This is a genomic window from Bacillus cereus group sp. MYBK108-1 (assembly GCF_051917185.1).
In the GTDB taxonomy this organism is placed as follows: Bacteria; Bacillota; Bacilli; order Bacillales; family Bacillaceae_G; genus Bacillus_A; species Bacillus_A cereus.
On record NZ_JBQAHZ010000013.1, the window covers coordinates 1 to 115,343 of the forward strand.

Genomic DNA, 115,343 nt, shown 5'->3' on the forward strand with positions numbered 1-115,343 from the left:
GAGGAATATTAGCAGGTCCTCCTGTATTAGGTATCTTGAGCTCTTTTCCAACTGGAAGATTCTTTTCGTCAATACCTGGATTTACTTTTTTAATATCATCTACACTTACATTAAATCTTTGGTGTAGTTTATAGAGGGTGTCATCTTTTTTAACCTCATACGTTTGCATTTGAGGAGGAATATTAGCAGGTCCTCCTGTATTAGGTATCTTGAGCTCTTTTCCAACTGGAAGATTCTTTTCGTCAATACCTGGATTTACTTTTTTAATATCATCTACACTTACATGATATTTTTGTGATATATCCCAGAGGCTGTCACCTTGTTTAACCTTATACTCTTGAACGTGATGAGTGGTGTTAACAGGTTCTCCCGCACTAACCTCATCTAAATATACAGGACGTCCAAAGCCAATAATCTTCCACTTTGGTGTTCCGCTAATGGAACGCTTGCGACGTTGTACTTGTCCACCATCAGCGTTCGAACCACTCCCTGTGTTCCCCTCGATAGTTTGCACAGTGTTACTATCAATAACTTTCTCTACCCATCCGATATGGCAAATGCGCTTGCCGTTATGGAAGAATGCATAATCACCTTTTTTCGGGGTTGTGTACCACGCGCCTTTGTTCTTAAAAAAACTAGCATGATACGGAGTGTAAGCAAACTTACCGCATATATCCGTAGCCCCTACTTGATTTGCACACCATGCTTGAAACATATCACACCACGGTTGACCGTCTTGCCCGTACCACTTTCCGTATTTTGTTTTATTTGAATCAGCTGGCGTTTCGGTACTGCCAATTTCTGCTGCTATAACAGCGCCGAGCTCTGAAATTTTACATGCCATTAGTGATCGCCTCCTAGATATTTCGGGGTTTGTTCAGGTTGATTTTCTGGGTCTGCCTCAGATAGTCTATTACCAGTATCTTCTAGCAAACCTTGCTTGATAAGATCCTCATCACTCATTATTTTATTTGTAGTATCTGTCATTACGTCTGAAAGAACTGGCGTCAGTTCTTCTGAATAGTCATCGTCTCCTAGATATTTCGGAGTTTGTTCAGGTTGATTTTCTGGGTCTGCCTCAGATAGTCTATTACCAGTATCTTCTAGCAAACCTTGCTTGATAAGGTCCTCATCACTCATTATTTCGTTTGTAGTATCTGTCATTACATCTGAAAGGACCGGCGTCAGTTCTTTTGAAGCTTCTGTTTGGTATTGTAGTGTGTTTGCTGGTCGTTGTCTTGTTAATCTGTCAGACAGAATACTTTTGGACAAGTAACGATGGAACATGTATTCAAATAATGCAACACCAATAGCAGCGATGAGCGACATAATCAACTCATCATCCCCGTATGTTAGGTTCTCACTCATTAGCCAGATGACTACAAATGCCAAACCAAAATCAATAATTGTTGCCACTGTATTATTTGTTCTAGGTAATATCAGTAAATCACCAATTAAATACGCTGCAGCACATAAAACAAGAGTTATTAAAAAGATGTTTCTAAATTGCATGTTAAAAAAGAAACCGAGAATGACGGACAAAAGGATAAGATTTGATACAAATTTTACTGCAAAAGCCTTAACATGTTTCATGTAAAGAACTCCTCCTTTTTTCGTAGTGTGCTAAAACTTTTAAAATTTTTTCAAGCTTCGAGTTCATATTTTAAATATTCACTCTTCTGTTTTCATCCTCACTTTTTCATTTATAAGAGATTTTAGAAAACACAACTTTATTAAGGGGAGTGAAATCTAACCATACCTATCATTTGTTATACAACAAGGTAATATAAGTGCTAGTTCTTACCAGAATGATTAAAGATAAAAAATACAGGTAACAAAGAAAAAAAGCCCTATTGTGAGGATTTTTCTTTGTTATAAATTAATAAGTTACGCAATTTTGACCAAAAAGTAGTATATAAAAATGTCTCAAACCGAAATCATTGATATAAAAGGTAGAGCCTGCCTAAATTGACAAAAAATTTGTGGTTCTGAGCAAAAACAATTGCAAAAAGCCGGAGATTTTGCCGGCGTAGAATCCATCGGTATCCACACCATGCACAAAACCTTCGGCTATTGGTTCTATAAACAAACAAAAGATGTAGCTATGTTACAAGAGATACTTAATTATAGTACACCAAAAATTAAATTGAGATATATTGGAATTAGCGAAAAAAGGATAATACATTGGATACATTTCATATTTAAAACATTATAAAATAGTCAAAATAATTACTACTTTATTTCTTTATAAAATTCAATATACAATCAGAATAACACTACCAATTCTCAACCATATTTTGACCTTGTTTAAAAGAAAAAGATTTACTATTTACAAATTTCAAAGAATTGTTTTTTAAATCTAAAACATAAGTACTTAAGACCCAAGGGAAATTTTCAGTATTATTATAATTCATTGTTTCTATCTGATTCTTTTGATTAAATCTTGGTGGAAAAACATAATTTAAAGAGCTATTTAATGGTACCAATTTTCCTTTACTTACATAATATAAGTATCCAACTTTTGTATTGCAATCAATTTCAAGTGAAACCGTAATTAAATCAGGATATGATTTAGATTTTATAGAAAAAACCGATTTTTGAGTTTCATTGTAAGGAAACCCTTTTAATATAATAGGTGTCATATTAATTTTTTTCTCACCTTGTTTCTGAATCGCAAAAGTGTAATCACCAACATATACTTTATCATCACCTCCACCACAAAAATAATAATCACTCTTAATTTCTTCAGGAGCAAAAAAATAAACATTATAATTAAAACCAGAAATATCTTTAAGATTCAAAACAGCTCTACTTATTTTCGAAACATTAATATTTGCATAAGAATAGCTTTCAAAATGAAAATAACTGAATATAAATACTAACAAACATAATAGTGCTTTCTTTTTATTCATTATTTATTTCACCCCTTTTAATTACTAAATATAATGTTTCACAAATTTATTATAACTATACAAAAAAAGAGCCTATAAATAAGGCTCTTAAAATAATCTATAAACTTTAACAAATAAACCCCATAAACTCCTTTGATTTAAAAACCGTCTTGCTCAAGCTGACACCAAGTTTTTGGACCAACAATTCCATCTGCTAAAAGACCACGATCACTCTGATAATTTTTTACTGCTCCATCAGTTACAGGACCAAATTGGCCATCAATTCTTCCTGAATAATATCCATTCGCTTGGAGAAACTTTTGAAGTTCTACAACCCAATGTCCATTGCTTCCTCTACGAAGTGTTGGGCGATTTTCACTAGGGCAAGGATAATTTTTAGGGAAACCATCTTGCTCAAGCTGACACCAAGTTTTTGGACCAACAATTCCATTTGCTAGAAGACCACGATCACTTTGATAATTTTTTACTGCTCCGTCAGTTACAGGACCAAATTGACCATCAATTCTTCCTGAATAATATCCATTCGCTTGGAGAAACTCTTGAAGTTCTACAACCCAATGTCCAGTGCTTCCTCTACGAAGTGTTGGACGATTTTCACTAGGGCAAAATTCTTCTCTTTGAATCATAAAACCGTCTTGCTCAAGCTGACACCAAGTTTTCGGACCAACAATTCCATCTGCTAGAAGTCCACGATTACTTTGATAATTTCTTACTGCTCCATCAGTTACAGGGCCAAATTGACCATCAATTCTTCCTGGATAATATCCAATATTCTGAAGAAACTCTTGAAGTTTTATAACCCAATATCCAGTGCTTCCTCTACGAAGTACTGGACGATTTTGGCTAGGGCAAGGAACTATTGGACCGGAACCTTCAGAAAAACCGTCTCTCTCAAGTTGACACCAAGTTTTCGGACCAACAATTCCATCTGGAAGAAGTCTACGATTAGTTTGATAATTTCTTACTGCTCCATCAGTTATAGGGCCAAATTGACCATCAATTCTTCCTGAATAATATCCAAACTTCTGAAGAAATTCTTGAAGTTTTACAACCCAATATCCAGTGCTTCCTCTGCGAAGTGTTGGACGATTTTGGCTAGGGCAAGGAACTATTGGACCATCAAGCTCTATTGCAGAAATAATCACAGTTCTTAAGCCAAAGGGACTTTGAAATATTACCTCTACCTGTTGATTTTGACCATGACCAAAAGTCCTTCTAATAAATATAGGAGTTCCTATAGAAAAATAACTTGTATTTGCTGGAGCTGCAATTGTTTGCCCAACATAAAAACTATAATCTGTTGCACGATATTCATTATCCAAAGATTTATTTTCTGAGGAATCATCATATCCATAATTATCCTCTCTATACAGAGGTAAATATGGATTAAAATCTTCGTACATATTTTAAACCTTCTTTCTAATAAAATTTATGTTGTATAAAACAAAACATAAAATATAGGTATGTAATTGGGCATATGTATGTATCCGCTAATCCCCATCTTATATAAGCCCATATTTAAAATAATTAAATTTTATTTTAAATATGGGCTTATATTTTTATTCATATATATTAAAAGTCATACGTTGTAAATAAAAAGAAATTGACTTTTTAACAAAAGAATAATTTCCTTAAATGATATAGAAAAAGCACTGCTGAAATCTTCAGCAATGCTTTCCCATTAAACGTGCTATGATAATGAAAGTCTATTTTTTCTACTCATGAGTTCTGTATACTCATATACATTTATTTTAGCTTTAAGATACGTTCTATTTCTTCCACACTCAACTTACTTGCTTTTGCAATAGTTTCAAGTGGTACACCAATTTCATGCATTCCTCGAATCATCTGCATCTTACCTTGCTCAATGCCTTTTTCCATGCCCTCTTGTTCTGCATGAGCTAACTTAGCTTGTTCATCTAGAAGTAATTTCTCTCGAGCTTCATATGCTGTTCGGAAAGAAGAATCATGGCTCATATTTTCCCATTTATTTATTGCCTTTTGTAAAATTGGATCTTGATTCATCGCAATCTCCTCCAATGTTTGAGTTAAATGTTCATCTTCATGTGCTGGTAATAATAACATCCAACGAACAAATGTATTTTCCCATGGGTTTACTTTTTCTTCACGCCATTGTTTTACTAATTTCGGTATCTCTACAAAATGGATTTCAATGTCGTCACTTAAGAGTTGCTGTAATTTTGTATTCCATAATTGTCCGATGGTATGAAATTCATCATCCTGAGAAAATAAAATAAAGTCTAGTAAGTTAATGGTAATTGTTTTCCGAAGTGAACGATATGGCATTCCTTCTTGCATTTGGGAAGTATAAAGTTTACTCCAGTAATATAAGGAGCGCTTCACCATATCATGTGTATTTCGAAGCTGGATTTCGATATTTACTTGCGTCCCATTATCCAGTGTTGCTAATAGGTCTAAAATCGATAACTTATCATCTTCATAAGATTTATGGAGATGTGGATCATCTAATTGTAGCGAAGTAATAGGTGCATCTAAAGATTCTTCTAAAATTGCATTTAGGAAACCCGTTAAAATTTCCTCATTTCCTTTTGTTCCAAATAACTGTTTAAAAGCAAAATCAATGCGTAAATTTACTAATTTAGTGGACATGGATTTCCTCTCCCTGTCTATATCATCTCTTATTACTATTGTACATAAAAAAAGGTAGAACATGCAAACAGGCTCTTACGTTACCTCACATAAGAGCCTGCCTACATTTACAAAAAATTAGTGGTTCTTAGCAAAAACAATTGCAAGTAACATCGTTTTTGCCCAGAACCTTTATTTTCATTTATTCTTTTTCCGGCCAAATTTTCGCATTAGGTTCTAATAACCACTTATGTTCTTCCTCCATGATACGATCATCCCATGGGTTATTCTCAAGGTGTCTAATCATCCAGCAAAAATACATTGCATATCCAGGCGCCGTTGCTTGTGGATGGTCTAACTCACCAGGAATTGTAATAAAGCTATTATGTACAACGCGATAAGCATCCTCACCAACCATTGCACATCCAAATCCCTGGGGTTTGTTAAAGCGATAATAATATACCTCTGGCTGATCATGGTGGTGTGGTGGATAACTGGACCATCGCCCTGGGTAGGAAATAACCTCTCCTACTACCATATTAGAATACGCTGCATTGTTATAGTCAAAAATTGTACGAATAACACGCTGCGCTGTTCCCTCCCATACTCCATCTCCGGCTACAACACTTTGACACTCATTTGGAGTATATAACTTGGACGCAAATTCTTGATTATTATCGGTTTTTTGAACGAGCACTTCACTATCTAAAAGAGCAGTAATTGTGACCTTCACATTTTTAGCCACATGTAAGCACCAAGGGTTTTCTTCAAATACAGATTGTCTTTGAAGAACTTGTTCCATTCCTTCCCATTCTAAACGTATTGCCCCTTCTAGTAAAAGAACTGCCGTTTCATTCTTATTATCAAATAGCAACTCTTCTTTTCCATTAGACATCTTATATATGCCTATATCCATTAACATATCACTGCATTGACCGTTCATTTCTATTAATACATTATAGCCTTCATTTAATTCACCTAATTTTCCTAACATGATGTTCTCCCCCTTTTTTTAATGGCTACTTTATTATTCTCTACCTTTGTCAGCTAACTAAATTATGAGTTCCTTCTATTATTTAATGAAGAAAGCTTTTCTGGTTATGCTTTGTTTTCACTTCCGAATATGAGCATATGGTTTTTAACGTTTTCGTATACGGCCTCAATTACATCTTGATGATACGTAAAGTAATCTGAATAAGGAGTATTTAGGGCAACAGTGTTAACCGCAGCAATTACATTCTGAAACGTTGCCGTTGCTACATTAATTTTTCGAACACCATGTTGAATACATTGCTTGAAATCCTCTGGACTAATGCCAGAGCCACCATGTAAAACGAGTGGGATATGAACTACCTCATTAATTTCCTGCAAGCGGTCTAATCGTAAAGCAGGATCTCCATTGTACATACCATGCGCATTTCCAATTGCAACAGCTAACGCATCTACGTCCGTTTCTTCTGCAAATCGTTTTGCTTCTGTAGTGCTTGTCAGCAACATCTCAATATCTTCTGATCCGTCCTCACTACCACCAACTCTGCCAATCTCAGCCTCTACCGTCGCACCGTACTGTTTCGCAAGTTCTACAATTTCTTTTGTCTTTTGTATATTTTCCTCTAACGGATAGTGAGAGCCATCAAACATAACCGAACTAAAACCAATTTCTAATGTCTCTTTAATTGTTTCAAAAGTCATACCGTGATCAAAGTGAACTGCTACTGGAACAGTTACTTTTTTCGCTGCAGCTACCATCAAAGGACCAATCATATGAATTGGCGAATGATTCAAACGAACTTCCGCAATTTGTAGAATAAGCGGCGAATGTAACTCTTCAGCTGCTTTGATAGCTCCCATGACCGTTTCCATATTAGCGACACTAAAAGCTCCGACCCCATAATTCTCTTGATTTGCCTTTATTAAAATATCTTTCATTTGAACTAATGGCATTACATATTCACCTATTTCAATATTATTTATTAAATAGAAAACAAACGTCTCGTCTTTTTACTCCTTATGTAATCTCACAAGGCAGAAATTAAAGACCTGCTTTTTCATGTATAAATTTTCGGGCTTTTAATGCGTATTCAAAAGGATTCGCTAAAGCCGGGTCTTGCTCTGCTTCTACCACAAACCAGCCCTTATATTCAGAGTTTGCAAGAATAGTAAACACTTCATCAAATACAATTACGCCATCTCCTGGAACTGTAAACGCACCATTCTTTACTGCCTGTAAGAAGCTTAAATTGTTATCCTTTACAGTATCTACTACTTCTTGACGAATATCTTTTAAATGTACGTGTTTAATCCGAGGTAAATATTTCTTCAAAATATAAAGAGGCTCTTCTCCTGAAAAAACAAGATGACCTGTATCAAAAAGCAGAGATACAAGCGCTGGATCAGTCATGTCCATTAACTTTTCAATTTCTGCCGTTGTTTGAACACCCGTACCCATATGATGATGGTATACAATATGGAGTCCCTTTTCCTGAGCTAATTTACCGAGGTGATGTAATCCATCCGCAAGCTTATCCCACTCTTCTTCTGTAAAAACAGGCTTATTTTTAAATAGTGGTACATCCATTAAACCTTGAATACTATGCCCTTGCTCTGAAACAACGATGACTTTTGCCCCCATGTCATGCAAGAAATCCCTATGCTTAATAAATTCTTCTACCGTCTCTTCAAGCGGCTTCGTTGTTAAAAACGTACTAAACCATGCACTAGCAATCTCCAAGTTTCGTAATTCCAAAGATTTTTTTAATACAACTGTATTTCTCGGATATTTATTCCCTACTTCACTTCCATTAAATCCAGCTAGTGCCATCTCACTAATACATTGTTCAAACGTATTTTCTGCCCCTAGCTCCGGCATATCATCATTTGTCCAAGCAATTGGTGCAATTCCAAGCTTAATTGTATTCTCTTTAAACATCCCCTTGTCTCTCCTCTTTACAAAATGTGACAGAATTTCGTCAAATTCTCTTATCTGTTCATTAAAAAGAGAGCTTCTTAAACAATATGCATATAGATAAAAAGCTCTCTTTGTGCCCTAATCTAATAAGATCTTGCCTGTTGCAAGTTACTTACTTTACTCTCGTACGCAGCTTGTACACTTTGACTTTTAGATACTTCTGCAACACCCACATGCCACCATGACTCGTATCCATTTGTCATTGTTTTTGGTAATACTTTAATATCAAGTAATGTAGAAACTGTTTGTTTTTTCGCATCTATAAGCGCTTCTTGTAATTGTTCTAGTGATGTAACATGATATGTTTTCACACCATATCCAGCTGCGCTAGCTGCAAAATCAATTTTCATAATTGCCCCGTCTAATTTACGAGTTTCCTGGTTTCGGTAGCGAAACTCTGTTCCAAAGCTCCCCATTCCATTGCCCATTTGTAAGTTATTAATGCAACCAAATCCGGAGTTATCAAACAATAAGACGTTAATTTTTTTGTTTTCTTGAAGACTTGTGACAAGCTCAGAATGAAGCATCTGGTAACTACCATCCCCTACCATTGCATATACTTCCTTCGATGGTTCAGCTAGCTTTACACCAAGTGCGCCAGCAATCTCATAGCCCATGCAAGAGTATCCATACTCCATGTGATATGTATTTGGTTTTCTTGATGCCCACATTCTTTGTAAATCACCTGGAAGACTTCCTGCCGCTCCAACGATAATTGCATCTTCATCAAGTAATGTATTGATTTGTCCAATGACTGCGGTCTGTGTTAAATGTGTACCAAGTGTGTCTACATACTCATTTAAATTCCCATCGAAATGGCCTTCGACTTCTGGTGTGAAATCTTGACCTGTAAAGCGAATATTATGTAGACGTGATAATTCTGTTTCCCAAGCATCTTTTGCATCAGCAATTTCTACTGTATAACTAGATTGATAATCAATTTCTTGCAGTTCATCTATTAGAGCAAGAAGTGCTTCTTTCGCGTCCGCTATAACCTTTAATGCATCCAGCTTATTCGCATGGAATTCTGAAATGTTGATGTTTAAAAACTCAACTTCTTCATTTTGAAATAATTGTTTCGATGCCGTTGTAAAATCAGTAAATCTCGTCCCGATGCCAATAACAAGATCCGCTTCCTTTGCAATTGTATTAGCTGCTACATTTCCCGTTACCCCAATGCCGCCTAGATTATATCGATGACTACTTTCAATCGCACTTTTTCCAGCTTGTGTTTCTCCAAATGGAATGTGGAATGTTTCAGCAAACTGTTTTAACTCTTCTGCCGCTTCTGCGTATCTTACACCACCACCACAAATCATAACTGGCTTTTTCTTTCTCTTAATCATTTCCACTGCATCCGCTAAGCTGGCTTTTGTAGGTAGACGGCGTTCAATACGGTGAACACGCTTTTGGAAGAAGTAACTTGGAAAATCCCATGCTTCTCCTTGGACATCTTGTGGTAAACAAATTGTTACAGCTCCTGTATCTGCCGGGTTCGTTAAAACACGCATCGCTTGAATCATAGCGGTCATCAATTGTTCAGGACGATTTATCCGGTCCCAGTACTTACTTACTGCACGAAAAGCATCATTTGTAGAAATAGATAAGTCATGTGTTTGTTCAATTTGTTGAAGAACAGGATCAGGTTGTCTCGTTGCAAATACATCTCCTGGAAGTAATAAAACAGGAATATTATTTGCAGAGGCTGTTGCTGCAGAGGTAATCATATTTGCTGATCCAGGACCAACTGAAGAAGTACATGCCATAATTTGTTTTCTATGTTTTTGTTTTGCAAAAGCCATCGCAGCATTTGCCATTCCTTGTTCATTTCTCCCTTGGTATACCTCTAATTCCCCTGCGTCTTCTTCTAAAGATTGACCTAGGCCTACTACATTTCCATGACCAAAAATCGTAAAGATTCCCTTAATAAACTTTTGTTGAGTTCCATCAAACTCTACGTATTGCTGATTCAAAAATTTCACCAATGCTTGCGCCGTCGTCATTCTAACAGTTTGCATGTGATTTGCTCCTTTCTATCTCTAACAGTCATTCTGTATATGAAAAAGGAGTATTAGGAATTTGATAGACTCCTAATACTTCCTTCTTATGTTTTACCACTTGCGTTACTTTCGCTTACAAACAACTAGAAAGAGTCTACCTCTCTCTTAATGATTACTTTTCCCAACGAGATGTAAGCATTTTCTTTCTTGTATAAAACTCAACGCCGTCAGTACCATTCGCATGAAGATCACCATAGAAAGAGTCTTTCCAGCCAGAGAACGGGAAGAATGCCATTGGCGCCGGAACCCCAACATTCACACCTAACATACCTGATTCAATTGTTTCACGGAATTGACGTACACTTGCCCCACTATCTGTATAAATGCAAGCTCCATTTGCAAAACGAGACTCATTGGCAATTTCAATCGCTTCATCCAATGATTTCACACGAACAATAGATAAAACAGGAGCAAAAATCTCATCTTGCCAGATTTTCATTTCTTTTGTAACATGGTCAAAAATTGTTGGCCCAACGAAGTAACCAGCTCCTTTTACAGCTGTATCTTCGCGTCCATCACGAACTAATGTAGCGCCCTGTTCTACACCTGAATCGATGTAACCAATTGTGCGCTCTTTATGATTTTCACGAATAACTGGCCCTAAAAATACATCTTCATCAAGTCCATTGCCGATTACAATTTTATTTGCTTCTTCTACTAGTCTTCCAACTAATTGATCTGCAATATCTTCTTCTACTGTTACTACAGAAGCAGCCATACAACGCTCACCAGCTGAACCGAATGCAGCACTAATAATTTGCTTTGTTGCTAGTTCAAGATTTGCATCATTTAATACAATGGAATGGTTTTTCGCACCTGCTAATGCTTGCACGCGTTTTAAGTTTTCTGTTCCTTTTTTGTATACATATTCTGCGACAGGCTGAGAACCTACAAATGAAATTGCCTTCACTAATTTATGTTCCAGAAGACCGTTTACTACATCGTGAGCGCCATTTACGATATTTAATACACCTTTTGGCAAGCCTGCTTCTTCAGCTAATTCTGCTAATCTTGCTGCTAGAAGTGGTGTACGCTCTGAAGGTTTTAATACAAATGTATTACCACAAGCAATTGCAAGTGGGAACATCCAGCATGGAACCATCATTGGGAAGTTGAAAGGTGTAATGCCGCCTATAACACCAATTGGGTAACGATACATGCCAGACTCAATACCTGTCGCAATATCAGGAAGCTGTTTTCCCATCATTAATGTAGGAGCACCCGCTGCAAATTCCACACACTCAATACCACGAAGAACTTCACCGTAAGCCTCGTTATAGCTTTTTCCGTTTTCAATCGTAATCAGTTTCGCTAACTCTTCCCAGTTATCTACTAGTAGTTGTTGATATTTAAATAGAATACGAGCGCGTTTTGGTACAGCCGTTTTAGACCAAGATTTGAACGCTTCATTTGCTGCTAATACAGCTTGTTCAACATCTACTTTTGTTGAAAGTGGTACCTGGGCGATTACTTCCCCTGTTGCTGGATTGTATACAGCTTCCATCTTAGTAGAAATAGATTCTACCCATTCGCCACCAATGTAGTTTTTTACAATTTGTGCTGTTTGTACTGTCATATTCATTCTCTCCCTTTTATGTAATGTAGAAGCGTCCAATAGGATACGCCCTTACTTGATTATTGATTTATAAAGTTTCTATACCAATTCCTCAGCCGTTTCCATGAATGCAGAAATCTCTGCCCTTGTTGGCATTGCATCAGAACAGCTATGTTTAGAAATAACGATTGAAGCAGAAGCGCTACCTAATCGCATCGCTTGAGGAATCTCAAGCCCTTGCATTAAGCCATAAATAAACGCAGATGCATACGAGTCGCCAGCACCAAATGTCTTTAACACCTTTGTTTTAAAGATACCGCCTCGGTGTGATTGACCGTCTCTCGTATAAGCGATTGACCCATCCCCGCCATGTTTAATCACAACGATTTTCGCATGATGAGAAAACCATCTTTCAGCTGTAACTTGGTCATTAGACTGTTCATAGTTTAATAGTTTTTCCATCATATCGTATTCTTCACGCGTTCCAATAATGACATCAGATTTTTCAGCTGCTAGATTGTAATACACAGCCGTTTCAGCTTCTGACTGCCATGTATAAGGGCGGTAATCCACATCAAAAAATACAACTACATCATGCTTACGCGCATATTCTAGTGCTAAAAATACCGCCTCGCGAGAAGGACTTTTCGCTAAAGCTGTTCCTGAAATTAAGATTGCTTTTGATTGTTTAATATAGTCCTCAGATACCTCTGTTGGATCAAGGTTTAAATCTGCGACATTGTCGCGGTACATTAAAATACTGCAATCCTCAGGGCTTTTAATTTCTGTAAATGCTAGACCTGTCACTGCACCTGTACGGTCGATACATATCTGATCTGTATTAATCTTATTGTCCTGTAGATACCCTGTAATAAAGCGGCCCATTTGATCGTCGGACACTTTACCGATAAATCCTGTCTGTAAGCCAAGACGTGCCGCACCAATCGCAATATTTGCAGGAGATCCTCCCACATATTTAGTAAACGTTCTTGTTTCTTCCATAGGACGTTGTGTTTCATTGGCATTTAAATCTACGCATAAACGTCCAACTGCAATTAGGTCTAATGGACAATCTTCTTTAAAAATAAGTGGATTCATTATTACTACCTCCCATACTTTATGAATGAATGATAAGGTTCATATTTTTTAAACCTACTATTCATTACTCTTTATATATCTAGAAGTAAGCGCTCTCTTTATTGATTTAATGCAGGCTGTTTATGTTCAATTTGTACAGGTTTTCCTGTTAGTAAGGATTCCTTCGCAGCCTTCGCAATTCGCTCTGCTTGTAATCCATCATTACCACTGCAAATAACAGCCTGTCCTTCTATAATTGACTTTGTAAATTGTGTTACTTCCTCAATGTAAGCTTGCGTGTAGCGCTCTAAGAAGAAATACAGCGGCTTATCTTTTACAACACCTTCTGTTTTTGACACTTGAACTGTAGTCGGGCAGCAATTATCCGCAGCAACCGCGCCTTTTTCACCAAACACTTCCACACGCTGGTCATATCCATAAACAGCTTGGCGGCTATTATCAATTACCCCTAAAGCTCCATTCGCAAATTTTAATGTGACAATTGCAGTATCAACATCATTTACTTCCTGAATGGATGGATCAATTAATGTTGTTCCATATGCAAATACTTCAACTACTTCACTATTCATCACATAACGAGCCATATCAAAATCATGAATCATCATATCCATAAACAATCCGCCTGAAGAGCGAACATATTCTATACTTGGCGGTTGTGGATCGCGTGACGTAATTTTTAAAATATGTGGTTGTCCCACTTCGCCTTGTTGAATAAGGTCATAAACTTTCCTGAAGTTAGGATCAAAACGACGATTAAAACCTACTTGAAGAGATACTCCCTGTTCTTTCACCACTTCTAATGCTTCTAATGTTTCTTCTACTGAGAAACTAACAGGCTTTTCGCAGAAAATATGTTTTTTCGCAAGTGCTGCTTCTTTAATAATTTGCGCATGTGTATTTGTTGGTGAACAAATAAAGACAGCATCAATTTCTGAATCTGCTAATAAATCCTGATAGTTTGTAGTCAGAGTGGAAATCCCTTTATCTTGAGCCCACTTTTCTAGATGACTAATTACTACATCTGAAACCGCTTTAATTTTTACTTGTGGCATAAGCTGCAAATTATCAACATGTAATTTCCCAATTCGTCCAGCACCAATAATACCAATCTTTAAAACGTTCATATGATTTCTCCCTCTATATTAAAATTTAAGAAACGAAATGAAAGTCTATAGGGTTTAGCGTATCAAATAAGTTAAGCGCTTTCCCTATTTTTCTTCATTATACACACTTGTTTCTAAATTGAAAACATTTTTATTTTTTTGAATACTTACCTTATCATCCGAATTTTAAATTCCCTCCATATACGTATTACATAAAAAGAAAAATTAATAACTAGAAATATATACTCTAAAAAGCTACAAATATATTCTTTTAAAATACTGATATAACAATGAAAACCAAGCCTTTGAAATAGTACTCCCCCGTCTATAAGGCCTTTCTTTCTTTTCATACTCGCCATTATTTTATTCTCCAATATGTAAATAGAATGTTTCTATGAAAGAAAGTTGTAAATTGTCAAAAAATTTAATTGACGCTCTCATAATGTAAGCGTATACTTTTTTTATCAAAAAGAATTAAGCGCTTAACCAAAAAATAACTTATCGGTGGTGGGAGAATGAACGCTATTAGTTCAAACAAAACATTTATGGACAAGATTGGGATCCCTTCTAATTTAACTTGGGGATACATAGGGATTATTGTTTTTATGATTGGGGACGGGTTAGAACAGGGATGGTTATCCCCTTATCTCGTTGAAAAAGGACTAACGCTAGAACACGCTGCTTTCCTGTTTACTATTTACGGAATTACTGTATCTGCTTCTTCTTGGTTTTCTGGGGTATTTGTACAAATGTGGGGACCAAGAAAAGTCATGACGTTTGGTTTAGTATCATTCATTTTAGGTTCAATCGGATTCATAGGTATAGGAATTCAACATATGAATTATCCCGTAATATTAATTTGCTATGCCCTACGCGGGTTTGGTTATCCCTTATTTGCTTATTCTTTCCTAGTTTGGGTATCTTACAGTACACCTCAACAAATGCTTTCAAGAGCAGTTGGCTGGTTCTGGTTCGTATTCCAGCTAGGGCTTAGTGTTATAGGAGCATTTTATTCTAGCTATATGGTTCCTAAAATTGGAGAAATCGCTACTTTATGGAGCGCTTTAATTTTTGTTGTCGTAGGGGGATTATTCTCAATCGTTGTAAACAAAGACAAATTTAAAGCACAAACCGTAAGCGCTAACAAATCCAGTGAATTATTAAAAGGCATTACTATCGCATTTGAAAATCCTAAAGTTGGTATAGGCGGTATTGTAAAAATTATAAACTCGGCCGCTCAGTTTGGATTTGTTGTTTTCCTACCTACCTATATGATGAAATATAATTTTACGATGACTGAATGGCTTCAAATTTGGGGTACTCTATTCTTTGTAAATATGGTGTTTAATATTATTTTTGGTATTGTTGGAGACAAGTTTGGTTGGGTAAATACAATTAAATGGTTCGGAGGAGTTGGTTGCGGTATTGTAACTCTTGCACTCTATTATGTACCACAAATGGTAGGACATAATTATTGGGCAATATTATTTGTTGCCTGTTGCTATGGAGCAACACTTGCTGGTTATGTACCTCTTACAGCATTAGTCCCATCTTTATCTCCTGAAAATAAAGGAGCTGCAATGTCTGTCTTAAATTTAGGTTCAGGATTATCAGCATTCGTTGGACCATTAGTGGTAACTGCCTTCATCGGTCCTTTAGGTGTTGGCGGCGTGATGTGGATCTTTGCTGGTTTGTACTTCTTTGGTGCATTTTTAACTCATTTCCTTACTATTCCAAAGGAAAATGAGATGGAGCAGGATTTAAATACGAAAAGCGGTGAACAATTCTCTGTATAACTCCTAAATATAAAAGAAGGTCATCATAGCTGTATATGGTTATGATGACCTTCTTTTTATTATATTCAAGTAGGATATCGAAAATGCTAACATGTAATATCCTTTACTGATGATCGCTCTACTAATTGAGGAATAATAGTAATTTTTTGCTTAGCATGTTCCTTCATTTCCATCGTTTTTAAGAGTTGTTCAAATGTACAAGCTGCCATTTGTGTAATTGGCTGTTCAATCGTCGTTAACCCAGGATCTGCAATCTCAGCATAGATTGTATTATCAAATCCGATAATTGATAAATCTTCTGGAATCGAAAGCCCTTGTTTTCTTGCTTCATTCAATAGGCATATAGCAATCAAATCTGTACAAGCAAAAACCGCTGTAGGTCTGTTAGGTAAATTAAGTAACTCTTTACTTGCACGTTTGCTATCTTCCACTGTCGAATAGCAACTAATGATAGCATCATCATCTAACAAAATCCCTGCATCCGTAAGAGCTTGTTTGAAACCATTCAGTCTTCCTAAGCTACTTTTTCGATCCTTCTCCATCATAATCGTTAAAGATGCATGGCCTTTCTGCGTCAGATAATTCCCAGCTAGATAGCCTCCCCTCATATCATCAGTTGTCACCACGTGAGTCGTGATAGAAGGATGATCTACAGTGAATAGTACAAGTGGCAAATCTCGATTTACGATTTTTTTTACAAGTTTATAATCATTTAGCTCCGTCGCAATAATAATGCCATCTACTTGCTTTTTAAATAATAAATCAATGTATTCATGCTCACGTTTTGTTTGATGGTCTGTACTACATAAAATGAGTGTATACCCTGATTCTCGTGCACTATTTTCAAAAGCTCTTGCTACTTCAGCAAAAAAAGGATTTGAGATATCTGGGACAAGTACCCCAATTGTATATGTTTTTTTACCTGTTAACGCTGCTGCTACACTACTTGGCTGGTAATCTAATTCATCCATTACCTGATTTACTTTGTTTATTGTTTTTTCACTAATACGCCCAGTTTGATTAATTACCTTAGATACAGTCGCTATTGATACACCTGCTTTTTCCGCAACATCATAAATTGTTGGTTTCACTTTAATTGTCCCTTCTTAATCATCTTTTTCTATATTTTATCATAAATATATTTTGCTTCTTGGTACACGAAAGGAATTCTTTTAAAATTTGTAAGTATTTCTATCTTTTAGTGTAGTGCTTCATATTTACGAGCTAATCAATCTTGATGATACACCGGTAGAAATATTTCACCGATTTGTTTATTAGACATCTGATGTCCATATGCAAGGCTCATTATAATCAGAAAATGCAGGAACGTTCATGGTTCTTTCTACCATTTACACCAACTCACAATAATTTCTAATCAATTATTGTAATTCCTAATATTAAGATGTAAAATAACATTATCTTATATGCGCTTAAGATAGATCGGAATAAGAAAAGGAACCCTTCTGGGTTCCTTTTTCTATGAAAAAATAAAAAAGTATCCTATTTAGATGCTCTGAACACCTAGTTTTTCTATATAACACTAATTCCTATCGCTATAAGGATACCACCCTACTAATATTGATAACTCTGGTAACCCAAATTAACCCACTATATCTATTTTCGTATTATACACCGTAAGTTTGTTAATATTAGAAAAAACAAGTCTCCAATTCCCCTGGAGCTGAGCAGTTAGTTCATTCTAACTGCTCTTTTTATTTTTTATCGTCACCCTTCCATAGTATCCCCATATGTTGTATAGAGATATCTCCTTCTAAATTTCACTGATGCCTCTTTCAAGTCCTAATACACATCGTAAAAAGAGCACTTTTAAAAAGCCCTCTTTTTACTTTGCATGTCACTCCCCTTACGATGAAGTAAGATCTTAACTTATGAATAATTTATTGAACCCCTGCTAATAATATAAATAAATTGGTAACAGCCAATCTGTATCCATAATGAATCTCTAATTTTCTTGAATTCTCCCTGAGGCAAGGCGGCTATTTTTTATAGCTGCCTTTCTTGTATAAATTATAAATATATGCACATACTATTAACGGAAGGCTTGAATCATTGTCATTGAAAATGTTCAGCACTTCCGCTCCTTAAGAGAACAGTCTACGCAACTGTTCTCTTTCCTATTTCCTTTTTTCACACATATAATATGACAAGCATTATTAACTCCGTTACAATCAATAGCATTTCAACATTCTCAACGTTTCCTCAACAATTTCTCAATATTTTTCATGGACAACAGCACACTTCCTCAACAGTTTTAATATCTTAATATTAGATACTCAAAGGAGGTGTTGAAAAATGACTTGGTTCATTATTTTAGGATTTATGCTTATTTTAATAATAAGCGGTTTTCATGCACATAGTATTCATATCGTTTTCAAAATAGGTTCAGATACAAAAGCTGTGCCAAGTTGGTCTTTCGTTAATAAAATAAACTTCCAAACATTAAAAGAATTAATAAAAGGACTAAATAAGGATAAACTTAAAATCCTTACAATAGGAGAACTTGTTATTCCTTTAAGTTTCTTTAATAGATTATTTAGCAAAACATTAATTTTTCTATTCCTATTCTTTTACTCTCAATACTTAAACTAACGTAATTTAAGATCAGTTAAAGAATAACAATCACTAAGCTTAGCAAGCCAACATTATTCAATCACCTATGATGAACTGGCCCCAAAGAGTTAAACAAAAATTAAGCGACCATCTGAATGTGAGTCCGGTATTGTACTGGACTCATTCCTTTTAACTGTACTTTGATTCTTTTGCGATTGTAATGACTTAGATAATTATCTAATACTATCTTAATATGTTCCATACTTTCAAATTTCATAAGATAAATTACTTTTGCTTTGTCTTGTTCTGGAATTCCTTCTCTTTTTCAACTAAAACCTTTAACTTTTTTAAATAATCTATTTCCATACGTAAACATTCATTTTCACCTTTTAATGCCTCTATAGCCCCTTCAATAGCTGCATTATCTAACTTTGATTTTGTATTTGTAATTCCCATAGCTGGATCCCCTTTCTTCTTTTATATAGGAAATCCATGTCTTATAAATCATATATTCCCCTTCATCTACGGACTATTTCAATGAATTCCTTATAAAAAACTATTCATTTATTTTCTTTGTTTTTAATCTATTTCTAAATATTTCAGATATACTCTTTGAAAAATCCCACTATATTCATTCCATATTTTTTTCTCCTAAATGAACCGTAATACATATTATCCACAACATATTTATAGGTTTTAATAGTATTTTTAACAAAATCTGCTTACATTTAAATAGACATACCACTTTAATCTGTCAACTCCACCTATATTGATAAATATGAAAAATCAAATTCATTTGACATTTCGATGACTTATAACAGGAAAATATATACATTAAATGAAACCTGATATATCTTTAGTTTGTAAGTTGTAGTTAGTTGGCCAACTTTCCCTACAATTTAATAATTTAAAATATGGGGGGATCTAAAATGAATCAAGTATTAAGAAAAAGTAAGAAAAAAATGATGTATCTAGTTGGTTCACTTCTAATTTCTCTATCAATGTTTTCAACTACTAGTTTTGCAGCTACAGAAGGTGCTGTAAAAAGTGTTACAAATAGTACCTATACTGGGATTGCAGCGGATATAAATCTACCAAAATCAGTTGTTGTTAAAGATGGGTATGTGAATTGGTATTTAGGTATTGGAGCATCTAAAGTTGAAGGTGGTATTTCTAAAACACCAAGTGGATATAAAGTATTTCTAAATTCAGGATATAATGAATCTGGTCAAAACAGTAAGTATTGGAACACACAGTATGATGCGTCAATTAAAGATGGTGATCGAGTAAACCTGAAAATAGTTAATAACGGAAATGGTACGGTTACTATGTATGTAAATGGAAACCCTAGATATGCAAATCAGCCTGTATATGGCTCATTTTCTCAATATGAACCAGTAAAAATGGTTCAGGGGGTTGAAGATACTGGACGTAACTCCTTTAGCCAAGCTAGCTTTTCAAATGTACTTCTAAGAACAGATATATCTGGGGCTACCTACAAAAGCTGGAACGGTTCAATTTCTTCCTCATTTTCAAGACACGGTACTTATGGTAACAATTTCACAGTTTATTCTCAAATACCATTAAGCGCAAGTTTACGTTAAGAATGTTTTTGAAATAATAATGCTTTGTGAAAAAAGTAGTTGCACTTGCAGCTACTTTTTTTATATAAATTACATTGTAATAGCTATTCGCACCAACATAAATAACATCTTTTAACTTTTTCAAAAAAAGCTATTTATTTAAATGTTATGTACAAAAAAGCGTAGAAATATTTAATTTCTACGCTTTTTATAAGTTAATCAATTCATTCATTTACTATTACAATTCTTCAAATTCATCAATTTCAGCTTTACGCTTTAAAAATAGTTCCATATCTTTATTCTCTCTTTCTATTAAACCAAGAGCATGTGTATCATCCAAGGCTAACTCTTTATATCCCCATATATAATCTATAGTTGTACCTTTGACATGTCTGTGTTCTGCACAATACCATTCTATAGGTTGTAACGCATCGGATATTTTAAATAATTCTGCTGGATACCATGATGGCATATTTTCACGTTCTCCTAAGATTAAATATGTTAATTCACCACTTTGTAATTTGCATATACCATAAACAATATACTCTTTTTCAATGGTTAAATTAAATGTTTCCTCTGTAATCTTAGATAGGTCATTACCGGTATTATATAAACAAGTTACTTTCATAACATATTCTCCTTATTTATTTTTATCTTTAAACTTAAAATTCAACAATTTCACCTGTCCTTCCTACATCAACTGCTTGATAATAACAAGCATAGATAGCTATTAAAAAGAGATTCATAATATTGCAGAGGGACAGAAATGGATTGAAGTAGAAAGAAACAATATGAAAGAAAATCAAATTGAGATAATATAAACCGTAAAAATTAAATATTTCCACGGTTTTATGTTTAACTAAGTTCCATTTAATTATTTTACAACAATATAGAATTTACCCGGCTTTTTTTCTCGTGCAAATACTTATCTTTCAATTTGTATTTCCTTACACCATATTTCTAATTTCATAGGAGGCATAATTATATTACAGGTATATAATTTTAAGCCCTCTTTTTCTACTTCACCAATTTCAATATCATGAAGAAAATACGGTAACTGTTCATATGTAAATGTTTTTATTGGTTTTTCTTTTACATATCCCATACTGTGTTTGAAATTTATTCTATAGCAACTGCTAAATCGAAAATCTACTTCGTCATTTTCAACCTTATAAGTTAGGTGTACCTCATCACCAAAATAGTCACATACTAATTTAGTAACCCATGCATCACAATAGTGTAACTTTTCAAATTCTGCTTGTTTTCTCTGTACGTTCATTTTCGACCTCAATTCTTACTTTTTATATGGAATATGAGCATCTGAACTTTTAGCATCCACATTACTCCTATTTACATCTAATGGATTTTTGTTTCATCTTATAAATGTACATGATTATATTTTGTTACTTTATCTGGTGAATCTATTCTTATTGTATCATTACCATCTTGAACGTGAACAAACCCATTATTCTTCCATAAAAATTATGCTGATTTAACTAACAAATCCATACTACTTTTTCTTCACTAGAACATCTTTTTAGCAATTTCACCTTAATTTTTTTATGTTTCCCCCAACAATATCTACAGTTTATGTTGGTCTTAATCCCTTGTATTCAATTACCTTATAATACGTTCTACATTAGATTAAAATATCTACTACACTAGTTGAATACATACTAGGGCAACATGCAAATCAAATAAACAATTAATTCAGAAATATTTTTAGAAACTTCATTATCCCAAAATTATTTTTTTTAAAATAAATCAAAAAATTTTCTTTACTTTAAATTCCATAGTTAATATAATCTTCTATGGAATTACATTTTTTTCTAAATAGCTCCTCATTTCTAAATATCCGAAAGGATAATTACAAAATTATTATACTCTTTTGTTTAACTAAGTAAAATAAAAATCCAGATTTTCACAAGGAGAAGTGACTGCATGCAAGATATTTTAAAACTATTTCCGAGCGTTGATGGAAATGAAGAAAAACAACACCTTTTATTAGAATCTATGCAGAAAATAATTAAAAATCTTGACCGATTAAAAAATGAAGAGCGAGCTACTTTAGGTAAATGTGAGGAAAAATCAGAAGGATACTACAATAGCTTAATTCAACAAAGTCATATACCACTAGATGGAATCACTATGTCTGAGGTTATAGAAGAGCTAAACCAATTTATGAATGGTCATCCTTATCCAAATAAGTATTACTTGTCTAACGCGGTACCACTACCAAGTATACCTTCAATATTAGGTCTAATGACCATGGCCCTTCTAAATGGTAATGGTGTTTGGGATGTATATGGTCCGGGAGCAGCTGAAGCAGAAGTAAAAGTTGTATCTATGCTTTCAAAACTGATTGGTTATAATCCGCATAATAGCGGTGGCTATACAACATGGGGTGGACAAGGATGCGTGTTTTCGAGCTTACGCTTAGCAATTTCTAAACAATTCCCATCAGCAAAAGAATATGGTGCTCCACAAAATGTATATTGCTTTGCTTCTGAAAATGCACACTATAGTTTATTAAAATCAGCTGAAGCAACTGGCATTGGATCAAATCACCTAATTAAAGTGAAAACTGATCCTTATTCAAATTCTATGGATATAGATGATTTAGAGGCCAAAATGATACAAGTTATTAATAATGGCGGTATCCCCCTTTATATTCTAGCTACTATGGGGTCAACAGATACTTTTACCATTGATGATATAAAAAAAATTAAAGAGAGCGCTGAAGCAATACAAAAAAAATATAAATTAAAACCTATTTATATCCATGCGGATTCTGCAATGGGTGGATTCTATAGTTTCTTTAATAATTATAATTTCGAAGAAAATCCACTTTCATTTGAACCGAACTTAAAAAATGCTTTACTATACGTACAAGATAAAATGCAATACATGGCACTTGCTGATAGTGTATGTTTTGATTTTCATAAATTAGGACAAACACCTTATGCTTCAAGTATTTTAATCGTAAAAAATCATACTGATTTACAACTGATGGACATTGAACAAGATGATACACCTTATCTTGGTAATAGATCATATGGGAGTTATCATACAGGTTATACATTAGAATGTTCACGAGCTGGTAGTGCTATTCCAATGTATATCAATCTATTAGCCTTTGGAATTGAAGGATACCAAAAATTATTAGCAAATTATATTCGTGTAAATCTATTATTTAGAGAGAAGTTACGCAAGGCCCTACCTCAAGTCGCAATCACAAATGATTTTACATATGGACCAATTACAACTTTTCGTTTCTATATGAATGGAGATGGCCACGAAAATTGGGAAAAAGAAAGAATAGGTCTTGCAACAAAAGAAGAGATTGAGGATACAAATCGATTAAATATAGAACTATTTAATTACCTAGGAAAAAATCGTGATCAAGTATTTTTTGGCGATACAACTCGTTCTTGTGAAGTAGATGTAATAAATAGATGTGATAGAAATCCGATTTCTACATTAAAATTCTTTTCTATCTCTCCATATACAACTATTGAATGTATAGATGAAATCGTAGCATTTCTTTATGAACATATTTCGATTGCTACTAAACAGATTCATTCATATGTTTCATAACCATATTTGTTAGCGCTTTAATAGTTAAACTTAACTAAATGAAATAAAATTTTTAATCCTTTTAATTACTATTCACTATATCAGGAAAGAGGAAAAACATATGAATATAGAGCTACTTGATACACACCACGTGAAAGATGCAGCACATTTACTTGCACATTCTTTTGTGAATAATGAACCTCTTGTAAGCAGTTTACAAATTCCTTTTGCTCCTTTTCACAAAATGTGCGAAGAAATGATGAAACAAGCTGTATCTCAAGCTATGTCATTTGTAGCAATAGAAAACTTTCAAATTGTTGGGGTTCTTTTAACAAAAAAAGTAACCCAGCCACTAATAGATGCAGATAAAGCGAATGAACTATGCCCACAAATGGAACCTATTTTTCAACTTTTAGATACATTAGAGACAGAATCTATTGAGTTTTCTCATTTAGATAAAGAAAAATTGGTCTATCTAGATATGGGCGCTTGTCATCCCGATTGGATGGGAAGTGGTATAGTCACTACCCTGCTTTCACATGCCATTCAAGAAATAAGTAAAAGAGATTTTGATTTTATTGCTGCTTGTACAAATAAAATTTCTCAAAAAATCCTAAAAAAACTGTGTACGACCTATGAAATGAATGAAATAGTGTATAGTAATTTTCTTTATAAGGGAGCATACCCATTTGCTAATACAACAACTTCCTTAACAGCTCAATTATTATATATACCTCAATCTCAATTTGTCATTGAAGCTATATAAATTTGTGAAGAAAACTAGCTGTACTTTTGTGCAGCTAGTTTTTTATACAGAATAAGTTAGTGATAGACATCTAAGTTAACATAAGTGTGACCTTTCACAATTTAACTTCCTCAAATTTACTAGCTACTTTCTCAGCATGCCATATTTCTCTGCTTAGCCTATCTAAAGATCGCCCTTATATTTCATAATGTTTTAATTTCATACGCTCAATTATTTCATCTATACAAGTAACTTAGACACCTCTCTCTATTTTAATGTCTAATCTTTTACTTTTTAAGTAACGAGTGATACATAGTCTCTCACTCTTAAACATTTTAAAACACATTACTTCATCCCCCTTAATATTCCCTATAATTCTGACGGTTACACTTCCCTTCCGCTTCGTTTATCTATTCATATTCCATACCATATATTTACCTAATCTTCCTCAAAGAATCCAATGTAAAATTCTTGATAAAAGGAAACAAACGTTTCATATGTAGGGCATTTAAGAAAAAGAGTGAGAATTAATGGATTTCCCTTTCTCCTCATCTTTTTTAGAAGTTCTTTTAGATCTAATTCTATTGCATCCCTGCTACATAACATTCCACTAATCAACATCATATTATATAGATTCTTAAAAATTATACCAAATCATTAAAGGAATCTCCTTTCCCCTATCGAATTATTGTAGAGGAAAGGAGAGGAATACATGGAAATTCTAGGATTAGATCCTCGCGCATTAGCGACTTTAGGTGCACTTGAATACACCAATCGACGCAATAAATTAATTGAAGACTCAGAGAATAACATATACGAGTGTAAAGAAATAAAAGAAATAAAAGAAATAAAAGAAATACTTCAATCACTTCCTAAAGAGAAGTAGATTGAGGTTCTTGAGAATCAAGCTCACTTTGAAGCTGTGGCAAAGATGATTGAACAAAACAATTTAATTCTTTTAGAACAGCTGAAAGCTCTACAGCTAATTCAGAAATAATAAAATTATGAATGATTAATTCTACATATGCTTCCATAAATAATGTATCTTTATTTATAACAAAAGCCTCTGCTTTTACAGGGGCTTTTGTTATGCGTTGATTCATAATTTGAATTTGAATAGTTTCTTTCACATGAATGAATAGATTTTCTAATAAACCTGGTGTGAACTCTAGTTCTTGTTTTTCAATCTCCTCTGTAACAGCACTTATAGATTCCCATAGTACCTTTGCACCTAATAGTTCTGCTAATCGTTTTTCACGCATTTCAAATATTTTTATATCCATATATAGTACTATTAACCAACCTCTCCCGACTTATTTATTCTACAAAAACCATAATTATCCTCTTATATAAATAACACAAAAGCCATCACCGAAGTGCAGCTTTAAAATAAATTTTTTGTTTAGCTATCTTTCATTTCCGAATAATATTTTTAACCCTGTTGATACTATTTCTGTAACTTAAAGTTACAAATTATTTCTGTAAGCGTAGCGTTTCTTTTGTACAACGAGCAGTTAGTTTTATTAACTAGCTGCTTTGTTGTGCAAAATGAAGTTTTTGTCCAAGTTTTTCACCATTCGATAAAATAAACATAATAATAGTTAATGAACAGACATTTATAATCAATCTCCTAAGGAGCACTTTAATTAGGTGCTCCTTTCTACATATACAATTTAGATATCGTTGCGATATATAACTTTGAAGTTATCTCCATCTTTTCCCCGGCTTAACACTGTACGTGCGACTTTCATTGCATACAGCGTCCCATCTTATCCTTTTATACTAAAGCAACTAGATTACAAACAATGTTGTACTCACCGATGTATTCATTCCCTTTTCTTTCGAAAAGTCCCATCATCTTACTCGATCCTGTGAGTTACATATAGTTGATTTAGTTTTCAACGAATAAGACTAGGGACTATCCCTCCACATTTGTTACATGCTTCGTTGATACTGTGTCCCCACCTTCACAAGAACAAATCAATTTCGGTTCGTTAGAACCGTATATGCACCTGTCTGCTAGTAGGCTTTGGTGACATTTTCTTGCTTACCACGTTCCGATTGACTTAGCTATACATATATCCTTAGGTGCTTGCTGTAAGCCTGTTATCTTTACATCCTCATCGTTAGATGTTCCGAATTTCATATCATTTACTCTTACTTTTCGGTAGATAACATCGTCATCAACGACATACACATTTCTAATGTATTAATCCTTTAGAGCCGTACATTCTCACCATAGATATTTTGTAGCATCCCGACCTATCCATTACCATATGATTTCTCACTTAGGTTTTGTTCAGCTAACTTCACCTAGCTTCATACAATTTGTGACTATTATCATGCCTTGCATGTAGGAGTACTAGATAAGTAGTTTAAGCTCAACCTGGCGTTTTCCATTCCTACCTTCAGTCAAACAGTTGTTGTCATCAAATTAATAACCCTCCTATTTCGTGTTTGCACACTTATAAGGAAACGTGTCGTGCAAATAAGAATTTTATTTAGTTTTCTAGTTACTCTGGATTCCCATAAATGCTACCGAAAACTTAAGCCTTCTATCTCATCCTAATCAAATACCATATAGCATAGCTCGATATACTCGTTATCTCCCACCCCATAATTCCGATCCATATCATTTGGAACTTTGAATAACTGATTACTAAATCATACAATATCTCCTTCATAAACCTCCTTACCATTTTTATCTTTTAAAAGTGTATATAGTAGTATTTCACAGTAATCCTGTTGATCATGAACGAATATCCAAGCACTTTATACTGCTACCACATACACTATAGGATGTTTGGAATTTACTACATTATTTGAAATTAGAGTTAGGAGGATTTAATATGGCAAATTGTAAAGGTTTAGCTTGTTTTTTATTCTCTTCATGGCCAACAGGTACAGTTGTTACAGTTACTACTAGATCAGGTCAAATTATTGGACCTGCTACTTTTTCACTGTTCTTTCCAAATCTTTGTGCGGTGGTATTGGTAGAAGAAGATGTGCTGACCCCCTCTTCAACCAATACTATATTCATAAGTTGTGAAGATATAGAAAGCGTTACTTTAACCACACCTTAAGATGATTTAAATGGTTCTAGTTCAATCTATAAAAAAGACATTCTAATGAATGTCTTTTTTATGAAAAAATCTAATCAGAATAATCACAAATGTATTATTCTATTCTATTTTATCTATCACTTCAATAATTTTCTTTAATTTAATTTTTTCCCCTTCTAAGGGTTACTTGTCTACACATCCTTCTACATACTTTCATATGATACAGTATATTGTTTAAAGGAGGGACAAATTTGTTCTTATGTAATTTATTTCGTTGTTCAGGTGGAGTATGTAGTATTTTTAAAAATTTACAACCAGGCGAAGTCGTTACTGTGACTGGTAAATCTGGAAATATTATTGGACCTGCTATTTTTACAAATTTTAACCCTAATACTTGTATCGTCACATTAGAAGAGGAAAATTCACTTACTCCTCCTACTATAAGTATTACTAAGATCAGTTGTAAAGAAATAGAAAGTGTTACGTTTAGCTCATAATATATTTTATACCTAAAGCAGGGATTGAAATATGAAACTCTTATACATTACTTCTGGTTACTCAAAAATCTATCAATATCTAGATCAAAGCATACAGAGAACACTTATCAATCAAAATTTCGAATGGTTAGCAGTACAGCCGAGTGAATTAATAGAGCAATTAGATTTCATTACAACAACGTTTCATCCTGATATTGTTTTCACCTTATTAGGTAATCATCTACCACAAATAGCCATTCAATATTTTAAAAAAAGGAACATTAAATTAGCTGTCTGGTTAACTGAGGACCCATTTTATATAGACACTTCTCTTCTTCTATTAAATAACTTTGATTTTATATTTACTATCGATAGTGAAGCACTTAAATATTACACAAGTTTAGGATATACCAATGTATATCACTTACCATTAGCAACTAATATAGATGTATTTAAACCTGGTCTAAAAAATTCAAAATATAAAAGTGAAGTATTGTTCATTGGATACCCTTATCCAACCCGAGTAAAATTAATACAGTTTCTTTTGGAAAAAACTCCTTATCACTATACTGTTATTGGTCAACATTGGAGAAATAAGTTAATTAAAAAATGGAAAAATCACCGAAGAATTAAGATTATAGAAGAATGGATTCCACCTCAAGAAGTTGCGTTCTATTATAATAACGCTAGTCTCATATTAAATCCTCATCGTAGTTATATGTTTCCACAGAATAAAAATAAAAATAGAGTAAAAAGTAATACCATTAATAATCGTACATTTGATATCGCCGCTTGCCAAGGCTTTCAAATTATAGAAGAAAAATCTGATCTTTCATCTTTCTTCAATAAAGATGAAATTATATCCTATAACAGCTTTAATGATTGTTTAAATAAGATATCTCTTCATTTGAATGATACGATTTCAAAAGGATTAATGATCGAAAAAATTCACACAAAAGTTATTACACAACATACTTTTCATGAGAGAATCAATTTTATAACGACTATATTACGATCACAACTTAATTGATTTATTAAATTAAAAATTTCTTTTCTTTTATAATCATTCTGAATAAATTAAAATGCCTTTTCAATTTTATGAAAAGGCATTTTAATTTATCTTTTCCCGTCAGAAGACTCCCTCCTTACTTTTCCTGAAGGTGTGCTAGCACTAACAAATAGGTAGGAGGTGCATGTCGGTTAGCGTAAGCTAACTTGTTTGCTACTATATACTTGAAATGAATTTTTATTAGTATTTCAGTATACTCTATCAAATTAAATCCCATGAAATAGGTGTTCCTTTTTTGATATCCTTACTCGCTTTCTTTCCGAGAATTTTGGATAAGTGTTTTGGCAATAAACCATTACCTGGTCTGATAGCTTTAATATTTTCATTCGTGAATACTTCTCCCACTTTTATGTCTTCTACAACATATAATGACCTTCTAAACTTTAAAGAGTCTTTTTCTAAATTAGTTGGTCCATAATATACATTACCTAAAGATTCCCATGCTTTTTCAGTTTCACTTACTAATAATTTAAATTCAGCAGGTTCCATTGAAAATTCAGCGTCTACACCTCCGTCAGACCTCGAGAGTGTTAAATGTTTCTCAATTACTGTGGCCCCCAAAGCAACACTTGCTACAGATACCCCTACTCCAAGTGTATGATCAGATAAACCTATTTCACATTTAAATAACTCCTTCATATGAGGTATGGTAGTTATGTTTGTAGATTTTGGTGATGCAGGATACGTACTTGTACATTTTAATAGAATTAATTCTTTACATCCCTCTTCTCTTGCAGCCCTTACTGTTTCATCTAATTCAGCAACTGAAGCCATACCTGTCGAAATAATTATTGGTTTTCCTGTTGCGGCTACTTTACGTATGAGGGGAATATCAGTATTTTCAAAAGATGCGATTTTATAACAAGAAACATTTAATGACTCTAGAAAATCTACAGCAGTTTCATCAAATGGCGTACTAAATGGTATCATTCCTAATTCTGTACAGCGATCAAAAATTGGTTTATGCCACTCCCATGGTGTATATGCTTCTTTATATAAATGATAAAGTGATTTACCTTTCCATAAGCTGTTCGTATCCTGAATTAAAAAATCACCATTTTCTATATTTAAAGTCATTGTATCAGGTGTATATGTTTGAATTTTAAATCCCTGTGCTCCAGCCTCTGCAGCTGCTTCTACAATTTGCAATGCTCTACCTAATGATTGATTATGATTCCCTGACATTTCTGCAATAATAAATGGTGGCGAGTTATTGCCAATCTCTCTACCGCCGATATATACATTACTCATGTTTTTCACCTTCAAGTTCTTTTTTTATAGCTTTTTTCCTTTCCATCCATTGCTCATAAAACAGTGTCATTTTAATGACATCGATATATTCATTACCCTTGCAAATATGGTTCACATATCTTCCATTTTCTACGAACCCAAGTTTCTGATGAAAGTTTAAACTAATACGATTTAATTCTAATATTTCTGCACACACTTTTTGTATGCCTTTTGTTTCAAAAATAAAATCTAATGCTAATAAACCTAATACAGTTCCAGCACGCCTTACGCTTTGTTTGTCACCTATATAAAATCCCCAATAACAAGTCCGATTCATTTTGTCTATTTTTGTAAAATTAACAAATCCAATTGGTTTTTCTTTATATATTAATAATCTTGCAATCTTTGTATCATCCATTTCTAGTTTTTTATACCATTTTAAATGTTCGTCTATTGTAATTTCATGATTTTCATACATAACCGTACGTATTTCTTTTGTATTCCTCCACTTTAAAATAAGTTCTAAATCTTTCTTTTCTAAACTTTTCAATTGAAAATCCCCTATATCTAACATGCTATCCTCCTAAAATAATTTTTGCTATTTCATCTGAATTACTGGCACACTGTATAGAAAGAGCCTTATTAGACATTTCTTTCACTATTTTAGAATTTGATAAAAGCTTCCTTAGACATTTCGTAATCGTTTCATCCGAAACACTTTCAGCTGTACCAATATTCCATGTAGCTCCAGCTTTCGACACAGCCTGGGTTACTTCAATTTGATTTGGAGCAGTTGTAATTGTTATAGAAGGTAATCCAAGAAAGCAGCGTTCCCATGTGGTTGTGCCACCAGCTCCTATCCCTAAATCCGCTCGTACGATAAACTCTTCCATATTCTCTATTTGACAATAGAACGAGGCATTAGAAATACTCCTGCAATAAGATTCAACCTCTTCTTTATGGGGATTTTGACTTCCTACTACTACATCTACTTTTAAAGTATCGCTACTTATATTTTGTATAGCTCTTAATGTTTTTAATGTTTCATTCGTTGCATCATGCCCCCCAAAAAATATAAAGATGCGTTCAATCTCACCTGTTCTTTTTCTTGAAAATTTTTTAGCAGCATGAAACTCTGGTCGTAATATGGCATATTTAGGTCCTAATTTCACTAATGATTGCTCTGGTAATAAATCTTTATAGCGACCATTAAGGTTATCATATAAATTTTGGTCTAGTAATAAATCACAGTCATGCATTCGATTTGCAAGATCATCAATTACCATAATCTTTCTTACAGTTTTTCTTAAAGCAGTCTCCCACTTATTATCTAATCCATAATGATCAACAATTAACCAATCAAACTTGGGAAGTTGCGACAAAATATCATTGGTCTGTTGTACATCAACAAACCAATGATATTTTAGCCAATTCAAATAACTCCCGTGTACTGTACTTGAGAAATTCGTATTTTCACCATCTGCATCTAATAAAAACACATGAAATCCCTTATTTAAAATATATTGCTGCAGATCACCTTGCAGCTTACGGCAAATGAAATAAATCTGAGCACCTTTATTCCGTAACTCATGGGCAAGTGTTAAACAACGCATAATATGGCCGGTCCCTATTTCAATAGATGCGTCGGCGCGAAAGACAATTTTTTTCTCAAGCAAGTTACTCCCTCCTCACTAAAAGCGCTACAATTTATTAATTTATAATTTTGTTTCTCTATTTAACTCATCTACTAACGATTTTTGATTTATATATTTCAGTTCCACATGACTATTGATTTGAACAAGTTCAGGATTTCCTAGGATGTAATCTTTTATTTGATGAAAAAATAAAGGTTTAGATTTTACATTCAGACTTTTATAAAGTTCATTGAACATATCTAAATCTGGTTGTTCATCTAATGTTAGCCTCCAAGTAGGGTAACGAAATGGAGGAGGGAGTTTTACTATATTGACTTGGAATAAATGGGGATTATTCACAAAATACAACGGAAGGTATTCTGCATAGGTTAAAGTTTTTTGGGTTTGTAGCAATCGTTCGATTGCCTCTAATGTAAAAATATCACCTGCTGTTCCAACAGGTAACGTACTTAACTCTGCCTGTGTATAATCTGCACCGCTTTTCAAATGTTCATCTAGTAAAAAAGTATTGATTTCTGGTGACACAACTGGGCAATCTCCTGTAATCCGCATTACAATATTTGCATTTTCTTGTTTGGCAGCTTGGAATATGCGATCAGCAGTATTTTCTGGATCACCTCTGAAAATTTTAACCTTCCCGTCTAAATCAAATTTTCCCAAAGGATCATCTTGTGCTATATCTGAAGTAGCAAGTATGACCTGATGTTTTCCTGGAATAGCTAATGTATTTATAAGACATCTTTCAATGGAAGGAATTCCGTGTATTGGTAATAATGCCTTTAAAGGTAACCTAGTAGATTTTAACCGGCAAAGTACAATTATTACTACTTTTGGAGGTTCAATAACCTCTTTTGATAATGGGGTACCTGCAGACAAATTATATAAAGCTATCTGAGGTAATAATTCCTCTGCTTCAAGCTGGTTCAGTGCATTTTCAACAACATCTAGTTCCATAGCTATTTTATTAGCTGTAATAATCTCTCCTTTTTTAATATCAATTTTTGTAACAGCTCTTAATAATTTTTGATTTTGCAATCTTAATAACACCCCTTTCATTTAATGTTTAGCAACTCTATAAAACGAAAGAACTTTTCTCACCGCTTTTATTACATCCCATACATCAGCTTCTGTCATTTTCGGAAATAGAGGCAGTGTAATAATTTCCTCATATACATTTTCTGCTTGTGGACAAATACCTTTTTCATAACCTAATTTTTGATAAAACGGTTGTAAATGTACGGGTATATAGTGCACATTCACACCGATATTTTCTCTTTGTAATGCCTCGTAAATTTCTTTTCGATTGCCCTTTAATAATTTAGTATTTAAACGAATAATATAAAGGTGCCAACTTGATTCGGTCTGAGGCGATTGCTTTGGTATGATGATTTCAGATAGACAACTAAATTCTTTATTATAGATGTCTACATATTTCTTTCTAATCTTAATAAAAGAGTCTAATTTATTTAACTGTGATAAGCCAAGAGCAGCTTGTATATCCGTTAATCTGTAGTTGTAACCTAAGAATTGCATTTCATAATACCAAGGCCCATGATTTTCAAGAAGTTTTTGAGAATTCCTTTCAATTCCATGCGTACGGAATTGAACAAGTTTTTCATAAAACAGTGGATTATTTGTAGTAATTACTCCGCCCTCTCCGGTAGTAATATGTTTCACCGGATGGAAACTAAACATTGTCATATCACCAATAGAACCAATCTTTTTATTTTTATATGTGGCTCCTAATGCGTGGGCTGCATCTTCAATGATAATCAAATTATTTTCTTTTGCGATTTTCTTTATTGCCTCTAACTCTACAGGCTGCCCAGTAAAATGTACGGGAATGATAGCTTTTGTTTTGTTTGTAATCTTTTCCTCTATAGATTTAGGACTAATGTTATATGTTTCATTGTCAATATCTGCGAATACTGGCTTTCCACCCTGGTATAAAATACAATTTGCACTTGCTACAAATGTCATTGGAGTTGTAATTACCTCATCTCCCTCAGTTATGCCAGCTGCATAGCAAGCAGCATGCAGAGCAGCTGTACCATTTGAAAAAGAAACAGCGTATTTTGCTCCCACATATTTCGCTATAGCCTCCTCAAACTGTTGAATCGTTGGCCCTGTCGTTAAAAAATCCCCTTTTAATACATCTACAACCGCCTGAATGTCATGTTCATCAATTTGTTGTTGACCATATGGCAAATTTGTTTCTCTAACAGGCTTTCCTCCATGTATACCGAGAATTTCCCTTACCATTATTCTTTCTCCTTAGGGTTACTTTTTAAAGATTTAATCCACTCTTCTGTTTTAATAACTCCATCTTCTAAAGAAACTTTTGGTTTCCAACTCAATAATGTTTTTGCTTTTTCATAGTTACATAATAATTTTTGAATTTCACTTTGTGGATGGATATGAGTTACATGTTGAATACTTACTTTATTTCCTGAAATCAATTCTGCTAATTTATTAATGGATATATCTTGTCCTGTTCCTGCGTTAATAATATGACCATTTGCTTTTGAAGAGTATCCTGCCGCCACCACAAAATCCGCACAATCTTCAACATATAAAAGATCTCTCGTTTGTTTTCCATCTCCATAAATATTTAGTGGTACATTATCTAATTTATTATTTATAAAAATAGCAACAACCCCACCTTCACCACCAGTTTTCTGGAATGGGCCATACGTATTAAATGGACGAATAACCACAACTGGCAGCTTGTAAGCATAATAGTAAGATAAAACCATGTTTTCAGCAGCAATTTTTGATCCAGCATATGGAGAAGCTGGTTTAATCGGGTCTAATTCTGATATTCCTTGTATATTAGTAGCTTTATCGTATACCATACACGTACTCATAAAGACCATTTTGACATTATGCTTATGACATTGTTCTAACAAATTAAAAGTACCTACTGTATCATTTTCAAAAGTTGTTCTAGCATCGTCTATACTATCTTGAACATTAATACTCGCTGCTAAATGATAACAAAGGTCAAATGAATTATTTTCAAATAATTGAGCAACTAATTTTTTATCTTTAATATCTCCTTGAATGCATTGTTTTAAATTTAGATCGTGTGCAAACTCGGTAATATTTGCAGTAGTTGAATTTGCTAAGTTGTCTAATATCCATACTTCATGCTTATCCTGCAATAATCTCTTTACAACCCACCTACCAATAAAACCTGCACCACCAGTTACTAATATTTTCATAGTTTCTCCCCTCCTGTTAATAGTTTCTGGTTTAATATTAAATTTCTAAGCTCTTCTTTTGAAATCGCATTTTGATTATCAGAACGGTAAAACCCTGCCTTCGCCCTTTTTGCATTTTCATATTGAGCACCCTTTTTTAATGGGCTAGGAATAATAAACATATCTGGTAATTCAAAAGCCTGTAAAGATTCATCATGTGTCATAAGTTCTTCATACATTTTTTCACCAGGTTTTAACCCAATTTCTTCAATTTTAATATTCTCCTTGGGCAATCCATATAACTTTGTAACTTCTTCTATCATCACTTCACTTAAATCGTTTAATGAAATAACTGGCATTTTTAATATAAAAGTTTCACCACCCTTTGCTATTTTCATTGCTTCAATTGTTAACATAGTTGCTTGGGGCAGTGTCATCATAAATCTACTCATACTAAGATCCGTTACAGTTATTTTTTGGTTTTCTTTAATTTGTTTTTCAAATAAGGGAATAACAGAACCTCTTGACCCCATAACATTTCCAAAACGAACACTTGCGAATATCGTTTCACTTGAACCTTTTGAATATTCCGCTGACGTAATCAATCTTTCAGCAGTCAATTTTGTTGCACCGTAATTATTTGTTGGTGAAATCGCTTTATCAGAACTTGTAAAAACTACCTTTTTTACTTTCTGAGCAATTGCCGCTTTTATTACATTTTGTGTTCCAAAAATATTGGTCAAAACAGCTTCAAACGGATTATATTCACAAAAAGAAACATGCTTCATCGCTGCCACATGGAACACATAATCAATATTTTCCATCGCACTAAATAATCGATCATAATTGCGAATATCCCCGATTAAATAGCGAATATTTCGATTTTTTCCCCTGAATTCTTCTTGTAATAAAAATTGATTATATTCACTTCTACTAAAAACCCTTACAACTTTTGGCTTTTCTTCTAGAATATTAGAAAGAATGCTCTTTCCAATTGTTCCTGTTCCACCAATAATTAAAATGTTTTTATCTTTAAAAAACATATAAATGCATACCTCCTCTGATTGAAATAATTTTTAGTCAAGAAAACTCCCTTCTCAATTTGTATGTAGTGCTATTGCACCAACAAATAGGTGGGAGAAAAATTAGCTTTTTGAATAGCAAAACATACGATGCTGTTTTAAATTTTTGGTACAGGTTGCTCATTGAAAACGAAAATATAAGGTTGTTTAAGGAGTTATCTTTGGTTGAAATAAAGATATTTTTTCAAACTCTAACTACAACTGCGTTTCTTCTATTAGCTCAATGGACAGTTGTTTATAAAAATTATTTACTTTCATATTATTTTTTACATCATCGTCTAAATATTGATAAAAATTACTCAGTAATGGCAAACGGATATTATAATGGTTTAGCTCAGAAAAAACATTTATATATTCCGGATTTATCGCCTAGTAATTTCCAAATAGATACCACTCAACATTTCATCCTCTTTTTCTTCTTAAGTCTTCTCTTAATTCTTTACATGTTCTTTGTAGTGGTAATAATTGTACAAATTCATTTTTTTCTTCTGCAAATAACTGCGCATGTATTGAATGTGAAGTAATATAATTGATATCTAAAATTTCATCTAAAGGATGAAAATCCCAATAATGATTTAATCTCCAAAAAAAGCGTGCATCTCCTATACGATAAAATTGAGGATCTTCATCCCAGTAAGAATTCCACCTTTTTTCAAGAATCGGTAAAACAGAGGCTCTATGCATAATAGAACAATGATCAATTGTACATGGAGCATTATTAGTAATTTTTTTGGCAGCTCTTTCAACAGTTTTAATAGGCAAATCTGATTCATCTAGATGAATCGTTTTTGATGCAGAATAAATAATTTGAACATCTTTATTCTCATCAAGATAACTAGACATCTTTTTGAGTCGTTCTTTTTCATATTGATTATCATCAGTAATATAAGTAATATACTCCCCCTTCGCATGCTTAAGAGCCTCATTAATTAGAGCGGCATATCTGACTTTTTTTGTCCGTTCAGAAATATGGGCCACATTACTTTTATAAAAATGTATATTTTCCTTATTTATAAATGGTTGAATTACCTTCTGGGTCATTTCATTAGAATTATCATCCATGATAAAAAGCTCAAAATCTTGAAAAGTTTGGTTTAATACACTTAATATCGATTTTTCAACAAACGTAGGCTTATTGTAACTTGTCATTATAACTGAAATTTTAGGCAAATATTCCTCTCCTCCTTATAACCAAATACAAAAACAGTTACGTTATTATATAAACAGAAAGGACAATCCGTTCCGATAATTTTTAAAAAAATTTATATATATATTAAAGTCTATAGCAGCGTTTATATTTATCTATATATCTCTTTTTACTCCACTATAGTCCATACCATATCTATGAAAAGGTAATAAACTATCCATGTACAAAAAAGAATGTATCAATAAAGGTTTATTATTATCTATTAGACTTCGCTAGAAAAAACATTCAATATTCTCAGAAGAGGTGACGATTTTGCAACCCCTAATTTCAATTATCCTTACTAGCTATAATAAGCCATCATTAATTAATCAAGTTATTGAAAGTGTCCTAATGCAAACTTATAAAGAATGGGAACTTTTTATTATGGATGATAACTCTTGTCCAGAAACTATAAATATTATAAAAAATTATTTAGATGACCCTCGAATTTATTATGAAAATAGTTTTATACAAGATAATGAGAGATATAAAACCACAAGATATGCAACTCTCATCAATAAGGCACTTCCATTAACACGTGGGGAGTATATTTGCTATTTAACGGACGATACTATGTACGTTCCAAACAGATTAGCTGAAATGATATCTTTCTTAGAAAAACAACCTGAAATAGATATAGTGTACTCTTCTCAATACGTAAAATATGTTGATTATAATCTACAAGCTATTCATGAATATGTAAGAGAAGCTTCAAAAATTTTATATACAGCTGCAAATGTTGTGGATCACTGTTCAGTTATGCATACTAGAAGAATATTATTAAAGGTTTATGAAAAATACTGTGAATATTGGGATACAAATCCTTTATATTGGTTTGTTGGAGATGCGATGTTTTGGAAACGCCTAAATACATTCCAGCCTTTTTATCCCATTAACAAAGTGCTCGATATTACTTTTAAAACACCATTTTCCTTCCAAAATTTATATGCTAACCTCCCTTCCAAAGATTTAAATGGTATTTTGTTTAGCAATTCACAAGGTGAAGTATTTTTAATTGATAACTATAAACGTAGGCTTATATCGAAAGAAATGCTTTCCTACTTCAAATATAATCAAAATGAAATTGTCTCAATCCCTGATCCCTTTATCTACAAATATACTGAAGGTCCTCCCATAACCCTTACTGAATCAATCCCAAATCTACGGGTTGTGCAAAACGAAAAAGAAGAATTATTTTATATAGAAAATAATCAAAAACGTCCATTCATTAACACCATAGCATTTCGGAAATTAAAATTTTCAAATCAAGAAATTATTAAAGTTTCACAAAGTAGTTTAGATAAATTTTCAGATGGACCACCTATTTATCCGAATTTATCTCATTACACGATTCTACCCGAAGGAAAAGTATTTATCTATCATCACAATTATTTCATAATGACAAATTACATGCTTCATCCAATAGATAAAGACATATTGCAAAAACTATATTTATTAAAGAACTGTATACCGATTTCAAAAACTAGTTTATCCTTCTTTAAGATTGGTCCTCCTATTTCATCATACCCCTCTCACTTAGCTAAAGAATACCAAGAAGAATGATATAAGAGGATAGTACCAATAAGAGATATTGCTTCAAAAAATAAACATGATACAAATTGTATTTTTTCATTTTCCATTAAAATTTTGGTACTATTTTGGAAATAACCTTCTTAAAATACCTAAATCATATTAAAAAAGGTTTTCAATGAGTTGCACTAACTCAAAAATAAAAGTCAGTCTCAATAAAGAGAAATGACTTCTATCTATATCAAATACTTCCTTAAAATTAGGGGATTTTAAGGAAGTATTTGTAACGATAAATTTATCAATATAATATAACATTATTAACGAAGGCTCTTTTCACTTCTAGATTGTCAAATTCTCACTATAACTAAAAAATCTTCTCATCTTATATAAAATGAGAAGATTTTTTCAGTGGAAAGGTTTCTTGTTACATCCTTGACTTTCTAGCGATGTTTTACCACGATGTCCAGCCACCATCAATGCAAATATTTTGCCCCGTTACATAGCTTGAAGCATTAGATGCAAGAAAAACAATCAACCCTTGTAATTCCTGGGGATTTCCAATACGACCTAGCGCTGTTTTTTTCTTTAAATTTCGAATAAATTCTTTATTTTTCTGAACTTCTGTATTAGGAAATGGACCTGGAGAGATAGAATTAGCTCTAATTCCTTTTAAACCATAGTGACACGCAAGATACCGAGTAAACTGTATGATAGCAGCTTTTCCTGCTCCATAATTCGGAGGATTATTAAAGCCTGAATCGCCATAAATAGAAGGGTCTGGGGAAACAACACCATACATTGAAGAGATATTAATAATATTTCCTTTATTCTTCGGTAGCATATATTGTAATGCCTTTTTAGTAACCCGAAACACATTATTTATAGAACCATCAATTCCTGTTTCCCACTCCGATTCTGTCATTTCTTCAATAGTCTTTCCTGCTCCAAAGTAAGCATTATTAATAAGAATGTCTATCTTATTATCTGAATTATAAATCTCCTCAAATGTATGGTTTATTGATTTACTATCTGAAACATCTAGAGCATATCCCTGACATTTCACATTATATTTTTGATTTAACTGATCAGCTAAATTCATACATTTTTCTTTGCTTCTACTAACTATCATAACGTTTGCACCATACTTAGCCAGCCCTTCAGAAATTGCAGAACCAAGATAACCAGATCCACCAGTAACAATTGCATTCTGGCCTTTTAAACTAAATAATTCATGTTGATTCATTATTCACCCTCCATAAGTTCGGATTAATAATTATCTCAGGTATATCCTTAAATAATTTCTTTGCAGTATTAAGAACTTTCTCTTCTAATAAAGGTGAATTACAGATTTGAATATTTTCTTTTAATTGTTCTACTGTTTCACATCCAATAATAATCTTATCAACTTCTTTCAATTCTCGAACAAATAATAAAGCCAATTGCGCTCTACTTAAATTGAATTCCCGAGCTAAAAACTCAAATTCTTTTATTGGTTTTTTAGCGATTTGTAAATAATCGGGAATTTTTTCCGTATCCATTAATAGCAACCCTTGAAGATATGGGCTTCTAGCATGTATTTCTATTCCTTTTGTTTTCAGCTTTTGTAGTAGGCCTGAACAAATTAGACGTTGATCAAATATATTTAAAGGAACTTGAATCATATCAAAACAATCAAATTCCAAAAACCGCTTAACTTCATCAGGTGTATAAACGGATACACCAATCTTTTTGATTACTCCCCCTAATTTCAATGTATTTAATTTTTGAATGATATATCCATTATGTGAAACCATATTTTTAGAATCATGTAACAGGCAACAGTCTATAATATTTGTTTTCAAATTCATCATAGATTGTTTAATATATTTATCAATTAAGCTATCTAAATGCTCAATACCAATATTTTCAGAATCAATCATAGGTATTTTAGTTACAACCTGAAAATTTTTTTCTGTTGTTTTGCTTGAGACATATTCACCTATAATAACTTCACTATTTCCATAAGAAGACGCTGTATCTAACACATCTATACCATTATTTATAGCATATTTGATGATATTTAAGGCCTCTTCCCTATCAGGTTTACCCATTATATTTCCTATTCCATAATGAAGACCCAGCTGAACAGTACCTAATGCTAATTTCATAGAGCACCTCCATAATAACCACTTAGGCTAGTTAGATATTTTAAACAGAATGACAATATATATTTACATTGAACTGCCCCTACCTTCACTCCATTTAAAGGAGGAGCTCTTCTCCTTCACATGATAAAGATTTCTTATTTATTTTTAGTTATCAAGATTGCGTATAAAAATGTTGATGTAAAGAGAATAAAGCCTGAAATTTTTGGGCCGAATGTATATAGAATCTGTGGCATTTTCTATACGTACGATACGACAAAGAAAAAATGGATTTATCTTTTATATCCTTATGAAATCGAAAATCAAATTCGTTCCTATAGGCTCCTTCGTACAACACGGCAGACCTTACTGACCGCAAATAGCGGGATAAAGCAGGTAAATAGTATCCTGCCCAGTATATGAAAGTGACTGCTATTTGGTACAAATGATTTTGGATCTCGAATAATTAAAAGCTCACTTAAAGAATGCTACTGTGATGCGATTGCACACTCTAATACATTAATGGAAAACTACTACTTGATATTTCTCTGATGGAAATCAAAACAAATATTTCCCATTTTCCCAATAATAATTTTAAAAAATAATTATTTCACGTTCTAAATTCGTTTCTTGGTTCATACGTTATTAAAGTTGTTGAAAAATAAAAAAGCGAAAGATTTAAAATATGATCCAAATGGTCCAGATGTTGTTTAAGAGAGGTAGGTATATCTTCTCCTAAATAAAAAATCTTGCTAACAATTCCTTACAAATACACTTAAGAAATTACATTCTATACAACTGCTGCAATTTTGTAGTTACCTTGAGAAAGGACAGATTGCTGATGCAGAAATTTAATATTAATAGGAAGCTAATTGGTGATGATTCATCAGTTTTTGTAATTGCCGAGGCCGGAATTAATCATGCAGGTTCATTTATTGAGGCGAAAAAAATGGTCGATGTTGCCAACTCAAGTATGGCTGATGCAGTTACTTTTCAGCATATATCCTATAATGACATTGATTGTAGAAAATCTTCTAAGACCAAATTAGATTGGGATAAATGGAGATTATCAGACGAACAGATTATCGAATTGTTTGATACTGCACATAGATTGGGATTATCTACGACGGCTTGTGTAGTAGATTTTAAGTCTCTTGAGTTTATTGTCAAGTCAGGTGCTGACTTTCTTAAAATAGTTAGCGGGGATATTACATGCCATCCCTTTTTGGCTGAATGTGCAAAAACTGGTTTACCTATATTTCTTTCTACTGGAAGTGCATTGTTATCTGAAATAGAAGCTGCTTTAGAAGTGATTGAAAAATCAGGTGGAAAAAATGTCGTTGTATATCAAACTAATACTAAATATCCGACTCCACCTAATGAAGTTGATCTTAGAGTAATGGAGACACTAAAAAAATTTAATTATCCAGTAGGCTTCTGTGATCACACTGCAGGAACAGCTATCTCCTTAGCAGCAGTGACGTTAGGTGCTCACGTTATAGAAAAGCACTTCAGTTTAGACGCTACAATAAAAAGACCTGACTATGAAGTTTCTATTAATCCTCATGAACTAAATCAATTTGTAACTGATATACGTAATATTAAAAAAGCAATGGGTGTGCCGATAAAGCGCCGGCATACGGATGATGCAAATTTTATATTAACTCGTAGGTCCTTGGTAGCTTGTAGTGATATGACTAAAGGTACAAAAATCCAATGGAGTGATTTAACATATAAGCGCCCTGGAACAGGTACCCAACCTTCAGAAGCTAAGAATTTTATAGGTAGAACTTTAAAATATGATGTAAGTAAAGATGATCAATTATATGAAGATATGTTGGAGGAGATTTAATGAATAAAATTGAAAGACGTACCGCATTAGTGTTAGCTAGTTCTGATGGACTTGGCTTAGCAGTTGCTAAAAGATTATACTTTGATGGACATAATGTAATTATTACAAGTAGAAGTGAAAAATTAGAAAAAGCTAAAAAAGAAATTTGTGATATTGGTAGTAAAGGAGAAGTTCTAGCAATCCCATCCGACGTAACTAGCATCGAGGATTTAAATAAACTTATTATACAAGGAAAAAAGCAACTGGGGAATATTGATATTTTATTTACAAATGTGGCTGGTCCTAAAGCTGGAACGATAGAGGATTTAACTATTGAAGATTTCTGTAAAGCACACAATGATCTGTTATTGCCCGTCATTTATTTAACTAAACAATTAATTCCTGATATGTCCTCTCGTAAATGGGGAAGAATTATTATAAATTCTTCCCTTACTGCAAAAGAGCCTTCAAAAATGCTTACCTTATCAAATATATATAGGGCTGGACTAGCTTCTCTTTCGAAAACTCTTTCTCATCAATACGCTAGTTATGGAGTTACAGTTAATACCGTTGGACCTGGTTCTTTTAAAACTGCTCGCGCATTAGAATTATTAAATGAAATGTCTAAAACACAAAAACGTAATGTTGCAGATATCGAATTAGAAATCACGCAAAATTTACCGATGAAGAGATATAATGAACCAATAGAATTTGGTAATGTTGTAGCTTTTTTAGCTAGTGATGCTGCAAGTGCTATTACAGGTACTTTTATTCCAATTGATGGTGGAATTTCTCATGGGATATTCTAAATAAATAGATATTTTACTATTATCTCAAAGTATTAAATGCTCAAATTGAGGGTTTTCTATATTGTGATCCCTTCTATAAACAGTCCGTTAGAACGTTAAGTGGCAGGTGGTTCACCACATATTAATACACTTTCAACTCCAAAACTAAAAGAAGAATGAACTGTATTGCCATTCTTATCAGAAAAAAATTAGGAAATACACTGATTTCATAATACCAAACTTCTCCCACACATCTTGGCTCATAAGAAATTTCATATTGTAGTGAAAATTCTATCCAGACGAAGCTCTAGAATGGAATATTGATTCTGTTGCAAAATTAGCTAAAATATAAAAAACTGTGGTTTAAAAAACAAATTTTATATAGATAGCAATAATTTCTATAATTCATTGTACATCGAAAAAACGGAGTTTGGTTGATGACTCCGTTTTTTATATAGGGCATGAAGAGTTTCAATTCCTTTTATTATGATTGAGGCTTGAAGAGAATTTTGAAATCTTGAGGATCTAGCAAAACGACGTTTTACGTGTCTATGATCTTATTCCATACGATTATTTAGATGTTTAGCTGTAGAATTCATTGCATTTTATAAAGTTTTTTTACTTTTACATACCTCGAGATAAATCTTGTAATTTTTGAGTAACTGTAGTTTGAGGGTAATTTTTCTGTATGAAATAATCTCTTAATTGTTTAGCAGTTACAGAATATGAAGAATCATATAAAACTTTTTCGATTGTCTGTATCATGTTTTCAATAGAATGAGTCACAAGCCAGCTTAATTCATCGTAATATTTATAATCTCTCTCCTCTGACTTAGATTTATAAACAACTACCGGTGTATCCAATAACATAGCCTCTAATCCTACTGTTGAATTAGAAATAACTACAAGATCTGAATTAGAAATGACATCATAAATACTTACTTCAGTTGTAATATACTTGACATTAGGGTATACCTTACTTAAATGAATATATTCGCTCACTAAATTACGACCTTTTTCCCAAGGGTGAGGCTTTATAATAACTGTAATATTTTTGTCTTTCATCAATTGTTTTGTTAGTTCAACATAAACTTGGGTTTTAAATGGTTGCGTTGCTATAAAGATTATTTTCTTAGAGGTATCTATATTTAGTTTCTTACAAAGTACTTTTTTTTCTAAATGCTTCTTTTCAAAGATATCATCATATCTTGGGTGTCCCAATATCTCGATTTGAGAATCCGCTCCACCTCTTCGAAAATACCACTCTCGTTCATACTCTCCATATACAATCTGTTTCGTAGCGAAAATTGGAAAAAACGCTTCTTCTCCCATTATGGCCCCATGCTGAAGACAATAACTTGGAATCCCCTTACTTTTAGAGATAAGAGTAAGTACTCGGTTCGTTATATCTTCTGTTGTACCAACAATCACACTCGAGATATCATGTTCTTCGAAAATAAAATATACCATATTAATTTTTTCAATCATAATAGGAAGATCATTGAGTAGTTTTGTTTGAAAAAATTTATTAGAAAATAACGGATGTTCTTTACATGTTGAAAAAATTTTTTGAGCTTTTTCAATGAAAATATGAGAACTATCAGGAACTTTATTTGTATAATCCAATGTGCAAATCGTAGGGAGACCATAAAGCTCGCTTTTTTTCGCTCTTGTTAATATTTTTGTATACTTAGGGTTAAAATGCGAAAAATTACCTGCTGAAAAACGAAGATAATCAGTATTAAGCAATACGACTCCATCTGGTCCTCTTTTCTTTGTCGTTTGCTCAAGCAGAGGCAACCATTTTTCAAATTCTGAATGCAATTGTTTTTCTTCTATTGGTGCAACAGACAAATATTTATAAAAATCCTTACTTTTCATCTTGCTTTTAACATCTTCTTCTAAATATTGATAAAAATTACTTAATAAAGGTAAAGAAATGTTATGATGTACTAATTCAGAAAACACCTTTATATACTCTAAATTTAATAACCAATAATTTTTCAAATAGACTTCACTCAAGGTCTCACCCTCTTTTTCTTCTTAAGTCTTCTCTTAATTCCTTACATGTTCTTTATGGTTTAATAATTGTATAAATTCATTTTTTTCTTCCGCGAATAACTAAAAATATATTGAATTTAAATTAATATATTTTTTATCTAAAATCTTATCTATCGGATAAAAACCTAAAAAATGATTCAATCTCAAAAAAATAGCATACCTCATGCAATAAAGTTCGGTTTCTTATCCGAGTAAGAACCCTATTTTTTGAACGATTGGCAAAATAGAAGCCCAATACATGTCGAACAATGATCCATTATATATGGATCATTGTTTGTAATCTTTTGTGCAGGTCTTTTTACAGCTTTAATTGGCTGAGATGCTTCGTTAATTAAAACTGCGAAACATTGACAATTCTAATTTAATACGCTCCGTATCGATTTCTCTACAAACAATGGCTTGTAATAACTAGTCATAATAACTATAATTTTAGGCAGCTATTATCCCACTCCTTATCAATAAATAAAGTTCAGTTATATTATTATATAAACAAAAAGAACGAACTGTTCCGGTAATTATGATTTTCTTTTTGTATACACTAAAAGATAAAGGCGATATCTTGTTGGTCCATGAATTTTTATTATTTTCCGTAAAAATCTATTCCATAAGTAACTTCAATCACAATATCACTTGCTAACTAGAAAATCTTCTGATGTGAAAAGTAAACCCGGAACATCTAATCACTTTCTAGACTTACTCCCCCTCACTCCTAAGCGATCACACCCCTCATTAGTGACACATATGCAATTTCCGTTTCTGCCATAGCGCTGTGTCAACTTTCATGCTTTGACTTCTTCGAATTCAATAACGCTATATCAGCATTAACCTATCGAGATTAATTTTATATTTACCTCAACGTGTTTTACTATTATTGGATCAAATATTATCCCGATTAAAATAACCACGATATGTACAAGCATTAGGAAATAGGAAGCATAATATAGAGCATTGCCACCTATTGGTCTGTCATATCAACAAGTAAACGCCTTTTAAACATAATTATTTCATAAAAAGGCATAAGTTCTGTAATTATTTTTCTTAATACGGTATGTAATCAACTTTATATACCACATGAAATAACACATAATTTTTGATAAAGGAAGTGAAGTACATGTTACCTTGCCAAGGTACGTGCAATCAATATGTAGATTTTGAGGTTTTAATTACAGCTCCTGAAGGATATATAATTAATGATACGAATTATACCGGTGCTGTCACATGGAATACAAACCGATTAAAATGTGCATTTGAACCATGTACGCTGCAAGCACCGAACCCTTGCCTTCTTCAAACTGATTTACCAGATGGTTCCTATCCAGTACACAGTGTTCGCATATATGGAGTACTTACAATGCTTGTTAGTATTTCCCCTGTTCAAAATCAATATGGACAAGGAGATGCAGCTTTTTCTAAATGGCATAAATTCTCTATCAATCAGATTGTTTATTATACAATTGATTCGAATTGCTGCTTTGATTTTAGTAGCTTTAAACTTAAGAGTTTAACAGTTACGCCACAAGATAAAAATACATTTATCTTAAATGGCACCCTCTCTGTTTTACCAGTGCCACCAAATCCTCCTATTTATGCTTTTACAGCAAATAGAGATGATAATACTCTTTCAGTAATTAATACAGCAACAAAGACTGTCCAGCATGTAATCAATCTTCCATATCAGCCAATTAAAGTTGCTGTTAGTCCAAACAAAACATACACTTTAGTTTTGCACTCAAATGATAATAGTGTTTCTACAATTAATAATGAAACACTTACCATTATCTCTACTTTCTCGATAAACGACCCAATTGATATTGGATTTTCTCCGGATAACCAGTTTGCGTATATACTAAATTTTTTAACTGGTTCAATGGGCATTACTGTTATTAACCTCTTAACTCAAACCATCTCTAATACTATCTCGCTTGGAGGATATGGATTTTCAAGTATAGCAATTGATCCGAATGGACAATACGCCTACATCGTAAATTATACGACTTGGAGTATTGTAAAGGTTGATCTAAACACAGGAGAAATTGTAGCAGAACGTCCTACTTCAAACGATTATCCAAATCTCATAGAAATCAGCTTGCTTGACGGATTCGCTTATGTTACAGAAGAGTTGGTGGCGTCTGGGACTACCCTTACAGTTATTGACTTGTCCACTTTCCAAGAGATTGGGGATATTCTTACTGGAGCATATTACTACTCGTTCCTTGCTCTTTCACCTAATCAACCTGTAGCATTGCTAGGAGAAGAAACTACAGATGAAATCAATATTATTGATACAGCACAACATCAATCCACAGGCACTATTTCCATAAATGGCCCAAAAAGCGCTGCGTTTACCCCTGATGGAAAATTCATCTATATTGCACAGCCAGAACAAAACACAGTTACTATTCTTAACTCCGTTGACTATACCGTAAATACAATAGTAACAGTTGGAGCATCACCTGTAAGTGTTGCAATATAAAGTTTAATCCTTATTAACATTCAAGAAATACTGAGGATTGCCCCCTCTACTTATATTAATTTCCTACTCTCCGATATTCCATTTATACAAATAACTAGTATCGTTCTCTCTATTTAATGACTAATCGTTTATTTTGATATGTAATAATTTATACACGGGCCCTTCTTAAATACTAAAAAACATATTATTTAATAACTCCTTAATATTTCCTATAGTTCTTTCCATTACAATTCTCTGTAATTTTATTTATCTATCCATTCCCTCCGTCGATCAAATCTCCCTCAAGGAATCCAATTTAAAATTCATTTTACAAGTAAACACCCGTTCCATAAGTAGATTATTTAAGGGAAAGGAGTCAGACTTACTGGATTCCCTTTTCTTCTCATCCTTTTTTGAAGCTCTTTTAAGTCTAATTCTATTGTATTCCAGCTAAATAACATTCCCACAAACAAATAACATGTTATATAACTATATAAAAACTCTAGCAAATCATTAAAGGAATCTCCTTTCCCCTATCGAATTATTGTAGAGGAAAGGAGAGGAATACATGGAAATTCTAGGATTAGATCCTCGCGCATTAGCGACTTTAGGCGCACTTGAATACACCAATCGTCGCAATAAATTAATCGAAGACTCGGAGAATAACATATACGAGTGTAAAGAAATAAAAAAAATACTTCAATCACTCCCTAAAGAGAAGCAGATTGAGGTTCTGGAGAATCAAGCTCATTTTGAAGCTGTGGCAAAGATGATTGAACAAAACAATTTAATTCTTTTAGAACAGATGAAAGCTCTACAGCTAATTCAGAAATAACAAACTTATGATTAATTAATTCTACATACGCTTCCATAAATAATGTATCTTTATTTATACCATCAGCCTCTGTTTTTACAGGGGCTTTTATTATACGTTGATTCATATGCTGGATTTGAATAGTTTCTTTTACATGTATGAATAGATCTTCTAATAAACCTGGTGTCGATTCTAATTCCTGCTTTTCAATTTCCTCTGTGACAGCACTTATAAATTCCCATAGTACCTTTGCACCTAGTAGTTCTGCTAAGCGCTTTTCACGCATTTCAAATGTTTTCATGTTCATGCAAACACACTCCTATAATTTATATATAATGATAAAAACATTATTTTTATGTAAAATTGCCTAAAACACTTTCTAAACTTACATTTCTAAAAAATCACTACATCATCTTAAAGATATATTATTATTCAACACACTTCGTGTTGTTCTGAATCAAAAAAAATTGTTTGAACTGTAACACCATAAAAATTCGATAATTTTATTTTTATATTATCTCGTGGGATTCTCTGTCCATTTTCATACATCTGCAATGTACTAATACTGATTCCGACTGCTTTTGCCACCTCTTCTCTAGATCTCCCATTTCTTAAATTAATTAGATTTTCAGCTACTCTTTCATAATTCATACATTCTCACCCCTAAAACCACATTTCGTGTTGTTAATTAAAATATAAACCACACAAATTGTGTTGTCAATAGATTTCAATTATCAATTTTTAAAAGTTTTAATATATTAACACATATTGTGTTAATATATTATCAGGTGATAGAATGAAAACGTTTGGAAATATAATTCGTGATTTAAGAAAACAAAAAGGAATTACGCAAAAAGAACTGGCTAAATCCCTTCAACTTAGTGAAAGTACAATTGGTATGTATGAACGTAATGAACGTCAACCTGATTACAATACCTTGATACGTATAGCAGATTACTTTAAAGTATCTACTGATTTTCTTCTAGGGAGAGATTTTGATGTTGAAAGGAATAGAAATGATTCAGAACTAGATCAATGGTTAAATGATATAAAACTTGCTCCATCCCAAAAGCGTGAAGAATTAAAACGTTTTTGGAATTTTATAATGCAGGAAGAAAAGTAATAAATTAACCCCCCACCTTTACAGTGTGGAAGTCTTGAGTTCGAACCCTTTCCGGGCCCATATATTACGGTAAAATGGCGTTCTATTCAAAGTTAGAGCGCTTATTTTTGTCCGATAATTTATTCATTGATTTAGCTGAAATATTTGCGTTACGCCGCTAAACTTTATGAAATGGAAGCCTCCTATTTCATACATTCAACGTAAATCATAGATTTCATAATACTGGAGTTTAGTCTGTCTTTAGACATGAGAGTGTTAACTAGTGAGTATTAATACACATGAGCATTTAGTGCGTAATATCTACTAGAAAAGAACGCCTTACACCGTTTCGCAAAACTATCTCTTCCATAAAATCTGATTTTTTTCAAAGTATAATTGATAAAAACTACTTTTATTTGCATGTATACGACTCTTTTTTATTTATAAATACGAAGGAGCATTGTAAAGATTGCTTATCCATCTCAGTTATTTCTCTAATTCCTATAAATAAACAAAAAGGGAAAAATAATTGATAACAGATTAAAATGTAAAGTAATAATAAAATTATTTAATTTCATTATAAAAAATATAAGAGCCTTGCTACATTTTATTGTAGTAAGGCTCTTTAAAGTTGTTTAATTTCTATTCATTTAAATACATTTAAACTCAAAGTTCAATAATATAGTTGTTTACTAAAGCACCTGTTTGTTAAACAAGGGGCGCTTTAATTATAGAGCCGTTGACTTTTTAAACAAAGGTATGTAACCTCCACTAGGTCCATAAGCAACACCAATCTTTTCCCATCCATATTTTTCATAATATTCTTTAAGATCTGAAGTAAGATATAGAAATTTGTATCCTCTTTTTGCCGCTTCTAGAAGTCCATGATTCAACATTTTTTCTCCTAGAGAGTTGCCCCTAAATTTTTCATCTACAAACAAACATGCTAGCCAGGGGCTCAAATCCTGACGACTATTTAGATCATTACGAATTAATGCATAAATCCCGATAATCTTATCATCTACTTTTGCAACGTAAAAACTGGGTATGTCATTTGGATTATTTAAAGCATTAATCATACAATCTTCATAAAAAGCACGCCCTCCTTCTTCACCCCATTCTTTCCAAAAAACATCTATAGCCTTATTAAATAAGTGATCCTTCTTTAGTAATTGAATTATTTCCATAAAGCTATCATCCCCAGAGTATTATTTAATAATTGTGGAACAAAACAAAATTAATATTTTTTAATTATCTATATTTTATCTATGTAATCAGCAATAATTTCCTCACCCTAGAAATATATAGTTTTAAACATTTATTCTCTTAATTTATAAAAATTCCTTCTTAACCGAACCTGCCTCGTTAGTGACATAGGCAATGTTTTTCATTTTTAAACAACTTTATTATTTTTTAAATGACTTTATTGTCATTAAACATAAAACATGTGAGATAGCTTGAAATTTACATTTGTTTTATAGTTAAAATATTTATCCATTTTTAATGAACCACTTTTTCCAATCTCTAATGCTTTTTCAAAATTCATCTTAATCCATAATAAGTTGTTTAATATGGAATTGCTATCTTCTTCTATCTTCAGATAGTCTTCACCATGTTTAAGTATACGATCATCGTTTCGGTGATTCGTTGAAACTAAGATACACCCTGTCGCCATTGCATCAGCTGCAGCAGTAGTTGGAAACCCATCAATAGCAAAGTTATCTTTTGTACTACAACTGATAAATATATGAGATTGTTCATATAAGTGTTTTAGTTTTTCGAAATCTAATATACCCCAAAAAGTATAATTCTTGTTTGTTAATAGTTGTAAACTACCTTCCCAGTTTCCTACAATATGTAAATGAAATTGATCATCAAGTTTATTAAACGCTTGCGCTAATAATGGAAATCCTTTTCTTTCTGCATTGTGAGCCGCAAATATGATCTGTATTGGCTTAGAAATAACCTTTTGATTATAATGATAAAAATCTGTATTAATCACTCCTGGAACATAAATACTATTTGGGATAGTATTTAATACTTCATTTGCATTAGAGAATACTGTTTTACAATGTTTAGATACTATATTTAAAAATTCAACAGAAGTATAAGGATCTAATCCCCCTCCTGGATATACTGTAGTGTGAAGGTCAATATGATTTTCCTTTAAAAAAGTAGCTATATCAAGTTTGGGATTTGCTCCTGGCATTTGTGTCCCGTCAGGAAGATAACAAGTGCCTAATAAACTCAACACGAAATTTAAAAAAACACAATATATATCGGTAATTCCTTCTTCTTTCGCTATCTTATTGAATAATTGAAAATCATGTACTTTGGTTGGAAAATCATCTGTATATACCTCAGTAGCAAAGTAAAGAGTATCGGGTCGTTCTTTATAGATTTGGTAATTCTCCCAATAACGAAATCCACTTAACTTCCAAGGGAATTTGGTATCAATTACCGCAAGACGTCTTTGAGATTTATTCTTCATTTTTAACCACTCACTTCCATCTTCTCTCTTGCAACCGCAAATAAAATTGTTTCTTGAGCATTGATAGTATAGTGGCCTAAATAAAATTGATATCCCAAATTTAAATCGTTAATAAATTTCATTACATTAACAAAATCACTGATTTGATGATAAATCGCAATAGCAAGCGTAGGGCGAAATGTAGTTATAGAATGGATAGCGCCTTTTAATGCATTCATTTCAGCACCTTCAATATCCATTTTAATAAAATCCAATTTATGAAGTTTTTGTTCTATTACTAAATTATCTATGGTGATGGTACTAACTTTATCTGTAACACCTGATTCTTCAGAAATTGAAACAAAACTCGCAGCACCTTCATCTTTATAATATAACGAAGTATTTGAATCATTCCAAAGAGGGTGTTTAACAATTGTAATTTGCTTTTGGAGTATTTCATTTAAATTGATGTTTTTAGACATAATTTCTAAATTGCTTGGGATAAATTCAATTGTATAAACATGGCCCGTTTCTCCTACTTCATGAGCGAAATAAAGCGCAGTATCCCCAAAACATCCACCTGCGTCAATAACGATGTCTCCTTCTTTTACTTTTATTGCGGGTGAAATTTTATTATATTCATACTGCTTATCTAAAAAAGTCGCACTAATTCCCATCGGAACATAAAATAATTGCAACTTATACTTTAAGGGAGTTAACTCAAACAATTGTAGCGTCCAGTTATGATAATTAGTTTGAAGTGTTTCTGTAGAATGGATGAGGTTTTGAATAGATTTTCTCTGATTCCAATAATCAAAAGTATTTAAAGGCAACTTGACTTTATGATTTCCTAATAACCGAAATGCCAAGAGTTTGATTAATAACTCTTTGGAAAAGGGGTCGCTCAAATTGAAGTATAGTTCTTCAAGTCCTTGTAGGTACTTCATAATTTCTTCTTTTTCATTATGGATATTTACAACAATTGAATCAATGGTGGGACGAACATGCATAAGCTCAAATAACTCTATATCGATATTATAGTAATAATGGTTATTTAAGCAATTAAGAAGTTCCATTATAAGTGTATCTAAAAAAACAGAAGTAGACTGCATATTATCATTATTGTTAATCTGGATTGCACGTTCTGCTAAAAACAATAATTGATTTGCTTTGTTGGATAAATCAATATTGTTAGTCATTTTCATAACATAGGATAAATAATTTGCTGCTAAATATAGTCGACCACTAGAGTAGTAAATCTCACCTAACTTTAATAGTGTCTCAGGATCATTTATATTTGCAATCAAAAGTTTTTTTAACTCATCCTCCAGTAAATTTGTTTCATTTTCCATTTTTAAAGTTACCACCCTTCTTTTAACATAAATTACATTAGATTTTTTTCTAGATACACATATTTGTATGTATTGAATTTACTTCTTATGGCTGTTGTTATTTAAGACATTGCTATAAGGTATTATCTGCAACTAAAAAATAGAAGTTTAGATTATATATATCGCAACACTAGAAGGTGAAATTTAACTCTATACAAATCAAAATAAATTCAAGTAACAAACAATTTTTATAATTGTTTGTTACTTGAATGATATAAGGTGATTCAATCGAGAAATTCATAAAAAAACGCCCTCCTTTCCTATTTAGAAAGAATAACGTTTTTTACTTTGGGATATTGGAAACGTTTAAGGGGATAGCAATGTGTTACAACAACCCTCTTTACTACAAAAAGACAACTATAAGATAGCCCCATAAATAATACAGTAATCACCTTAATATCCCCTCATACATACATGTCTTTTTTATTTTTTGAGAAATGCTGCAACAAAATCTTTTAAAGACTCAAGAATTAATGTTTTTTAAAAATTCATTTTCTAATTGCACTATCTTTCTTTTACGAGCTTTTATTTTTCTTACGGGCACCCCGACATACACATACCAATCATCTAAACTTTCTTTTACCATACTCACCGCGCCAACTGCCGCTCCTTCTCCTATTACTACATTTGGAAAGATAATAGAATGCGCACCAACAATGGCATGCTTTTTTAAGATAACTTTTCCAGCTTTCACATTTTTATATTGATGTGGAACAGTCGGTCCCATTAATGTATTTCCGCTAAAATCATCAATTGCTGCATATACAATGGTTTTTGATGAAATATTTGCAAAATCATGCATTTCAATCCCCATTTCTCCTCCATATAACGCTGTATATGCCGCTATATGCGAATAACTTCCAATTGTAATTTTGCCACTTAAAATGCAAAAGTCATCGATTCTTACATTATTTCCAACAGATATAGCACCTGGATTATATATACTGGTTTTTTTACTTATTAATACATTTTCCCCGACAGCTAGAAAGCCAATTTCGCTCAACTCTTCTTGACTATAAAAACTATTCATCTGTGGACACCACCTTCTGCATTAAACACATTATAATTTGCTCCACGATTTCTTTCGTCATTCCTTCCCATAAAGGTAGACTAATTATTCGTTTTGCTATTTTATTTGTATTTGTTAAATCTGTAGACTTGTAGTTTTTAAAGAAATCTTGTTGGTGACAAGATGGTGAAAAATATGATCTAGCTTCTATCTTTTGCTTTTTCAACACTTCTATTACTTGCATATTGTTAATTTTTTCTGGACAGAGAATAGGCATAAATTGATGAATAACTGCTTCTGTCTTTTGAACTTGCCAACCTTTTTTCATTAATCCCGTACTTTGTAATAACTGTTTATACCATTCAGAGATACGATTTCGTTCTTGAATTTTTTGATTCCATGTATTTATCGTTGCAATCCCAATAGCGGCTGCATATTCAGTCATTTTACAGTTAAACCCCATCATCATACATTCACGATTATGATCAAATCCAAAATTCCCCATTCTTTTAATTTGATTTATCTCTTCCACATTATGGCTATATATCATACCACCTTCACCAATTCCAAAAGGCTTTGTTGCATGAAAACTATATACAATCATACCACTAAAATTCTGACCGTAATGTATATCCTCATGCATTAATCCAAACCCTGGTGCCGCATCTACAACAACCGGAACGCCCTTTTTCTCTAATTCTTCATAGTCTTTCAAGTCCATCCATGATCCGAATGTTGCATATGGAACAACAACTGCAACCTCTTCTTTTAATTCATCAATCTTATCCAAAAGTACCGTTTTATCCATACACCAATCATCTAATGAAATATCAATAAAATAAGGCTCCAAGCCACACCAAATAGCTGCCAATGGAGTAGCAGGGAATGTAAAACTAGGCATAAGAGCATACTTTCCTTTTTTTCTTTTCTTACATTGAATTGCCGCCATTAACCCTAGCGTTGCGTTTGCTACTGTTGTAACTGCTCCCCTGTTCTGAAAAAATTCCGACATAATTGTTTCTTCAAAACGTTGATTTATAGGTCCATAATTTGTGTATATGTGGGATATATCAATTTGCTCTAATTCATCTAAGTACTCGTTTGCAGGTACAATTGACGCACGTAAAAAAGGAATATTCTCCATATGCATCTATTCCTTTCTATCATTTTCGGACAATATAGAGCATATCCGTTTCAGATAATCCGAATTTCCTAGCAATGTCTATTCCTTGTTTCTGAGCTATGTTATACAATTCCACCTTAAATCCCACATCTGTTAATCGTTGAATAAATCCCGATCGATTATAAATCCTAACATGATCTTCTTGACCAAAGGCTATTTTTCTCAATAATGGCGTTACAATAGATTTATCCTCTATAATAAAATCTACATTCATTACGATTGGCACTTGAATAATTCCCCATCCATTTGGCTTTAGTACCCTATATAATTCTCGCATTGCTTTTTCATCGTCAGGCACGTGTTCTAATACATGACTACATAAAATAACATCAAAGGTATTATTTTCGTATGCAATTCTCGTAATATCAATTTCCTCCATTAAAGAATCCTTTGGTTCTAAATCCCCACATATATAAGTAATGTTTTTAAACTGGTTAAGCCATCCTCTTACCTTCACTTCAGGTGCAATATGAAGCATAGTATAATTCCTACTTAACAAATCCGTTTCTGTTTCAATGTACGCACGATACAACCTGTCACGATCCATCGAATAGCAAACTGGACAGATACCTGTATCTTTATTCCACATCTCAAATTCATATTTTAGAAAATCATAATGTGCTGGCCAAGGAGAAAAACTTTTAAATTCTTGATTGCAATATTGGCAATAACAAATATCTTTCTCGAATATATGAGTAACTAGTTTATTTAACCCGCTTTTTATCTTTTCATTATAAATTTGATTTAGTTCTCCACTTCTTACTGCATCCTTCAGTATAAATCCCGCATTCTCCAAACAATAAGATAAGCTCTCTTTATAATCTCGTTCAGCACTTAAAAACCCACTATTATGTGCATCTGTAATTAATTCAATCCATTCTTCAATTGTCATTAATATAAAGTGCATTTGTTTTTGATTTTGTTCACTATGTTGTCTAAAGTAGCTAAGAGGTTCCTGTATATAAACTACTTTTCCTTTCCTCATCATATCCAACCAAGTTGCAATGTCATTAATAGAAGAATATGCTTTCCCCTTAAAATAACCAAATTTCCCTCCAAAAAAATTACGATTAAACAAAACCGTTGTAGGTTCTCCAACTACGTTTTTCAAGTTTTTCAACATATAATTCCCTAGTGTTTCCCCTTCAAAAATTGTAGTTTCTGTGGCAATTTTTACATTCAATGTTGAGGGTGGTAATATCTCTCCATTCTCATCAATCAGTTCACGATACGACGTCACAAATGCAATGTTTTCTAATTCAGAAAAGTATTTCATCATTCTCTCAATCTTTTCATGATGAAATAAATCATCATCTAATAAAAAATTTATAAATTCACCAGTAGCAAGCTCTATACATTGATTAAAATTTTCAGCCACCAATGGATTTTCATTTTTAACGTATGTTATATATTCATATTCTTTTAAGTATGGTTGGATCATTGCTTTTACTTCATCATTTGTACTATCGTCAGAAATTATAATTTCAATATTTTCATAGGTTTGATTCAAAGCACTTTTGAGGGCTAATTCTAAGTAATGAGGTCTATTGTAGGCAGGAATTAGTATACTGACTTTTGGGAGGTGCGAGTTGATATTCATACGCTGTTTTTTCTTTTCTATATTTATTTTCTTTAGCTTGATTTGTTGATAGTAGTCCAATGAATATAATATGGATGATGGGACAATTCTTCTTGCATAGTCTAGAAAATTAGTAATAGCTTTGTCTAACTCCTCTTCGGAAGATAAGAAGCCATATTTTTCTCCAGCAATAATACTATGCGAAAAATCTTCTAACCCATCCATCATTTTATTAGATTCATTTAACTGCTGATTTGAATGTAATCGAAAGTAACTGAGGGTCTCCGCTATATATACTGCTTTCCCTTTACTCAGTAAGGATAACCATGAAGCTACATCTACGTTGCAAAGATACCGCCTTTTATCAAACACACCATATGGTTCTGTTAAATCACTTTTACGAAATAACACCGTTGTAGGTTCTCCTATATAATTCTTTTGATTCATAATCACCATATTTCCTAATTGTGGCCCATCTATAATCGTATCTGTATAAAATAAACGCATCGTTGAATAAACATCTGGCAATAGATTTCCTTCTGCATCCATTACTTGGCGATGGGATGTTACAAGCTTAATTTCATTATCTAAGTCATTTAAAAAGTATTTCATCATTTTTTCAATTTTATTTATATGAAATAAATCATCATCCATTAAGAAATTTATATACTCACCTTTCGCTTTATGAAATAACATAAGTGAGTTCTCAAATTGTCCAAGAGTTGACCTATTTTTTATATAAATAATATTTGAATGATCATACAAGTACTTTTGTAACACTTTCTCTGTTTCGCCGTTTGTACTATCATCTCCTATTATAATTTCTATATTAGGATACGTTTGTTCTAAAACACTACATAAAGCTTTTTCAAAATAGTGTGGACGATTATACGTAGGAATTAATACACTTACTAAAGGCGTTTGATTTATTTCCTTTTCATTTGTACCATTTTCCATTCTATTCCTCCGCTTTTTTATTTATTTTCACTTTTGAAATATACATGCTACTACAAATGTACTTATTAGACGAACTAGATCTGAAAGGTGTTGCAAAAAACAAATAAATAACTTTAAAAACAGCATCTATGTTGGCATAGTGTAGAATAAACCTTGATAACTTTTTTCGTCCCATTCTATTTATTTTTAAAATGCGGCATTCTTTTTTCAATAAATGCCTTTACCCCCTCCTTCACATCTTCTGTTTGAAATACTTTTCCAAAGTAACGCGCTTCAATCTCAAGCCCTTCTTGTAAAGGTACTGCTGCTCCTTCGCGAATTGCCAACTTCATATAGGCGAGAGCTGGAAGAGAAAATTTACTTATATCCCTTGCAATCTCTTTTGCTTTATTTAACGCCTCTCCTCGAGGGGTAATGTAGTTAACCAAGCCTATCTCTTTTGCTTCTTTAGCTGTAATCGATTTCCCTGTGAACATCATCTCTTTTGCTTTCCCTTCTCCAATTAATCTAGGTAAGCGTTGGGTTCCTCCAGCCCCAGGAAATAAACCTAACGTAATTTCCGGTAATCCAATTAAAGATTGTTCTTCTATTATCCTTAAGTCACAAGCAAGTGCTAATTCACATCCACCACCTAGTGCTAACCCATTAACAGCAGCTATAGTCGGTTTAGACAGATTCTCTAGTTGATTAAGAGGTTGTTGCAATTCTAATGATTTCATCTCGGCATATTTTTCACCTTTGCTCATCCAATCTGGAAATTCTTTTATATTCCCTCCTGCTACAAAGGCCTTCTCTCCACTTCCAGTTATAATTACGACTGAAATATCATTATCAATTTCTATTTCCTCTAATACATCTACTAATTGTTGAACTACTTCTAAACTTAAAGTGTTGGCTGGTGGATTTTGAATTGTAACGACTGCAATACTTCCTTTTTTATTACAAGTTACTACTCGTTCATTCGTCATAAAAAATCCCCTTTTAAACTACCTAATTTTTCACAACACCAAGCATCTTTACTTCACTCACCATCAGCCTAAATTTCCGAATATGGTTCCGCTTTTAGAAATTCATCAATTTATTGTATGAACTGTAGAAGCATAAAATGAGCAATCCTTTCTTGGCACCATTTTATAATCACAACATATTTTTAACGAATTTCCCGAAAGAATTCTCCTTCCTCAAGCGTGTGAAGGGCGTAGCCAACGGTAAGTGGGAGATGAATTTCGGTTTGGCGTAGCCAAAAGGTTTTCCTTTTTATTTTGCCTCTGATATAATCAGTCTTATAAATTATAAAGGCTGGTATATAAATGAAATTAGATAGTAATAATCATTCAGTATTCTTGTTGTACTATCACCTTGTGTTGGTCGTGAAATACAGAAGAAATGTGTTTGATGATGATATGTCAGACTATGCAAAAGATATGTTTGTTCGACTATCTGAAAACTATAACATCACATTAGTTGAATGGAATCATGATGTAGACCATGTTCATATTTTGTTCAAAGCACACCCTAATACAGAAATGACAAAATTCATCAATGCTTATAAAAGTGCAAGTTCTCGACTTATTAAAAGAGACTTTCCACAAGTGAAAAAGAAACTTTGGAAAGAGATGTTTTGGTCAAGAAGCTTTTGCTTGCTAACTACTGGTGGTTCGCCAATAGACGTAGTAAAAACATATATTGAAAGTCAAAGTGAAAAGTGAGGTGAAATGATATGACAAAGCAGAATAAAGCATATAAATTCCGTTTGTATCCAACAGGAGACCAAGCACATCTTATACGTAAAACCTTCGGTTGTGTACGTTTCGTGTATAACAGAATGTTAGCTGAACGGAAAGAAGCGTATGAAAAACATAAAGATGATAAGGATCAACTAAAGAAACAAAAGCTTCCCACTCCCGCAAAATACAAAGCAGAATTTGAGTGGTTAAAAGAAGTGGATTCATTAGCTTTGGCAAATGCTCAACTAAACTTGCAAACTGCCTATAAAAATTTCTTTCGTGGTCAAAATGACTTCCCAACATTCAAAAGCAAAAAAGACAGAGAGTCTTATACAACGAATGTAGTGAACGGAAATATTATGTTGCTTAACGGTCATATCAAATTGCCAAAACTGAAAATGGTACGTATCAAACAGCATAGAGAAATACCACAAGACCATGTAATCAAGTCATGTACGATTTCTATGACACCTACGGGTAAATATTATGTGTCTATCTTGACTGAATACGAAAAAGAGATTTTACAAAAAAAAGTAGAAACAGTTGTTGGATTAGACTTTGCGATGGATTAATTATACGTCAATTCTGAGGATGAGAGAGCCAATTATCCTAAGTTCTATCGTGAAGTGTTAGACCGATTAGCAAAGGCGCAACGAGTATTATCAAGACGTACAAAAGGTTCAGGGCGTTGGAATAAACAACGTATCCGTGTAGCTAAGCTGCATGAAAAAGTAGCAAACCAACGTAAGAACTTCCTTCATCATAAGTCTAAAGAGTTAGCCACTCATTTTGATGTTGTAGCTATTGAAGATCTAAATATGAAGGGAATATCGCAAGCACTTCATTTTGGAAAAAGCGTCGCTGATAATGCTTGGGGTATGTTCACTTCTTTCTTAGCTTATAAACTAAATGAACAAGGCAAACAGCTTGTGAAAATAGACAAATGGTTTCCTTCCACAAAAACATGTAGCAGTTGTGGAAATGTGAAAAATATGTCATTGTCTGAGCGAGTCTATTCTTGTATATGCGGTGAAAATCTCGATAGAGATTATAACGCAGCTATCAATATCAAAAATGAAGCAATACGCCTATTGGCGTTAGCATAGATAGCAATAAAATAACCCTTGGAACAAGGGAGTTAGCTCGGCTGTCTTAGGACGAATTCGTTAGCTACCAAAAGTAACGACTAACCGAGAAGCCCCCACTTCAAACAGTCCGTTAGGACATTAAGTGGCGGGTAGTTCACGTCTTTCTTAACTAATTTGTTGTAATTACAATTGAACTACCCCCACTTTCACTTCGTTTAGAAGTGGGGAATTCCTAAGTAAAGAGTTCTATCGAACTCTAAATAAAAAAGCTTATCCTTTAACACGTAATGATAAGCTTTTTTAGTATTCTTTTCATTTTTTGTTTTCGGAAGTATTTCTTTAAGTTGATAGCAATGCGGTGCTATCAAGCTAAAACTTTATAGTGCCCTCAAAACGGAAACAACAAGTTGCATTTATATAAATAGCTTTTGGAAAATTAATAATTTTGTTTAGGGATACTTTAAGATTTTAGCTTGAGAGGCATATAGTACAACCCCATACAGAGTGATTAGGATATTAAACTTAAACGTGTTATTTTTAGCATTCTAAATAATCGGGTTCAATGTATTTTTCTGTTTCAGGAGAGCTTTTAATTTCTATAGGATATTTCTTAAAAGCTACAACAGTAACCCTATCTTCTTGAACTAAACTTCTGGATTCATTTATAGAAGAGAAACCTGTTCGCGTTAAAAAATTGTATAGAGAGGATTTTGTCATCCAAAAACTAGTAATGTTATCTAATGATGCCCATTTTGATTTTAAACGTTCTTCTATTGATGAATTAGCAGAGTGTTCTAGCATTGTGTGCCCCTTATATTCATAATTTTTATAGAGTACTGATACATTCGGAGTATGAGTGATATGAGTATCAATTATTACAAACCTTTTGCATACTTCATACACTTTTTCTAAAAAAGGGAATACATCTGAGCAATCTAAATGATATAAAATACCAGAGCATAAAACAATATCAAATTGACCATATTTTTCAGCACTTAAATTTCTTACATCATCTTGATAAAAGGTTAAGTTTTCCAACCTTAATAAATCTTTAGCGAATATAGCTTTTTGTACGTTTGATTCTCTTCCTTCTATCCCTACAACAGTTGCTCCTTGCATAGCAAACTCAATAGCGTAATGCCCCTCTAAACAAGCTAAATCTAAGATTCGAAGATTTTTAAAATCACATTGTGTGATATCTTGAATCATTGTCACAATTTTTTTTAACGCAGGATTTGGTTGTCGAATATCTCTTGTATATAGAGTATCCGTTAATTTAATATCATAAGCGGTCCATTCACCATATTTACGAATAATGTTTTCTTTTTCGAGAACAAAATCTTTCATGATACAATTCGCCACCTTTAACATAATATTATGTGTAATATATACCTTTATAAGATCAATATATGTGTGTATAACTTGTATTTAGACGAAGGTAAACATTTTAAGTCTAATTCTAGAGTATTCCTGCTAAATAAAATTCTCACTAATAAAAAATATGTTATATAACTATAAAAACTCTACCAAATTATTAAAGGAATCTCCTTCCCCCTATCGAATTATTGTAGAGGAAAGGAGAGGAATACATGGAAATTCTAGGATTAGATCCTCGCGCATTAGCGACTTTAGGTGCACTTGAATACACCAATCGTCGCAATAAATTAATCGAAGACTCGGAGAATAACATATACGAGTGTAAAGAAATAAAAGAAATACTTCAATCACTCCCTAAAGAGAAGCAGATTGAGGTTCTTGAGAATCAAGCTCACTTTGAAGCTGTGGCAAAGATGATTGAACAAAACAATTTAATTCTTTTAGAACAGATGAAAGCTCTACAGCTAATTCAGAAATAACAAACTTATGATTAATTAATTCTACATATGCTTCCATAAATAATGTATCTTTATTTATACCATCAGCCTCTGTTTTTACAGGGGCTTTTGTTATGCGTTGATTCATATTTTGAATTTGAATGGTTTCTGTCACATGTACGAATAGATCTTCTAATAAATCAGGTGTATACTCTAATTCTTGTTTTTCAATCTCCTCTGTGACAGCACTTATAAATTCCCATAGTACTTTTGCACCTAGTAGTTCAGCTAATCGTTTTTCACGCATTTCAAATGTTTTCATATTCATATTGAACACTTCCCTTATCTAATATTTTTTTAAAATAATTAATAAATTATTTTGTTTTAGGAAAACAATATAGAAATTAAATTCTCACCCTCGAAATTACACGTATCGTGACATTATTCTTCAAAAAAAAGAGTCCAATCAAAATTTAGTACCTTAGCTATATTCTTTGCGACAGGAACACTTGGATTTCTTTCACCACTTTCAATCATTGCATACATACTTCTAGATATTCTTGCCTTATATGCAACATAATCTTGTGTTTTCTCTTTAATTTTACGTTTTTCCAATAACCAAAACCTCATTATTCCCCCTCTTTCTTTGTCACAAAATGTGTAACTAATAATTATATTACATAATAATAAGTATGAAATCAATGTTTTTTACACATTTCGTGTACTTTATTAAATGTTACAAATTGTGACGTTATAATTGATATAGAAAACACCTAAAAGGAGGTAGCATATGTTTGGCACTAGACTACACACTCTTCGAAAAGAACGCAAACTGCGTCAAGAAGACATGGCAAATCAACTAGGGATTGCTCGAACTACATATGCAATGTATGAACAAGGAAATCGAGAACCTGATTATAATACATTGATAAAATTAGCCGCTTTCTTTGAAGTATCAATTGATTACCTCCTCGGTACAACTGAAATAAGGGAAGTTACAGACTTACAAGACCCTGAGCTTCATCAATGGTTTAAAGATATCAAAAATGCTACTCCTCAAAAACGTGAGGAATTAAAAAAATTTTGGGAGTTTATAATACAAAGAAAAGACTAGATTATTTAAAAGACCTCCACCTTGACAGGGTGGAGGTCGTGAGTTCGAGCCTCTCCGGGGTCATACTGATAGAAACCGTGTCAAATTAACGTTTGATGCGGTTTTTTATTTTCCGTTGACTTAACGGTGACTTGACACAGGGTGGCGGTCAGCTACAACAGGTAGTTATACGTCTTTTGTCTTGTTTTCAATAACGACATAGGAGGCGTTTTTTTATGACATCTAATATGGAACATTATCCCTTATATTTTTCATTCTTACTGCTACTTATGTTATTTCTAAATTAATATGATCATAATTAAAAAAGAGGGTGCTCGCAGCTCCCTCTTTTTTTAGATAATTAAATATGCTCTCCATGATCCATAAACACTTCAATAGTTTCATTTTGTGATACGTCTTTTACATTAGTAAGACCAAAAGTAAAAACAGCGGATAACATCATCATTAATAAGATTGCTTTTTTCATTTTAGCGCCCTTCTTTCTATACTCTTTTTGTCTGCATCTAAAGCGATGTGTAAATACTTGCTGGCTTTTTCGTGATTTTCTGAACCATAGAATATATTACCTAAAAGATAAGCATATTCTTTTACCCAATCATATAATTCTTCTTTTTCAAAATACGAAATACCTTCCATGACCACCTTTTCTAATTCTTCTTGTGGTGCATAGTTATGTACTGCTTTTAAAATTTGAAAATGATGACGATAACATAAGTCACTAATCTTATAGCCATTCTCAATATATTCATTAGCATTATGATTATGACCTAACTTAAAATGTTCTCTTGCTAAAAGAAACATCGTTTTAGCGTTGTTTTCTAGTGATTCCTCTAAATGCTTAATTGCTAACTCTGACATGTTTTGACTTGCATATAAAAGTCCTAAATTGTGCTTTACACGTTTAGTAAGACTTTCGTCATGAGATTTTTGGAAAGTACCCAATGCTGAAAGTAAATATTCTTCTGCACTTTCGAAATCACTTAAGCGAGTGTGTGCCATCCCTAAAGTATTCAAACAAGCAGCAGTTTTTAATTCATACCCTGGACTAATTGAAAATACTTCATTTGCCTTCGTAGCAAATTGAACTGCTAGGATTGGTTTCAATATGTGATAGTAATGAACTGCAAGCCAATAATTAAATTCAGCTTTTTCGATTTCATCATGCATGTACTCTAAATACTTTTCAGCTTCTTCAAATTGCATTCTTGCTTTACTATGGTTTGCTGTATTAGTAGCATAAATTGCTTTAAATAAATGATGATAGTACTCTAAAAATGTTTCTGTAGGCTCTTGTAATGGCTCAATTTTATCCAAAATATCTTTTGAACTATCCATATCACGAATTAGCAGATTATACCGTGCATTCAATAATGCATAGTAGACTAATATTGTTTGGTCTTCCTTAATATTATTGATTTTATCTGCAATCTCTTCTTTTATTTTATTAGACTGTAATACACGATGTGAAATTATAGCTTGATACCAGTCGTTTAATAATTTTGTGATTTCTTCTTTAGAAATAATTTCAACATTCATATACGCTACCCCCTTTTGTTAAATGTTACCACAACATACTTGTTTATATAAATGATTTTTTGAATATTAAAACTTGATAAACTTTTTTGAACACTTATATTAAACAATGTTAATTTCAGATATATTGAACTACCCCCACTTTAAATAATTATCTGTTAATCTTACCAATCCAATTAGTACAACAGTTAACATGATACACAGGGAAGATTTAATTGAATAGAAAATATATTTTGAATAACTCCCCTTAAAATTAGTATCAGTATCCCTCATTCCCTCGTCTACCGATTTTAATATCCGTATTTCTTCAAGTACACATATATGATTTGATTTTATACGAAAAAACATGAATTATTAAAAATTTAGTTTCAGATAGAATACGTAGACCATAGGAGTTGGTGTTTCTTAATCCAGAATACATTACTGGGTCTTTTTTTATTAGTATAAGATATAAATCGTCAGTTTGAATTATATAGTTGAGAAGGAATGCTTAATAAAGAAGGAGGATCATGATGAAATATCAAACAATATTTCTCTCATTAAAAAAATCGCTTTTTATCTTTATCCTTTCTTTCAGTATGTTAAATTTCACACTCCCTGCCTCTTCCTTTGCACAATCCAATAGCAATGCAAACCCTGTTATAAATTACTATGTATCTCCAACAGGAAATGACCTCAATCCTGGTACATTAGATCAACCTTTCGCTACCATTCAAAAAGCTGCTAATGTCGCAAAAGAAGGAAGTACAATCTACATAAGAGGCGGAGTTTATAACCAAAAAGTTCGTGTCGCTCATTCTGGTACCTCAGGAGCACCCATTACTTTTCAAAATTACCAAGATGAAAAAGTCATTCTTGATGGTTCTAAAGTCAAGTTAGAAGATGATGGGTTATTTACAATAGAAGATAAAAATTATATTCAGGTAAAAGGGTTAGAATTTCGTAACTTAAAGTCAACAAAAGTTAACGAAACCCCTATTGGTATTTATATCACTGGAACAGGAAGTTACATTGATATTAGAAATAATTATATTCACCACATTGAAGCAAATGTTAAGGGTGGAAATGCACACGGTATTGCTGTCTATGGTACTTCATCTAGTGCACAAAATAATTTAAATCATATTGTGATTGATAATAACGAAGTAGCAAATTTGAAATTAGGATTGAGTGAGGCTATTGCTGTGAATGGGAATGTAGATTCCTTTGAAGTTACCAATAACAAAGTACATGATAACAACAATATTGGAATTGTTCTTATTGGACATGAAGGAGTATCTCCAATAGCTGCTTTAGATCAAGCACGAAATGGAGTTGTTCGTAATAACATTGTCCATCACAATTCATCCATCAATAATACTAGTTATAATGAATATTCAGCTGATGGTATTTACGTGGATGGTGGGAAGTACATTATCATTGAGCAAAATCAGAGCTATGAAAATGACCTTGGTATTGAAGTAGCAAGCGAACATGCAGGAAAAAGCGCAAGCAAAATTACCGTTAGGGACAATACAATATCAAATAATATCATGAGTGGCATTGCAATTGGTGAGTATGACAGTCAGCAAGGATATGCCGAGAATAACACGATTACAAATAATATTATTTATAAAAATGACACAAAAGATCAAGAAAGTGGCCAAATCGAATTAAATTATGATACTCGGAATAATTTAATTACCAATAACCAAATCTATGCAAGTAATAGCCGTATTTTTATTAGCAATAATTTTAATAAAAACACTGGGAACAAACTTGATTACAATCATTACTATGGAGAATTCGATCAAAGTAATGGCTTATGGCAATAGAAAAGAAAAACTTATAAAGGATTTTCATCTTATCAAGCAACTATGAACCAAGAAGGAAATGAACAACATAGTGAATTTAGCAAATTATCCCCTTCGTTCAAACTAATTTTAAAATAAAGCAAAATTACTAAAACAACATTACCTTAGCTCACTTCAACTCCCCTCCCTTATAATATCAAGGATGATTTAAAAGTTGTAGTTTCAATGGTAAATAAAAAGACTCCACTTTGAAAAAGGTTTAATCAAAATGGAGCCTTTTTATAGAAATCTATATTTAGTTTTTATAAAAAAGATTGTTCAAAACTCATGAGCATATCTATCATATTCATTTACTCATACATGAACTATTCTTCAAACCAAAACAAAACTTCAAGAGGTGCTTTTAAAACCTTCGCAATATCATAAGTAAGTTTGAAGGAAGGGTTATATTTTCCATTTTCGAGATTACCAATTGTTTCTCTTCTAACACCGACTTCCTTGGCTAAATCTTCTTGAGACATATTTAGCTTTACTCTATATTCTTTCATTCGAGTCTTAAGTGGCATCTTACATCCCTTTCTTTTCTCTACGCTCAAATATTTCTAAATTGATTAGGAAAGTACCTAAAGATATGAACACTGAAATTATAACGAAGAACCAAATTATATGTAAACTTTCAAAAATAAAAACACTTAATAGCAATGTAGCGGCACCCCTATAATAAGTATCTTTCCACAAAGAAAAGACACCCTAAGGTGCCTTTCTCCGACTTGATAACCACTTTAATTTTAATAATATGTATTGGACTTTCATCCAAAGATAATTCTAACATATTTTCAGAAAAATGAAAGCGGATTCTTTAACTTACTTAATTACTTTGTCCATAACCTCTTTATATTTGTTAAATTGGGCATCTTCCATATCACCGTTCATTTGTATAAGAAAGTTACCTTTTGCGTAAGTATGAGAAAATAGCATTTGATTACCATTGCCTAAATCATCATAGTATTTCTTAGCTTTTTCAAGATCTTCTTTGTTTTTAAACTCAAATATTCGACCGCCACTATCTTCACCTAATGCTGGAACAAGAATGCGCTTTGCTTCTTTTCTAGTATTTCCAAATTCTTTTTCTGGTAGGTCACTAGGATTTTCAGCTTCTAATCCTGCGGCTTTAAATTCTTCAATTACCTTACCAACCGTGACATTACTTGTCATTGATTTAACGCTGTCACAAGCAGCTAAACCGAATAATAATAGGGCACCAATAAGTAATACTGCTAATCTTTTAAACATAGTTGTTCATTCCTCCTAATGTAAATAAATCCGTATATATAATAACAAATTATTAATTTATATATTGTTATATATTGTCGAATGAAAATAAAAAAGGGGTTTACCCATGTTCTAAAATTAACAAGACTTATAATAAGCATTATAATGCAAAGGATACAACCTATAATATCAATGCTAAGAAATAACTTCTCCTTTATTGTTTTCATTCATAACTATTCCCTTCCAGATGCTACCTTAAATTTATAATTCTTAATATAATAATATATATTTTGATCTTTAACTATTTTTACATTTAATTACTTTTTTAGTTCTGGTGCAACAAATACCGTTATTGTGTGCACCCGGATAGCAAGATAGCAATAACCCCTGAAATTAAAATTAAATCTGAATAGATTGAAGAATCCACTACAAAAAATCTAACGAAGCAAAAATAAACAACATATAGATTTGAATTATATTTCTCAACAACAAAAATTACTTAATGTGGTAAAAAATAATCAGGTTGGCACCCAATACCATATTACGATGGTTACAGTCGCAGGAAGGCACCTTTGGGTGTCTTTTCTTTTGTTTGAAACATATTCTGGCAAAATACCTGTATCTTTGTTAATTTACGACTCACATAAACCAACAAACTTCGTATATATAATTTGTTACCCTAAATAGGTTGACGATACGAACAGTTATAGGAGGATTTTGTGAATGGTAAAAACAGCTTGTGTAGGTATGATTACTGGAATTCTTTTAATATGTTCAACAGGATGTGCCACTCAAACTGATTCTATTACAGCTAAAACTCAATCAATAGATGATGGCACATATACAACAAAAGAGATCACAGACGCGTTTCCTGTAGGAACACCCATAACTACTTACATTCAAAAAGAAGAAAAACTGAACGTAAAACATATCACCAGTATTACACTTACAGATGGTGGCGTCGGTAGAGTCCTGGAAGCAACAGATGGTTTTGTTGTCGTATGTGGGGATAAAAAAGGAATTTTTGATGTGTTAATATTTAAAACCATGGAAGATGTAAAGAAATATGAACAGAGTTTAAAGCGATAATTAATATCCTTCTTATGCCTTTTACACAGACATTGTCCTCTAACTCTTGCTATGGCTTTTTCTATGTACAGTATTAATTGCATGTACACAAACGTAATAATAGTCACCTAATTACATATGAAGAGGTGCAAAAAATGAATAAAACAGGATTAACAAAAGTAGTAGTAGAAAAAGCTGAACTTATACAAAAAGATGCTGCTGCAGCAACACAAGCGTTATTAGATACAATAACAAATGCGTTAGCAAATGGATAGAAAGTACAGATTCTTGGCTTTGGTACATTTGAAGTACGTGAAAGATCTGCCCTACAAACAGGGGAAGAAATGCAAACTGCGGCTTCAAAGCCACCTGCTTTTAAAGCAGGAAAAGAATTAAAAGAGGCAGTGAAACAATTACACATAGTCAAAAGGCTTTCCACGCCCCAGCTTTGCCCCCTACCCTTCGCATATCCTGTTTTGGCTAGCTAATCTGGTTTGTTAAGGAGGAAAAGTGAATGAGGGCAAAAAAAGAATCCTCTAAAGACCAGGATTCTTTTTTTGAAGTATCGCCTATTGTGATGTACTTTTATAAGAATGTATAGTAGAAGTTTATAACAAATCCGATTATAAAGAGGAATAATACGAGGAGATAAACTCCTTTTTTATTATCTTTTGCTATTATTTTATCTAGTTCAATATAAGTACCAAAACTTATTACCAACAACAAAATAGCCTGAAAAATATTAATCATCCTTTATTAACGATATTATTAATATCAAATAAAAAAAGAAGAGAGAAAACATTCTCTCTTTACCAATAATATTTTACAGAGTAAGTAGGGTAAAAAACTATATAGAGATGAACCACGAAAATACTTTACCTAGTGAATTATATCATAAATCACTCTAAAAAAATACATATCACATACATTTTTGTTTTATTTATGACAAAATTGTTAAATATTTGAACGAAGAAAGGCTTTATATCTAAATGAATAGAAAGGTGTTGGTGTGATAATAAAATTTAAGGAGGCTTTCTATTATGTTTTCAAAAAAACAAAAATTATTAACAGTAGTTACAACATTAACATTAGGGTGCGGATTTACTTTTGGCTTAACACCTGCTTCTGCGGATACTGCCAATAACACTTCTCCAATTAAGGAGGAACAGGTACGAATACAAATACCTTTCACGGGCTATGTTATTTCAGCAGACGATAATTACTTAATTGTTGCTGATACTTTTACGAAAGAAGAAGCACTTTATTATCAGAATAATTGGTGGGAGCTAGTTTCCCAAAATAAAATTTTAAGAGTACCTGTATCCAATGGTGAAAACTACAAATTAGGTGAAAAATTAAACGTATACGCTGCTGCTTGGACTTACTCTTTACCACCAATCGCTATAATGCCAACAATTGAAAAATTAGTTGATTAAATACTGCTTATCTAATAAAAGAAACATTGCCCTAATTAGAGCAATGTTTCTTTTCCTTATTTGGCATTAGAAATTGAAATGGATGAGAACAGATCTGGAATGCTATTCTCAAAAGCTAATGTAAAGGAAGGGATTAATTCATGTATTCTTTCTTGCAGTGATTTCTTATCTACTTCTCCAAGTTCATTCAAAAGTTCATTCTCTTCTAAAGACTCATCTTCATTGATTAACATCCTTAACATATCTAAGTTAATGATTTCATGAGGCGAATGAACTAGCCCATTCATCATTATATATTTTTGGAGCATGGATGAATTACCTTCATTTGCTTGCTTTACAGCTTGTTTAAGATATAAATCAAAATATTTCTGTGTAAATTTCACACCTTTTAGTGGAACGGCTCCTACATGTTCAACACCTTTCCAACGTAAATCCGCAATTGAACTCAGCCACCATGCCGGCTCAATAGCTTTTTGCATACGTTGCAGCACCTTGCGTTCGAATCCAGGTTTATGAGTAGAGTGTTCTTTTAAACAAGTATCTAACATTTCAGCTTCAATGGCAGCTACGGTCATCCCCTGTCCATAAATGGGATCAAAGTTACAAAAAGCATCACCTAACACTAATAATCCAGATGGCCAATTTTCCATTAGTTCAAAATGTTGACGAATTGACTCCTGCGCTCTAAATCCTCTTGGGACACTAATTGGTTCTAACTCTTTAATTAACTCTCTCATCATAGGGGTAACTAAAGAATCCAGTTCTTTTTCATATTCTTTTGAATTGGTTGGTGGATAGTGCGTACCTCCAGCAACAAATAGTAGCGCTTGAGCTATGTTATCTTCAATATATAATAACCCTACAGCACCAACGTTTTTAGCAGGATCGCCTTCAGAAATTGCACTCAATTTCTCTTTGATATGTGAAGGTACTTTATAATATCTCGTGCTATATCCAAAATTCACCTTTAAACGTTCTGGCTCCGGAACATCATATCCCATAGATGTAAGCCATTTATTGAGTTTAGATTGACGACCACATGTGTCGACTACCAAATCGGTTAACACAGTTCGCTTTGTTTTTAATTCGTCTCTTTCTTGAATATTAATTCCAATAACACGCTTGTGATCAGACGAAGCTAAAAGGCCTGTCACCGCTTGCTTTGAATAAAAATGTACATTAGAAATTTCTTGCACACGTTGGCGGATTGTCCATTCTAACAATGCTCGACTGCTTGCTGCACCTTTTCTTTCTATAACTAGCTCAAGTGCCCCATAAGGAGAAAATCGAATCATTTTATCATTCTTGACATTATGGGCACCTAGATTTAATAAATCATCAACATATCCAGGAAAGAAACGGTTCATAATTATTTCTCCGCGTGGTAATACACGATGAGGATGAAAGTCTTGGGGTGTACCTGGACGTTCAGATGGTTTTTGAGGTAACTCATCTTTTTCAACAACTATCACTTTCTCAAAATAACTGGAAAGCACGCGTGCAGTAAGCAATCCTGCAATACCGGCTCCAATCACAAGTGCATTTTCTCTTTTTTGCTGTTGATATAGTAATTGACTATCCATCAATAATCTCTCCTCTTTCTAAAAAGTATGTTTGTTCAGCATGAATCTATTAAAACTTTTCCAGAAATCAGAATAAACAAGTGATGATTCTTCATTATTTCAGTAAGGAGCCCGTTGATATAATAGTTCATATAGGGAAATAAAAACAGATACATTTCAAAATACTACAATCCCCCCTATTACAAGTGAGAAATAATTAACGTGACTAGTAGAATTGTAGTATCTGATAGCACTGGCCTTGAATAGTTTGTTTTTTCGGTTATCAATGTGTCAGTAAACCCAGCACATTTATCGTTATACTTTTAAACTCAGTTCTCTTAAAATATATATGTTTATATTTTTTAGATATACGATTTTAAATCCTTCTGAAAACCCAATAGACAAATGCCTCTGTATCATTACATTACAGAGTTGACCCTAAAATAGTAATCTGTTGAAAAACTCACTTTAACCAACAGGAGTTTTAATTAAATACCTTTATTATCTCTGCAAAGGTATTACAATTTTAAATACGCTTTTCAATCCTTTGAATCCAGTAAAACAATTCATTTAAATAATAAGATTTTACTGCATGATAGGATACCTAAAGCGATGTTGGTATTCCGTTTCATTATGCCTCTATTGGGATCTGCCTCCAACATTCATCTTATAAAAATCAAGGTGGTTCAAGTCAAAGAAAGTACACTCAAATGAGTACCCTTTTTTAACAAGATACAGGTTCATATAACCTATATAACTGCTCACCATTGATAATAGTTCTTTTTAAATACTGCTTTATTCCCCCTTTAATATTTTTTATAATTTGCACCTTAAATGTATCACTTTTATTACCCTTATAAATATTTAGGGTTTTTAGAAATATTTATTTGATTTTTAGTAATATTAGGATTCTATTTTATCTAATAGAAACTAGAGGGTTTGAGAAAAGTATGTAATAATGCATAATAATTCAATCAGATATTATTATATACTTTCAAAGAGCTGATACAAAATTTCTTTAGAGTGGAAAACTAAAGTCTTATCTACCTATTTGTGGGGGCGCCTTATGGCGCCTTTTCTTTTTTATTATAAAAAACCCCCAAGCATGCATATACTTAAGGGTTTATCGATTGAAAGATAGAGCTGTTTGGAATTCCTTAAATTAAGAACAAAGCGGGATTACTCCTAAACCAATTAATAAAGCTGCAGCAAACGCTGGAATTGGCGCAGGAATCTCGATACCTTCTACAACTAAAAAGTATTGACCATTTACTAATTTAAAACAAACTAATTGCATGGATAATCCTCCCTTCTGTTAGGATTAATACATTATATTAAATAATCTTATTATTGATATAATTAAATTGTTTGTTTTTTAGAAAATGGGTAATCAATATTCCGGGGAAGCACATTAAATGATCTTTCCCTTATTTTCAAAAGGACCTGCTCAAGTCATACGTAAAAACATAAGGTAAATTAAATTGTATACACGCTGATCACGGTGATTTTTCGATGCACCCATCATAATGAATCTCTCCTTTTCCTCTTTTTATCAGTATTGGTAGGTAAAAAGGGGGCAGACACAAAAACAGGTTGTGGAGAAATTCTTCTTCACAACCTGAGATTAAGTTATATATCCAAATATGACCTGTTCTTTTAACTATTTAGTCTTTTATAATCTGTTATAGTCAATATAACTAGAGTCATAATAAATCCACTGACCTGTTCCAATTCTTAGCCAACCATTCTTTTCTTCATATACTGTAACTTTTTCGCCTTTACTTGTCTTTCTAACAATAGAATAGTTTGTACCTGATCCGCTTCGAACATTTACCCCAATACCATTAATTTGAGCCGTTCCAATTACCTTTTCAACACTACCATTTTCAATTACTTGTAGCATATTTAGAATGAATGTTGCTGTTTCACCACGAGTTGTTGTTCCTTTAGGGTCGTATTGATTGTCACCCTTACCTCTTACAATACCTAGGCCATACAGTCTTTGTACGTCTTCTTTATATATAATTTGGTCTTTATCTGAGAATGGTAGGTTTACAACTGGTCCCCATATACCTTTATACTGTAAAGCCTTGTTTACAATAATTGCTGATTCTTCTCTTGTAATAGGTGTGTTTGGGTCAAAATAACCATCTCCTCTACCTTGAATGATACCTGCACTTGCAGTACGTTTAATACCATCCCGTAAAGTTGAATTTGCATCGTTTAGGTCTTTAAATGAAGCATCTCCAGCTGGCAGGTTTAGAGAGTTAGAGATTAATTGAGCAAATTCGGCTCTTGTTATCGCTCTATTGGGTGCGAAAACTCCGTTTCCTTCCCCTATCATAATACCTCTTCTATTTAACTCTCGAATAGCTTCTTCATACCACCCTCCTGTAATGTCATCCTTTGGTTGATAAAGATTATTATAATACCCCTCAACGCTATTTACGAATACATCCCATTGCCCATTATTAATCATGTTAGCAGGGCAGATTTTACCGCTCCATTTTTGGTGTTTTACAATGTTATTTAACGGTACACCAGTTTCTTTCATTAAATAAGCTACAAGTTTCTTAGCATTATCTACCGCTTTACTGTAGTTTCCGTCACTATTAACTGCGATTTCAATTGCAATGGATTCTCTATTACCTGAACCATCACCGTCTCCTGCATGCCATCCGTTCTCGTTTAATGGTAGGTGTTGATAAATCTCTTTATCGTCTACTGTAAAATGCCACGATGCAGCTCGGTCTGTGTTGCCTACTGCTTGGTTATAAAGGTATTGGGCGTGGTTTCTAGCACCTGCCCCTACACTTGTATTATCAGTCTCATGAATTGTAATGTACTTTGGACTCATATAGTTTTGAGGACGAATATTATCGTTACCTGCTGGTACAATCCATTCAGTGAATGGAACACCATTTATTGTACTAGAGGTGCTAGGTGATATGGGAGACAGACTACGTTTTGTTCTGTTTGAATTGTTAGGAACAGTTAGAGTACCTGTTTCTTCATGAATACCTTCTGAACGTTGAAGACTATCTACTTTCTTATTGTCGACAGTACCTCCACCACGTCCGTCTACCTCTTCAAAACTAGCTTCAATACTTTTTAAAGCCTGTTCATCTGATGCTGTTTTACTTTGTTCCTGAACGTTTGTAGGTTGCTTATTGTTTACTAATTGTTGTTCCTCTGCAAACGATACCAATGGTGAAGATAATACCGTTAATCCTGCCGTAAATGCTACTACTTTTTTATTAAATTTAATGTTCATTTCTAATTTGGTATACCTCATTATTTTAATAGATATACCTTCCTCCTTGTACTTCTTTTAGTGTGAATGTTAGTTTAAATAATGGTAGCCTAAACCCTCAAAATAACAGATTGATTTTACATTGCATATGTCAAACCGACATCTATAAATCCTACTTGAAATGTTAGTACTTTAGAATTATAACACAGCACGGTTGCAATACTTCCAAGACTCTTGCAAGTAATCTCCTAATCTTGGATATACTGATAGTATGACTCTAAAAAAGGACATGATCACATCGCTATCAAGCTAAGATTATACAATGTCAAGTATAGTAGTGATTATTTCTTTTTTCTAAAAGCCAGACTTAGAGAATTTAAAGGTTTGCATGCGAAATAACCCCTATCGGGTTTCATTTTTTGAATTAGGCCGCTTAATAGGTCATATTCAAGTTGAATTTTCATCCCAGCAGTATAGCTACATCCTCCAGCCCCAGGATAAATGGTTGAAAATATATCTGAAAGCTGAAATGCAGTGGAATCTAAAATGCGAATACGCTTGAAAATAGAGGTGTATGGAGAAGAAAGTGGTATAGATGAAGTTAATTTTTTATTTAGAAGGTTAGTCAATATATGTTGTAAAAACTGAACGGCTGATTTATTACACCTTTGATACAGTCCTTCCGAACTGATGAGTACTTCTGTGGATGCTTCTAAACAGCTAGATAGCTGCGCTAAAGAGGTTGTAGCGATATTTTGACTTATCCATATACATAAAGCGACTAAATCTTTTGCTTGGTATTTACTGGTTCTTTGTACGAAACCAACATCTCTAGCAAGATCCCGTAAGGTATTTGGAGATAAAAAACTTTGAATCTCTTGAGCAAATAGTTGTAATTCATCAGATACAGAAATAGACATTCAAAAGCGCCATCCTTTCCTATGATTCTACAAAAAGAATAGCGTATTTTTTTTCATTTTAGGGAGGGTTTTGTTGAATTATCTTGATAGCGATTGGTGGTACCCCTTATAGGATAATAGAAGTTTGCATTTTTAATTTTTTCACACTCTATTAACAAGGCAGTTATAGCATCCTGGTTTAGCGTTAAGAATGTGAATATATTCTACTTCTTTATTATCAAAAATTTCATCTATATTTTCTCTTAAATTTACACCTTCTGTAACCCTTGCTTCTACAATCATTGAGTCAGCATTGTAGCCGCGTACAGATAGATACCTATGATGTAACATATGCGGAATTTCATTTACATCTAGCTTAGCAGTAGTTGCTCCCTTTCGTATAAATATAGGACCACTTGCTTTATAAGGCGAATTAACACTATGATATTGGTAATTCAGTAAAATTACCTCTTCTCCTACCTCTGCATCCTTCAAACTTATCCTGCAAGGATATCCAGGGTTTTTATTTGCTATTATTTTGACTGCCCCGATACTTTTTAATACTTCTTCATTCATTAGAAATAGGTTATTAAACTCCTTCTCTTGCAACGCAACGATTTGAAAGTTATTTCTCATATTCTATCCCTCCTTAATTAGTTGTTATAAAGTATTTCACTAATGATGCTACCACTAAAGTTCATAAAACTTGTTCAATAATCTTGCCTGTTTGTTGAGGATTGAATTAAAAAGCTTACAATTCTATAACAGAGAAAAAATGGCTTATTATTGTTCAATACAAAGTTGTTTACTTTTAATCAATCAGTAATGATTTATCGAAAAATACGATGAGTACAAAGCACTCTTGTTAATTCATGCTATCTTTTGTTAAAGAACGTGAATTCAGTCAAGTTCTTGGTTTACGGTATTTCCACTATGGAAAGCACGGAATTGACTCGGTGAAAATCCTGTATTTCTTTTAAATGCATTATAAAAACTAGATACACTTTGATAGCCTGTTTGATAACCAATCTCTGTACTATTAAAGACCGTTGTCAAGAGAAGTTCCTTTGCTTTCTTAACTCTGATCCTTTCTAAATATATTCGAGGAGTATACCCTGTTCTTTCTTTGAAAATCCGATTTAAATGAAAACGACTAACTCCTACCCTTGATGCAATTTCATTTAAAGACATGTTTTGAACATAATTATTTTTTATCAATTGCATAGTATCTTCCAAAACGCATTCGAACGGGTCGTATATTTTTATATTTAGATCTGATCGGCATCTTTTGCATGGGCGATAGCCTGCCCTTTGAGCTTCGTGCGCATTTGAAAAAAAGGATACATTTTCATAATTAGGAACCTTAGACTTGCAAGAAGGCCGGCAAAAAATTCCAGTTGTCTTGACTGCGTAAAAGAATATCCCGTCATACGCTGAATCACATGATACTGTTGCTTTCCACATGGTATCTCTGGAAAGGTTATTTTGATCCTTCATTAGATTTTAATCCCCCCTTGTAGGCGAAAATCTTATTACTCAAAATCATATAAATCGCATATATAGCCACGACAATTAACGGGACAAATATATATAATTGAAAAAATGGAATCACCAGCAAACATAAAATGAAAGAGATTAACGATGCCCACCATGCCGGTGTGTTCTTCCTAAACAATTTAACGCCTGCTGCCATTGAAAGAACATAAACTAGAATTCCAAGAGAAGTCGGTATAAACAAAATATCATCAAACGTTAGTGACAAAGCTTTTGTTACTAATACACCTGCTACCGAAAAACAGATAACAAACAATACCATCTGTCTTGGAATTTGAGTAGTTGCATGCAACCTTGAGAAAAATTTTGGAAAAGCACCATCTCTGCTTAATGAATATCCTAATTGCGTTAGGCTGGCTACAAAAGCATTCGCTGTCCCTGTACAAATAATTAAAGCTAAAACTGCTGTAACGACTTTGGCACCTCCACCTACTGTATCTCCCATTATAACACCAATAGGAGACAGGTTGCTTTCTTGACTGCCATACGTGGCCGTTCCAATAGTGACAAGGCTTAGCGCTAAAAATAATAATCCAATGACAACTGCACTAATAACTGCTCCTTTGACAATATCTTTTTCTGGCCTTTTAAAGTGCACAGCCAGATTACAAATCGCCTCCCAACCGAAAAATGACCAAAAGATAACCGTTATAGCGTTCCCGACAGAAAACCATCCATTTGGAACAAAGGGATTAAAATTTCCCCATTGTATTCTTGGAAACGCCACAAATATAGCTGACGCTAAAAGAATCAGTAATAAAGAACTTAAAATCAATGCAACTTTACCACTAACATTTACGCCGTAATAATTGGAAACACCTGCAATTACCAAAATAAAGACGGCAATTTCAATTGTTTCAAAATGCGAAAATCCAAATGCCTGACTGACGTAAAAAGCACCAGTTAAAGATACAATCGTTTGACCAACTGCTGCTGTTACAAAGTAAAACCACCCAACGATATTGCCAAGATGATATCCAAAAGAATTTCTAACAAAGGTTGCTGCTCCACCGGAATCAGGATATATCCGTGCCAAACTAGCAAAGGAATAAGCAAGCGGAAAACTAATTATAATAACGATAAACCAGGATACAATAGATGCAGGGCCCGCTATTGAGGCCGTTACCCCCGATAAAAAAAGGACACCTGATCCTAGAATAGCTGAAATGTATAACGCAATTCCTTGAAATAATCCAATGGCTTTATTGTTCATGATCTCCCCCCTTTTATAGTATTTAGTGTACTAGTAAAAAGGGGGGAATTCTTCTTGTTTTTTGCGGTTTAATTCGTTTAATAAAACAATCAAAAGCATTTTTATTATATTTCTTCTTCAACAATCTGGCCCGATTGTTGAAGAAAGTAGCCTGTTCCAATAAAGAACTTTATTGCTCAGTAAAAAACTTGTCATGAAACCATAAAACGAACCAAAATTTTTCTTAAGAGTAGAAAATTCGGCTCGCTTTATGTTGGGATTCGCTTAGCGTATATTTTCGTTAAAACGTGGGCTGAATCCCATGCCCATCAACTTAAAATTTTAAGGTATTCCCAAAACGAAAAAACCAGCTTTTTTATTACAAATTAGCACAAAATCTTGTTCTGGGGGTAGTTCTATTTTCTTAGCTTGATGGTGATGTGGCGGTACCACATCACCATCAAGCTAAGAAATTCATTGTACCCCAAAACAAAAAAAGATGAAAAAATAATAAAAAGCTTATCATTAAGTGCTAAAAGATAAGCTTTTTTATCTATACTTATTAAATTTTATTTGATTTCTTCCATGCTAATACTGTAATAAGATATTGAATACCAAATAAGAAAGCGAAAAGTATAATAAATCTTGCTATTACTGATAACCATCCAACGAAATCTTCAGGTAAGTTATATTTGTATGTGGTAGCACCTATTGCGACAAAACATAAAATAAAGGTATTACTCATTTTTTCTTTTAACTTTTCATTTAATTGTTCTTTATTATTAATATCTGTTTCATAAATACCAGTCAAAATAGATTTAATAAAAAAGAATATCATATAAAAAGTTATAATGGCTAATGAAGCAGCCCATTCTAAAAATGGACGGGGTAGATATGCTCCTCTTATTACAAAATCAACAAAAGCTATAAGTAGGACAATAATTCCAGATTGAGCCCAAATTTTCATTTCGATTTGTTGAATTCTTTCATCTGGGTGTGTACTGAGTGAAAACCATTTTTTTAGTTTTTCCATTTTAAAATTCCTCCCAAAATAATTTATCTAAACTTTTATCTAGTGTTTTAGCTGTATGAATGCAAAGTTTTAAAGAAGGGTTATAATTATTACTTTCAATAAGACTAATGGTTTGTCGAATAACGTTTACAATATCGACCAACTCTTGCAATCTTCACTTTACTTAAAGACATTAAATACACCTCACTTGTAAAGATAACTTCACGCCATAAATCTTATATTTTATATATTAGATTATTAATAATATAAATGCAATATATATTTTACATTAAGTCATGTATAGGTTGCTAAATTCTGTGTTTTTGTATCTAAAACTATCCTACAAATATAAAAATAGGTAATTCTTTCTGTAGAATCATAGGAAAGGGTGAATTTATTATATCTATTTCTATATATAATAAATTAGAAGTATTTGTTCAAGAGATTCAAAGTTACTTGTACTTATCTCCCAATTAATTGTGCAATCTAACCTTTTCATCTACTAAGTTCTTTTACTAAGGAATAGAAACTAAAAAAGAAATAGGAATGAACTTTTTTTATTATTTTGTTCATCTTTTTTCGTTTTAGGAGGGATTTTATCTTTTAGCCTGGTAACAACGCGGAAGTATCCTAAGTTTAAAAATCCCTGTAGCTACTGCATACTAGCAACAACCTTTTGAAATTCAGGTTACTGCGATGTATAATTATCAAAAAATCTAAGGAGTTATATATATGGCTAATGTAAAAATAAAAGCTGAGGTTCTGAGTATAGGGTTACAAATTGGTTTATTTTCAAAAACTGAAATAATTGATTGGGCTGATCAGACAATTGAAGCATTAGATACCCCTTCTATTGAAATTATAGAAGTTTCTCTATCTAGTAATGATAAGTTGGTTGACATCGTACCTAAATTAAAAAACGTAAAAGGAATGTATGCTAAAAAATTACCCGTAAAAATAATACTGGGGCTGTTATGGGATAAATTTATCCTAAATGAAGAAAATGTATTGAAAATAAAACCATTTATATCTAATTTGATACATAATAATTGCTGTGAGGGATTCAGTTATGTAGATGAACAGCTATATAATTTTAATGAGGAAATTAATTTAGCAGCAGATAATATATATGGGAATCTAGAAGATATTAGTCAAGAATTAAAAAGCTTTCTATTTCCTTATAAAGACTTTAGTAATCACTTCAGTTTTTGGGAAACTTAAAAAATATTAAATTGATGGTAATAGATCATTCGGAAATGACCCCCATAAAATGGTAGTTTTATTATTACAGCTATCCTACAAAGTGGTTTATCTGTTCATGAAAAGTAAGAATTCATTACACATAATACCGAAATTTATTTTCCTGCTTTAAACCTCACTCCTATAGAATAGCTAGTACAAATAGTTGAACTCTTAAAAAGAGCTTGAAAAAATAAATAATAAGACCAATTTTCAACCGCCCTTTACAGGTGATCTTTTACTTTTTCTACTTCACATATACAAAGGGTTCATTTGTCGTAATATAGTATATTCTCCCCTTTTCATTCATGATTCTTTACTTCTTTTCTCTCTCTTGCCAATGAATATGGTATATAATTGAGCACCTGCCAGAACTGTTTTTCTTCCACTTAGGTGAACTATTCTATTTAAAAAGTCAGTGTTTATTAAAGATTAAACAACACAATGTAGAAGATGTTGTTTATAACTGGAAAAAAGCATCATTTATATTTGAACTAACAGAAAAAGAATATTATATAAAAATGGTACAAGATAAACTTATTGAAATACAAAATAAAAAACACTCATAATTTCGTAAAAACTACTTAAAAAACCCACAGGAAAAGTTTCCGTAGGTTTTACATTTATAAACATATTATTATTTTTTATAAAGCCGCATCTCCAATTATTAGATAACTATCTAATCCATTGGAAATACGGTTTACTTAGGTCATTAATGTTTCAGCAATTCTCTTTATTTGAAAATTACATCTACCATACTAATTTAATATTATATTCCTGAAGCCAACCATTAACTTGAAGTAAATAATCTATTATACCTCGTGCATCATTACCTGAAATTACTTCGTCTTTTCCTTCTGCAATAGCACGAACTCTTTCTACATTAATTAATGGCAAAATAGGTGATTCTGGATTGTTCAACACATGTAACATCCAATCACTAATACCTTGTAGATAAGAGGCATCTTTAGTGCTTGGATATGCACTTTTTTTGCGATAACGTACATCTTCTGGAAGTACATTTTTTAAAGCTCGACGTAAAATACCTTTTTCAATATTGTCTATGCTTTTCATTTCGAATGGGACATTCCATAAGTATTCTACAAGCCGGTAATCGCAAAATGGAACTCGTACTTCAAAGCCATTCATCATACTTGTGCGATCTTTTCGTTCTAGCATAAATGGCAAGAAACGTGTAATAAACATGTAAGACATTTGACGTTGCTTCATTTGCAGATCACTTTCACCTTCTAAAAAGGAAACCTCAGCAACCGCATCTTCAAATTTTTGTTTTTGATATTTTTCAGGGCTAATCTTCGCTTTAAAATCCTCTGATAAAATTTCTGTACTATACCATAAATTAACACTCCAAGGGAATATCTCTGCATCTAGAAACTTCTCTTGATGGAACCATGGATATCCTGAGAATACTTCATCTGCGGATTCGCCTGAAAGTGCAACTGTTGCATCTTTTTTCATTTCCTTAAATAACAAATAAAGAGACGTTTCTAGTGCTCCAACTCCAGGTAGATCACGCGCTCGCATTGGAGTTAATAAATACTCTATTAAACTATCTGATCCTAACTCTATAGAATGATACTTTGTTCCTACATATTCAGCCACACGTTTCACCCAAGGTTCATCACGATCAAAACGAAGGAAGTCTTGCTCAAAGTCTTTTTCATCATTGATGAAATTCAGGGAATATGTATGAAGGCGTTCCCCTTTATTCCCAAATTCATTTCCTGCTAAACCTGTTAAACCACTGGAATCTAAACCTCCGGAAAGCATAGATACCACTGGTTTATCAGCAATTAACTGACGCTTAACCGTATCTTGTAAAATGGAGCGGATTGTCTCGACTGTTGTATCAATATCATCTACATGTTTTTTACTTTCAAGTTTCCAATACTGTGTCGTAGTCGAGCCATTAGAGGTAAACGTCATATAATGGCCAGCACGCACTTCATGTATATCCTTGAAAATAGCATGACCAGGAGTACGTGTTGGTCCAAGACAGAATATTTCAGAAAGTCCTTCTTTATCTACCTCAGCATCTACAAGTGGATGCGAAAGTAAAACTTTTAACTCTGAACCAAAGAGAATTGCGCTTCCCCTTTGAGCGAAAAATAAAGGCTTCACACCTAGATGGTCACGACCAAGTATCAATTTCCCAAATCTTTCATCCTAAATACCAAAAGCAAAAATCCCATTTAAGTGTTGAACACAATCTTCTTGCCACTCTAAGTAAGCGTGTAGTAATACCTCTGTATCCGACTTGGTCTGAAATTCATGACCTTTCTCCTCAAGTTCTTTACGTAATTCTTGATAGTTATAAATTTCTCCATTGAACGTAAGGCCAATCGTATCATTTCCATCTTTATACAGCATAGGTTGAAGGCCACCTTCAGGATCAATGACGATGAGACGTCGATGACCTAATGCCGCTCGTTTTGAAAACCAATGCCCCTCTGCATCAGGTCCTCGGTGAATGATAGCATCTGTCATTTTTTTAACGTTTCTTGTTCATGAGACAGGTCTTTAGACCAGTCTATCCACCCTGCAATTCCACACATAGTGTCTACCTTCTCTCAAATAGTATAGAAACCGACTAAAATCCAATATTAGTCGGTTTTCCGTAAAAAAATCCGACTAAAAACATCTTTTAGTCATGTTTATATAATAAAATGAATTAAATAAAAAATCAAATAATTCACTCAAGAAAGAAATCACTGTCCCCTTTCACTTGAATTCTCATCGTCCGATTATAAAAATTATTACCTCAAACTTTCAACTTTATCCCTAGGTTATAAAGTTGCATTCTATTATAGTTATATACTAGAAATAAGAATGGTGTATGTTATTCTATAAGAAGCAAATAGAGGACTTTCTATTAGGAGTTACAAAATTACAAATAAACTGATACAGAATGTAAAGACAGAAAACTTCGCTAAATATTTCAAGGATAGGGTGTAGACAATGATCAAATTAGAAAAAGAAAATAAAAAGATGAAAATCATTCAATCTGCCACAATACTGTTCTCTACGCGTGGTGTCCGTAACACAACAGTTGATGAAATTGCAAAGACAGCTAAAGTTGGTAAAGGTACTATTTATTATTACTATACAGATAAAACTGAAATATTATGCGACTGCTATATGCGTCATATTCAGCTTAAACGCTCACAATTATTTAATTTATATAAAGAAGAAAAAGATGTTTTACTTCGAATACAAAAAATTCTCCATTATATCAGCCTAGAATATCATCAAGATCCGTTTGTTTCTACACTCTTTCAAGAATATAAAGAGTACCATTCACCTGAAATTACAACTTGTTTTAAACAATCTGAAGAAGAAGCAATTAACATGATAAGTAATTTACTCGAAAAAGGTTATCAGCAAGGAGCTTTGCATAAGGTACCATTACCGCTTACAGCTTTTATGTTAGTACGAATGATTTTTAACTACGAACAGGATTATATAAAAGATGATAAAAGTGATACAGAATTTCTGCAGTTGCTAAAACATATGCTTCTTAAAAACTAATTTTAACAACAAAAAAATAATCGTGGTATAAATATATGAAGAAGAACGTGAATAATGGATGGTTTAATAAGCTCTTTTCATTCTAGACAAACCTGCAAAATAATCCAACGCTTATGTAGGAATGACTGATAAAATCCCAACCCGTGTGATTGTTCATCGACTACTAAAAAGCAAAGCCTTTTGGCTCCGCCAAACCAAAATTCATCTCCCACCTATCGTCGGATTACGCCCTTCACACGCTTGTGGAAGGAGAATTCTTTCGGGAAATACGTTAAAACATGTTAAGCATTCTTCCTCATTCATCGTTGCAAAAAGATAAAACGAGAAAGATTAGAATGCGAATTCAGGTGATGTTTTTATCACGTACTAATATTCGAGCTCACTTCAATGTGCTTAAGCTTTTTATTTTTTACTCTATTAGATATAGGTGCCTATCAATAATCTAATTAAATTAGATTATTGATAGGCACCCTCTTCTGAATCCCACACTTCAGTAAATTGAAAACCTTTTAATTCACTTTGTTCAATAAGAGCCTTCAACTCGTCTGAAATAAAGACAACCGTCGGATGAATTTTTCCATTTATATAAACTTTAAAAATCATTTCATTTTGAACTATATTAAAATCAAATGCGAACTTTTCACAGCCTACTATAAGGCCTGTAATCAGTTTTTTAAAGATTGCTTTATCTCCATCAATTGCATCTAGTGCATTCAACACGTGGACCAAGTAATATACCTCACTAGTTGAATTGCGTAAGAGTGGTAAAAATTCAACATTATCGTCTATTAAAGGTTCAAGTACTTGCTTGGCTTTTTCACTAATCATTGGTGCACCAGCTCCTCCCCAAAATTTAGGGAAATCACTATGATTATCTCCTTCAATACACTCTATATATATTTTCCCCCATGAATTTGTTAAACGAGTTATCGAACTTATTTTTCCATCAATATATTTTTTGTGATCTTCTTCAAAATTTAATAACTGGAAAGACTCATAGTTATCTAATACACTCTTTAATCCCCATATTTTCATGCTTATTCCCCTTAACTATTCTTTTATCTTCTAAAGTAAAATAGAATATTACGTAACAAAAAATCGTTTACTACTATTTACTTTGTGATTCTAAAATATATCTTGAATATAAATTACCATCACTTTCTATACTTATTCATAATAAAAAGCTTATACAAGTGCATAAGCTTCTTATTTTTTACTCTATTAGATATGGATTCACATTACTAATCTAATTAAATTAGATTTCTTTACGCACTCTCTTCTGAATCCCATACCTCAACAAATTCGAAACCTTTTAAATTGTTTTCTAAAACTGTATTTCTAAATTCATCAGATACTAAGACAGTAGAAGAATGTAATCTTTGATTTAAAAATGTTTTAAATATTATCTGCCCCTCAACTTTATTGGCTAAAAATGCGTATTTTTCGAACCCTATTATTAACCCTGTACTTAGTTTTTCCAAAACTGCTTTATTGTAGTTAATTGCATCAACTGTATTTAGAACGTTTATTAGGTAATAAACTTCACTTGTAACATCATGAATTAATGGAAGGAACTCAACATTATTACAGATTAGAGGCTCTAATATTTCTTTTGCTTTTCTGCTAATCAGTGGTGTACCAAGTTCTCCCCAGAACATAGGACAGTCACTTTTTTTATCACCTTCTACACATTCAATAAAAATTTCCCCCCACGAATCAGACAGTTTTATTGCCAAATCAATTTTCCCATCAAAATATTTTTTACGGTCTTCTTTTAAATTTAGTAGCTGAAAAGATTGATAGTTATCAAATAAGCTTTTTAATTGCCAAATTTTCATACCTTTTTACTCCTTCAGAATTTAATTATTAAGTATCTATGATTGGTTAAATTAATTTAGTTTTAAACTACCATCCAATAACCTCTCTCTTATACTATGCAAGGCAGCAACTGCATCTTCTTGATTACCCCCAAAGCGTTTCACTTCACTTAATACTCTGTATACTTCCCTTATATACTCTGGACTATGATTACCTATATGTAGCGCTTCAGTAGTCACATAATCGTTCACTTTATAGGGTAAAAATACTCCATTAGCCGCTGAATCATGGTGTATTTCAAACTCTTCTAATAGCTCTTGCACTTGTTTCGCCCTTTTATCCTTCCAAGGTGCAATATGATGTGTTGCATTAGGATATGGCGGTGTTTCAACTCCTGCATCTTTAAGTTCTGCACGCAGTTTTTGAGATGCTGAATAGGAATCGGGATATTCATTTTTCATCTCAACTCTATCAAAAACTTTATCTGCATAGTCCTGAATTACTTCTTGTACATCTTTAACTTTACTTCTTCCACCAGTTTTTGAAAACATAAATGTTTCACGAGCTTTGCGTAAAACTTCAAATGTTTTTATTTGATTGCTTCCAAATCCACTTGCACCTGCAAATGCCAACCGATCCGTCAGTGGTAATTTATTTGCGAAAGAAGACATTCCTGTAGAGAATTTTGCACCTTTTGCTAATGTAGTGACTTTACTTATCCCCTTATCACCAATAAGTCCAAGTCCAATTTGTGTAAAAGCATAACTTCCCCACTTAGCACGACTTTCAGCATCTCCATTTATTACATCATTAATAAACGAATCTGATAATGTGTTCCACATAGCAGGTAAGGTTTCATTTAAATGAGTAACAGCGTACCCCATGTTCTCCCATGTTTCCCATTTACCAAGTGCCACAACACCATCTATTGTATCTTCAACTGCTTGACCCGTACCTTCTAAAATACCATCTATAATTTTTTCAGAAGTAGATTTTTCAGGAGGTTTCTTGCACACCGCTCCCTCTTCCATTGATCCTTCCTTTAAAAGATTATCAACTTGACGTTTTCTTTCATCAGCAATTTCTTGGATCGAAACGGTCCAATCCATATTTAATCCTTGTGTACTAAACGTACCACTTACAGGACTAAATCCTTTTCCACTTTGGACTTCAGCAAGGCCGGCAGTAATACTAGCCACAAGTTGAAGAGCTGCGTTGTAGTTATTACTAGACGTATAGTTAAATTCATATAGATGCTCTAATTTTTCTTGCAGTTTTTTTCTCATCTCGACTAAAACAATAACCATGGCATCTATTCTAGGCAATACTGTAGCAATACTAATCGATTCTATACTTGAGATCATTCGATTAATTTCTTGAATTTGCTCTCTTATTTCTTGTTCAATAACATCTGTGGAAGCAACTTGTGATTGAAAATCGCTTGGAAATGCATCATTTTGACGGATTAATTCTTCACATAAATAAATGATACCTTGTGCTAAAGGTCGAAAAGTTTGGACAAAAAATATTTTTGCACTACTATATGTTTTCCCTTGTAAAACTGTATCAGTTGCAAAGGTATCAATTGATTGGATTGCTTGCTCCATAGCTTGGATAGTAGCGACACATACAGCATTCATGCTTTGGGTCTGATTTTGTACTTCCCCTAAATACATATTTAAACTCATGCTTTGTCCTCCCTTTTTAATCGCTGTTGCCGATAGGTAAGGTCGGTTTCTAAATCAATAAGATTGCGTCTTTCTTTAAGTAATGTTTCTTTTTGATTTTCCAATTCCAATGTTAATTTCCGCTCAATATGTTGCGACTCTTGAAGCTTATTCATAAAAAAATGAGAAACATCTTTATCACCATACCATGTTTCTAAAATCCTATTAAATAAACGATTATTTCGATTTCTCAATTCGTGAAAGTCCATTTCTGCTTGTCTCTGGATTTGAATCTCTGTTTGATTTCGATCCTGTTTTTCAAATACTATCCGTAATTCATGATTAAATTCATTTATTTGCTTTTCCACATCTTGACTCATCTTATTCTTCCTACCCTTCTCCCTTTACCGTAGGTTGCCACATTAGCGAAATGTCTTTTGTAGTTCGTTATCCATTCTTTCAAAATCCTTGGCTACTAAATGAATATTATCAATTGCTTGTTGAAAGGCCCCACAAAATTGTCTAGTCAAATCTAGCATTTGTTGATTCGCTTCTTGCGCCTGAGCATTAACAGATAGTGTAGTACGGCTCGCCTTTGTTATAGAACGATTTGTCGCACCTTGAATTGTATCCGATGCATTTTTCATTTGTGTAGCAATTTGTGTAGCCGTTTGAAAATTACTTTGAAAGTTTCCCATCATTTAAACCCTTTCTAGTTCCAAAATCATTAAGAAAATTATACCATGTAAGAATATTTCAATGTATCAAATATTTCTAGTTAGGAATTGATAGCTCTTAACCATAAGAATGAAGCTTTTCATACCGAATTTCAATTAAGAATCGCTTCAACAGATGTAGTTGAACTAGAACTATTAGAAAAAATTGAAGAGATTGACCGAATCAGAACAAATACTGAAGTTACAAAGCAAGTTATGCCACTAGCAGGTATGGGTGCAATGAGGAACAAATATTTTTATGGAGTTTGGTTTAGGATGGATTGGAGATAAAGGAGCAGGATAAATTGGAAAAGTAACTTCCCTTGGAGGCTCTGTAAAGTTAACGAAATTTTCAGGTGATATACCTTATATTTCAAGTCACTTACCATTAAAAGATCGATTTGCTTTTGCTGGTATAAGCCCACTTAAAAGTCAAATTTCTCCGTCTAAAGATTTTTTTATAAGAATTAACAGTGGGGAAAGTAAATTAAGTAATTCTGAAAAAAACATAGGAAAAAGAAAGATTCCCCCCGCTGTAAAAAAAGTAGATGAATTAGGTGAGTATTACGAAGTAACTATAAAATTAGAAAATAATGTAAAATGGGGAAATGAATTTCGTGATATGAATTTACGTGATTTTGATCGTAAAGTGAAAAAATTACAAGATTTGAGTGATGCAAACTTATTACAAAAGACAAAACCTATTAGAGATCCTCAAGTTACAAAACAGTATCGAAAGGATGTTATAAAAAAGATTATTGAAATCTATTATCCAAAAGATAAAAAATTAGCAAAAGAATTAATTGATAAAGTAAAGTATGATATGGATCCAGATTACCGCTGGGATTTGGGCCTTAATGGAGAAGACGTTAGAAGTAACCTTCAATTCATGAATCAATTTACAAATAGACGAATTGGTGGAATTTTAGGAGTACAATTAAAAGATGCCCCTTATGGTTCGAGAGTAAGGATAAATATTGAGAGGGAGTAGAAAATGGACAAATCAATATTAGAAAAAATAGAATTAATTAAAGACATTTTAGGTAATGACCCATTTAGTTTGCTGATTGGGGAAATAATAGAAATACAAGACAACTTTGACAAAAAATTAGAGGAAGGTGTTTTAAAAGATTATTATTTTATTATAGGAAAATACGAAATATTAAATGGCGGAGTAATAACTATATTTGGTCATGAAAAACTTGATAGTATTCAGTTTTATACCAATGATATGCCAGGTGGTGCTAATAAATGGATATGTATAGGAAAAATAGAAAACTATCCATTATTTATTAATAAAATTAATGGTGAAGTTTCTTGTTTGTTTGGAGATTTAATTGATCAAAACTTTGTTATTGAATCCTATGGTAATTTGAATAATTTCTTACAACATTACTATTTAGGGAGAAAATATTGTGAATTAGGTAGTAAATTTGTTAAAGCTGGAGGAATTAGTGATACTGTAGGTAATAAAAATGATGATTGGTATCAACTACTAGAAGATAACAACTTATTATAATGCATTCTAGATATTTAGTAAAAATACACACATAACTGAATTGAATCCAAAATGTTAGACACATTATTTCATTAGACAGCTTCTTTGGCATGGATTCGGTATTGTACTGGACTGGACTTACCTTAATTTTTTTATGATAATGGTATACTATCTCTACTTTGATAGTTAATTAAAAAGGAATAATATATATTTTATGCACTAAGTGAAACGCTGCTATTTAGCAGCGTTTCACTTGTATTTTTCATCAAAGTTCGGAATCGATGAACAGAAATTAGTAATTTTAAATTTCGCTGTCACTATTTCTTCCTGAGCGATTCCACTAATACTCAAAAGTTCTGTTCTTCTACCTTTAATATTTCCTTATTTACTGGACACTTTATTTTCCAGTTTTAATTCACTGTTACCCTTACCTGAGGATCATACATTTTATTTTCATTTGCAATAAACATAATACTTTTTCCTCAAACTTTTTCCTTAGCGTTTATTTCCCCTACCACATTATGCTACCAATGTATTTTTAATGAATCCTCAGTTTTAGAATCTTTCAAGAATTTTTATAACGTTTCTTAATCTCTATGAGGCTATTAAGAATAATGTTTGTTCCGCAGGTATATGGGTTAGATATTAAGCCATCAATATCTATAGAAAAATTTACACTATGACTCCCATTTTCTATATAATCATTCTTAACCACTATTAATGAATTTTGTTATGGAAATGTTGAAATTCGTACACAATGGAAAACTCATTCTTTTATTAATTTATTATTAGGTTTAGCTACTGTTGAATTTTGTAAAGGATCTTTTGATAGATTACTTATTAGCCTACCTGAAGAAATCTCTTTAGTTGTTAATTTGCCAACCTTTCTTGTTTACTATTAATCAATTAAAAAAAGAATTTTTTGTTTAAGAGCTACTTTAAAATCTTAAGTTGATGGATGTGTGAACGTACCGCTACTAAAATTCTTGCTTTTAAATTATTATTACTGTATTATATTTACGTATCAATATAAGGATTATGATATATAAAAAGGAATCAAATCTATAAGTAAGATTTAAATCCTTTTCCAATTCAAAAAGATTTTGCCAAAATCTAATATAATTTATGTTTTTCTTTTTAATATGTATCTAGTACAAACATATTTTTTATCAATAGAATTCTGTTTTCAATGCTAGGAATTAGTGTTCTAAACAAGGAACCATACAAAGTGATCTGAAAAACCTGAGAGGTATTGTATGTAGTTTGCTCATCTCCAGGTACTACATACAATAAAAGAGCCTTACCTCTCTAGGCAAGACTCTACTAGTTTAGTTGTATAATATTTACATGATAACTAAGAAACAGAAAACATATAACACCAAATAGCAGCACCCTATTATTCCTCCTACAGCTAATACCTGTTTAACTCAACTCTTAAATTTTTGATTACTGTAAATCGCTTGCACTCTTTCCATATTTCCTCCTATTAATGAGAACCCTTATAGACTCTCACCTTGCTATGGTAACATTAAAAAATGGCTAATAGAGGCCTAATGTATAAACATGCAATATTGCATACATAAATGTATTGTTATAATTGTAAACGCTTACTATAATAAGGTTATAAAGATTCACCACATCTTAATAAGAAAAAAGAGGAGCGAATAATATGGAAATCGCAATGGCAGTTTTAAAATTTATAGGTGGAGCAATCCCATTAATTCAAGAACTTCTAAAAGCATTTATGTAAATTCACTATTTAGCAATTATTTATAAAAATTATCATACAAATGATCTGTATATCAAAAATGAATTGATTTACAGATCATTTGCGTGAGCAAGTTCCCTTTAACATGATTAAGGGACTTTTTTAATTTTTAAATACTTAAGGTTACGCCACATTAACATCAAGTTAGCAAAACAAAAAGAAAAATACGCCACCCTTCCTATAATTCTACAAATGGAATAGCATATTTTTCATTTTTGGGACCTAAAAAAACTTTAACTTGATGGTGATGGGGTAACAATTCTGATTTAGAGATCAGATCAGTTTATACAAAGATTACCCACCGATATGTGGAAGATGAAGAATACACTTGCGAAATTGAAACGATTGAATTAAAGGACTTGATGTTAGTATGATTAACAGAATATGAAAATCACTTAAAAAATCGTAATCTTACTAAAAAACACCAAGACTACCCCTCTTCAGGGCAATCTTGGTGTTTTTTACGTTCACATACAAATTATTATTTGTATTGTTACATGGGTTCTTTATTAAATTATATACGTCTACTTTACCATCGATAAGCAATGACTAATGTCTCCCATTTTATCGTACTGATTACCTATACGAGGTTTTAAAAGAACCCCCTTGACTAAAATGATAAAACAAGAAATCGAAATGAGCCCCTGTTTTATTTTATAAGCAGTAAAGCTTCCATATAATGCTCTTTTCTCTCAAGAGCTTTTTTTGCATCATCAGCTGTTAATATATAATCTACTGCAATGCTCTGTAATAGCTCCTTATCCGCATTTGGCAACTGAATCGTTATATCTTCCACACTACTCTTATTATTTCCATTTATCTTATTAAATTCTTGAATACTTCTTGCCAGCTCTGCTAATTTTTCCATATGCACAGGATTGTTTACATCCAAAAATATATTACTTCTAAAAACTGCCGTAACATATTTCTTTACATTTTTCTTTTCTTTTTCTGCTTCTTCCTTTTTATCAAAAACAATATTTCCCGTATACATTTGTTCAAACGTGAATATATCGTTATTCTCTTTTCCAGCATAATATGTATTGAACTTTTCTTTTAAATCATTCGCTTCTTTTTTGATTTTATAATTATCACTATCTACTTTTGGAGAGATTCGTCCATCCAAAGCTAGCTGAAACTGCAAATACGGTTCATTTACTTGCTGTACATGAGCTATCCGTACATCTGGCCCCAGTAAATCTTTATAATTTCCCGGTATTTCAACTTCATTTAGTTTAACAGAAAAACCATACTGCGATTTTGTATAACTTTGAGCTTTTTGTTTAATTTCTTTATCCGATATATCACATGATGTTAATAGTATTAAACTAAACATCATACTACATGTTATTTTTGTTATTTTCATATGGTATCTCCTTTTATGCTTACTTCATATACATAAATGCTAATATAGATTTCCGATAAAGTCACGAAGTTTAACAAAAAGAAGAGCAGTTTTGAAGTGACCCCTAAAAGTTAGACACGGTTATTTCATTAGGCAGCTTGATAAAAATGAGTTCGGTATTGTACCGGACTCATTTTTAATTTTGCCTTAATCCGTTTCGTATTATAATAATCTATATATTTTTCTAATTCTATTTTAAAATGCTCTACACTTTCAAATTCTTTTATGTAGAGGAACTCCGACTTCATAATCCCAAAGAAATTCTCTATTACTGCGTTGTCGTAACAGTTTCCTTTTCGAGACATACTCTGTACGATACCCCTTGATCCAAGTGTACGGACGTATTGTCTCATTTGATAATGCCATCCTTGATCCGAATGCATTAGTAGCTGGTGATTTTCAGGTAAGCGTTCTAATGCTTTCTCTAACATCTCTGAAACAAGTGAATACGTCGGTCTAGAACCAATTGTATAGGTAATAATTTCACCATTATACAAGTCTAATACAGGTGATACATACAGTTTCTCTCCAAACAATTTAAACTCTGTGATGTCCGTTACCCATTTTTGATTCGGGGCATCTGTATAAAAATTACGCTCTAAAATATTAGGTGCAATTTTACCGACTTTCCCTTTATAGGATTTATATTTCCTCATACGCACAACACACTTTAATCCAAGCTCTTTCATAATGCGCTGAACCTTCTTGTGATTCACTTTCTGATCACGATTCGTTAACTCATCACGAATGCGACGGTAGCCATAACGACCTTCATTTTCCTCATAAATTGCTTTAATTTCAGCTTTCAAATCGGCATCTTGATCCGGACGATTCATTTTCTTTACTAAATCATAATACGTACTCCGTGGAATACCAGCTAGCTCCACGAGTGCCTTCACCGAATATTTATGCCTTAATTCATAGACTACTTGTGCCTTGTCTTGTTTCGTGATTTTTCCTTGTTTTGAACTAAGGCATTCAACTTTTTTAAGTACTCATTTTCCATTTCAAGCTGTTGAATACGTGCTTCAAGTGCTTCGACTGACCCTTCAGCTAAAGCTTGTTTTACTTGTTTATTTGAATCTTTTTTCATGGATGGACGCCCCTTTTTCTTAGATTGAAGGGCATCAATTCCTTGTGTTTCGAGCTGTTTTTTCCAAACAGAAATCGTTGAAGGGGCAGGAATGTTAAAGATAGCTGCCGTCTCAAATAAGGACATACCGTTTTCAATCATAAAGTTTAGTACGTCTAGTTTAAATTGTTGTGTGTAATTTGTACATCGTTTTAGAAAAGCTTCCATACCATTCTGTTTATATTGGTTTACCCAATTCAAAATAATTGTGTCACTTATACCAATCGATTTACCCATTTCTCGATAACTTTCATTTCCGTTCAAATAACGTATAACGATTTGTATTTTTTCATCAGCTGTAAATTTAGCCATAGAAAAACTGCACCTCCAATTGTTAGACTGAGTCTAACAATTGGGGTGCAGTTCATTTTAAGTTGCTATGTTTATACAATTTTATATGAACCAGAGTTAAATTTAAAAGAACTAAATCGTGCGTTTTCTCTTTATTCAACCATTTAACTTACTAACACTTTTCATAAGATATTTACACACTGCATTTAGGTAAAGAAATACAGAAATGTGTTTTTTTCTTTGTACTATCTAAATTTATACTCCCTCCATGTTTTTCTACTATATGCTTAGCAATAGTTAATCCAAGACCTGATCCCCCATTATTTTCTCGAGAATCATCTACTCGAACAAATGCATCAAAAATACTTTGTTTCATATCCTCAGGTATTCCAATTCCATTATCTATGATGTTTATATAGACTTTGCTTTCATCCTCAATTAACGAAACAAACACGGTCGTACCTGCCGTATTATACTGTAGAGCATTAGATATTATGTTAGAGATAGCACGGGATAGTAACCTGTTGTTAATTGGAGCAATCACTTCTTTAAAGGGAATTTGATATTGAAGGATTAAGCGCTTCGCTTGAAATAAATCATAATATTCTACAAGCAATTCACGAATAAACTCAGATACATCAGTTGGATGTATTTCAAAAGGGTAATCAGAATGCTCTAATTTAGACAGTTCAAAAATATCTTCAGTTAATACCGCAATGATTCGAATCTTATTATATATTACATTCAAAGTTCTTTCTCTTTCACTTTTTTCAGTAATGATCCCTAGTTGTAATGCTTCAACATAACCTTGAACGGTTGTAATTGGTGTCCTTAAATCATGAGACAAATCTACAAGCATCTTCTGCTTGGTTTCTTCCAACCTCTTCTTCTCTTTCTCTATTTTATCGAGTTTTTCCGACATAACATTAAACGAATGTTGTATTTGCATTAACTCAAAATATGTTTCATAGTTTAACCTTTTATCATATTTCCCACTAGCAATTTCCTCAAATCCAGTTGCTAGCTTATCCAATGGCCTAGTTATTTTCCTAGCAATTTGCCTACTAAATATATATACATTCATAGAGAAAAATATAAAAAATAAAACAATTGTAGAAAAAAATATCCTATAAAAAACATATACGTATTCCTCATTTTTATCAGAAAACGTATATTCATACTTTATTGCTTTTTTAGGGACCTTAACAAGGCAATATAATGTTTCACCTTTTTTCGTTACAAATGTTGCTACAGATGAATAATAAGGGAGCTTATCATTATCAAAAAATAAAGTAGCAAATTCTCTTTGTGAATATGATAAAAGCTGATCCTTCTTTTCCCCTTTGGTATAGATAACTTGTAAATTTTCATTAAGAATTTCTACCCAACCACCAAATGATTCTATTGATTCTGAATTAATAGTTTCAAAGTTTTCACGCACTACTTCACTTGCTTTTAAATTATTTAGCTTTCCTAGTTGCTTCTCTGTTTGGTACATCAAAAATATAAATAAAATTATTACCGTGAAACCTATTGCTAGTGCAAATATAACGTAATTTTTAATTAAGATATATAAAACTTTATTTTTCATAAAGTTCTTCCTTCCTAGCAAATCTATACCCAAGCCCCCGGATTGTTTTTATATAAACTGGATTCTTAGGAGAATCCTCTAATTTTTCTCGTAGTCTACTAATATGAACCATAATTGTATTATCATCTGCACAGTAATAATCAGACCATACACTTTCAAAAATTTGTTTTTTAGTAAATATTCTCCCTGGATCCCCCATAAAAAGTGTTAAGATTTTATATTCCGTAGCACTGAGAGTAATGGTTTCGCTTGATTTATAGAGTGTACAAGAATGATGATCTAATACTAAATCACCCATATGAATTTGCTTCTCCTTACCTTCTACAGCCTTATCATTAAATTCATAGGACCTTCTAAGATGAGCTTGAACTCTAGCTATAATTTCTAAAGCACTAAATGGCTTTGTAATGAAGTCATCTGCTCCAATCCCTAAACCTATAATTTTATCTACTTCTTGAGATTTAGCTGACAATATAAGTATTGGGAATTGTAACGTCTCACGAATCTTTTTAATTAATTGATAACCATCCATTTTAGGCATCATAATATCAACAATAGCTAAATCGATATGATTTTCTTCTAGACACTTTAAAGCACCTTCACCATTTGAAGCCTCTACAACAAAAAAATTCTCCATTTCTAAAAAAAGCTTTAAAAGCTCAACAATATCTTTGTCATCATCAACAATTAATATATTTTTTTTCATACTCTCCCTCGCATCAGTCAGAATTTTCAAAAATCCATTTAAGGTTATTGTAAGGTAAATGAAAGTGACATGAAAGACTAACAGTTTAATATACAGGTATGAATTAAAAAAGGAGGTATTATCACATAAAAAAATTTGTTGGAATTGCGTTAGCAGCTACCATTGGAATTGGAGGTTTAGGAACTTTTGCTACTACTAAAACTTACGCTGCAGTAAACAATCCAGAATCAACAAAATCGGTTTATCAAGTATCTGATGTGCAAGGTGAATTTATGCACATTAAAGTGGGGAAACCTTGGTCAATGACGCCAAGCGGAAATCAATACAAATATGTCTTATTTAGTAAAAATAAAATTTATGTCAACCCTAAAACTGGTGTTGTAACAGCATATGAAGAAGGAGCAGCTGAAGGCAGAGTACTCGATAAAAATGGAAATATAATTGCTATTTGGTATATTACAGCTTTTAAATGATGAAAGGAAACTTTCACAAAATTAAAAAGGCGTTTTTAAGAGTAGTTAACAATTTAATATGTTAGTTTTTTGTTTTATTTATAGAAAAAACAAGTTAATTTAAAAATTTTTTTAACTCAAAGGAGATGTAAATATGTTCAAAAAAATAGTAGTCGGTGTATTAACTACAGGCATTTTATTCTCTGGATCAGTTGGAGTATTTGCAGCAGATAATAGCCAACAATTACCCACAAGTAAATTAGCTAAAAAAGAAGCATGTCCAAATAATACCGTTTGTTATCGAATAAAGGAATTTCAGTATTATAATTTACCTGTAAAATATAATAAAAATACAGGTAGTAACGAATATTACTATAAATTATCTGGTGAAACCGGACATTGGGAAGTTGATTCTCATAAAGGGAGATTAACTAATTTAAGTGCTGGAAAAATAAAAGTTAAAGTGTATGAAGGCGGTGTATTATTAAAAGAGTTTATGGTAATAGCTGATAGCTATAATTAATTTAAAGGGAATAATATAACTAGATGGAACGCTGCTAAATAGCAGCGTTCCATCTAGTTATATTATTAAAGTAAGGAATTGATAAATTATAAAAGAACAGCTATCCTTAGATAACTGTCCTTTTATTAAATATGCAATAAATATATTATTCTTATCGTATATTAATTATTCAAACTTAATGTTTATTAAAATGGTAAATATGGTTTTGGATCTACTTGTCCACCTATATACTGATTCTTAATTTCGAAGTGCAAATGGTTCCCAGTAGAGTCGCCTGTACTACCTACTTTTCCTATTACTTGACCTTGTTGTACATGTGCCCCTACAGTAGTTAAAATTGAGTCCATATGACCGTATAATGTCCAAAGTCCGTCTTCATGCCTAATAACCACCGCATTTCCATATCCACCAAATCCTTGACCTCTTACACCAAAACCAGCAAATTCTACAGTTCCCGATTTAGATGCCATTATTGGTGTACCCTTTGCCGCTGAGAAATCAATACCTTTATGCACTGTCCCCCAACGACTTCCATACCATGAGCTAACATTTGGATTTTGGATAGGCATTTGATATTTAGAAGAACCCGAATCTGTTTCATGCGGATTCATCCACTTGTCGCCTTCCCATGTTTTAATCTTTAACCAACCACTAGTTGTCCCATCTATTATTCTAAAATTCTGCGGACTATATACTGCTCCAGCGTTTGCTTTTCCTGAACTAAATGAAGGCTCATTATACGCATAGAATGATTTGTTTATGAATCTTTCTTCTCCATCTAGATTCAGCCATTTCTCGCCTTCCCATGTTTTAACCTTTAACCACCCACTAGGTGTCCCATCCACAACTCTAAAATTTTGTGGATTATATAATGCTCCAGCGTTTGCTTTTGCTGCATTAAATGAAGCTTCGTTATATGCATAGAATGATTTGTTTATGAACCTTTCTTCTCCATCTGGATTGATCCACTTATAACCTTCATAAGTACCTACCTTCATCCAGCCATTTTCTTTTTTTTCTACTACTCCCCAATTTTGTGGGTTAAATGGTTCTCCATAATTTGCTTTCTTTGCATTAAATGAAGGCTCATTATACGCATAGATTGTTTTGTTGACAGTAATTTGTTCAGCCGTAGGATTCATCCACTTGTCGCCTTCCCACGTCTTAAATTTCAGCCAACCATCTGTTGTTCCATCTACTATTCTAAATGTTTGTCGCCCATACTTCGCTCCAGCATTCGCAACCTTTGATGAGAAAGAAGGTTCATCATATGCATAGAAATCTCCCATGACACGTTCTTCCCCATTCAAGTTAATCCAAACTGGACCTTCCCATGTTTCAATCTTCCACCAACCATTATCTCTTTTTTCCACGACTCCTACATTTTGAGCACCATACTCTGATCCACCATTTGTTTTAGCTGAATTAAAAGATGGTTCCTTATACCCATAGAATGATTGATTCACGTACTCAGAACTACTAGCAGCGTGAGTTACCATACTAAATGTCGAGATAGATAGAATAAAGAATAATAACATTACACCCTTTTTTAGCATATATTCTTTTCTCCCCTTTCAAATAGTTTTATATTTCGATTATCACATTAACATATTTTACTTTATTTTTCTATATTTTTACTGTTAAATTTTATCTAAAGCTTTTGATTAACTTCATTCAAAAATGACACCAAATAAAAAAACAGCTATCTTAGATAACTGTCTTTTCATTAAATCCAATTTAATTATTTTGAAAATCTAGCATATCCTAAGAAATGCTGCTGAGTATATGGACTGTTGATCTTACTTTTAATTACACCTGTTGTCGTATCCGCTGCATGGATATATTCGCCATTTTCTAAATATATTCCTAAATGAGAAGGACCTGGCTTATATGTATTCTGTAAGAATACTAAATCTCCTGGCTGAGGATCACTTATTTTTGTAACCATTCCCCAGTATCCTGCAACACTTGTTCTCACAATGTTATATCCATTATTTTTAAACACATAATAAATAAAGCCACTACAATCAAATCCATTTGGTCCTGTCCCAGCTTCAATATACGGCTTTCCAAGTTGTTTTAGAGCTAAATCAATTACTCCAGAGGAACCAGAATCTGTTTGATTTAGATTAATCCACTTATCGCCTTCCCATGTTTTAATCTTCAACCATCCACTAGTTGTCCCATCTATTACTCTAAAATTCTGTGGACTATACAATGCTCCAGCGTTTGCTTTTGCTGAACTAAATGAAGGTTCGTTATACGCATAGAATGATTTGTTTATAAATCTTTCTTCTCCATCTAGATTCATCCATTTCTCGCCTTCCCATGTTTTAACCTTTAACCATCCACTAGGTGTCCCATCTATTACTCTAAAATTCTGTGGATTATATAATGCTCCAGCGTTTGCTTTTGCTGCATTAAATGAAGCTTCGTTATACGCATAGAATGATTTGTTTATGAATCTTTCTTCTCCATCTGGATTGATCCACTTATAACCTTCATAAGTACCTACCTTCATCCAGCCATTTTCTTTTTTTCTACTACTCCCCAATTTTGTGGGTTAAATGTTGCTCCATAATTTGCTTTCGTTGCATTAAATGAAGGCTCATTATACGCATAGATTGTTTTGTTGACAGTAATTTGTTCAGCTGTAGGATTCATCCATTTTTCGCCTTCCCACGTCTTAATTTTCAGCCAACCATCTGTTGTTCCATCTACTATTCTAAAAGATTGTCTTCCATACTTCGCTCCAGCATTCGCAACCTTTGATGAGAAAGAGGGTTCATCATATGCATAGAAATCTCCCATGACACGTTCTTCCCCATTTAAGTTAATTCAAACTGGACCTTCCCATGTTTCAATCTTCCACCAACCATTATCTCTTTTTTCCACGACCCCTACATTTTGACCACCATACTCTAATCCGCTATTTGTTTTAGCTGAAGTAAATGACGGTTCTTTATACCCATAGAATGATTGATTCACGTACTCAGAACTATTAGCAGCGTGAGTTACCATACTAAATGTCGAGATAGATAGAATAAAGAATAATAACATTACACCCTTCTTTAACATATACTCCCCTCACTCCTTTTCGAATAATAATATATCGCGGTTATTACATTAACATATTTTTCCTTATTTTTCTATATTTTTACTAATAAAGACCTATTTGATATTTCTATCTCATTTCTATAATAAGAAAATAGTTTTTTACTTTAATATAAATATTTAAATTTTAATAAAAATAAAAAATCCCCGATTTAACAAAAGGGATTTTGATATTATTTCCAATTTACATATTTAAAACTCCGACGATTTAACGGGCTTTAGAATTCTCAATATAATAATGCATTTCTAATCCTTTTCTTTCTGCACGAAGTACGGTCCCTCTCAATTTTGATAAATGTTGTGAGACCGTAGATTGCGGAAGATTTAAAATCTCTATTAACTGTGTAATATTACATGTCTTATGGTACATTAACTCATTAACAATTTGTAACCGTATTGGATGTACCTTCGCCTTTAATACCTCTACATCTTCTTCCAAGATTTCTTTTCTCTCTTGTTTTTCTTTTAACTCTAACAATTCAAATTCCCCTTTATTATTTATTTCTATTTTTCTATTATCGCTATACCTAATTAATTAGGTATGGTTCCCTTTTCGCCTGTTGAGGAAATATATTTTGATTAAATCTTTAAATGAAAAAAAGGTTATTTTTACAGGAATTACAATAATACATACTACTTGAATCTCAATAAATATAAATTAATAGAATATTCCGCCTTATATTGATAAATGCTATTAAGTAGATTTTGATAGAGGAAAATTCTGATATGATACTAATTGCTGAATAATATTTTTGGAGAGGATGAAATTGAACAATGAATGTTCATATACAGGGGAACGAGCAAATAACTCATTTATTAAATGAATGGTATCAAGAAATTAGGGCTAGGCATGTAGACGCCGCTCAATTACTTAAACAAGAAATTGAAAACAGAATCCATAATATAGAAGAAAATCAAACGATATTATTATACTACTCACTACTAGATTTTAGACATCAATATTTAATTGATAGCTTAAGTATTTCTAAAGATAGCTTTAAACAAAGTGATGCTTACAAAACTCCTACAGACGATTTCCTTTCATACTATTATCACTTCTTTAAAGCCATTCATTCCAATGTTACCGGCAATCATAGCCTTGCAAAAATACATTACGATAAAGCTGAATACCTATTAGAAACAATTCCTGATGAGATTGAACATGCTGAATTCCATTATGAGTTGGCCATTTTCTATTGTCATACACATAAATCGATTTTATGTATTAATCATGTAATGAAGGCGAAAGATATATTTTCAAAACATCCTGGGTATGAATTGAAAGTTGCCTTCTGTAATAACCTATATGGATTAGCCTGTACTCATTTAAAGGAGTGGGAATTAGCTGAGGAACACTTTATCTCGGCCATGAATACATTCCAAAAAGAAAATTTAGAATACAATATTTTGATTGTTCGTCACAATCTAGGATTTATGTATGCTACACAGAATTTATCCGAGGTAGCATTACGTTATTTATCTGAAGTTAATCAGAAGCTACCTAGCGATTATAAAGCTGTTTTTATTGAAGCTAGGGAACATTATAAATTAGGAGAACATCAAATTGCTCAAGAATTAATAAAAAAAGGCCTGCAGCTTTCTACTCAATTGGGAATTGAAGGCTATATACATCACTTTAAGATTTTAGAAAAAATGAATCTAAATAGTTGTGCTACTGATATAGAAAAAACTGTTTTAGAAGGAATTTCCTATTTTGAACACGAAGAACTATATGAGTATATAAATGAATATACCGAAAAGCTAGCAACCCAATTTTACAAAGAAAATAATCATAAAAAAGCCAGCTATTACTTTTATGAAGCTAGTAAAGCCAGTGAAAAAAACTTTAAAAAAGGAGCATTAAAATGAAAAAATTAGCGGTTAGCTTACTGGGTATCTTAATTGTTGTAACAGTAACTTTTGGATCAAATTCTTCAACAGGCTCTCAAAGTACCATAAATGTTATTAAATATTCACATGGACATACTGGATGATGAAAGGAAGGATTATACCTTCCTTTTTCTTATATTTTAGAATTCAATACGTATCTCCTCCTACATTTATCTATACAAATTTAAGGATAAATAATTCAAAAGATAAAATAAAAATACTATAATTAAAAACTTCCATTTGTTTCTTTTCGTTGGTTTTCCAGCATGTTGTATATAAAAAAATAAGGAAATACCTGCCATGGTAATTAAAAATATCTGATAGTAATCAATCATCTGTAATAACCCCTCCATACAAAAATAAGAAGTCTCTTTTTAAGAGACTTCTTATTTCTAATACAAACGACATACATAGGATAAATATACACAATATTATCAGGATGGTGTGCTTTGTAGCTCTTTTAGCATAACATACAATATCTCATTTTTGTTTAATAATTCCAACTTATACAACTTTATCAACATTAAAATATTTCATTTAAAGCAAACGAACAAAAATAAACTCAACGAAATATTCACTAAAAAAAAACAACGTATGTAAAAAAACAGCTACAATCCCATTCATAGTTTTAAAAATTTGTCCTCCTCTTCTTCTAAGAATATTCTAAATCTCAGATAGATTATCTTATATCGCCACCTTATGTATGCAGAATTACATATCAAACCATATTGAAAATCATTCTCATTGTAACTATAATGGTTTCAAGAAGTGGTATTTTCACTTCCTTTTCAAATCTCAAAATATATTAAAGGAGGAACTAGCATTATGAAAAAAGTTATTTTAGCAGGGGCACTAGGAATTGCAGTACTATCAGGTATGAATTTACCAGGAGTAGAGGCACCAAAAGCGAGTGCGGCAACTACGAATTTAGAAATTCAAGAAGTTACAAAATATTACTCTATGAATTCCTATGAAGTTTCTCAAAAAGAATCATTTAATCTTAGTAAAGGGGACGAACTTACAGTCTTTGTACAAAATTCCGGGTTCCCAATTTCTTATACAGTCTTTGATGCAGATAATCAAGTAATTGGCACATACAATGCTAATTCACCATATGGTCGCGTATTCAAAGCACAAAAAGACGGTAATATTTCTGTTCAATTTCAAGCAGGAGTAAATTCTTCTTACATGAAGAAAATGAATTTCACAGCTAAATTTGCAGTTTCTCAACTTAACCAACAATAAAAATGTAACGATTCTCTTTAAAAGCAAATTAAAAAGGTATATCCCTTCAATGGGATATACCTTTAACTTTAGTGAATTTTATATTGACCAGATAACTGCTCTTGCGCCATACGAACTAAACGTTTCGTAATCTCTCCACCTACTGAACCATTTGCTCGTGATGTTGAATCTGGTCCAAGTGTAACGCCAAACTCCTGAGCAATTTCATACTTCATTTGCTCAACTGCACTTGCTGCCGCTGCTATTAAGATTTCGTTTGAATTATTATTTTTGCGAATTTGCATTTTTTAAACACCTCCGTTGAATTTGGTAATATCATGCTCTATTTCCAACAAAATATGCAAAAAATTATTCGTTTAGCTATTTTTCATATATACCTAAGCTTTCATCTCTGATGTGGGAATAAATAAAGGTATAGGTCATACTCTATACCTACACCTTCTTCTATCCTACTTACTTTTGAATTCCCCTATTAACCCCTGTAACTCTTGCGAGAGCCAATTCAAAGAATTTGCTAACTCTGCAATATCTTGTACATATAGTTCTTGCTCTTTCATACTTGTCTCCACATTACTACTGCTATTCACATATGTATTTGCAATGTTTGATAATTTATTTATAAACTGAACAATAGTTTGATTATTTTTTAGAATGTCACTTGAATGATTCGAAGTCGCTTTAATTTGATTTGTAACAGATTGTGCAGATTCTGAAATCTTTTCAAAGAATGCACCACTACTTTGAACAAGTGTTATTCCTAATTCTACTTCCTTTGAACTCTTCTGTATGGATCTTACAGCTCTCTCTGCTTCAGCCTGGGTTTCACCAATTAATTTAGCTATATCCCTTGCAGATGCCTCGGTTCTTTCCGCTAATATACGTACCTCGTCCGCAACACCTGAAAATTCTTCCCACATCTCTCCAGCACATGAGGATTCAGTAGAAGCATTTAAAGCTAATGAATTTGTTTGATTTGAAATGGTTGTAATTGCAGTAAGAATTTCATGAATTTCCTTAGATCGTGCTTCGAATGCATAAATACTATAAGGTACATCCTGAACTGTATCTTGGATTCTTTTCATTTGATTCACGATTTGCTTAATCAAATCTTTTCCCTCTACAGAATGCTGTTCCATGTCTTCCAAAGCATTGCCAACTTGTTTTGCAGCTCCTTTAATTTCTTTCATCTTACTTTCCATTTCTTGAACAATCCCTAAACATTTTTGCACTATATATTCATGAGAATGTGCTCCTAAATTTAATCCTGTAATAGCACTTGCAATTTCTTTAAAGGCTATGCTATTCTCTTTTGTACTTACCGATAATTCCTGTGAAAATGTCGAAACCTGCTCAGCAGTCTGCCTTACTTTATCTATAATCCTATTAAACTTTTTAATAGTATTATTAAAATAGGTATTAGTTATCCCTATATCATCAGATCTTTCATACAATTTAATACTTAAATCCCCTTCACCAACTTTACGTAACCCTTCTTGTAAATCCTTTAAAGGCGATAGAGAGTTTCGTGAGATAAATATTTGAATTGTAATTGCGATTGTTAATGAAATTATAATAAATAGTAAACCTTGTATCATAAAGTGTTTCTTTGTAAGAGGAATAATAGAAGCGTCCAAATCTGCAGCAACAATTGCAATTATATTTTTATTTTCATCTGTAACTGGCTCTAAAATTGTTACCCAAAACCCTAATTCATCTTCATACACTTCTGTCATTTGTGCCTGTTTCGTTTTCATTACTTTATCATATGTTTTCATCCAATAAGTAGGCTGCTCATAGTATTCACCTGGCTTTACAGAAACAGTATTTGCTAATTCTGTATCCAAAGCTACTATTTGTAATTCAGCTTTATCATTTAGCTTGGCTCCTGTAACATATGTTTGCCCAACACTTTTCATATCTTTTATAGATTTATCTAATTGCTCTGTCAATTTTTCTTTCTTCACTCTTTGAGCTGTGGGGTCTTTTGCTACATCTCTTACTATTTCTAGATCTAATTGATTTAATACTGCATCACCTGTTTCAAAAGACTGCCTCTCAAATATAGACATCATACTATTTTGAAACATATTAAAACTTAACGCTCCCATACTTACAACAAGCGTCAAAATCAATAATACCGTTAGTAATACATTTTTTTGAAGCAACGATAGCTTATGCCAATATTTTTTCATTAATTTCACCTTTCTTATTTTCAACAATACAAAAACAAAGTAGTAACATATTAAGAGGTTCTCTTTCTGTTATTAATTTAAACTTTAAAATAGCATACTAGTCATTCAATCAAACGTTCCAATTTTTTTCTTTTGATAGAGTTTCTGTCTTTCCTGTTATCTTGATAGTTTCATATGATAGGAAACTTAAGTCCGCCAACATTTGTAGCATAATTTCCCAGAACATTCTAGTAATACATAAACTTTTTATTTACCTATAAGCTTGTCTCAAGAATTAAAATATTAAAATTGTATCTGCGATCTTTAAAAACAAATTATGATAAAGAACTTAATTCTTATTATTTATTTTTATTAATCCAATTAGTTAATATAATTATTTAAAATCACCAAATTTAGTTAATTACTTTTTACTTTGTAAGCTTAACAGTGATGTGGAACACTGTCAAAGAAATGGTAAAACATGCGAATATTAAGGTAAATAAGAAGACGGGGGATAGAAGAAATGCAAGATATAGAGATTGTGAGAAGAAGTACTTTGAGCGAATTTTGTTTGTGATTGTATGTCTGATTATTTGTATGTTGATTAAGATGTATCTTATTGTTAAAGAGACAGACTATGTCTTTTAGCATTTTGAGGAATATCCGTTTATATTATATGAAGTAAATAACTATGAAATTATTGAGGTGTTATATAACGTAAATTTAGTAAATGTGATGTCGGATATAAATATTTGTTTCCCATTTGCAATTATATTCTTTATATGTCCAGCCGTTCTTACGTACCAAAAAACGGAAAGGTTCCAATGAATCATGTGAAATCAATTTATATATTAAAAAAGGACAAATTGATTTATGATATCAGTCTGCCCTTTTTTAAAAAAATTCGTTTACTTAATATTTGAACTACCAACATAAAATATGATTCTGCTAGGGATCTACTTTCATTTGTGCTCTTCCTCAAATATTCCCAACTGAACTGTTTACTCAGCTTTATTTTATATACTCTTGGTGAACTACTCGCCACTTAGCAAAACTTGAAGTGAAAGCTTCTCATTTCCATGACGAAAGTAACCTTTGGTCTCCCTGAGCGTTTACTTCGGGACGTTCCACCCCTTGATGTCCAACAATCGGATACTCTCTTGATACGGTTGCTATTTTATGCAGGAACAGGGCGGATTGGTTTTCGCACTCTATTTTCTTCCTGCAATCTTCTAAATCAAGTTACCAAAGAACTTCATATAGCTAGTTTATCAAAAGTTTTTGACTATACCAAACCGAATTTCATCTCCTACCTACCATTGGGCTATCGCCCTTCACGCGCTTGAGTAAGGAGAATTCTTTCGGTACATTTGTTAAAATTCTAATACAAATATAATTAATTACCTTTATTTAATTTTGCCAAAAATAATATATCATTCCATTTCCCATTTCGATATATTGCTTCTTTTTGACATCCCTCATGTTCAAAACCAAGCTTTTCATATAATTTTATGGCTCTTTCATTAAACGAGAAAACTCGTAAATATATACGATGTAAATTTAATTCTTGAAAAGCATAGTTTAATAATATCTCTAGAGCTTCATATCCAAAACCATTTCCCCAATAATCTTTGTCTCCGATATCTATAATACATTCTGCATTTCTATTATACGGATCTATATTTATTAGTGACGTGATGCCAATTGGTTTTTTTGAATCTTTCTCTTCAATAATATAGCTCTTAGAACTTGAGCTGTTAATTATATTTTGACAAAATTGCTCTGTCTCATTGAAGGAATATACATCTAAAGTTGGATTGGTAAATGCCATAACTTGCATATCGTTTCTCCAATTATGATAAGTAGAAATATCCTCTATCGTAAACTTCCTTAAATTAATACGCTTTGATTGAAACATAGAACAGACTCCTTTCAATAATATTTACAAGATAACACCCGCACTATCTATACTATTAGAAAATTCCCATTAATACAACGAATACATTTTTTGTATTGTATTTGTATAACTATTAATTTTATTTTTCAAGCTAGCCTTTTTCTTACGTGTTTCTTGAACCTTGTCCTGAGGAGCATTATAAATAAAATTGGTATCATCTAATAACCTTTTAACTTCTTTTAATTCTTTATTCATTTTTCTAATTTCAGAACGCAGATATTTGTCCAAATTCTTCAATGTATATCCGTATTCATTAGGTATATTAAACTGAAAAATAATTTGATCTATTGAAGAAGAAAATGTTATTTTATAACCACTATCATCTTTATTAATAGAGTTAAAATTAGTCTGTTTTCTTATAAGATCCTTATACAAATCTACAAATTGCGCAGAACCTTCTTCTCCTATTATTTCCAATTCTATTTTACTCGCTACTTTTTTATTAAAAACAGCTTCTATTTGTAATAAATTATTTAATAAAGAGTCAACGTCCTCAATACTGAAGACAATATCAGTATACTCCCTATACATTTGCTTTATATTTGTTATAGATATATTCCATCCCAATTTTTTTCTTCCCTGTTCACTAAGCTTAGGCAGTATTGGCTCCAAAATCGTAATTAATGTACCAACTAAAAAATAGAACTCTTGATGATTTTTCTCCTTAATACTAGTAATCCAAAGAAAGCTTCTATTAATAAAATTCGAGATTTCATATAAAATTGTTCGAAAATCAAAATTATCAAATCTATCGTCCATTGTCTCATATATCCTCATCTGCTCCCGAAACATCCACCTATACAAATCGTTATGTATTTTAATTTTTTGTATATCATAATTCTGATTTGTATTAACACTGTTAATTAATTTTTCAACTTTATCAATAACTGATTTAGCAATATCAAAAGTGCCCATATCAATCATTACATCTTTTCCAGGTTCACAATTCATTAATAATCCATATCTAATTACATCCGGTCCATAAATAGGGTTCTCTAAAACCTCTAGTGCATTAATTGTATTTCCTTTTGATTTACTCATTTTACTACCACTTTTGTCCAAAACAAGGCCGTGTAATAATACCTTATTAGCAGGTAATTTTCCGGTATGAAAAAGACTAAGAAGCATATTTCTTATAACCCAAAAGAATAAAATATCATGACCCGTCTCAATAAGAGATACAGGATAATTCTTGTTAAGTTGTTCCAAGTCATCTGGCCATCCAAGATTAGCAAAAAAGTAATGTGCACCTGAGAACCATGTATCAAGCACATCTTTTATTTCTTCTATTCGAGTACTTTTACATGATGAACACTCTTCAATAGTGTTTAATGAAATAGTATATTCGTTGCAATCTAGGCATTTCCAGGCAGGGATTCTATGGCCTAATGCAATTTGTCTAGATATGCACCAATCTTCTATGCTATCTAGCCATTCTAAAGATTTTTTTAATCCACTTTCAGGATAGAACTTAACTTCTCCATTCTGTATTCTTTCTTTTAATTGATTTGCTAATTCTTCTGTTTTTAAAAACCACTGATCTGACATTTCTACACTAACTTCTGATAAACATTTACTACAAAATTCTTGATTAATCTCACGCTCTATCTTATAACCATAAGCTTTTAAATTTGCAAGTTTATTTAAGATATATTCCTTTGAAAAAATATTCTTTTCACCGGACTTATCTTGCCCTAATAAATTTTTATAGTGTTTAAAATGTAGTTTTCGTTTCGTTGGTAATAATGGCGTAGCGAAATTTCCGATATTTTCCATGCCGTCACCAAGTTCTACAACATGTAAATCTTTATTTATAATGATAGGAATCCATTCCGTGGTTAAGGGATTATAAAGATGCGTTTCATTTTTTAATACATCTCTATAGTTATCCAATAATATACCTTTAGTTTCTAATAAGTCTTCAATTTCCCTATAAGCTACAGGAATGTTTTTCCCTTTACTATCTTGAAAATATACAATTTCTAAGATTTTTTTCTTATTATTTATATCTACCTCAAGATCACTCAATGATGTCGCACAGTTTAGACAAATATTAGCAGGGTACTTCCCTTTATAGATATAACCTGCTTCATAAAATCTGATAAAGCTTTTTAAAACTGCCTCTGAATACTTTGGACTCATAGTAAATAGTTTGTTATCCCAATCACAAGAAATCTCCATCTTTTTAAATTGCTCATAAATTCTTTTGTCATAAAGTCTTATCCATTCCCATATATGATTTAAGAATTCTTTTCTTGTTAAATTATCCTTTTTAATTCCCTGTTTTAAAAGATGTCGCTCTACTACTTTTTCAGTAGCAAATCCTGCAGCATCGGTTCCAAAATAAAAATTAACGTTATAATTATGCATTCTTTTCCAACGTACAATAGCATCCTGTATAGCTGCCATCAAGGCATGTCCTAGATGTAAATCTCCAGTAACACTTGGTGCACATATAAATAATGAAAAGTCTTTTTCAGACATATTATATGCCTCCTTATATTATTCTGAACCAGGGTTTGACTTCACAGCTATTCTGTTATTATACTTTTCTATTGTGTCATTTAATGCTTGATGTATATTAACATCAGATTCTATAGCTAAACAAAGGACTGCAAAATATACATCTCCTAATTCGCCTGCCCAATCTTCTGTTAATACTAATGAGTTTGTTCCATAACTATTTCCTTTTAGTACTTCTTTTGCTAATTCACCAATTTCTGATAACAAATCTAGCATTCTTGTCTCAATTGATGTTTTTAAATTATGTTTTAAAATAAAATCTTCTACCTTGATTTGATCATTTTTCGTCATAAAAAATCGCTCCTATACAATCAAAATATTTCGACATTTTCAAACTCCTTGAAGTTCACAACGACCGAATCAAAATGCTTTTGAATATGCATGATTCTTTGATAAGAGGATACAGTCCCTTGATTGATATTAAAGATTTTTAATTGATAGCGGTGAGGTTTTACATCTTCAACTAGAATACTATAAATACATTTTCCGTTTTTTTCTGTTTTACTAAATTTATCAAAATTAAATTTTTTTCCTGAAACAACACAAACCCCTATTTCACCTTCAAATTTTTCAAATTCAACGTGGATTTTATTTTTTTCAGTTCGAATATTAAACAACGGTTTTTGTTTGTTATTCACTGGATAATCCTCTGGAATTCCACAACGTGGACAATTATTTACCAACCTCACCATGTCATAAGGAGATTCTAAACGGTATAAACTACTTTCTTCTTTGCAACCTGGACAACAAGCCTTCTGAACATCAGCTAATATAAAACCTTCCCTATAACAATCAGTCAAATCAAATCCTTTATTATATGTTCTATCAACTAAATAATCTATTAGTTGTTTCTCAATTGTCTTTTCCGCCTTAGATATCTTTTCAATTTTTTCATGTAGCTTGTAGTGGGTTTTCCCATTTTGAACAAGGGAAGATTCAGAAATCATTTTATTAGTTCCTTTTATTAAGTTTTCTAGCTGCGAAAGAGCTCCTGATACAAAGTTAGTTGTTAATCCTAAAAATGGCCATTTTGTATATTCTAGATAAGCTTTATATGCTAGATGTATCTCATGTATATCATCCTCAATACTGAAATTTGGAGTATTATACTTTTTATTTTTCATAACAAAATCTACAAATTTCTCCCCACCAATTAAACCTTGTCCTACATTATTCTCATGTGTCAATTTTGATAAAATAGTTCTTGGATCCCCCCATAAAGCAAATGGTGGTTCTCCAATTGCACTCCCCAGATAAGTTCTATTTAAATGATGAACTATTTCTCCTAAACTTTTCTCCCCCATTTGTGAATGTATAAAGTATAGTTCTTCAATATATCCAACTTTAATTAATGGACTACCAATAATATGTTTTACTCCTCCTTCTAACATTTTACCTATAAGCGTAGTTTCTGGATGATATACATCCGCTCCTATTTTAAAGTTTGTACAACCATTAAGAATAATTAAGTTTGCTTTTAATTTCGAAATATCAAACGAAGGGAGATCTTTCCTATAACAATATCCGGTGGCATAGCAGCAAGGGATTGGATTATTAGTCTCTATTTTTTGTCCCTTGGAACACAACATTCCGTCTACTGCATAAATAAGATCTTCCCTTGAGTGTGATAATAATGATACAACACTTGGTACTTCTCCCCTATTAACCCATTCAAACAAATTTGTTATACTCGCATGCTTCCCTGATCCATACCAAAAATTATCTTCATCTATCTGAAGATTTACAGATTTACAATGATTAAGTATAGCGTGTCTTGAATTTGTAGATAATTGATTTAATACTGCTAGATTTAGCTTTTCTAAGTTAGGATGCACAATAAAACCAATTTTAGTATTTGTTTTTATAGATTTCCAAACTAAATCCATAACAAATCGATTATCTATTTTCAAACCACTATGTACCATAGCTACATATTCAAATTGATTAAAAACCCTATCAATCTCCTCATCTTTTCTGTGTTTAATTAAAATTGTTTTAGTGTTTTTAAGTTTTTTTATTACCTTTTGGGAAATCAAATCCTCTTCAAAAATAATACACGCTAACGGCAAAGTGTAACTCATTACTACATTCACCTCCACAAATATTTTTTATTTATGTGCATTTATAAAAAAATATTTTTATAATATTACAAACTATGATTTACTTTGTTTTCTTTTCTTCCTTTTAGAATTTGTATCATTAAAGGCGTACTACATAACACAATACAAACCCCCAAAAGTATAAAAGCATACTCAAGTATATATATCCCTAAAAATCCAAAGATTACATAGGAAATTTGCAATGCTAATGTGCTGAGCATAAATACAATTGAAAAAACGCGCCCCAATTTTTCCTTATCCACATTAATTTGTATATACGAAAAAAATAGTGTATCTAATGCAACTTGAAAGAAACCTACTAAACACATCGCAAAAAGCAATATTAATTTATCAGTAAAGACAGACATTAAAGTGAGAGATACTCCTATTAATATAATCGACCATGATAAGTTTTTATAGCTTGCTCCTAGGTTTGCTTTAGCTAATATAAGACCAATTAGCATCCCACCTATAGCCTCACTTGTTAACAAATAAGAATATAATTGACTAGATTCATGTAAAAAATTATTTATATACAAAGGAAGAAGTATATATAATGAACCTAGAAAAATATTAACCATAAATCCAACTAGTAATAAATCTCGAATAAACGGGTTGCTAAAAGTATATTGAATACCTACTTTGATATCCTTTAATAAACTCACAGATTTGCTTTCTAATTTTATATGATTATATTTTATAAACATTTCACAGATGGCTGAGATGATAAATGAAAAACCATTTATTATGAAAGCTCCTGTAACTCCTAAGTAAGGTACAGCTAGTATAACTCCTCCAATAAATGGCCCTAAAATTTTTGTCATAGCACTTGAACTTGATAA

Annotated in this window: 99 protein-coding genes and 14 pseudogenes (1 of these 113 running past the window's edge); 34 read left to right on the forward strand and 79 right to left on the reverse strand. The window is 32.4% G+C overall.

The genetic code is table 11. The annotated features are described in order from the left end of the window. The coding region (locus ACTFSL_RS17895) for a LysM peptidoglycan-binding domain-containing protein (RefSeq protein WP_440042156.1) at positions 1–844 on the reverse strand (844 nt) is incomplete at its 3' end. After that, complete coding sequence (locus ACTFSL_RS17900; protein WP_440042157.1) at positions 844–1,593, reverse strand: YndM family protein; 750 nt, start codon at positions 1,591–1,593, stop codon at positions 844–846. The genes ACTFSL_RS17900 and ACTFSL_RS17895, both read right to left, overlap by 1 nt. Before the next feature lie 403 nt (positions 1,594–1,996). Here ACTFSL_RS17900 and ACTFSL_RS17905 point away from each other — a divergent pair. Then, positions 1,997–2,205: pseudogene (locus tag ACTFSL_RS17905) on the forward strand (tyrosine-type recombinase/integrase); the annotation flags it as partial. Positions 2,206–2,276: 71 nt separating this feature from the next. Here ACTFSL_RS17905 and ACTFSL_RS17910 read toward each other — a convergent pair. From ACTFSL_RS17910 to iolG, 10 genes are all read right to left on the reverse strand, one after another. Continuing rightward, complete coding sequence (locus ACTFSL_RS17910) at positions 2,277–2,912, reverse strand: hypothetical protein (RefSeq protein ID WP_063538504.1); 636 nt, start codon at positions 2,910–2,912, stop codon at positions 2,277–2,279. A gap of 137 nt (positions 2,913–3,049) precedes the next feature. After that, complete coding sequence (locus ACTFSL_RS17915; RefSeq protein ID WP_063538502.1) at positions 3,050–4,315, reverse strand: peptidoglycan-binding domain-containing protein; 1,266 nt, start codon at positions 4,313–4,315, stop codon at positions 3,050–3,052. A gap of 343 nt (positions 4,316–4,658) precedes the next feature. Beyond that, entirely contained in the window at positions 4,659–5,543 is an 885-nt protein-coding gene (locus tag ACTFSL_RS17920; protein WP_048565539.1) for an Rpn family recombination-promoting nuclease/putative transposase, read from the reverse strand. A gap of 181 nt (positions 5,544–5,724) precedes the next feature. Next, complete coding sequence (locus tag ACTFSL_RS17925; RefSeq protein ID WP_063538500.1) at positions 5,725–6,516, reverse strand: 5-deoxy-glucuronate isomerase; 792 nt, start codon at positions 6,514–6,516, stop codon at positions 5,725–5,727. 104 nt (positions 6,517–6,620) lie between these two features. Further along, positions 6,621–7,466: a class II fructose-bisphosphate aldolase gene (locus ACTFSL_RS17930; RefSeq protein ID WP_063538498.1), complete on the reverse strand. Its 846-nt coding sequence runs from the start codon at positions 7,464–7,466 to the stop codon at positions 6,621–6,623. A gap of 88 nt (positions 7,467–7,554) precedes the next feature. Then, positions 7,555–8,451 carry a myo-inosose-2 dehydratase gene (gene iolE / locus ACTFSL_RS17935; protein WP_063538496.1) on the reverse strand — a complete coding sequence of 299 codons (897 nt, stop codon included), beginning with the start codon at positions 8,449–8,451 and terminating at the stop codon, positions 7,555–7,557. Between the two features lie 122 nt (positions 8,452–8,573). Then, entirely contained in the window at positions 8,574–10,508 is a 1,935-nt protein-coding gene (iolD, locus tag ACTFSL_RS17940; protein ID WP_063538494.1) for a 3D-(3,5/4)-trihydroxycyclohexane-1,2-dione acylhydrolase (decyclizing), read from the reverse strand. Between the two features lie 154 nt (positions 10,509–10,662). Continuing rightward, the gene (locus ACTFSL_RS17945) at positions 10,663–12,126 is read right to left on the reverse strand and encodes a CoA-acylating methylmalonate-semialdehyde dehydrogenase (protein WP_063538492.1); all 1,464 of its coding nucleotides are present in this window, start codon (positions 12,124–12,126) and stop codon (positions 10,663–10,665) included. Positions 12,127–12,204: 78 nt separating this feature from the next. Continuing rightward, entirely contained in the window at positions 12,205–13,203 is a 999-nt protein-coding gene (gene iolC, locus ACTFSL_RS17950) for a 5-dehydro-2-deoxygluconokinase (protein WP_063538490.1), read from the reverse strand. A 98-nt stretch (positions 13,204–13,301) separates the two neighbouring features. Beyond that, the gene (gene iolG, locus ACTFSL_RS17955; protein WP_088338159.1) at positions 13,302–14,327 is read right to left on the reverse strand and encodes an inositol 2-dehydrogenase; all 1,026 of its coding nucleotides are present in this window, start codon (positions 14,325–14,327) and stop codon (positions 13,302–13,304) included. Between the two features lie 494 nt (positions 14,328–14,821). Here iolG and ACTFSL_RS17960 point away from each other — a divergent pair, with 494 nt between their 5' ends. After that, positions 14,822–16,102, forward strand: coding sequence for an MFS transporter (locus tag ACTFSL_RS17960; RefSeq protein WP_088338157.1), 1,281 nt, complete (start codon positions 14,822–14,824; stop codon positions 16,100–16,102). 86 nt (positions 16,103–16,188) lie between these two features. Here ACTFSL_RS17960 and ACTFSL_RS17965 read toward each other — a convergent pair whose 3' ends face one another. Further along, positions 16,189–17,193: a LacI family DNA-binding transcriptional regulator gene (locus tag ACTFSL_RS17965; protein ID WP_088338156.1), complete on the reverse strand. Its 1,005-nt coding sequence runs from the start codon at positions 17,191–17,193 to the stop codon at positions 16,189–16,191. Between the two features lie 1,222 nt (positions 17,194–18,415). On the opposite strand from ACTFSL_RS17965, the gene ACTFSL_RS17970 reads away from it, so the two are divergent. Then, positions 18,416–18,712 (forward strand): hypothetical protein, encoded by a 297-nt coding sequence (locus tag ACTFSL_RS17970; protein ID WP_050844914.1) that lies wholly within the window; start codon positions 18,416–18,418, stop codon positions 18,710–18,712. A 100-nt stretch (positions 18,713–18,812) separates the two neighbouring features. Here ACTFSL_RS17970 and ACTFSL_RS17975 read toward each other — a convergent pair whose 3' ends face one another. After that, a complete protein-coding gene (locus tag ACTFSL_RS17975; RefSeq protein ID WP_088338155.1) occupies positions 18,813–18,950 on the reverse strand; it encodes an IS3 family transposase in 138 nt (45 codons plus the stop codon). Between the two features lie 8 nt (positions 18,951–18,958). Then, a complete protein-coding gene (locus ACTFSL_RS17980) occupies positions 18,959–19,129 on the reverse strand; it encodes a hypothetical protein (RefSeq protein ID WP_167754534.1) in 171 nt (56 codons plus the stop codon). A 473-nt stretch (positions 19,130–19,602) separates the two neighbouring features. Here ACTFSL_RS17980 and ACTFSL_RS17985 point away from each other — a divergent pair, with 473 nt between their 5' ends. Continuing rightward, positions 19,603–20,277, forward strand: a complete 675-nt coding sequence (locus tag ACTFSL_RS17985) for a hypothetical protein (protein WP_088338154.1) — start codon at positions 19,603–19,605, stop codon at positions 20,275–20,277. Positions 20,278–20,494: 217 nt separating this feature from the next. Here the strand turns inward: ACTFSL_RS17985 and ACTFSL_RS17990 are convergent, their stop codons facing one another. Both ACTFSL_RS17990 and ACTFSL_RS17995 read right to left on the reverse strand, forming a co-directional pair. After that, positions 20,495–20,884: a hypothetical protein gene (locus ACTFSL_RS17990; RefSeq protein ID WP_088338153.1), complete on the reverse strand. Its 390-nt coding sequence runs from the start codon at positions 20,882–20,884 to the stop codon at positions 20,495–20,497. Positions 20,885–21,181: 297 nt separating this feature from the next. Continuing rightward, positions 21,182–21,535: a hypothetical protein gene (locus tag ACTFSL_RS17995; RefSeq protein WP_088338152.1), complete on the reverse strand. Its 354-nt coding sequence runs from the start codon at positions 21,533–21,535 to the stop codon at positions 21,182–21,184. 662 nt (positions 21,536–22,197) lie between these two features. Here ACTFSL_RS17995 and ACTFSL_RS18000 point away from each other — a divergent pair. From ACTFSL_RS18000 to ACTFSL_RS18010, 3 genes are all read left to right on the forward strand, one after another. Then, positions 22,198–23,853, forward strand: coding sequence for a pyridoxal phosphate-dependent decarboxylase family protein (locus ACTFSL_RS18000; RefSeq protein ID WP_088338151.1), 1,656 nt, complete (start codon positions 22,198–22,200; stop codon positions 23,851–23,853). A 100-nt stretch (positions 23,854–23,953) separates the two neighbouring features. Beyond that, positions 23,954–24,598 (forward strand): hypothetical protein, encoded by a 645-nt coding sequence (locus ACTFSL_RS18005; protein WP_088338150.1) that lies wholly within the window; start codon positions 23,954–23,956, stop codon positions 24,596–24,598. Between the two features lie 691 nt (positions 24,599–25,289). Beyond that, positions 25,290–25,463 (forward strand): hypothetical protein, encoded by a 174-nt coding sequence (locus ACTFSL_RS18010; protein ID WP_179205479.1) that lies wholly within the window; start codon positions 25,290–25,292, stop codon positions 25,461–25,463. On the opposite strand, the gene ACTFSL_RS18015 is transcribed toward ACTFSL_RS18010, so the two are convergent. Both ACTFSL_RS18015 and ACTFSL_RS18020 read right to left on the reverse strand, forming a co-directional pair. Then, entirely contained in the window at positions 25,450–25,860 is a 411-nt protein-coding gene (locus tag ACTFSL_RS18015) for a hypothetical protein (protein WP_179205478.1), read from the reverse strand. The genes ACTFSL_RS18010 and ACTFSL_RS18015 overlap by 14 nt on opposite strands. A 1,381-nt stretch (positions 25,861–27,241) precedes the next feature. Further along, the gene (locus tag ACTFSL_RS18020; RefSeq protein WP_142292797.1) at positions 27,242–27,340 is read right to left on the reverse strand and encodes a YopX family protein; all 99 of its coding nucleotides are present in this window, start codon (positions 27,338–27,340) and stop codon (positions 27,242–27,244) included. An 86-nt stretch (positions 27,341–27,426) separates the two neighbouring features. On the opposite strand from ACTFSL_RS18020, the gene ACTFSL_RS18025 reads away from it, so the two are divergent. From ACTFSL_RS18025 to ACTFSL_RS18035, 3 genes are all read left to right on the forward strand, one after another. After that, complete coding sequence (locus ACTFSL_RS18025; protein WP_001262458.1) at positions 27,427–27,660, forward strand: hypothetical protein; 234 nt, start codon at positions 27,427–27,429, stop codon at positions 27,658–27,660. Positions 27,661–27,890: 230 nt separating this feature from the next. Next, positions 27,891–28,136 (forward strand): hypothetical protein, encoded by a 246-nt coding sequence (locus tag ACTFSL_RS18030; protein WP_000477974.1) that lies wholly within the window; start codon positions 27,891–27,893, stop codon positions 28,134–28,136. 31 nt (positions 28,137–28,167) lie between these two features. After that, the gene (locus tag ACTFSL_RS18035) at positions 28,168–29,145 is read left to right on the forward strand and encodes a CgeB family protein (RefSeq protein ID WP_000772277.1); all 978 of its coding nucleotides are present in this window, start codon (positions 28,168–28,170) and stop codon (positions 29,143–29,145) included. Between the two features lie 240 nt (positions 29,146–29,385). Here the strand turns inward: ACTFSL_RS18035 and pseI are convergent, their stop codons facing one another. From pseI to ACTFSL_RS18080, 9 genes and pseudogenes are all read right to left on the reverse strand, one after another. Further along, complete coding sequence (gene pseI / locus ACTFSL_RS18040) at positions 29,386–30,435, reverse strand: pseudaminic acid synthase (RefSeq protein ID WP_088338148.1); 1,050 nt, start codon at positions 30,433–30,435, stop codon at positions 29,386–29,388. Next, complete coding sequence (gene pseH / locus ACTFSL_RS18045) at positions 30,428–30,988, reverse strand: UDP-4-amino-4,6-dideoxy-N-acetyl-beta-L-altrosamine N-acetyltransferase (RefSeq protein ID WP_088338147.1); 561 nt, start codon at positions 30,986–30,988, stop codon at positions 30,428–30,430. Before pseH ends, pseI begins: the two co-directional genes overlap by 8 nt. A gap of 1 nt (position 30,989) precedes the next feature. Then, on the reverse strand, positions 30,990–32,090 hold the full coding sequence (gene pseG / locus ACTFSL_RS18050; RefSeq protein ID WP_088338146.1) for a UDP-2,4-diacetamido-2,4,6-trideoxy-beta-L-altropyranose hydrolase: 1,101 nt from the start codon (positions 32,088–32,090) through the stop codon (positions 30,990–30,992). 39 nt (positions 32,091–32,129) lie between these two features. After that, positions 32,130–33,125, reverse strand: coding sequence for a cytidylyltransferase domain-containing protein (locus ACTFSL_RS18055; RefSeq protein WP_088338145.1), 996 nt, complete (start codon positions 33,123–33,125; stop codon positions 32,130–32,132). Continuing rightward, positions 33,126–34,331: a UDP-4-amino-4,6-dideoxy-N-acetyl-beta-L-altrosamine transaminase gene (gene pseC, locus ACTFSL_RS18060; RefSeq protein WP_088338144.1), complete on the reverse strand. Its 1,206-nt coding sequence runs from the start codon at positions 34,329–34,331 to the stop codon at positions 33,126–33,128. Next, positions 34,331–35,293, reverse strand: a complete 963-nt coding sequence (locus tag ACTFSL_RS18065; RefSeq protein ID WP_088338143.1) for a dTDP-glucose 4,6-dehydratase — start codon at positions 35,291–35,293, stop codon at positions 34,331–34,333. Before ACTFSL_RS18065 ends, pseC begins: the two co-directional genes overlap by 1 nt. After that, complete coding sequence (locus ACTFSL_RS18070) at positions 35,290–36,315, reverse strand: SDR family NAD(P)-dependent oxidoreductase (RefSeq protein WP_088338142.1); 1,026 nt, start codon at positions 36,313–36,315, stop codon at positions 35,290–35,292. The genes ACTFSL_RS18065 and ACTFSL_RS18070 overlap by 4 nt, the downstream gene beginning before the upstream one ends. Before the next feature lie 237 nt (positions 36,316–36,552). After that, positions 36,553–36,720: pseudogene (locus tag ACTFSL_RS18075) on the reverse strand (CDP-glycerol glycerophosphotransferase family protein); the annotation flags it as partial. A gap of 36 nt (positions 36,721–36,756) precedes the next feature. Then, positions 36,757–37,524, reverse strand: a complete 768-nt coding sequence (locus ACTFSL_RS18080; RefSeq protein WP_088338141.1) for a glycosyltransferase family 2 protein — start codon at positions 37,522–37,524, stop codon at positions 36,757–36,759. A gap of 289 nt (positions 37,525–37,813) precedes the next feature. Between ACTFSL_RS18080 and ACTFSL_RS18085 the strand changes: the two genes are divergently transcribed. Then, positions 37,814–39,103 (forward strand): glycosyltransferase family 2 protein, encoded by a 1,290-nt coding sequence (locus ACTFSL_RS18085; protein ID WP_088338140.1) that lies wholly within the window; start codon positions 37,814–37,816, stop codon positions 39,101–39,103. A gap of 418 nt (positions 39,104–39,521) precedes the next feature. Here the strand turns inward: ACTFSL_RS18085 and ACTFSL_RS18090 are convergent, their stop codons facing one another. Both ACTFSL_RS18090 and ACTFSL_RS18095 read right to left on the reverse strand, forming a co-directional pair. Beyond that, on the reverse strand, positions 39,522–40,313 hold the full coding sequence (locus ACTFSL_RS18090; RefSeq protein ID WP_001071530.1) for an SDR family oxidoreductase: 792 nt from the start codon (positions 40,311–40,313) through the stop codon (positions 39,522–39,524). Beyond that, complete coding sequence (locus ACTFSL_RS18095; protein WP_088338139.1) at positions 40,300–41,217, reverse strand: aldo/keto reductase; 918 nt, start codon at positions 41,215–41,217, stop codon at positions 40,300–40,302. Before ACTFSL_RS18095 ends, ACTFSL_RS18090 begins: the two co-directional genes overlap by 14 nt. An 817-nt stretch (positions 41,218–42,034) precedes the next feature. On the opposite strand from ACTFSL_RS18095, the gene ACTFSL_RS18100 reads away from it, so the two are divergent. Both ACTFSL_RS18100 and ACTFSL_RS18105 read left to right on the forward strand, forming a co-directional pair. Further along, positions 42,035–43,045: an N-acetylneuraminate synthase family protein gene (locus tag ACTFSL_RS18100; protein WP_088338138.1), complete on the forward strand. Its 1,011-nt coding sequence runs from the start codon at positions 42,035–42,037 to the stop codon at positions 43,043–43,045. Then, positions 43,045–43,833 carry an SDR family oxidoreductase gene (locus tag ACTFSL_RS18105; RefSeq protein WP_088338137.1) on the forward strand — a complete coding sequence of 263 codons (789 nt, stop codon included), beginning with the start codon at positions 43,045–43,047 and terminating at the stop codon, positions 43,831–43,833. Before ACTFSL_RS18100 ends, ACTFSL_RS18105 begins: the two co-directional genes overlap by 1 nt. A 377-nt stretch (positions 43,834–44,210) precedes the next feature. On the opposite strand, the pseudogene ACTFSL_RS18110 reads toward ACTFSL_RS18105, so the two are convergent. Then, a pseudogene (locus ACTFSL_RS18110) lies at positions 44,211–44,402 on the reverse strand (DDE-type integrase/transposase/recombinase); the annotation flags it as partial. A 34-nt stretch (positions 44,403–44,436) separates the two neighbouring features. Next, on the reverse strand, positions 44,437–45,834 hold the full coding sequence (locus tag ACTFSL_RS18115; protein WP_088338136.1) for a CDP-glycerol glycerophosphotransferase family protein: 1,398 nt from the start codon (positions 45,832–45,834) through the stop codon (positions 44,437–44,439). Between the two features lie 1,150 nt (positions 45,835–46,984). Here ACTFSL_RS18115 and ACTFSL_RS18120 point away from each other — a divergent pair. Then, on the forward strand, positions 46,985–48,346 hold the full coding sequence (locus ACTFSL_RS18120; protein WP_088338135.1) for a YncE family protein: 1,362 nt from the start codon (positions 46,985–46,987) through the stop codon (positions 48,344–48,346). A 689-nt stretch (positions 48,347–49,035) separates the two neighbouring features. Here ACTFSL_RS18120 and ACTFSL_RS18125 read toward each other — a convergent pair. Beyond that, positions 49,036–49,446, reverse strand: coding sequence for a hypothetical protein (locus tag ACTFSL_RS18125; protein ID WP_088338134.1), 411 nt, complete (start codon positions 49,444–49,446; stop codon positions 49,036–49,038). A 125-nt stretch (positions 49,447–49,571) separates the two neighbouring features. Further along, positions 49,572–49,790 carry a helix-turn-helix transcriptional regulator gene (locus ACTFSL_RS18130; RefSeq protein WP_088338133.1) on the reverse strand — a complete coding sequence of 73 codons (219 nt, stop codon included), beginning with the start codon at positions 49,788–49,790 and terminating at the stop codon, positions 49,572–49,574. A 145-nt stretch (positions 49,791–49,935) separates the two neighbouring features. On the opposite strand from ACTFSL_RS18130, the gene ACTFSL_RS18135 reads away from it, so the two are divergent. Further along, positions 49,936–50,262, forward strand: coding sequence for a helix-turn-helix domain-containing protein (locus ACTFSL_RS18135; protein ID WP_088338132.1), 327 nt, complete (start codon positions 49,936–49,938; stop codon positions 50,260–50,262). A 707-nt stretch (positions 50,263–50,969) separates the two neighbouring features. On the opposite strand, the gene ACTFSL_RS18140 is transcribed toward ACTFSL_RS18135, so the two are convergent. The 7 genes from ACTFSL_RS18140 to ACTFSL_RS18170 form a co-directional block, all read right to left on the reverse strand. Next, positions 50,970–51,428 carry a GNAT family N-acetyltransferase gene (locus tag ACTFSL_RS18140; RefSeq protein ID WP_000402858.1) on the reverse strand — a complete coding sequence of 153 codons (459 nt, stop codon included), beginning with the start codon at positions 51,426–51,428 and terminating at the stop codon, positions 50,970–50,972. A gap of 245 nt (positions 51,429–51,673) precedes the next feature. Then, complete coding sequence (locus ACTFSL_RS18145; protein WP_063539011.1) at positions 51,674–52,492, reverse strand: glycosyltransferase; 819 nt, start codon at positions 52,490–52,492, stop codon at positions 51,674–51,676. A gap of 242 nt (positions 52,493–52,734) precedes the next feature. Beyond that, positions 52,735–54,063 (reverse strand): FkbM family methyltransferase, encoded by a 1,329-nt coding sequence (locus ACTFSL_RS18150; protein WP_142292801.1) that lies wholly within the window; start codon positions 54,061–54,063, stop codon positions 52,735–52,737. 502 nt (positions 54,064–54,565) lie between these two features. Then, the gene (locus tag ACTFSL_RS18155) at positions 54,566–55,132 is read right to left on the reverse strand and encodes an acyltransferase (RefSeq protein ID WP_063538967.1); all 567 of its coding nucleotides are present in this window, start codon (positions 55,130–55,132) and stop codon (positions 54,566–54,568) included. Further along, a complete protein-coding gene (locus tag ACTFSL_RS18160) occupies positions 55,125–56,255 on the reverse strand; it encodes an aminotransferase class I/II-fold pyridoxal phosphate-dependent enzyme (protein WP_420685872.1) in 1,131 nt (376 codons plus the stop codon). Before ACTFSL_RS18160 ends, ACTFSL_RS18155 begins: the two co-directional genes overlap by 8 nt. Positions 56,256–56,274: 19 nt before the next feature. Then, the gene (locus tag ACTFSL_RS18165) at positions 56,275–58,830 is read right to left on the reverse strand and encodes a glycosyltransferase (RefSeq protein WP_088338240.1); all 2,556 of its coding nucleotides are present in this window, start codon (positions 58,828–58,830) and stop codon (positions 56,275–56,277) included. Between the two features lie 176 nt (positions 58,831–59,006). Further along, the gene (locus ACTFSL_RS18170; RefSeq protein WP_088338239.1) at positions 59,007–59,798 is read right to left on the reverse strand and encodes an enoyl-CoA hydratase; all 792 of its coding nucleotides are present in this window, start codon (positions 59,796–59,798) and stop codon (positions 59,007–59,009) included. A 342-nt stretch (positions 59,799–60,140) separates the two neighbouring features. Between ACTFSL_RS18170 and tnpA the strand changes: the two genes are divergently transcribed. Then, positions 60,141–60,539: an IS200/IS605 family transposase gene (gene tnpA, locus ACTFSL_RS18175; RefSeq protein WP_063538542.1), complete on the forward strand. Its 399-nt coding sequence runs from the start codon at positions 60,141–60,143 to the stop codon at positions 60,537–60,539. A gap of 11 nt (positions 60,540–60,550) precedes the next feature. Further along, a pseudogene (locus ACTFSL_RS18180) lies at positions 60,551–61,663 on the forward strand (RNA-guided endonuclease TnpB family protein). A 519-nt stretch (positions 61,664–62,182) separates the two neighbouring features. Here the strand turns inward: ACTFSL_RS18180 and ACTFSL_RS18185 are convergent. The 3 genes from ACTFSL_RS18185 to ACTFSL_RS18195 all read right to left on the reverse strand — a co-directional run bounded on the left by ACTFSL_RS18185 (position 62,183) and on the right by ACTFSL_RS18195 (position 64,089). Then, a complete protein-coding gene (locus ACTFSL_RS18185; RefSeq protein WP_000651404.1) occupies positions 62,183–62,992 on the reverse strand; it encodes a class I SAM-dependent methyltransferase in 810 nt (269 codons plus the stop codon). Between the two features lie 384 nt (positions 62,993–63,376). After that, entirely contained in the window at positions 63,377–63,787 is a 411-nt protein-coding gene (locus tag ACTFSL_RS18190; RefSeq protein WP_088338131.1) for a hypothetical protein, read from the reverse strand. A gap of 113 nt (positions 63,788–63,900) precedes the next feature. Then, entirely contained in the window at positions 63,901–64,089 is a 189-nt protein-coding gene (locus ACTFSL_RS18195; protein ID WP_088338130.1) for a helix-turn-helix transcriptional regulator, read from the reverse strand. Between the two features lie 160 nt (positions 64,090–64,249). Between ACTFSL_RS18195 and ACTFSL_RS18200 the strand changes: the two genes are divergently transcribed. Then, positions 64,250–64,573, forward strand: coding sequence for a helix-turn-helix domain-containing protein (locus tag ACTFSL_RS18200; RefSeq protein WP_088338129.1), 324 nt, complete (start codon positions 64,250–64,252; stop codon positions 64,571–64,573). Between the two features lie 340 nt (positions 64,574–64,913). On the opposite strand, the gene ACTFSL_RS18205 is transcribed toward ACTFSL_RS18200, so the two are convergent. After that, positions 64,914–65,039: a hypothetical protein gene (locus ACTFSL_RS18205; RefSeq protein ID WP_000709205.1), complete on the reverse strand. Its 126-nt coding sequence runs from the start codon at positions 65,037–65,039 to the stop codon at positions 64,914–64,916. Continuing rightward, a complete protein-coding gene (locus tag ACTFSL_RS18210; protein ID WP_088338128.1) occupies positions 65,036–66,109 on the reverse strand; it encodes a tetratricopeptide repeat protein in 1,074 nt (357 codons plus the stop codon). Before ACTFSL_RS18210 ends, ACTFSL_RS18205 begins: the two co-directional genes overlap by 4 nt. 509 nt (positions 66,110–66,618) lie before the next feature. Here ACTFSL_RS18210 and ACTFSL_RS18215 point away from each other — a divergent pair. Then, a pseudogene (locus ACTFSL_RS18215) lies at positions 66,619–68,037 on the forward strand (right-handed parallel beta-helix repeat-containing protein). A 227-nt stretch (positions 68,038–68,264) separates the two neighbouring features. Here ACTFSL_RS18215 and ACTFSL_RS18220 read toward each other — a convergent pair. The 3 genes and pseudogenes from ACTFSL_RS18220 to ACTFSL_RS18230 form a co-directional block, all read right to left on the reverse strand. Next, on the reverse strand, positions 68,265–68,465 hold the full coding sequence (locus ACTFSL_RS18220; protein WP_001128812.1) for a helix-turn-helix transcriptional regulator: 201 nt from the start codon (positions 68,463–68,465) through the stop codon (positions 68,265–68,267). Position 68,466: 1 nt separating this feature from the next. Then, positions 68,467–68,601: pseudogene (locus ACTFSL_RS18225) on the reverse strand (DUF3796 domain-containing protein); the annotation flags it as partial. A 162-nt stretch (positions 68,602–68,763) separates the two neighbouring features. Continuing rightward, positions 68,764–69,192 (reverse strand): hypothetical protein, encoded by a 429-nt coding sequence (locus ACTFSL_RS18230; RefSeq protein WP_000476451.1) that lies wholly within the window; start codon positions 69,190–69,192, stop codon positions 68,764–68,766. Positions 69,193–69,894: 702 nt separating this feature from the next. On the opposite strand from ACTFSL_RS18230, the gene ACTFSL_RS18235 reads away from it, so the two are divergent. The 3 genes and pseudogenes from ACTFSL_RS18235 to ACTFSL_RS18245 all read left to right on the forward strand — a co-directional run bounded on the left by ACTFSL_RS18235 (position 69,895) and on the right by ACTFSL_RS18245 (position 71,675). Next, on the forward strand, positions 69,895–70,260 hold the full coding sequence (locus tag ACTFSL_RS18235; protein ID WP_063538917.1) for a hypothetical protein: 366 nt from the start codon (positions 69,895–69,897) through the stop codon (positions 70,258–70,260). Positions 70,261–70,394: 134 nt separating this feature from the next. After that, positions 70,395–70,649, forward strand: a pseudogene (locus ACTFSL_RS18240) (HU family DNA-binding protein); the annotation flags it as partial. A gap of 630 nt (positions 70,650–71,279) precedes the next feature. Further along, positions 71,280–71,675, forward strand: a complete 396-nt coding sequence (locus ACTFSL_RS18245) for a DUF3221 domain-containing protein (protein WP_063538915.1) — start codon at positions 71,280–71,282, stop codon at positions 71,673–71,675. Positions 71,676–71,731: 56 nt separating this feature from the next. Here ACTFSL_RS18245 and ACTFSL_RS18250 read toward each other — a convergent pair whose 3' ends face one another. From ACTFSL_RS18250 to ACTFSL_RS18290, 9 genes and pseudogenes are all read right to left on the reverse strand, one after another. Continuing rightward, complete coding sequence (locus tag ACTFSL_RS18250; RefSeq protein WP_088338221.1) at positions 71,732–73,258, reverse strand: NAD(P)/FAD-dependent oxidoreductase; 1,527 nt, start codon at positions 73,256–73,258, stop codon at positions 71,732–71,734. Between the two features lie 1,141 nt (positions 73,259–74,399). Next, positions 74,400–74,534: a hypothetical protein gene (locus tag ACTFSL_RS18255; RefSeq protein WP_001177694.1), complete on the reverse strand. Its 135-nt coding sequence runs from the start codon at positions 74,532–74,534 to the stop codon at positions 74,400–74,402. A gap of 375 nt (positions 74,535–74,909) precedes the next feature. Beyond that, positions 74,910–76,511 carry an S-layer homology domain-containing protein gene (locus tag ACTFSL_RS18260; protein WP_088338234.1) on the reverse strand — a complete coding sequence of 534 codons (1,602 nt, stop codon included), beginning with the start codon at positions 76,509–76,511 and terminating at the stop codon, positions 74,910–74,912. A 407-nt stretch (positions 76,512–76,918) separates the two neighbouring features. After that, a pseudogene (locus ACTFSL_RS18265) lies at positions 76,919–77,410 on the reverse strand (IS4 family transposase); the annotation flags it as partial. A gap of 141 nt (positions 77,411–77,551) precedes the next feature. Continuing rightward, the gene (locus ACTFSL_RS18270) at positions 77,552–78,025 is read right to left on the reverse strand and encodes a DUF1203 domain-containing protein (RefSeq protein WP_001245414.1); all 474 of its coding nucleotides are present in this window, start codon (positions 78,023–78,025) and stop codon (positions 77,552–77,554) included. Positions 78,026–78,289: 264 nt separating this feature from the next. Next, positions 78,290–78,886 carry a bifunctional transcriptional activator/DNA repair enzyme AdaA gene (locus ACTFSL_RS18275; protein WP_016117335.1) on the reverse strand — a complete coding sequence of 199 codons (597 nt, stop codon included), beginning with the start codon at positions 78,884–78,886 and terminating at the stop codon, positions 78,290–78,292. Continuing rightward, positions 78,870–80,156 carry an APC family permease gene (locus tag ACTFSL_RS18280; protein ID WP_088338222.1) on the reverse strand — a complete coding sequence of 429 codons (1,287 nt, stop codon included), beginning with the start codon at positions 80,154–80,156 and terminating at the stop codon, positions 78,870–78,872. The genes ACTFSL_RS18275 and ACTFSL_RS18280 overlap by 17 nt, the downstream gene beginning before the upstream one ends. A gap of 541 nt (positions 80,157–80,697) precedes the next feature. Then, complete coding sequence (locus ACTFSL_RS18285) at positions 80,698–81,168, reverse strand: DUF6773 family protein (RefSeq protein ID WP_142292799.1); 471 nt, start codon at positions 81,166–81,168, stop codon at positions 80,698–80,700. Position 81,169: 1 nt separating this feature from the next. Further along, positions 81,170–81,341 (reverse strand): annotated as a pseudogene (locus ACTFSL_RS18290) (helix-turn-helix transcriptional regulator). Between the two features lie 538 nt (positions 81,342–81,879). Between ACTFSL_RS18290 and ACTFSL_RS18295 the strand changes: the two are divergent. Beyond that, complete coding sequence (locus ACTFSL_RS18295; RefSeq protein WP_088338223.1) at positions 81,880–82,368, forward strand: hypothetical protein; 489 nt, start codon at positions 81,880–81,882, stop codon at positions 82,366–82,368. 407 nt (positions 82,369–82,775) lie between these two features. Continuing rightward, a pseudogene (locus tag ACTFSL_RS18300) lies at positions 82,776–82,955 on the forward strand (transcriptional regulator); the annotation flags it as partial. A 181-nt stretch (positions 82,956–83,136) separates the two neighbouring features. Here the strand turns inward: ACTFSL_RS18300 and asnB are convergent. Then, positions 83,137–84,962, reverse strand: a pseudogene (asnB, locus tag ACTFSL_RS18305) (asparagine synthase (glutamine-hydrolyzing)). A 403-nt stretch (positions 84,963–85,365) separates the two neighbouring features. Between asnB and ACTFSL_RS18310 the strand changes: the two are divergent. Beyond that, positions 85,366–85,935: a TetR/AcrR family transcriptional regulator gene (locus ACTFSL_RS18310; protein WP_000593069.1), complete on the forward strand. Its 570-nt coding sequence runs from the start codon at positions 85,366–85,368 to the stop codon at positions 85,933–85,935. A gap of 456 nt (positions 85,936–86,391) precedes the next feature. Here the strand turns inward: ACTFSL_RS18310 and ACTFSL_RS18315 are convergent, their stop codons facing one another. From ACTFSL_RS18315 to ACTFSL_RS18335, 5 genes are all read right to left on the reverse strand, one after another. After that, the gene (locus ACTFSL_RS18315) at positions 86,392–86,970 is read right to left on the reverse strand and encodes an imm11 family protein (RefSeq protein ID WP_088338224.1); all 579 of its coding nucleotides are present in this window, start codon (positions 86,968–86,970) and stop codon (positions 86,392–86,394) included. A gap of 230 nt (positions 86,971–87,200) precedes the next feature. Further along, the gene (locus tag ACTFSL_RS18320; protein ID WP_088338225.1) at positions 87,201–87,773 is read right to left on the reverse strand and encodes an imm11 family protein; all 573 of its coding nucleotides are present in this window, start codon (positions 87,771–87,773) and stop codon (positions 87,201–87,203) included. Between the two features lie 51 nt (positions 87,774–87,824). After that, positions 87,825–89,441, reverse strand: coding sequence for an AHH domain-containing protein (locus ACTFSL_RS18325; RefSeq protein WP_088338226.1), 1,617 nt, complete (start codon positions 89,439–89,441; stop codon positions 87,825–87,827). Continuing rightward, on the reverse strand, positions 89,438–89,800 hold the full coding sequence (locus ACTFSL_RS18330; RefSeq protein ID WP_088338227.1) for a DUF3958 family protein: 363 nt from the start codon (positions 89,798–89,800) through the stop codon (positions 89,438–89,440). The genes ACTFSL_RS18325 and ACTFSL_RS18330 overlap by 4 nt, the downstream gene beginning before the upstream one ends. A gap of 42 nt (positions 89,801–89,842) precedes the next feature. Further along, positions 89,843–90,121 (reverse strand): TIGR04197 family type VII secretion effector, encoded by a 279-nt coding sequence (locus ACTFSL_RS18335; RefSeq protein WP_000971917.1) that lies wholly within the window; start codon positions 90,119–90,121, stop codon positions 89,843–89,845. 259 nt (positions 90,122–90,380) lie between these two features. Here ACTFSL_RS18335 and ACTFSL_RS18340 point away from each other — a divergent pair. The 4 genes and pseudogenes from ACTFSL_RS18340 to ACTFSL_RS18355 form a co-directional block, all read left to right on the forward strand. Next, positions 90,381–90,584: pseudogene (locus tag ACTFSL_RS18340) on the forward strand (hypothetical protein); the annotation flags it as partial. Between the two features lie 174 nt (positions 90,585–90,758). Then, positions 90,759–91,127, forward strand: a complete 369-nt coding sequence (locus ACTFSL_RS18345) for a hypothetical protein (RefSeq protein ID WP_256942727.1) — start codon at positions 90,759–90,761, stop codon at positions 91,125–91,127. Between the two features lie 3 nt (positions 91,128–91,130). Further along, positions 91,131–91,655, forward strand: a complete 525-nt coding sequence (locus tag ACTFSL_RS18350) for a hypothetical protein (protein WP_088338229.1) — start codon at positions 91,131–91,133, stop codon at positions 91,653–91,655. A gap of 1,542 nt (positions 91,656–93,197) precedes the next feature. After that, positions 93,198–93,384, forward strand: a pseudogene (locus ACTFSL_RS18355) (hypothetical protein). Positions 93,385–94,051: 667 nt separating this feature from the next. Here ACTFSL_RS18355 and ACTFSL_RS18360 read toward each other — a convergent pair. The 4 genes from ACTFSL_RS18360 to ACTFSL_RS18375 form a co-directional block, all read right to left on the reverse strand. Continuing rightward, positions 94,052–94,768, reverse strand: coding sequence for a hypothetical protein (locus ACTFSL_RS18360; protein WP_000704985.1), 717 nt, complete (start codon positions 94,766–94,768; stop codon positions 94,052–94,054). A 128-nt stretch (positions 94,769–94,896) separates the two neighbouring features. Continuing rightward, a protein-coding gene (locus ACTFSL_RS18365; RefSeq protein WP_088338230.1) for an IS3-like element ISBce19 family transposase occupies positions 94,897–96,251 on the reverse strand; the annotation gives its coding sequence in 2 pieces (ribosomal slippage) (positions 94,897–95,798 and positions 95,798–96,251; 1,356 coding nt in all). Between the two features lie 172 nt (positions 96,252–96,423). Beyond that, the gene (locus ACTFSL_RS18370; protein WP_088338231.1) at positions 96,424–97,821 is read right to left on the reverse strand and encodes a sensor histidine kinase; all 1,398 of its coding nucleotides are present in this window, start codon (positions 97,819–97,821) and stop codon (positions 96,424–96,426) included. Beyond that, complete coding sequence (locus ACTFSL_RS18375) at positions 97,811–98,527, reverse strand: response regulator transcription factor (protein ID WP_088338232.1); 717 nt, start codon at positions 98,525–98,527, stop codon at positions 97,811–97,813. The genes ACTFSL_RS18370 and ACTFSL_RS18375 overlap by 11 nt, the downstream gene beginning before the upstream one ends. Positions 98,528–98,799: 272 nt before the next feature. Here ACTFSL_RS18375 and ACTFSL_RS18380 point away from each other — a divergent pair, with 272 nt between their 5' ends. Both ACTFSL_RS18380 and ACTFSL_RS18385 read left to right on the forward strand, forming a co-directional pair. Beyond that, entirely contained in the window at positions 98,800–99,000 is a 201-nt protein-coding gene (locus ACTFSL_RS18380) for a hypothetical protein (RefSeq protein WP_256942726.1), read from the forward strand. A gap of 133 nt (positions 99,001–99,133) precedes the next feature. Next, the gene (locus ACTFSL_RS18385) at positions 99,134–99,502 is read left to right on the forward strand and encodes a hypothetical protein (RefSeq protein ID WP_000473547.1); all 369 of its coding nucleotides are present in this window, start codon (positions 99,134–99,136) and stop codon (positions 99,500–99,502) included. A gap of 185 nt (positions 99,503–99,687) precedes the next feature. Here ACTFSL_RS18385 and ACTFSL_RS18390 read toward each other — a convergent pair whose 3' ends face one another. The 4 genes and pseudogenes from ACTFSL_RS18390 to ACTFSL_RS18405 all read right to left on the reverse strand — a co-directional run bounded on the left by ACTFSL_RS18390 (position 99,688) and on the right by ACTFSL_RS18405 (position 103,094). After that, positions 99,688–101,058: a M23 family metallopeptidase gene (locus tag ACTFSL_RS18390; protein WP_098481328.1), complete on the reverse strand. Its 1,371-nt coding sequence runs from the start codon at positions 101,056–101,058 to the stop codon at positions 99,688–99,690. Between the two features lie 185 nt (positions 101,059–101,243). After that, a pseudogene (locus tag ACTFSL_RS18395) lies at positions 101,244–102,313 on the reverse strand (C40 family peptidase). A 27-nt stretch (positions 102,314–102,340) separates the two neighbouring features. Beyond that, complete coding sequence (locus ACTFSL_RS18400; RefSeq protein ID WP_420685941.1) at positions 102,341–102,580, reverse strand: hypothetical protein; 240 nt, start codon at positions 102,578–102,580, stop codon at positions 102,341–102,343. A 244-nt stretch (positions 102,581–102,824) separates the two neighbouring features. After that, positions 102,825–103,094 (reverse strand): ArsR/SmtB family transcription factor, encoded by a 270-nt coding sequence (locus tag ACTFSL_RS18405; RefSeq protein WP_088339003.1) that lies wholly within the window; start codon positions 103,092–103,094, stop codon positions 102,825–102,827. Between the two features lie 296 nt (positions 103,095–103,390). Between ACTFSL_RS18405 and ACTFSL_RS18410 the strand changes: the two genes are divergently transcribed. The 3 genes from ACTFSL_RS18410 to ACTFSL_RS18420 all read left to right on the forward strand — a co-directional run bounded on the left by ACTFSL_RS18410 (position 103,391) and on the right by ACTFSL_RS18420 (position 105,751). Continuing rightward, positions 103,391–104,485: a Rap family tetratricopeptide repeat protein gene (locus ACTFSL_RS18410; protein WP_088339004.1), complete on the forward strand. Its 1,095-nt coding sequence runs from the start codon at positions 103,391–103,393 to the stop codon at positions 104,483–104,485. After that, entirely contained in the window at positions 104,482–104,610 is a 129-nt protein-coding gene (locus ACTFSL_RS18415) for a hypothetical protein (protein WP_000732002.1), read from the forward strand. The genes ACTFSL_RS18410 and ACTFSL_RS18415 overlap by 4 nt, the downstream gene beginning before the upstream one ends. A gap of 721 nt (positions 104,611–105,331) precedes the next feature. Further along, positions 105,332–105,751, forward strand: coding sequence for a hypothetical protein (locus ACTFSL_RS18420; protein ID WP_061654680.1), 420 nt, complete (start codon positions 105,332–105,334; stop codon positions 105,749–105,751). A gap of 68 nt (positions 105,752–105,819) precedes the next feature. Here the strand turns inward: ACTFSL_RS18420 and ACTFSL_RS18425 are convergent, their stop codons facing one another. The 7 genes from ACTFSL_RS18425 to ACTFSL_RS18455 form a co-directional block, all read right to left on the reverse strand. Next, positions 105,820–106,035, reverse strand: coding sequence for a small, acid-soluble spore protein, alpha/beta type (locus ACTFSL_RS18425; RefSeq protein ID WP_088339005.1), 216 nt, complete (start codon positions 106,033–106,035; stop codon positions 105,820–105,822). Positions 106,036–106,200: 165 nt separating this feature from the next. Continuing rightward, complete coding sequence (locus tag ACTFSL_RS18430; protein ID WP_088339006.1) at positions 106,201–107,943, reverse strand: methyl-accepting chemotaxis protein; 1,743 nt, start codon at positions 107,941–107,943, stop codon at positions 106,201–106,203. Positions 107,944–109,318: 1,375 nt separating this feature from the next. Then, on the reverse strand, positions 109,319–109,840 hold the full coding sequence (locus ACTFSL_RS18435) for a GNAT family N-acetyltransferase (RefSeq protein ID WP_088339007.1): 522 nt from the start codon (positions 109,838–109,840) through the stop codon (positions 109,319–109,321). A gap of 69 nt (positions 109,841–109,909) precedes the next feature. Further along, complete coding sequence (locus ACTFSL_RS18440; RefSeq protein WP_088339008.1) at positions 109,910–112,363, reverse strand: class I tRNA ligase family protein; 2,454 nt, start codon at positions 112,361–112,363, stop codon at positions 109,910–109,912. A gap of 18 nt (positions 112,364–112,381) precedes the next feature. Next, on the reverse strand, positions 112,382–112,693 hold the full coding sequence (locus tag ACTFSL_RS18445) for a MazG-like family protein (RefSeq protein WP_088339009.1): 312 nt from the start codon (positions 112,691–112,693) through the stop codon (positions 112,382–112,384). A gap of 20 nt (positions 112,694–112,713) precedes the next feature. After that, entirely contained in the window at positions 112,714–114,483 is a 1,770-nt protein-coding gene (locus tag ACTFSL_RS18450) for a hypothetical protein (RefSeq protein ID WP_088339010.1), read from the reverse strand. Positions 114,484–114,548: 65 nt separating this feature from the next. Then, positions 114,549–115,343 carry the 3' portion of an MFS transporter gene (locus ACTFSL_RS18455; protein ID WP_088339011.1) on the reverse strand. The gene runs 420 nt beyond the window's last position, so 795 of the gene's 1,215 nt are visible here — the last part of the coding sequence; the start codon falls outside the window, past its right edge — the gene reads right to left on this strand; it ends in the stop codon at positions 114,549–114,551.

Bases quoted from the DNA above. Each gene is read 5' to 3' on its own strand.
- pseH (WP_088338147.1), bottom strand. From the start codon at position 30,988: ATGTTAGATATAGGGGATTTTCAATTGAAAAGTTTAGAAAAGAAAGAT.
- ACTFSL_RS18055 (WP_088338145.1), bottom strand. From the start codon at position 33,125: ATGAAAGGGGTGTTATTAAGATTGCAAAATCAAAAATTATTAAGAGCT.
- ACTFSL_RS17925 (WP_063538500.1), bottom strand. From the start codon at position 6,516: ATGTTAGGAAAATTAGGTGAATTAAATGAAGGCTATAATGTATTAATA.
- ACTFSL_RS18310 (WP_000593069.1), top strand. From the start codon at position 85,366: ATGATCAAATTAGAAAAAGAAAATAAAAAGATGAAAATCATTCAATCT.
- pseC (WP_088338144.1), bottom strand. From the start codon at position 34,331: ATGGTAAGGGAAATTCTCGGTATACATGGAGGAAAGCCTGTTAGAGAA.
- ACTFSL_RS18025 (WP_001262458.1), top strand. From the start codon at position 27,427: ATGGCAAATTGTAAAGGTTTAGCTTGTTTTTTATTCTCTTCATGGCCA.
- ACTFSL_RS17930 (WP_063538498.1), bottom strand. From the start codon at position 7,466: ATGCCATTAGTTCAAATGAAAGATATTTTAATAAAGGCAAATCAAGAG.
- ACTFSL_RS17970 (WP_050844914.1), top strand. From the start codon at position 18,416: ATGACTTGGTTCATTATTTTAGGATTTATGCTTATTTTAATAATAAGC.
- ACTFSL_RS18440 (WP_088339008.1), bottom strand. From the start codon at position 112,363: ATGTCTGAAAAAGACTTTTCATTATTTATATGTGCACCAAGTGTTACT.
- ACTFSL_RS17960 (WP_088338157.1), top strand. From the start codon at position 14,822: ATGAACGCTATTAGTTCAAACAAAACATTTATGGACAAGATTGGGATC.
- ACTFSL_RS18450 (WP_088339010.1), bottom strand. From the start codon at position 114,483: ATGAGTTACACTTTGCCGTTAGCGTGTATTATTTTTGAAGAGGATTTG.
- ACTFSL_RS18335 (WP_000971917.1), bottom strand. From the start codon at position 90,121: ATGATGGGAAACTTTCAAAGTAATTTTCAAACGGCTACACAAATTGCT.
- ACTFSL_RS18315 (WP_088338224.1), bottom strand. From the start codon at position 86,970: ATGAAAATATGGGGATTAAAGAGTGTATTAGATAACTATGAGTCTTTC.
- ACTFSL_RS18320 (WP_088338225.1), bottom strand. From the start codon at position 87,773: ATGAAAATTTGGCAATTAAAAAGCTTATTTGATAACTATCAATCTTTT.
- ACTFSL_RS17915 (WP_063538502.1), bottom strand. From the start codon at position 4,315: ATGTACGAAGATTTTAATCCATATTTACCTCTGTATAGAGAGGATAAT.
- ACTFSL_RS18135 (WP_088338132.1), top strand. From the start codon at position 49,936: ATGAAAACGTTTGGAAATATAATTCGTGATTTAAGAAAACAAAAAGGA.
- ACTFSL_RS17980 (WP_167754534.1), bottom strand. From the start codon at position 19,129: ATGGGAATTACAAATACAAAATCAAAGTTAGATAATGCAGCTATTGAA.
- ACTFSL_RS18070 (WP_088338142.1), bottom strand. From the start codon at position 36,315: ATGTTTTTTAAAGATAAAAACATTTTAATTATTGGTGGAACAGGAACA.
- ACTFSL_RS18250 (WP_088338221.1), bottom strand. From the start codon at position 73,258: ATGGATAGTCAATTACTATATCAACAGCAAAAAAGAGAAAATGCACTT.
- ACTFSL_RS17920 (WP_048565539.1), bottom strand. From the start codon at position 5,543: ATGTCCACTAAATTAGTAAATTTACGCATTGATTTTGCTTTTAAACAG.
- ACTFSL_RS18350 (WP_088338229.1), top strand. From the start codon at position 91,131: ATGGACAAATCAATATTAGAAAAAATAGAATTAATTAAAGACATTTTA.
- ACTFSL_RS18280 (WP_088338222.1), bottom strand. From the start codon at position 80,156: ATGAACAATAAAGCCATTGGATTATTTCAAGGAATTGCGTTATACATT.
- ACTFSL_RS18275 (WP_016117335.1), bottom strand. From the start codon at position 78,886: ATGAAGGATCAAAATAACCTTTCCAGAGATACCATGTGGAAAGCAACA.
- ACTFSL_RS18360 (WP_000704985.1), bottom strand. From the start codon at position 94,768: ATGAAAATAACAAAAATAACATGTAGTATGATGTTTAGTTTAATACTA.
- tnpA (WP_063538542.1), top strand. From the start codon at position 60,141: ATGAAATTAGATAGTAATAATCATTCAGTATTCTTGTTGTACTATCAC.
- ACTFSL_RS18010 (WP_179205479.1), top strand. From the start codon at position 25,290: ATGGAAATTCTAGGATTAGATCCTCGCGCATTAGCGACTTTAGGTGCA.
- ACTFSL_RS18000 (WP_088338151.1), top strand. From the start codon at position 22,198: ATGCAAGATATTTTAAAACTATTTCCGAGCGTTGATGGAAATGAAGAA.
- ACTFSL_RS18400 (WP_420685941.1), bottom strand. From the start codon at position 102,580: ATGTTAAAGAAGGGTGTAATGTTATTATTCTTTATTCTATCTATCTCG.
- ACTFSL_RS18105 (WP_088338137.1), top strand. From the start codon at position 43,045: ATGAATAAAATTGAAAGACGTACCGCATTAGTGTTAGCTAGTTCTGAT.
- ACTFSL_RS18195 (WP_088338130.1), bottom strand. From the start codon at position 64,089: ATGAGGTTTTGGTTATTGGAAAAACGTAAAATTAAAGAGAAAACACAA.
- iolD (WP_063538494.1), bottom strand. From the start codon at position 10,508: ATGCAAACTGTTAGAATGACGACGGCGCAAGCATTGGTGAAATTTTTG.
- ACTFSL_RS18380 (WP_256942726.1), top strand. From the start codon at position 98,800: ATGCACATTAAAGTGGGGAAACCTTGGTCAATGACGCCAAGCGGAAAT.
- ACTFSL_RS18345 (WP_256942727.1), top strand. From the start codon at position 90,759: ATGAATTTACGTGATTTTGATCGTAAAGTGAAAAAATTACAAGATTTG.
- ACTFSL_RS18035 (WP_000772277.1), top strand. From the start codon at position 28,168: ATGAAACTCTTATACATTACTTCTGGTTACTCAAAAATCTATCAATAT.
- ACTFSL_RS18170 (WP_088338239.1), bottom strand. From the start codon at position 59,798: ATGACGAATGAACGAGTAGTAACTTGTAATAAAAAAGGAAGTATTGCA.
- ACTFSL_RS18005 (WP_088338150.1), top strand. From the start codon at position 23,954: ATGAATATAGAGCTACTTGATACACACCACGTGAAAGATGCAGCACAT.
- ACTFSL_RS18095 (WP_088338139.1), bottom strand. From the start codon at position 41,217: ATGAAATTAGCATTAGGTACTGTTCAGCTGGGTCTTCATTATGGAATA.
- ACTFSL_RS18205 (WP_000709205.1), bottom strand. From the start codon at position 65,039: ATGAAAAAAGCAATCTTATTAATGATGATGTTATCCGCTGTTTTTACT.
- ACTFSL_RS18130 (WP_088338133.1), bottom strand. From the start codon at position 49,790: ATGAATTATGAAAGAGTAGCTGAAAATCTAATTAATTTAAGAAATGGG.
- ACTFSL_RS17985 (WP_088338154.1), top strand. From the start codon at position 19,603: ATGAATCAAGTATTAAGAAAAAGTAAGAAAAAAATGATGTATCTAGTT.
- ACTFSL_RS17995 (WP_088338152.1), bottom strand. From the start codon at position 21,535: ATGAACGTACAGAGAAAACAAGCAGAATTTGAAAAGTTACACTATTGT.
- ACTFSL_RS18270 (WP_001245414.1), bottom strand. From the start codon at position 78,025: ATGAGAAATAACTTTCAAATCGTTGCGTTGCAAGAGAAGGAGTTTAAT.
- ACTFSL_RS18210 (WP_088338128.1), bottom strand. From the start codon at position 66,109: ATGAATGTTGAAATTATTTCTAAAGAAGAAATCACAAAATTATTAAAC.
- ACTFSL_RS18285 (WP_142292799.1), bottom strand. From the start codon at position 81,168: ATGGAAAAACTAAAAAAATGGTTTTCACTCAGTACACACCCAGATGAA.
- pseI (WP_088338148.1), bottom strand. From the start codon at position 30,435: ATGAGTAATGTATATATCGGCGGTAGAGAGATTGGCAATAACTCGCCA.
- ACTFSL_RS18100 (WP_088338138.1), top strand. From the start codon at position 42,035: ATGCAGAAATTTAATATTAATAGGAAGCTAATTGGTGATGATTCATCA.
- ACTFSL_RS17975 (WP_088338155.1), bottom strand. From the start codon at position 18,950: ATGAAATTTGAAAGTATGGAACATATTAAGATAGTATTAGATAATTAT.
- iolG (WP_088338159.1), bottom strand. From the start codon at position 14,327: ATGAACGTTTTAAAGATTGGTATTATTGGTGCTGGACGAATTGGGAAA.
- ACTFSL_RS18435 (WP_088339007.1), bottom strand. From the start codon at position 109,840: ATGTTTCAATCAAAGCGTATTAATTTAAGGAAGTTTACGATAGAGGAT.
- ACTFSL_RS18330 (WP_088338227.1), bottom strand. From the start codon at position 89,800: ATGAGTCAAGATGTGGAAAAGCAAATAAATGAATTTAATCATGAATTA.
- ACTFSL_RS18165 (WP_088338240.1), bottom strand. From the start codon at position 58,830: ATGGAAAATGGTACAAATGAAAAGGAAATAAATCAAACGCCTTTAGTA.
- ACTFSL_RS18325 (WP_088338226.1), bottom strand. From the start codon at position 89,441: ATGAGTTTAAATATGTATTTAGGGGAAGTACAAAATCAGACCCAAAGC.
- ACTFSL_RS18190 (WP_088338131.1), bottom strand. From the start codon at position 63,787: ATGAATATGAAAACATTTGAAATGCGTGAAAAACGATTAGCTGAACTA.
- ACTFSL_RS18200 (WP_088338129.1), top strand. From the start codon at position 64,250: ATGTTTGGCACTAGACTACACACTCTTCGAAAAGAACGCAAACTGCGT.
- ACTFSL_RS18140 (WP_000402858.1), bottom strand. From the start codon at position 51,428: ATGGAAATAATTCAATTACTAAAGAAGGATCACTTATTTAATAAGGCT.
- ACTFSL_RS18295 (WP_088338223.1), top strand. From the start codon at position 81,880: ATGGCTAATGTAAAAATAAAAGCTGAGGTTCTGAGTATAGGGTTACAA.
- ACTFSL_RS18155 (WP_063538967.1), bottom strand. From the start codon at position 55,132: ATGAATAGTTTTTATAGTCAAGAAGAGTTGAGCGAAATTGGCTTTCTA.
- ACTFSL_RS18150 (WP_142292801.1), bottom strand. From the start codon at position 54,063: ATGGAAAATGAAACAAATTTACTGGAGGATGAGTTAAAAAAACTTTTG.
- ACTFSL_RS18375 (WP_088338232.1), bottom strand. From the start codon at position 98,527: ATGAAAAAAAATATATTAATTGTTGATGATGACAAAGATATTGTTGAG.
- ACTFSL_RS18235 (WP_063538917.1), top strand. From the start codon at position 69,895: ATGGTAAAAACAGCTTGTGTAGGTATGATTACTGGAATTCTTTTAATA.
- ACTFSL_RS18245 (WP_063538915.1), top strand. From the start codon at position 71,280: ATGTTTTCAAAAAAACAAAAATTATTAACAGTAGTTACAACATTAACA.
- ACTFSL_RS18445 (WP_088339009.1), bottom strand. From the start codon at position 112,693: ATGACGAAAAATGATCAAATCAAGGTAGAAGATTTTATTTTAAAACAT.
- ACTFSL_RS18420 (WP_061654680.1), top strand. From the start codon at position 105,332: ATGAAAAAAGTTATTTTAGCAGGGGCACTAGGAATTGCAGTACTATCA.
- ACTFSL_RS18090 (WP_001071530.1), bottom strand. From the start codon at position 40,313: ATGAATCAACATGAATTATTTAGTTTAAAAGGCCAGAATGCAATTGTT.
- ACTFSL_RS18230 (WP_000476451.1), bottom strand. From the start codon at position 69,192: ATGTTTAAAAGATTAGCAGTATTACTTATTGGTGCCCTATTATTATTC.
- ACTFSL_RS17990 (WP_088338153.1), bottom strand. From the start codon at position 20,884: ATGAAAGTAACTTGTTTATATAATACCGGTAATGACCTATCTAAGATT.
- ACTFSL_RS18370 (WP_088338231.1), bottom strand. From the start codon at position 97,821: ATGAAAAATAAAGTTTTATATATCTTAATTAAAAATTACGTTATATTT.
- ACTFSL_RS18220 (WP_001128812.1), bottom strand. From the start codon at position 68,465: ATGCCACTTAAGACTCGAATGAAAGAATATAGAGTAAAGCTAAATATG.
- ACTFSL_RS18430 (WP_088339006.1), bottom strand. From the start codon at position 107,943: ATGAAAAAATATTGGCATAAGCTATCGTTGCTTCAAAAAAATGTATTA.
- ACTFSL_RS18185 (WP_000651404.1), bottom strand. From the start codon at position 62,992: ATGAAAGATTTTGTTCTCGAAAAAGAAAACATTATTCGTAAATATGGT.
- ACTFSL_RS18415 (WP_000732002.1), top strand. From the start codon at position 104,482: ATGAAAAAATTAGCGGTTAGCTTACTGGGTATCTTAATTGTTGTAACA.
- ACTFSL_RS18125 (WP_088338134.1), bottom strand. From the start codon at position 49,446: ATGAACATGAAAACATTTGAAATGCGTGAAAAGCGCTTAGCAGAACTA.
- ACTFSL_RS18015 (WP_179205478.1), bottom strand. From the start codon at position 25,860: ATGGATATAAAAATATTTGAAATGCGTGAAAAACGATTAGCAGAACTA.
- ACTFSL_RS17910 (WP_063538504.1), bottom strand. From the start codon at position 2,912: ATGAATAAAAAGAAAGCACTATTATGTTTGTTAGTATTTATATTCAGT.
- ACTFSL_RS18425 (WP_088339005.1), bottom strand. From the start codon at position 106,035: ATGCAAATTCGCAAAAATAATAATTCAAACGAAATCTTAATAGCAGCG.
- ACTFSL_RS18160 (WP_420685872.1), bottom strand. From the start codon at position 56,255: ATGGAGAATATTCCTTTTTTACGTGCGTCAATTGTACCTGCAAACGAG.
- iolE (WP_063538496.1), bottom strand. From the start codon at position 8,451: ATGTTTAAAGAGAATACAATTAAGCTTGGAATTGCACCAATTGCTTGG.
- ACTFSL_RS18390 (WP_098481328.1), bottom strand. From the start codon at position 101,058: ATGCTAAAAAAGGGTGTAATGTTATTATTCTTTATTCTATCTATCTCG.
- ACTFSL_RS18255 (WP_001177694.1), bottom strand. From the start codon at position 74,534: ATGCAATTAGTTTGTTTTAAATTAGTAAATGGTCAATACTTTTTAGTT.
- ACTFSL_RS17945 (WP_063538492.1), bottom strand. From the start codon at position 12,126: ATGACAGTACAAACAGCACAAATTGTAAAAAACTACATTGGTGGCGAA.
- ACTFSL_RS18120 (WP_088338135.1), top strand. From the start codon at position 46,985: ATGTTACCTTGCCAAGGTACGTGCAATCAATATGTAGATTTTGAGGTT.
- ACTFSL_RS18260 (WP_088338234.1), bottom strand. From the start codon at position 76,511: ATGAACATTAAATTTAATAAAAAAGTAGTAGCATTTACGGCAGGATTA.
- ACTFSL_RS18065 (WP_088338143.1), bottom strand. From the start codon at position 35,293: ATGAAAATATTAGTAACTGGTGGTGCAGGTTTTATTGGTAGGTGGGTT.
- ACTFSL_RS18385 (WP_000473547.1), top strand. From the start codon at position 99,134: ATGTTCAAAAAAATAGTAGTCGGTGTATTAACTACAGGCATTTTATTC.
- ACTFSL_RS17900 (WP_440042157.1), bottom strand. From the start codon at position 1,593: ATGAAACATGTTAAGGCTTTTGCAGTAAAATTTGTATCAAATCTTATC.
- ACTFSL_RS18410 (WP_088339004.1), top strand. From the start codon at position 103,391: ATGAATGTTCATATACAGGGGAACGAGCAAATAACTCATTTATTAAAT.
- iolC (WP_063538490.1), bottom strand. From the start codon at position 13,203: ATGAATCCACTTATTTTTAAAGAAGATTGTCCATTAGACCTAATTGCA.